A 115343-nucleotide genomic window follows, 5' to 3' on the forward strand; every position below is an offset into this window, starting at 1 on the left:
GGAGACAATCGACGCTACAGTAAAGACAGCCGTCAGATTGGCTTTGTGAGCATGGACAAGGTGCTTGGTAAAACGAGTGCCGTATACTGGCCGATTAAAGAAGCGCGTTTTGCAAAGTAAAATATAAAAGGTGAGTAAAATATGACAATTCAATGGTTTCCTGGCCATATGGCCAAGGCCAGAAGACAAGTAACTGAAAAGCTAAAATTGATTGATATTGTATACGAACTGGTTGATGCACGCATTCCGCAATCATCGCGAAATCCAATGATTGATGAGATTATTGTGAACAAGCCCAGAATCGTATTGTTGAATAAAGTGGACAAAGCGGATCCGCGCGTCACTCAGCAGTGGTTAGATTATTACAAAGAACAAGGTATTTATGCCTTAGCTATTGACGCACAAGCAGGTAAAGGAATGAAACAAATTGTTTCGTCTTCTAAAGAACTTCTTCAAGAGAAGTTTGACCGCATGCGCGCAAAAGGAGTTAAAAAACCCCGCGCTATCCGTGCGATGATTGTAGGGATTCCTAACGTCGGTAAATCAACGCTAATTAATCGCCTTGCCAGCAAAAAAATCGCCAAGACGGGAGATCGTCCAGGTGTGACGCAGGCACAGCAGTGGATTAAGGTAGGAAACGAGCTAGAGCTGCTTGATACGCCAGGTATTTTGTGGCCTAAGTTTGAAGATGAAACAGTTGGATATAAGCTTGCGACAACGGGTGCTATCAAAGATACCATTTTAAATATGCAAGATGTCGCTGTTTATGCGCTGCGCTTCTTAACTAGCCATTACCCAGAACAATTAAAGCAGCGTTATGATTTAAATGAAATCCCTGAAGACATTGTAGAGCTTTTTGATGCAATTGGGTCGCGCCGCGGCTGTTTAATGGGTGGCGGCATGGTGGATTACGATAAAACAGCTGAGCTTGTTCTTCGAGAAATTCGAACGGATAAAATTGGCACCTTTACATTTGATGATCCAAGTGAAGCTGAACAACAGCTGTAAGCAACACATTGCGAACTGAAGCAAAAAACGCCTCTGCCTTTTCAGCATGAGGCGTTTTTTATGTGAAAGTGCCGCGTGAAAATGTTGATATAAAGAAGGTGGAGCTAATGAAAAAGAGTATTAAGGAAATAAAAGAGGAACTAAAGCAAGTGAGAAGCCCGGAAGATGCTTTATTTAAGGCATATGCGCAAGATGAGCGTAAAGGTGTGCAGCAGGTTATTATTCAAAAACAAAGGCAATTTGAAGCGGCTGAGCGCTTGAAGCAACAGTTTGATGAAATGATGGCATATGAAAATGAATTATATAGGCAAGGAGCAACTTATATTGCCGGAGTAGACGAAGTAGGAAGGGGACCGTTAGCAGGACCGGTAGTAGCAGCTGCTGTTATTTTGCCTCCCGATTTTTTTCTCCCTGGTCTGACGGATTCAAAGAAGTTATCAGAAGCAAAGCGAGAAGCGTTTTATGAAGAAATTTGTAAAAAAGCTGTCGCTATCGGTATAGGGATTATAGACGCAGAGGTCATTGATTCTATTAATATTTACGAAGCAACAAAAAAGGCAATGACTGAAGCCATTGAACTGCTGGCAGTTCAGCCTGATGAACTGCTCATTGATGCGATGAAGCTGCCGGTGCCTATTTCGCAGCAGTCAATCATTAAAGGCGATGCTACAAGCATTTCAATTGCTGCAAGTTCTGTTATTGCAAAAGTGACGCGAGATCGAATGATGAAAGAACTTGGTGAACGCTATCCTGCATACGGATTCGAAAAACATATGGGATATGGAACAAAACAACATTTAGAAGCAATCGAACAATATGGAATTTTGCCAGAACACCGCCGATCTTTTGCACCGATAAAAAACCAAGTAAACTAGAACATGATACCCGAGCATATCTCTGCTTTTTAGCGCATGTTTCAATGCGGGATTCTAGGCTTAAAAAGAATATAGCCTATGTAAGCGGAGATATTGCAGCGGGAAAAATTCGTAAATTATTTTCCTCTCAGTCTGCTTTAGTTATGAAGGTTGATTTACATGATCAACCACACGTTTAACGTCCGCAGAGCCTCATCTACTTCATAAGGTATGGTTAAGTACTATCTCCATAAAAATATCAATTTTCTTATTATTTCAATATTTTTCACTAGAATAGTAGACAATTAGACAATTATTTTTATACAATGAAAGCGCAGTCTATTTTGTGCAGTATAGTTTTGTGGTTGATTATGTTAGGAGGATGGGAAATGAATATCCATGAGTATCAAGGAAAAGAACTACTCAGAAAATATGGGGTTGCAGTACCAAACGGTCGAGTAGCTTTTACTGTTGAAGAAGCAGTTGAAGCAGCAAAGGAATTAGGTTCACAAGTATCAGTGGTGAAAGCACAAATCCATGCTGGTGGACGCGGTAAAGCGGGCGGTGTCAAAGTAGCAAAAAACTTAGATGAAGTTCGTACATATGCACAAGATATTTTAGGAAAGACCCTCGTAACGCACCAAACAGGCCCTGAAGGAAAAGAAGTTAAGCGCTTGTTAGTTGAAGAGGGATGCGATATTAAGAAAGAATACTACATCGGTTTAGTTCTTGATCGTGCAACGTCTCAAGTTGTATTGATGGGTTCTGAAGAAGGTGGAACTGAAATTGAAGAAGTGGCGGAAAAAACGCCTGAAAAAATCTTTAAAGAATATGTAGATCCGGCGATTGGTTTACAAGCATTCCAAGCTCGCAGACTTGCATTTAATATTAATATTCCAAAAGAATTAGTTGGAAAAGCAGTTAAATTCATGACAGGTTTATATACAGTATTTGTTGAAAAAGACTGCTCAATTGCAGAGATTAACCCTCTAGTTGTAACAGGTGACGGAGACGTTATGGCATTGGATGCGAAGTTAAACTTTGATTCAAATGCGCTGTATCGCCAAAAAGATATTCTTGAATATCGTGACCTTGAAGAGGAAGATGCTAAAGAAATTGAAGCATCTAAATACGACTTAAGCTACATTTCACTAGACGGTAATATCGGTTGTATGGTAAACGGTGCAGGTTTAGCGATGGCAACGATGGATATTATTAAGCATTACGGAGGCGACCCTGCTAACTTCCTGGATGTTGGGGGCGGCGCAACTGCTGAAAAAGTAACAGAAGCATTTAAAATTATTTTATCTGACCAAAATGTAAAAGGTATTTTCGTTAATATTTTCGGCGGAATTATGAAATGTGATGTTATTGCAACAGGTGTTGTTGAAGCAACAAAACAAGTTGGATTAAGCCTTCCATTAGTTGTTCGCTTAGAAGGAACAAACGTTGAACTTGGAAAAGAAATTTTACAAAAATCAGGCTTAAATATCACAGCTGCTGAATCTATGGCAGACGGCGCACAAAAAATCGTTTCACTAGTGAAATAGAAAGGCTGGGGGATAGGAATGAGCGTATTTATTAATCAAGATACAAAAGTAATTGTACAAGGAATTACAGGCGGAGTTGGCCTTTTTCATACACAGCAAATGTTAGAATATGGAACGAAAATTGTTGGTGGCGTAACGCCGGGTAAAGGCGGCTTAGAAGTAGAAGGTGTTCCGGTATTTAATACGGTTGCCGAGGCGAAAGAAAAAACAGGCGCAACGGCTTCTGTTGTATATGTTCCACCAGCATTCGCAGCTGACTCCATTATTGAAGCAGTTGACGCAGATTTAGATTTAGTTATTTGTATTACAGAAGGTATTCCAGTATTAGATATGGTAAAAGTAAAGCGTTATATGGAAGGAAAACGTACGCGTCTTGTAGGGCCTAACTGCCCAGGTGTTATTACACCGGAAGAATGTAAAATTGGCATTATGCCAGGGTACATTCACAAAAAAGGTCATGTAGGTGTAGTTTCGCGTTCTGGTACATTAACATATGAAGCTGTTCACCAACTTTCTGAAGCTGGAATTGGCCAATCAACAGCTGTTGGTATCGGCGGTGACCCGGTGAATGGCACGAACTTTATCGATGTATTAAAAGCGTTTAATGAAGATGAAGATACGTATGCAGTAATTATGATTGGGGAAATCGGCGGTACAGCAGAAGAAGAAGCGGCAGAATGGGTAAAAGCAAATATGACAAAACCTGTTGTCGGCTTCATTGGCGGTCAAACAGCGCCTCCAGGAAAACGTATGGGCCATGCTGGTGCGATTATTTCAGGTGGTAAAGGGACAGCGTCTGAAAAAATTAAAACAATGAATGAGTGCGGTATCCAAGTAGCTGAAACACCATCTGTTATGGGAGAAACACTTATTAAAGTGTTAAAAGAACAAGGCATTTACGAGCAGTGTAAGACTCATTAATAGAAGACATATAGCCTCCTTTGACCGGGGGCTATTTTGTCCATTTAAAAAGGAGATTGTAGAATGTCTGGTTTACGGGAAAAATTAATTCATTTAGCACATTGTCCATCTGTTAATTGGAAACAAATTTTTACGCTACTTCAACAGAATTCTTCATTACAAAATCTCTACGAGTACTCTCCATCACAGCTTCAAAAACTATTGACTCTCTCGATTGAACGTGCTAATCAAATAAAAAAAGATTTGCAAACTATTCCAATACGAGATATTCTAGATAAATATGACGCTGAGAATATTCGATGTGTCACCATCTTAGATGATGAATATCCTGAACTTTTGCGCCATATTTATGATCCGCCTTGGGTATTATTTGCAAGGGGGAACTTGTCTCTTTTACACGCTCCGGCAAGCTTAAGCGTTGTAGGAACAAGAAATCCTACTTCATATGGAACTGCAGCTTTAACTCGTATTGTTAAGCCGATGCTGCATGAAGAATTTGTCGTTGTGAGTGGGCTAGCCTTAGGAATTGACCAGGCTGCTCATGAACTGGCTATCGCTGAAAAAGCTAAAACGATTGCAGTTTTAGGCGGAGGGTTTTATAATATTTACCCAAGAGGAAACCAAAATTTAGCAAGAGAAATTGCGCAGCATCATTTGCTGCTTTCTGAATATGCCCCGTTTATGAAGCCGACGAAATGGTTTTTCCCTCGCAGAAACAGAATCATTAGCGGATTAACAGGAGGCACGTTGGTGGTGCAAGCAAAAGAAAGAAGTGGATCTTTTATTACCGCCGACCAGGCGCTTCAGCAAGGAAGAGAAGTATTTGCCATACCGGGTTCTATTTTTGAAGAAACATCATGTGGAACGAATAAGTTAATCCAATTAGGGGCAAAACTTGTGCAAAGCGCTGCTGATATTACAGATGAAATGATGTATATAAGATGAATGTTTCAAAGTAGTCATATTCTTGCATGGTATGAAATACTAGTGAGATACGTAGGAAAATCGTATGACTTATCTTTTTGACATTTGACAAACAAGAACCAAATATTTAATAATAATGAAGATTTTATTCTACCTCTTGAGGAGGAACAAATAGATGTCTGACTACCTAGTAATTGTAGAATCGCCTGCAAAGGCTAAAACAATTGAACGTTATTTAGGAAAGAAATATAAAGTAAAAGCATCGATGGGACATGTTCGCGATTTACCTAAAAGTCAAATGGGAATTGATATTGAACAAGATTACAACCCGAAATATATTACAATTCGCGGGAAAGGCCCGGTTTTAAAAGAACTAAAAACAGCGGCTAAAAAAGCAAAAAAGATTTACCTAGCAGCCGATCCAGACCGTGAAGGAGAAGCGATTGCATGGCATTTGGCGCACAGTTTGGATGTAGACATTGCATCGGACTGCCGCGTAGTATTTAACGAGATTACAAAAGAAGCGATTAAAGAATCTTTTAAACATCCACGAGCAATTAATATGGATTTAGTAGATGCTCAACAAGCACGACGTATTCTTGACAGGCTGGTTGGCTACAATATCAGTCCATTGCTGTGGAAAAAAGTGAAAAAAGGATTAAGTGCCGGAAGGGTTCAATCAATTGCAGTGCGGTTAATTATTGATCGTGAAAAAGAAATTGCAAAGTTTATCCCAGAAGAATACTGGACGGTAAAAGCAACTTTTCAAAAAGGGAACGACCAGTTTGAAGGCCAGTTAATCGAATATCAAGGGAAAAAAGTAGAGCTATCGAATGAAGATGATGTAACCAACATTGTTAAACAATTAGATGGAAACGAATTTTCAATTTCTAAAGTAACAAAACGTGAGCGAAAGCGTAATGCGGCTCCTTCTTTTACCACGTCTTCATTACAGCAAGAGGCAGCGCGGAAACTGAACTTCCGAGCGAAAAAAACGATGATGATTGCGCAGCAATTATATGAAGGAATTGATTTAGGAAAAGAAGGTACAGTAGGTCTTATCACGTATATGCGTACCGATTCTACTCGTATTTCAGAAACAGCTCAAACAGAAGCTAGAGATTACATTACGAACGCGTACGGAAATCAGTTTGTGGCAACGGAAAAGCGTAAAGAAAAGAAGAATTCAAATGCGCAAGATGCCCACGAAGCGATTCGTCCAACTTCAGCTCTTCGTAAACCAGGAGAGGTAAAAGAGTTCTTATCGCGTGATCAGTATCGACTGTATAAGTTAGTATGGGAGCGCTTCGTTGCTAGTCAAATGGCACCTGCCATTATGGATACAATGGCTGTAGATTTGAAAAATGGAGACGTAACATTTAGAGCGAACGGCTCAAAAGTTAAATTTCCAGGTTTTATGAAAGTGTATGTTGAAGGCAATGATGATCAAGTGGAGGAAAAAGAAAATCTTCTTCCAGACTTAGAAGAAGGAGAAGTAGCTTATTCTAAGGACATCGATGAAAAGCAGCACTTCACACAGCCGCCGCCAAGATATACAGAAGCTCGTTTAGTTAAGACATTAGAAGAGCTAGGCATTGGCCGACCGTCTACATATGCTCCAACACTTGATACGATTCAAAAGCGCGGATACGTAGCGCTCGATAACAAGCGTTTTGTTCCAACAGAACTTGGAGAAATTGTACTAGAGCTTGTATTGGAGTTTTTTCCGGAAATTTTAGATGTAGAGTTTACAGCTAAAATGGAAAACGATTTGGATGAAGTGGAAGATGGTAATGTTCAATGGGTGCGTGTTATTGACGAATTTTACAGTGATTTTGAAAAACGCTTAGAACATGCTGAAAAAGAAATGCGCGAAGTGGAGATTAAAGATGAACCTGCCGGAGAAGACTGTGAAGAATGCGGTTCACCTATGGTATACAAAATGGGACGCTACGGAAAATTTATGGCATGCTCTAATTTCCCTGACTGTCGCAACACGAAGCCAATTGTAAAAGAGATTGGCGTAAAGTGTCCGAAATGTGAAGAAGGAAATATCGTTGAGCGAAAATCGAAGAAAAAGCGTACATTTTATGGCTGTGATCGATTCCCGGGCTGTGACTTCGTATCTTGGGATAAACCGATTGCAAGAAAATGTCCGAAATGTGAAAATCTGCTTGTAGAGAAGAAACAGAAAAAAGGAACTCAAGTCGTCTGTACAAGTTGTGATTATAAAGAGGAAGCTCAGCAGTAAAAGAGAATGGGATGAATTCCCACACTTTAAATTTAAAAATAGCAGTTATATAAGATGCGGCGACATTGCTTCATGTGCTAAAATGGAAACGTTATTAGCGACATTGAGTAATGTCGCATTTTCTTTGTCCCGTTAAAAAAGGAAAAGACAAGTGAATGAATAAGCAAAATGATAGAAAAGATAGAAATGAAGTTGGAGGATTTACAATGAATGAACAAGTAATTAATGTTATTGGAGCAGGTCTTGCTGGAAGTGAAGCAGCTTGGCAAATCGCAAAGCGCGGTTTGAAAGTCCGTCTTTATGAGATGAGACCAGTAAAGCAAACACCTGCTCATCATACGGACAAATTTGCTGAATTAGTATGTAGTAATTCACTGCGTGCGAATACATTAACAAATGCAGTGGGTGTGCTAAAAGAAGAAATGCGATTATTAGACTCTGTCATTATTCGTTCAGCAGACGAGTGTGCGGTTCCAGCAGGTGGAGCACTGGCTGTTGATCGTCACGAATTTGCCTCTCGTGTGACGGAAAGCGTTAAAAACCATCCGAACGTAACGGTTGTTAATGAAGAAATTACGGAAATTCCACAGGGACCAACTGTTATTGCAACAGGTCCGCTAACGTCAAAAGATTTATCGGAACAGCTGCGCGCGTTAACAAGTGAAGATTATTTATATTTTTACGATGCGGCTGCACCTATTATTGAAAAAGACAGCATTGATATGGATAAAGTATATCTTAAATCTCGCTATGACAAAGGGGAAGCTGCCTATTTAAACTGTCCGATGACAAAAGAAGAATTCCAGCGCTTTCATGAAGCATTAATCAATGCAGAGACGGTTCCTTTAAAAGAATTTGAGAAGGAAATTTATTTTGAAGGATGTATGCCAATTGAAGTAATGGCTTCACGCGGAGAAAAAACAATGCTCTTTGGACCAATGAAACCAGTTGGGTTAGAAGATCCGAAAACAGGAAAGAGACCTTATGCAGTTGTTCAGCTTCGTCAAGATGATGCAGCAGGTACACTATATAATATTGTAGGTTTCCAAACACATTTAAAATGGGGAGCACAAAAAGAAGTATTAAGCTTAATCCCAGGTTTAGAAAATGCAGAAGTAGTACGCTACGGAGTTATGCATAGAAATACGTTTATTAATTCTCCTAAATTGTTAAAGCCTACGTATCAATATCGCGAGCGTGATGACTTATTCTTTGCTGGACAAATGACGGGAGTAGAAGGATATGTAGAATCAGCTGCGAGCGGATTAATGGCAGGAATGAACGCGGCTCGACTCGTGCTTGGTGAAGAATTGGTTGTATTGCCGCAGGAAACAGCGATTGGCAGTATGGCTCACTATATCACACATACAAACGCCAAAAACTTCCAGCCGATGAATGCCAACTTTGGCTTATTCAAAGAATTGGAAGTGCGAATCAAAAACAAACAAGAACGAAATGAAACGCTGGCTAAACGAGCATTGGAAACTATTCAGAATTTTACAACAAAATAATCAAAATTGTTTGCAAGGGCTACTTAATTGTGATAATATTTAGTAGCCCTTGTGAGGTGATAACATTGGAATTTGTTAAAGATGTATTAAATTCCTTTCTAGAATATTTACAAATTGAGAAAAATTATTCAAAATATACAGTTGACTGCTATGAAAAAGACATAGGTATCTTCATGTCTTTTATGCAGGAAGAGCAAATACAAAACCTACAAAGTGTTACATATGCTGATGCAAGGCTGTTTTTAACACGCCTATATGAAAAGCAGTATTCAAAAAGATCGATGTCACGCAAAATTTCTTGTTTGAGAACGTTTTATCGTTACTTAAATAGAGAAGAATTAGTAGAAGATAATCCATTTGCGCTCGTTACCCTTCCTAAAAAGGAAGAGAGAAATCCTCGCTTCCTGTATGAAGAGGAGATTGTGAAATTATTTCAAATGAATGACTTAACAACTCCGTTAGGGCAGCGTAATCAGTCTCTCTTAGAATTGCTGTATGCCACCGGAATACGAGTGAGTGAATGTGCATCTATTAAGCTTAGCGATATAGATTTTTCACTTCAAACTTTGCTCGTATATGGCAAAGGGAAAAAACAACGGTACGTGCCATTTGGCTGTTATGCCAAGGACGCTCTTAGAGTATATATAGATAATGGAAGAAAGCTTCTTTTAAAAAAGGCTCCTTCTGATACTCATTCGCTCTTTTTAAATTATAAGGGGACACCGTTGACAGACCGAGGCATACGCTTAGTCATTGATCAGTTAGTAAAGAAAACCGCTGAGAATATACATATTAGTCCACACGTTTTGCGGCATACTTTTGCGACTCATATGTTAAATGAAGGGGCAGATTTACGTACAGTTCAAGAAATGCTAGGTCATGAACATTTATCAACCACTCAAATATACACACATGTGACGAAGGATCGTTTAAAGGCAGTTTATATGAATCACCATCCTCGCGCATAAAAGGAGGAGTTAATTTGTCTACTTTCCATGCTACTACGATTTTTGCAGTTCAGCATAACGGTCAATGTGCCATGTCTGGGGACGGACAAGTAACGTTTGGAAATGCTGTTGTGATGAAACATACTGCTCGAAAAGTAAGACGTCTATTTCAAGGGCAAGTTCTTGCCGGCTTTGCAGGTTCAGTAGCTGATGCATTCACTCTTTTTGAATTATTTGAAACGAAGCTTGAAGAGTATAACGGAAATCTTCAGCGTGCAGCCGTGGAGCTTGCTAAACAATGGAGAAGTGACAAAGTATTGCGAAAGTTAGAAGCAATGCTTATTGTTATGAACAAAGATAACTTACTGTTAGTATCAGGAACGGGTGAAGTTATTGAACCGGACGACGGCATTTTAGCAATTGGATCAGGCGGAAATTATGCTTTATCAGCGGGACGTGCATTAAAACAACATGCAGGCGAACATTTAACAGCTAAAGAAATTGCAAAAGCAGCTTTAGATGTAGCAAGTGAGATATGTGTTTATACAAATGATCATATTATTGTAGAAGAACTGTAGGAAAGGGGATTTTTTTATGAATTCTCATTTAACACCTCGACAAATTGTAGAAAAGCTCGATCAGTATATTATTGGTCAAACGAAGGCAAAGAAAGCGGTCGCTGTTGCGCTGCGAAATCGCTATCGCCGCGGTCTGCTAGACGAATCTTTACGTGATGAAGTTGTGCCGAAAAACATTTTAATGATTGGTCCTACAGGTGTGGGTAAAACCGAGATTGCACGCCGCTTAGCTAAGCTTGTCGGTGCACCTTTTATTAAGGTTGAGGCAACAAAATTTACGGAAGTTGGATATGTAGGACGCGATGTGGAATCAATGGTTCGTGATTTAGTGGAAACGTCAGTTCGACTTGTGAAAGAAGAAAAAATGAACGGCGTGCGTGATCGTGCAGAAGAAAATGCAAACAAGCGGATAGTGGAGCTTCTTGTTCCAAGCAAAAAGAAGCAGCAATCGTTTAAAAATCCGTTTGAAATGATTTTTTCAAACGGTACACAGTCAAGCGATGCGGATCCTGATCAAGATGAGGAAACGAATATTGCAACGAAGCGCAAGCAGATTGCTCATCAGCTTGCTCTAGGAGAGCTTGAAAATCATTATGTCACAATTGAAGTAGAAGAGCAACAGCCTTCTATGTTTGATATGTTACAAGGTTCGGGTATGGAACAAATGGGCATGAACATGCAGGATGCCTTAAGCAATTTTATGCCTAAAAAACAAAAAAAGCGCAAACTTACTGTTAAAGATGCACGAAAAGTATTAACAAATGAAGAAGCGCAAAAATTGATTGATATGGATGAAGTGACGCAAGAAGCTGTGAATCGTGCAGAACAATACGGAATTATTTTCATTGACGAAATTGATAAAATTGCTCAAAAAAGTGGTAATTCATCTTCCGCTGATGTTTCACGTGAAGGCGTGCAGCGAGATATTTTACCAATTGTAGAAGGATCAACGATTGTTACCAAATATGGTGCAGTCAAAACTGATCATGTTTTATTTGTAGCAGCTGGTGCTTTCCATGTATCAAAACCGTCGGATTTAATTCCAGAATTGCAAGGTCGATTCCCAATTCGCGTTGAATTAACGAAGCTAACCGTTGAAGATTTTATAAACATTTTAGTAGAGCCAGATAATGCGTTATTAAAGCAATATGCGGCATTATTGGAAACTGAAGGTATACAAATTGAATTTTCTGACGATGCTATACGTAAGATTGCAGAAATTGCATATCAGGTAAATCAAGATACAGACAATATTGGTGCAAGAAGGCTTCATACGATTTTAGAACGTTTGCTAGAGGATTTATCGTTTGAAGCACCAGAAGTAACATTAGAGAAAATTGTGATTACTCCGCAGTATGTGGAAGAAAAATTAGAAAAAATCGCTAAAAACAAAGATTTGAGTCAATTTATTTTATAGAACTGAAATCGCAGGAGGAAGAGTACTAATGGATTTATTAGGGAAAACTAGAAAGATTAATGCAATGCTACAAAAAGCAGCTGGTAAACCAGTAAACTTTAAAGAAATGGCTGAAACACTTTGCGAAGTGATCGAATCAAACGTATTCGTAGTAAGTCGTCGCGGTAAATTATTAGGAATCGCTGTTAAACAGCAAATTGAGAATGCGCGCATGAAAGATATGTTAGAAGCACGCCAGTTCCCAGAAGAATATACTCAAAGCCTATTTAACATTCAAGAAACATCTTCTAATTTAAACATTGAAAGTCAATATACAGCTTTCCCAGTTGAAAATAAAGACTTATTTGATGCAGGACTAACAACAATCGTTCCAATTATCGGAGGCGGAGAGCGTCTAGGTACGCTTGTACTATCTCGTTTAGACCGTCAGTTCGAAGACGATGATTTAATCCTTGCTGAATACGGTGCAACGGTAGTAGGTATGGAAATTCTTCGTGAAAAAGCAGAAGAGATTGAAGAAGAAGCGCGTAGCAAAGCTGTTGTACAAATGGCAATTAGCTCATTATCATACAGTGAGTTAGAAGCTATTGAGCACATCTTTGAAGAGTTAAATGGAAATGAAGGACTATTAGTCGCAAGTAAAATTGCTGACCGCGTTGGAATTACACGTTCAGTAATCGTAAATGCGCTACGTAAATTAGAAAGTGCTGGCGTTATCGAATCACGTTCGCTAGGAATGAAAGGAACTTACATTAAAGTTCTTAACAACAAATTCTTAGTAGAGCTTGAAAAATTAAAATCTAACTAAGTTTATGAACCAAAAAGCACACGGGCAAAGCCCGTGTGCTTTTTTTATATGCTCTCAGTATGAAAAGGTTCGCTCTGGGTTAAGACGATTCGTTCACTATTTTTATAAATCTTTAACAAACTTCATATAAAAATCTAAAAATTATATTATAGAATCTTTAAATAGTAAAAAGATACTAGTTGATTACAAATCGTTACTTTTATTACATATTGTTCAGGACTTATGGTATGCATTTTGATTTTAAATTAAAAAAATAGAGCTAAAGTACAGCATTGATGTTAAAATATGCTTGGAAATCGAATGAAAATTTTGGTTTATAGTCCAAAAGTTCTTAAAAAAGGATAGACATTGCATGAAGTTTTTCTTACAATAAGTTCTATGGTACTAAAGTCGAAATTTGTCTCATTTTTGAGAAAAATAGAATAGGTAAGCAGGTGTAAGAATTGAGTTTGTTTTCAACTACTTTTCAAACAATTGAAAATGGAATTAGCTACGCGTCACAAAAGCAGCAGACGATTGCAAAAAATATCGCAAACGTTGATACTCCAAATTATAAATCGAAAACAGTATCGCGTACGAGTGAATTTCGAGATTTATTACATAACGAGTTAGAAGCATATCAGACTGATTCAAAACATATCCCATTTTCCGATTCATCCCAGCGAGTGATTACCCAGCAAGGAAACACTTCCTATCAAGCAAATGGAAACAATGTGGATATGGATAAAGAGATGGCGGATATGGCTGAAAATCAAATTTACTATGAGGCGCTAGTAGATCGTTTAAACGGAAAATTTAATTCTCTTCAAACAGTCATTAGAGGGGGGAGATAAGTTTGACTATTTTTCAAAATATGAATATTACATCTTCAGCTTTAACTGCCAATCGTTTAAGGATGGACGTTGTTTCATCTAACATGGCGAATGCTGAAACGACAAGAGGGACGTACGTTAATGGTGAGTGGCAGCCTTACAAAAGAAAAATGGTTGTCATGCAGTCTGATCGTTCGCCTTCTTTTTCGTCTCTCTTACACTCTGAAATCAATAAAAGTCAAAACAATGGTGTAAAAGTCACAGATATCGTAGAAGATAATACTCCTTTTAATTTAGTATATAATCCGACGCATCCAGATGCTAATGACCAAGGGTACGTGCAGATGCCGAACGTAGATCCCTTAAAGGAAATGACGGATTTAATTAGTGCTACTCGATCCTATGAAGCAAACGTGACGGTCTTTAATACAAACAAAAGTATATTAACAAAGGCGTTAGAAATTGGAAAATAAAGGAGCGATAAAATGATTAATGGTATCAGCAATCAAATAGCAATAGCAAAAACAGCCGCTTCGACTGGCACTGGACAAACAACTCAACAGTTTTCAACGTTTTTAAAAGACTCAATCAATGAGTTAAACAATGCTCAACGCGCTTCGGATATAGCGACTGAAAAGCTTGCTAAAGGAGAAAATGTCGAACTCCAAGATGTAATGATTACTGCTCAAAAAGCAAGTATTACGATGCAAACGGCTCTTGAAATACGCAATAAAGCTGTTGAAGCCTATCAGGAAATGATGAGAATGCAAATGTAATTGAGCGGTTATTAAAGAAAATGAAAATAGTAATAACCGGAGGAATACCATGAATGAAAGAATAGCTCTTTATCGAGATAAGATGAAAGTCTTTTGGAATAACCGCAAAAAAGGACAGAAAATAGCCCTTATCGCTGCTCCTCTTGCGGCTATTCTAGTCATTAGTTTAGCATCTGTTTTCTTAAACAAAGATAAATTTGTCCCTCTTTATAGCAATCTATCGGCTCAAGAAACAGGACAAATCAAAGCAGAGCTTGATGCTAGAAGCGTTCCTTCAGAAATCTCTGATAATGGAACAACCATTTCGGTGCCTGAACAAAGCGTTGACTCGCTAAAAGTTGATTTAGCTGCACAAGGAATTCCTGATAGCGGAAGTATCGACTATTCGTTTTTTGGGAAAAATGCGAGCTTTGGTATGACAGACAATGAATTTGATGTGTTAAAACTCGATGCGATGCAAACTGAATTGGCTAACTTAATGAAAAACATTCAAGGAGTCAACGATGCAAAAGTGATGATTACCCTTCCCAATGAAAGTGTATGGGCGAATGAAAAGCAGGGAGAAGCCTCTGCATCGATTGTGCTTAATACAAAGGCTGGTTATAAATTTGATGATCAGCAAATTAAATCTCTTTATCATTTAGTATCCAAAAGTGTGCCAAACCTTCCTACAGATAATATCGTCATTATGAACCAATATTTTGAGTACTTTGATTTAAAAGGAAATGAAACGGATTCAGCTTCTAGCTCATTTGCTTCGCAGAACGAAGCGAAAAAAGAAGTTGAGCGGGATATTCAGCGTCAAGTACAGCAAATGCTAGGAAGACTGGTCGGTCAAGACAAAGTAATGGTCTCTGTTACAGCAGATCTTGATTTTACACAGGAAAATCGCGAAGAAAAGCTAGTAGAGCCTGTTGATAAAGATAATATGCAAGGAATTGCCGTTAGCGCTGAAAAAATCAATGAAACATTTTCTGGTAAAAATGCTCAAGATGGAGGCGTTGCTGGAACAGGAGAAGAAGATACAACAAATTACTCATCTAGCACAGCAAGTGGAGACGGAGACTACGAAAAAAACGAAGAACGTATTAATTATGAAGTGAATCGAATTCATAAAGAAATCGTTGAAAGTCCATACAAAATTCAAGACCTTGGCATTCAAGTAATGATAGATCCCTCCAATGCAAAAGGGAAATCACAAGTGTCCGATACACTTGAGTCAGACGTTCAAAAAATGTTAGGTACAATTGTCCGTACTTCTATTTCAAAAGATGCAAATACGAAAGCTCTCTCGGATAACGCGGTCAGCGATAAGATTACCGTTTCCGTTCAGCCGTTTAATGGACAAGAAACAGCTGACAGCACAGCAAGTTCGATTCCATTGTGGATGTATATAATCGGAGGAGCACTGCTGCTTATTATTGTTGTTCTTATTGTGCTGTTGGTTAGGAAAAGGCGTCAAGACTTAGATGAAGACGAATATGATGAAGAGTATGATGAAACTTTAGAAGCATATGAAGCGGCACAAAAAGCCCCTGTTTTAAGTGCTGAACAGCAAACAAAAAGCAATCTTGAAACGTTAGCGAAGCAAGACCCGGAAGAGTTTGCAAAGCTGCTACGAACATGGATTAGTGAGGATTAGGAGGAAAGCTAATGGTAAAGGCTATGCAAAAAAATGAGTTAACTGGAAAGCAAAAAGCAGCAATTTTGTTGATTTCTCTCGGTCCGGATGTATCAGCTTCTATCTATAAACATCTCAGTGAAGATGAAATTGAGCAACTAACGCTTGAAATTTCTTCAGTGAGAAAGGTAGAGCCGTCCCTAAAAGAAGCTGTGCTTCATGAGTTTGAACAAATAACGCTTGCTCAAAACTACCTTGAAAAAGGAGGAGTAAGCTATGCGAAACAGGTGTTAGAAAAAGCACTTGGACCAGAGCAGGCTATGATGATTATCAATCGATTAACTTCTTCTTTGCAAGTTCGTCCGTTTGACTTTGCCAGAAAAGCTGATCCTATGCAGCTGTTAAATTTTATTCAGCATGAGCATCCTCAGACGATTGCCCTTATTTTATCTTACTTAGAACCGCCGCAGGCAGGACAAATCTTATCATCACTGCCTCAGGAAAGGCAAGCGGATATTGCAAGGCGGATTGCAACGATGGGAAGTACGTCTCCGGAAGTCATTAATGAAGTGGAGCAAATTTTAGAGAGAAAGCTTTCAGCTACCGTTACCCAAGACTATACCCAAACAGGTGGTTTAGAAGCAGTAGTTGAAGTATTAAATGGAGTGGACCGAGCGACTGAAAAAATTATTATTGATACGCTTGAAATTCAAGATCCGGCATTAGCAGAAGAAATCAAACAGCGAATGTTTGTATTTGAGGATATCGTAACGCTCGATAACCGTTCTATTCAGCGTGTGATACGAGATGTAGAAAATGATGATTTATTGTTGAGCTTAAAAGTAGCAAGTGAAGAAGTGAAATCTATTATTTTTAAAAATATGTCTAGCCGTATGGTGGAAACGTTTAAAGAAGAAATGGAATTTATGGGCCCTGTGCGTTTGAAAGATGTAGAGGAAGCCCAGTCACGTATCGTTGCTGCAATTAGACGTTTAGAAGATGCTGGTGAAATTGTACTAGCTCGAGGTGGAGGAGACGATATTATTGTCTAATATCATTAAATCAACTTATACGAACAAACTTTCAGACGAAAATGCTAAGCACATTCAAGTCATTCCATTTGGTTTTCCGATACAAGATGAGCCGACAGAAGAACATCTTCAGCAAGAAAATGCACAGCACGTTATTGAACAAGCGCATAGTGAAGCTGAAATGATAAAGACCGAGGCAGACGCTTACCGCAAACAAGCTCAAAACGAAGTTGAACATTTGAAAAAGCAGTGGGAAGAAGAGAAGGTGCTGCTGTTTCAACAAGAAAAAAAACGCGGCTATGAAGAAGGGTACGAAGAAGGGCTGCTTCAAGGGAAACAAGAGTACGAACATGTATTAGCCATGTCGCGAAACATTGTTGACGAAACAAAGAATCAGTACTACGAATATATAAATCAATCTGAAGAAGTCATTTTTGAATTAGGTTTCACCCTAGCAGAAACGCTTTTAAATGAGCAGCTTCAAAGAGATGAATCATTTTTATCACTTGTTGCAAGGTCTTTAAAAGAAGTTAGAGAACATAAAGAAATCCAGCTTTTTGTTTCTCCCAAAAAATATGCATATGTATGTGAACATAAACGAGAACTGTTCGATTTATTAAACGGAGAAACCGGGCTGTTTATTTATGCAGATGAAAATCTTCAGGAAATGGATTGTGTCATCGATTCCTCTTATGGGCGTCTTGTTGCTTCTTTTGATAGTCAGTTAATGGAAATGAAGAAAAAATTAAAAGAACGTTTGTTAGAGGGGAGTAAACATGAAAGTCGCACAACTCATTCATGAAATCCCGCGCACATCTTCTTTTAAACGGTACGGGAAAGTCAGCCGAGTAGTAGGAATGATGATTGAATCTAAAGGACCTAGAACGTCAATAGGAGATGTTTGTTTTATTCATCTCAGTGAACGAGGAGATAAAATTCGTGCAGAAGTTGTTGGTTTTAACGGTGAGCACGTCGTTTTAATGCCTTATACGTCTGTTCGATATATCGGACCTGGCTGCCTAGTGGAAACAACAGAAAAACCTCTGCAGGTAAGCGTGGGGAAAGAGTTAATAGGTCAAGTGCTTGATTCGTTAGGCAACCCTTTAGATGGGTCTGAACTTTCTCATTATTTGCCTTTTGTTTTAACCGATCAAGACCCCCCTAATCCTTTAGAGCGCCCGCCTATTGAACAGCCTATTGAAGTAGGTGTACGGACGATTGATAGTTTGTTAACCGTAGGCCGAGGGCAGCGCATAGGTATTTTTGCAGGAAGCGGTGTTGGGAAAAGTACGCTGCTCGGGATGATTGCTCGTAATACAAAAGCAGATATCAATGTCATTGCCCTTGTAGGCGAGCGAGGAAGAGAAGTTAGAGAATTTATTGAACGAGATCTTGGAGAGGAAGGGTTAAAGCGCTCCGTTGTAGTAGTTGCTACCTCGGATCAGCCTGCTCTACTTCGAATGAAAGCAGCATATACAGCTACTTCTATTGCTGAATACTTTCGAGATGAGGGGCTGAGCGTCATGATGATGATGGATTCTGTTACCCGTATAGCAATGGCTCAGAGAGAAATTGGATTAGCCGTAGGTGAACCTCCGACTACCAAAGGTTATACACCATCTGTTTTTGCTAGCTTGCCAAGGCTGCTTGAACGTACAGGGACTAATCAACATGGATCTATTACCGCTTTTTACACTGTATTAGTAGACGGTGATGATATGAACGAACCTATTTCGGATACGGTGCGAGGCATTATAGACGGACATATTGTACTAGACAGGGAGCTTGCCAATAAAGGTCAATATCCGGCCATCAATGTCTTAAAAAGCGTTAGTCGCGTGATGAACCATATCGTAAGTGAACGGCATAAAGAAGCAGCTGAAAAACTGCGTTCATTAATGGCTACCTACGCTAATTCTGAAGACTTAATTAACATAGGTGCCTACAAAAGAGGATCTTCTGCTTACATTGATGAGGCAATCCACTATCATCCTGTCATTGAGGCGTTTTTAAAGCAAAAAACGAACGAACATCCATCGTTTGAAACAAGTGTAACAAAGCTCTGTGAACTGTTTGTGAAAGGTGAGTAAATATGGCATATGAATTTAGGTTATCTAAAATAATGGCAATTAAGTCAAATGAAAAAGATGAACTGCTATCTCAATATAATCAGTCCTTACAGCAGTTTGAAACAGCGGGTGAAAAGCTTTATAAAAAGTTAAAAGAAAAAGAAACGCTGATTGAACAGCATACGGGCAAAATGAAGCAGGGGCTTTCTATTTTAGAAATTACATCATTTCAGCAGTTTTTAACAAGTGCCGAACGAGTGATTGAAAGGCTGCAACAAGAGGTCATGTTTGCCAGACAGCAAATGAACTTAAAGAAACTGAAGCTAGAAGAAAAGAATATAGAAGTAAAGAAGTATGAAAAATTAAAAAAGAAAGACTACGATTCTTATATAACAGCGGAAAAACAATTAGAAGCGAAGCAAATGGATGAGCTGTCTTTACAGCAGTACATGCTGCATAGAAATTAGGTGAAAAACATGGCTAAACGAAAAGAATTAAGAGAAGAGTACGAAGAAGAAAACTATGAAGATGGGAAATCTTACAGTAAAAGCCAGGTGTTTTTATTTTTAATCTTTATTCCAGCGGTGTTCCTCATCTTGGCAGCTTACATTGTCCTGACACTTTTAGGCGTCAATATAAATGATAAGGTTTCTGCTGTTACACACGCCATTCCATTTGTATCAAGTGAGCAGTCACAAAAAAATGAAAATATTCAAGAAAGCAATGAAGAAATACAAAAGCAGGTTGAGAGCCTTCAAAAGAAGCTGAGCACGAAAGAAAAGCAAATTTCAGCCTATGAGAAAACGATCAGTACAAAAGATCGTCAAATGGATGAACTAAAAATTGAAATGCGTGATATGGAAGAAAAAGCCGATGACGAAGCGAAAAAACAAAAGAACAATCAGCTGGCGAAAAAAGATGTCATTGCTACCTATGAAAACATGTCTCCTAAAAATGCAGCGCTCATTTTTGCCGAATTAAAAGAAGACAAAGCGGTCGCGATGCTTAAGCAGTTCAAAGCAAGTACAAGAACGGCAATCTTAGAAAAAATGGATCCGAAAGTAGCTGCACGCTATACGACATTGTTAACAGATCAGATTGATGAATAAAAGCAGAGGTGAAAACAGTGGAAATTTCACTACGTCCAGCAGCTGCATCAAAGGTAAACTGCGATGAAAAAGCGGCTGTTATTCAGACTCAGGGTTTTTTTGAAGAAATCGTTCAACAGCTTCAGCAGCTAAATGCGCAACCTTTAGCGAGCCGGGAGAAATCATTGAATGAACAAGCGATAAATCAAGACGTCTTTAACGCGGTCGGGTTAATTGCGATTCAGTTAAGCGAAGCAGAATATGAAGGAGATGAACCGTCTGTCTTATACGAACATCTAGCCGAAATGATCAGTAGTATTCCAAGTAGTCTAGATTTGGAACAGCCGCTTCTAAAGCTGCAGCACGTGTTAACAGAAATGCAGCAGGAACCTGTTTCATCTAAAACAGACAGTCAAGAACAATATTTGTCTTCTATTTCTAGCTTGTTGACTATATGTAAAAACACGTCGTCTGCGTTTCAAACAGAATTCGCTGAGCTGATGGAAGAACTACAAAAACCGCAGCTACAGTCAGTGAAGCTTTCAGATACGCAGCTTCAAGGCTTGGAGAAAGCTGCTGTTGAAAAAATAGAGAAAATTCATAAACAACCACGTGTATTAACCGATACCTTACATGAAAAGCGCTCAGCTGGTTTCTTCGCCGTTGTTCATGCGGCTCCAAAAAGTTCTGTAAGAGATAGGGCCGCTTTTCAGAACGCGGAAAAAGTGCCGCTTTTGAATCAGTTTCCATGGAAAAAAGATGTGTTTTTAGGTAACCCAAGTATAGATAGTGAAAGTTCTTTCACCGCTAAAACGGCCTTGGTGATGTTAGAAAATAACCCATCAGCTTTTGGAGCTGGAGAAATGCTTAAGATTCAAGAGTTTTCTATTGATCTAGGACAAGCAAACTCTGATCATCAACAGTCTGACAATCTGGTAAACGAGCTGCAAAAGGTATGGAGTAAAGCTTCGATCAGTACTGAAGAAGGAGCAGCCAAGCTTTCCATTAAGCTGTTTCCAAAGCAGCTAGGTACGATTTCGATTGAAGTGCTTCAACAAGACAATGAAAAAATTGCGCAGGTTGTGGTAACGTCAGCGAAAACAAAAAAGCTTTTAGACGCCAGCCTTTTCAGCTTACGACAAGCTCTTGCGTCTCAACGCGTAGCGGTTGATCAAGTGGATGCGGCGGGCGTTCAAGCAGCTCCAGAAAGTTCTGTAACAGAGATGAATGCTTTTGGTAAAGAAGAAAAAGAGCCGCAGTTTTCTATTGATTTAAGCCAAGCAAAATCAGACTATCAGCAGTCTAGGGATTTGGTAAATAATCTGGAAAAAATATGGAGTGAAGCTTCCATCAGTATTGAAGAAGGAGCAGCCAAGCTTTCCATTAAGCTGTTTCCAAAGCAGCTAGGTACGATTTCAATTAAAGTGTTTCAACAAGACAATGAAACGGTTGCACAAGTAGCTGTATCGTCAGTGGAAACAAAAGAGCTGTTAAATGCCAACCTTTTCAGTTTACGGCAAGCTCTCGCTTCTCAGCATGTATCGGTTGAACAAGTGGATGCGGCGGACGTTCAAGCAGCTCCAGAAAGCTGTGTAACAGAGATGAATGCTTTTGGTAAAGAAGAAAAAAGGCCGCAGTTTTCTATTGATTTAGGGAAAGCGAAATCAGATTATGAACAGTCTAGCGATCTGGTAAACAAGCTGGAGAAAATATGGAGTAAAGCTTCGAGTGGTTCTGAAGAGGGAGTATCCAAGCTTTCCATTCAGCTATTTCCAAAGAAGCTAGAGACAATATCAATTGAAGTGCTTCAACAAGACGATGAAACGATTGCGCAGGTTGTGGTAATGTCAGCGAAAACAAAAGAGCTGTTAGATGCCAATCTTTTCAGATTACGGCAAGCTCTCGGGTCTCAGCATGTATCGGTTGAACAAGGGGATGTGGACGCTGTTCATACAGCTTCAGAAAGTTCTGTGAAAAATATGACTGCTTTTCCTAAAGAAGAAAAAGTACCGTTTTTTAATCAGCTTCCATGGAAAAAAGATGTGGTTGTACCCAGCGGAAGTATAGATACCAATAGCTTTTCGAAAAATAGCGAAAGTTCGGCAGGTACACACACAACCGGGGCGCCAGTAGAGAATCAGCCATCATCCTTTGGAAGTGGAGAAATGCCTAAGCTTCAGCAGTTCTCTATTTATCTAGGGCAAGCAAAATCTGACTATCAGCAGTCTAGCAATTTGGTAAACGAGCTTGAGAAAGTATGGAGTAAAGCTTCGTTTAGTGCCGAAGAGGGAACATCCAAGCTTCTCATTAAGTTATTTCCTAAACAGCTAGGTGCGATTTCAATTGAAATGCTTCAGAAAGACAGCGAAACGGTTGCGCGAATTGTCGTATCGTCAGCAAAAACAAAAGAGTTATTGGACTCCAATCTTTCAACTTTGCGGCACGGTCTCGCGTCTCAGCATGTATCAATTGATAAAATCGATGTGCTACTGTCAGAACAAGCGATGTCGTATAACAATGAAAACGACCAGCAAAAAGAAAGACAAGAAAAAGAAGCGTTTAAAAAAGAAGAAGAAGATCAAGATTCACAACAATTGGAAGAATCGGCTTCCTTTCTATCTTCTTTTGAATCAGCGCTCATTAACTACAACGTATAGGTGATAACAATGACAAATGAAATTACGTCTGACTTGTATTTAAGCAATAGGGACACACAAGTGAAGCAAACGGGAAACAGCTCGCTTGGCAAAGATGACTTTTTGAAGCTTTTGATTGCTCAGCTTCAAAATCAAGATCCAATGAATCCAATGGAAGACAAAGACTTTATTGCTCAAATGGCTCAGTTTTCATCCCTTGAACAAATGACAAATATGAGCACATCGCTCAATACGTTTGTAACGCAGTCTCAGGCTTCTCCTATTTTAAAAGGAAGCGAATTAATTGGTAAAACCGCTGCATGGTTAGATGAAGAAGGAAATAAAAAGCAAGGAGTCATTTCAACAGCATCCGTCAAAAACAATGAGATATCGTTTACGATCAACGATGAAAATCATACGGTACTTTCGCTAAACGATATCTTAGAAGTAAGCAGTTAACCAACCAAATTTAAGGAGTGATTTTATGTTACGTTCGATGTATTCAGGAATCAGCGGCATGAAAAATTTTCAAACTAAATTAGATGTCCTAGGAAATAACATTGCCAATGTTAATACATACGGCTATAAAAAAGGACGTACAACGTTTCAAGATTTAGTAAGTCAGCAGGTAGCAGGAGCGACGGCACCGGGAGCTAACCGTGGAGGTGTTAATGCTAAACAAGTCGGGTTAGGTTCACAGATTGGCACGATTGATACAGTTCAAACGGCAGGAAGCATTCAGTCAACGGGACGTCCGCTTGATTTGGCTATTTCTGGGGATGGGTATTTTGTTGTAAATGATGGAAACACAAATTATTACACAAGAGCAGGTAATTTTTATTTGGATAGCAGCGGTAATTTGGTAACGGGTGATGGACTGTATGTACAAAAAACTGGAGGAGGGAATATTAATATTCCTTCAACAAGTAAGAGCTACAGTATAGGAGCAAATGGGAAGGTTAATATCATAGATGCTAACGGAAATATAACTCCAAATACACCAACAATTGAACTTGCTAAATTTGCAAATAATGAAGGACTCCAAAAGGCAGGAGGAAATTTATTTACTCAAAGCGTAAACTCAGGAAATCCTTTGCTAGGAGCTCCAGGAGCCAACGGTACAGGAACCTTCGTCTCAAGCGCCCTTGAAATGTCCAACGTTGATTTATCCGAGGAATTCACGGACATGATTGTTGCACAGCGCGGATTTCAAGCGAATACAAGAATTATCACAACATCCGATGAAATACTGCAAGAATTAGTGAATCTAAAACGATAGGCGGGAGGAAGGAGTAGGTATTACTCCGGTTGATTATGATCACTTTAACGAGGCTAAACGGCAAAACATTTACGTTAAATGCTCTTTACATCGAGCAGGTTGAGGCATTTCCCGATACAACTATTACGCTAACAAATAACAAAAAGCTAGTGGTAAAGGATTCAGTTGAAGAAGTGAATGAGAAAGTGACGAGTTATTATCAGCGAATTAACGTATTAGGACTGCAGCAAACGACGGAGGAATAAAGTGTGTTCAAAAATAAGCTAATTAGTAAGATGATTATTATCCTGCTTTCTCTTACTTTAATAGGAAGCATTGCGGTTATTGTGACGTTAAAGTATACGGAGCAGGCAGGTACTGAAAAAGGTCCATCTATCGACGATGTGATTAAAGCTTCTGTAGATGTAACGGATATTAAAACCAATTTAAAAAGCAATAACTACATCAGCATCTCCTTTAAAATTCAAATGGATAGTAAAAAAGCGGCAGCAGAGCTTCAAAAAAGAGACTTTCAAGTAAGAGACATTATTATCAAACGGCTCTCCGATATGAGTGCTCAAGATTTTGAAGGAACGCAAGGGCTCAGTACGTTAGAAACAGATATTGCAAAGCAAATTGATCAATTAATGGAAAACGGACATGTTGTTAAAATTTATACAACGTCTAAAGTGTTGCAGTAAAGAAAAAGGGAGGGAAGCTAGTGGCTGGGGATGTATTATCACAAAATGAAATTGATGCCCTATTATCCGCGTTATCAACCGGAGAGATGGATGCGGATGAGCTAAAAAAGGAAAATAAAAAACAGCGCATTCGTACATATGATTTTAAACGCGCGCTGCGTTTTTCAAAAGATCAGATTCGCAGTTTGACGCGAATTCATGAAAATTATGCGCGCATGCTCATCAACGTCTTTTCGGCACAGCTTCGTAACGTTGTACAAGTGTCCGTTGTATCAGTGGATCAAATTCCGTATGAGGAGTTCATTCGCTCTGTTCCGAAAGTAACCATCTTAAATGTGATAGCTGTCCCTCCTTTAGAAGGGCATATCATTATGGAAGTCAATCCGAACATTGCCTATGCGATGCTTGACCGCTTGCTCGGGGGACAAGGCGAGAGCGGTGGGAAAATTAGTAACTTAACGGAGATTGAAACGAGCTTGGTTCGAAACTTGTTAGAGAAAACGTTAGACAGTATGAGAGAAGCTTGGAGTTCTATTGCGGAAATTGAACCTGAAACATCAGAGTTTGAAGTGAATCCTCAGTTTTTGCAGGTAATTTCACCAAATGAAATTGTCATCGTCATTTCATTAAACGTACAAATTGGAGATGAAACGGGCATGATCAATCTATGTATTCCGCACGTGACGCTTGAGCCGATTGTGTCCAAACTGTCCGTTCATTACTGGATGCAATCTTCGAAAAAAGAACCTAACGTACAAGAGGTTGAGCAGCTAAAGGAACAAATTAATGATGCGGAATTGCAGGTTGTAGCCGAGCTAGGAAAAGCGGATATTTCCATTGAAGATTTCCTAGCATTAGATGCGGGAGATGTTATTCGACTGCAAACAAGCGTTCATAATCCGTTAACTATTTACGTCGGAGAACAACCTAAATTTATTGCACAGCCTGGAAAAGTCAGTCGGAAAGTCGCTGTGCAAATTCTAGATGATGTTAAGAGGAGGAACGAAAGGAATGAACGATGACATGCTTTCGCAAGATGAAATTGATGCGTTGTTAAAAGGAACTTCTTCACTTGACGAGTTTTCAGAGCCGAATAAGTCAAGTCAAGTAGACGATTACTTTACGGAAATGGAAAAAGACGCGCTTGGCGAAATTGGAAATATTTCGTTTGGCAGTTCAGCAACAGCGCTGTCGGCTTTATTGAATCAAAAAGTCGATATTACCACACCGTTTGTATCGCTCGTATATAAAGAAGAGCTGACGGATGAATTTCCAAATCCTCATGTCGCTGTGCAAGTTCAGTATACAGAAGGTTTTTCTGGTACGAATTTGTTAGTTATTAAACATGAAGATGCAGCTGTTATTTCAGATTTGATGCTTGGTGGAACGGGTGAGAATCCGACGGAAATCATGGATGAAATTAAGCTGAGTGCAGTGCAGGAAGCGATGAATCAAATGATGGGTTCTGCAGCGACGTCTATGTCTACGGTATTTCAAAAGAAAATTGATATCTCTCCGCCGAGCTTAGATATTTTAAATATTCAAAAAGGAGAAGGTACAGAGCTGATTCCCCAAGATGACGTCTTTGTAAAAGTCTCTTTTAATTTGAAGGTAGGCACATTAATCGATTCGAATATTATGCAGCTGTTATCGATATCTTTTGCCAAAAGTTTGGTGGAAGAGCTCTTAGTTCCAAGCGCAGAAGGTACGGCAGCTTCTATTGAAAAAGAATCAGACCTTAATGAAAAGCAAACAGAACAGCCAGCAGCTGAATACATACAGCATGAAGAAACACAGCAGGCAGAACCTGTTCGTGTACCAGTTGATGTTCAGCCCGCATCGTTTTCAGAGTTCGAGCACGTGTCTTCTCCTCAAGGGGATTCACGAAATTTAGACATGCTGCTTGATATCCCGCTTCAAGTTACCGTGGAGCTTGGAAGGACTAAGCGAACGGTTCAAGAGATTTTAGCATTATCTTCTGGTGCAATCATTGAACTTGATAAACTAGCAGGCGAACCGGTAGATATCTTGATTAATAGCAAATTAATTGCAAAAGGTGAAGTGGTCGTCATTGACGAGAATTTTGGCGTTCGCGTAACTGATATTATTAGTCAAAGAGACCGTATTAACAAACTAAAGTAATGATTTTTAGGAGGAGTAGAGATGGGAAACCGAATTTTAATTGTAGATGATGCTGCATTCATGCGCATGATGATTAAAGATATTTTAACGAAAAATGGATATGAAGTAGTAGCGGAAGCGGCAGATGGCCAGCAGGCTGTGGAGTTATTTAAAGAGCATGCACCAGATCTTGTCACAATGGATATTACGATGCCTGAAATGGATGGAATTACGGCCTTAAAAGAAATTAAAAACATAAAAAGTGATGCCAAGGTGATCATGTGTTCAGCGATGGGACAGCAGGCAATGGTGATTGATGCCATTCAAGCAGGGGCAAAAGATTTTATCGTTAAGCCGTTTCAAGCAGATCGTGTATTAGAGGCAATTTCAAAAGCAATTGGATGAACAACAGATTGGCGGGAGTTTCCCGCTAATCTTACACTATGTTGAAGTAAGAGGTGGCAGACATTGCTGCGAAAGTTCGTAATTGTTGCGCTGTTAATAAGCGTATTAGCAGGATCAAATCAAATCGTCTATGCAGAAAGTGGATCTGCATCGGTAAAAGAATGTTTGGAGAAAACGGAGAAGTGTTCAGAGAGTGAGAGTACTGATTCAAAAGAAAAAACTGAACTCCAGGCGACGCCTGCGCTTTCAGCTGGAGATATCGTGAAGATGATATTCGCGTTTTTACTTGTAATTGGGCTGCTTTTTGCGCTCTTAAAATTTGTAAATAAAAAAGGAAGGCTGCTACAAAAAAATAAAGTCGTACAAAACTTGGGTGGTACAAATGTTGGAAGCAGCAAGTCTGTACAAGTAGTCAAAGTTGGAAATCAGCTTTTTGTTATTGGAGTCGGTGAAAATGTGCAGCTTCTTTCAGAAATTACAGGGCAAGAGAAACAGCAGCTGCTTACGCAGTATGAGGAACAACAGAAAAACGAGGGCGAATATAAAGTCGTACTACCGTCTTTTTTAGAAAAATTCACTTCTAAAAAAGAAGAGAAATCTAGTCATTCTTTTCAGCAGCTTTTTCAGCGAGAAATGAATGAAATGAAAATAAAAAGACAAAACGCACTGAAAGAGTTAGAAAGGAACAAAAAGAACGATGAATGAAGTGATGAATCTCTTTAACTCGAGCAGTCCTACAAATATTTCAACTTCTGTCCAGCTTTTGTTGCTGCTGACGGTGTTTTCAGTAGCTCCTGGAATTTTAATCATGATGACCTGCTTTACACGAATTGTCATTGTGCTTTCATTTGTACGTACGTCGCTTGGGACACAGCAAATGCCTCCTAATCAAGTATTAGTTGGTTTATCGCTGTTTTTAACATTTTTTATTATGGCACCAACTTTTTCTCAGGTAAATGAACAGGCGCTTCAGCCGCTTTTAAAAGAAAAAATCACGTTGAATCAAGCCTATAAAAAAGCAGCTGAACCAATGAAAGAATTTATGAGTGCTCATACAAGACAAAAAGATTTAGCTCTTTTTTTAGAATATGCGGATATAGATAAACCATCCTCTGTTCAAGATATTCCCTTAACTGCGCTCGTTCCAGCTTATGCGATCAGTGAGCTAAAGACGGCATTTCAAATTGGATTTATGATTTTTATTCCTTTTCTCATTATCGATATGATTATAGCAAGCGTGCTGATGTCTATGGGAATGATGATGCTTCCTCCCGTTATGATTTCGCTCCCATTTAAAATTTTACTATTTGTACTGGTTGACGGCTGGAATTTAGTTGTTAAATCATTATTAATAAGTTTTCAATAGGTGATAGACAATGAATGGAGAATTTGTCATTTCGTTAGCAGAAAAAGGCGTGTATACGATTTTAATTGTATCTGGTCCTCTATTACTGCTGGCCCTTGTAGTTGGGCTCATTATTAGTATTTTTCAAGCAACTACCCAAATTCAAGAGCAAACTCTTGCTTTTGTTCCTAAGATTGTAGCGGTCTTAGTAGGGATTGTATTTTTTGGTCCGTGGATGTTATCGAAAATGATTTCATTTACATATGAAATTTTTGCAAATCTGTATCGGTACGTAGGATAGCTATGAGTCAGTTGATCTTATCCTATCCCGCGTTTTTACTAGTACTAGTGCGGGTAACGTCTTTTTTCATCACTGTTCCGCTATTTTCATACAAAACGATTCCCGCAGTTCATAAGGTAGGTTTGTCTGCCTTGCTATCCGTCATTATTGCGACAACGATTGATTTACCCGTCGTTTCGTTAGATGCACAGTTTGTACTTTTAGTAGTAAAAGAATGTGCTGTTGGGTTGTTTATTGGTTTGACTGCGTATGTATTTATTATGGCTATTCAAATCGCCGGAGGTCTCATCGATTTTCAAATTGGGTTTGCCATTGCCAATGTAATAGACCCGCAGACAGGGGCGCAAAGTCCGATACTAGGTCAATATTTATATGTATTTGCTCTTCTATTTTTATTATCGACCAATGGGCATCATTTATTAATAGACGGCATTTATAATAGTTATTTAATTATTCCGTTAGACAAAGTAGCTTTCCCTGTGGGAAGCCAAGCATTTGCTACACACATCATAACTGTTTTTTCATCTATGTTTTTAGTAGCCGTTCAAATGTCTTTGCCTTTGGTTGGTTCATTATTTTTAGTCGATATCGCGCTTGGCATCATCGCGAGAACGGTTCCGCAGTTAAATATTTTCGTAGTTGGATTTCCGGTGAAAATCATCGTTGCTTTTATTTTACTAATTGTAGTGATGGGGAGCATGTTTTATATGATGCAAATCATATTTGAACAAATGATAGAAGCGATGCGCGCGATGATCCGCATATTAGGAGGGGTGTAGCTTTGTTTTTAGTAAAAGTTGATTTGCAATTTTTTGCAGGAGAAAAAACGGAAAAAGCTACACCTAAAAAAAAGCAGGACTCTCGAAGAAAAGGACAGGTAGCTAAAAGTCAAGACGTTACCACTGCGCTCATTCTTTTAATGGTTTTTCTTTATTTTTTGTTTGGAGCCAAACAATTTTTACAGCAAATGATGAAGCTGTTAAGAGAAGCTTTTCAAACGTATATGCTTGAGGAAGTGACGGCAGAGCGCGTATTTGCGATGTTTAAGCATCTTCTTCCTTCAATTGCTCTTGCAGCGGGTCCTGTCATGCTCGCAGCTTTTGTTGCTGCGCTCGGAGCGAATTATATGCAGGTTGGCATTCTTTTTTCCACGGAGTCCCTTCAGCCTAAGTTAGAAAAGATTAACCCTATTAGCGGAGCCAAACGAATTTTTTCCATGAGAGCGCTGGTAGAACTAATCAAGTCAACGCTGAAAATTATGTGTATCGGAGCCGTCACGTTTTTTATCTTATGGATTCACATAGAAGATGTATTAAATTTATCTCAAAAAAGTATAGGGGACTCGCTGGTTGTTCTGTCTAAGCTTGTTTTTCAAATGGGACTTGCAGCTTCGCTTATGCTTTTATTTTTATCGCTGCTTGATTATTTGTACCAAAAGTTTGATTTCGAGAAAAATATTCGAATGTCAAAGCAAGATATCAAAGATGAGCATAAAAACATTGAAGGAGATCCTCTAATCAAATCAAAAATAAAGCAAAAGCAGCGTGAAATGGCAATGTCTCGCATGATGCAAGAAGTTCCAAAAGCAGATGTCGTCATTACAAACCCTACTCATTATGCCATTGCTTTAAAATATGATGAAGAAAAAATGGATGCTCCCTATGTTGTAGCCAGCGGCGTAGATTTTATTGCTCAAAAGATCAAAGGAATTGCCAAAAGTCATGAAATTATCATGGTAGAGAACCGCCCGCTGGCAAGAGCGCTTTTTGATCAAACCAAAGTAGGGGATGCGGTTCCAGAAGAGTTTTTTAAAGCGGTGGCTGAAATATTAGCTTACGTATACCGCATTCAAAATAAAATGTAACGTTACGCTATTGTAAGGAGAGAAAAATTAATGTCTGCAAGAGAACTGCCAGTTGTTATAGGTGTTGTACTCATTATCGTTATGCTTGTTATTCCGTTGCCTTCATGGTTATTAAGTATTTTAATCATGATTAACATTTCTCTTGCGCTGCTTGTACTGCTCGTTTCCATGAATATGAAAGAACCTTTAGAGCTATCGGTGTTTCCGTCTTTGCTGCTGGTTCTTACGCTGTTTCGATTAGGTTTGAACGTATCGACAACCCGTTCAATTTTAGGAACAGGAGAAGCAGGCGGAGTAGTGGAAACATTTGGCCACTTCGTGATTGGTGGAAATCCGTTAGTGGGGTTTGTTGTCTTTATTATTTTAATTATCATTCAGTTTCTTGTTATTACAAAAGGAGCGGAGCGTGTTTCTGAAGTAGCCGCACGTTTTACCTTGGATGCGATGCCAGGGAAACAAATGAGCATTGATGCAGATTTAAATGCAGGTATGATTTCAGAAAAACAAGCAATTGACCGCCGTGAAAAAATTCAGCGCGAAGCAGATTTTTACGGAGCAATGGATGGAGCTAGTAAATTCGTCAAAGGTGATGCCATTGCAGGGATTGTCATTACCCTTATTAACATCTTGTTTGGAATTATTATCGGCATGCTGCAAATGGGAATGTCCATCACTGAAGCATCCCAAACGTTTACTTTGTTAACAGTAGGCGATGGATTAGTGAGTCAAATTCCAGCCCTCATGATTTCAACAGCGACGGGAATTATCGTCACGAGAGCTGCTTCAACAGGCAATTTGAGCGAAGATATTACACGGCAGCTATTTGCTTTTCCCGTTATGCTTTATGTAACTGGAGGAACAATTGCCGCTCTTGGTTTAATCACGCCAATTAATGATGTCATTACAATGCCTATTGCTATTTTATTAGGGGTGGGAGGCTATTATTTGTCTCAGGCTAAAAATCAGGCGGTTCGTGAAGAAATGGCCCCTACTGAAGAAGAGCTAGAAGACAATGAAATGAAAAGTCCAGAGAGTGTTGTCAATCTATTAAGCGTTGATCCGATTGAATTTGAATTTGGGTATGCATTAATTCCGCTTGCTGATACGAATCAAGGAGGCGATTTACTCGATCGAATTGTTATGATTAGGCGCCAGCTGGCACTTGAGCTAGGATTAGTCATTCCAGTTGTTCGTATCAGAGATAACATTCAGCTTCAGCCCAACGAATACTGTCTTAAAATAAAGGGCAATGAAGTGGCGAAAGGGGAGCTGCTGCTCGATCACTACTTAGCAATCAGTCCCGGAATGGATGATGAGTTGATTGAAGGAATTGATACGTTAGAACCAGCTTTTAAAATGCCTGCGAAATGGATTAGCGAGTCGGTGAAGGAGCAGGCTGAGATGTTTGGGTATACCGTTGTGGACCCACCGTCGGTTGTGTCTACGCACATAACAGAAGTTATAAAATCGTATGCGCATGAGCTGATTGGAAGGCAGGAGACAAAGCAACTAATTGATCACACAAAAGAAACGTATCCTATTTTAATTGAGGAAGTAACGCCTAATCCGCTTTCCGTTGGAGACATTCAAAGGGTACTGGCAAAACTTTTAAAAGAGAGCGTCTCAATTCGAAATTTACCCATTATTTTTGAGGTGCTGGCCGACTACGGAAAAATGACGTCAGACACCGATTTGTTAACTGAATATGTCAGGCAAGGACTTGCAAGGCAAATTACCAGTCAATATACGGTCCAAGAAGGTCTGCTTCGAGTTCTTACCCTTTCAGGAAAAGTTGAAAAAACGATGGCGGAAGCTGTTCAACAAACGGAGCATGGGAACTATTTATCACTAGACCTTAACGTTTCACAAGCTATTGTGGAAAGTATAGCTAAGCAAATAGAAACACTTTCTTTTCAAGAACAGTCTCCAATTGTGTTATGTTCTCCTGCAGTGAGGATGTACGTGCGTCAAATCACTGAGCGGTATTTTCCTCATATGGCGGTTTTATCATATAACGAGTTAGAAGCAAATGTTGAAGTTCAAAGTGTTGGAGTGGTGGATATCTGATGAAAGTAAAAAAATATGTAGTAGAATCTATGCCGCAAGCTATGAAAGCCATTCGTTCAGATTTAGGTGAGGAAGCGGTTATTTTACATTCGAAACAAATTCGAACAGGAGGTTTTCTTGGCTTATTTACTAAGGCGAAAATAGAAGTATTGGCAGCTGTCGATCCCGTAGAAAAGCTGAGCGTAAAGAAGAACTCAGCGCCGCCAGAACCCAGTATGGAAGATAATCAATCTTTTATGAAGCAGCAGCTCAGTGAGTTAAATACTCTTGTCTCACAAATGAGTCAAATGCCAAAGGTTTCTTCAGGTTCATATCCAAAAGTAGTGGAAGATGTGCTTGCTTATTTGCGTTTGCAAGAAATAGACGAAGCTATTTTAGAAAACTTGGAGGCTCCTATGCTAGAGTACTACTACTTACATCGCCCTAACTCAAACCAACTCATGAAGTGGACGAAAAACTGGTTTACCAATCAGTTTAAAGCAAGTGAATGGAGCGGTCCTTTCAAAAAATATGTAAGTGTAGTAGGGCCAACAGGTGTCGGTAAAACAACCACTCTTGCTAAATTGGCTGCAAAGTGTGTCCTAGAACAAAATCAAAAAATAGCATTTATCACAACGGACACCTATAGAATTTCAGCGATTGAGCAGCTCAAGACGTACGCTTCGATCTTAAATGCGCCTTTAACGATTTGCTATAACGGAGAAGATTTTAAAAAAGCTTTGCTGGAAACAAAAGCATACGATGTGATTTTTATTGACACAGCAGGCCGTAACTTTTTAGAACCGCAATATGTAAATGATTTAAAGAAAATTATTACGTTTCAAGAAGATTTCCAAACGTTTCTTGTTCTAGCACTAACGTCAAAAGCATCAGATATGAAAGCTATATATGAACGTTTTGCTAGTCTCCCTGTTGATCAACTGATTTTTACGAAGCGAGATGAAACAACTCACAAAGGCTCGCTTTTAAATATGTTGTATCGTTACGGCCAACGAGCTGCTTTTACAACAAACGGGCAGGATGTACCAGAAGATGTTTCGTCATTTAAAATAGAAGAGTTTATCGACGATGTGTTTGGAGATTGGAAAGATGAATGATCAAGCAGCAGTTTTAAGAGAAAAAGTGTTAAAGAAACATCAAAACTCTTTAAGAAATTGTAAAACGATAGCCGTGTTAAGTGGAAAAGGAGGAGTTGGAAAGTCGAATCTATCATTAAACTTATCTCTTGCGCTAACGAAGCAAAAGCAAAGAGTTCTTCTTTTTGACATGGATATAGGGATGGGAAATATTGATATTTTGATTGGACAAACTGCTTCCTATACGATGGTTGATTTGCTAGAAAAAAAGCTTTCCATCCAGCAAATTATTAAAAAAGGTCCTGAAGATTTAGCTTATGTGGCTGGTGGAACGGGAATTTCCTCTGTATTTGAATGGTCTCCATCGGACCTTGCTCATTTAATACAAGAATTGAGTTCTTTGACAAATCAATACGATTACATGATTTTTGATATGGGAGCGGGCATGTCAGAGAGTGTGCTTAAGTTTTTAAAAGCTGTAGATGAAATGATCGTGGTCACAACACCCGAACCTACATCTATCACAGATGCTTACGCTGCTATTAAGCTAGCAGCTTCCTATTCTGTATCAGCACCGGTTCGTCTTATTATTAACAAAACGCTTTCTGACAAAGAAGGAAATGAGACGTATGAACGATTTAACCGAGCTGTTCAGCAGTTTTTGAACATATCTATTTCTCTATTAGGTATTGTGCCAAACGATCAAGCTGTCCAGAAAGCGGTCAATCGCCAAATGCCTTTTTTGCTTCAAAACCCAACATCTAAAGCAAGTGTATCACTAATAGAAATGGTGAATATTCTTATTCCTCAAGACAATAGGATAACGGCTAAAAACGAGGGAATGTTTATTCGGCGCCTCAAACGATTTTTTCTTGAAAGGTAGGAAATGAGAGTGAATGAAATAAAGGTGCTTATTGTAGATGATTCTGCATTTATGCGAAAGCTAATCGGCGATTTTTTAGCATGTGACAGTCGTTTTCACGTTGTGGGTACCGCACGTAACGGTGAAGAAGGGTTGAAAAAAGCGCTCGAGCTGTCGCCAGACATTGTGACACTTGATATCGAAATGCCTAAAATGAATGGCTTAGATATGTTAAAGCAGCTTATGCGTGTGAAGCCCCTTCCTGTTGTCATGTTATCGAGTACAACAATAGAAGGTGCTGAAAATACGCTGACCGCTATGCAGTACGGCGCAGTTGATTTTGTTGCTAAACCTTCGGGAGCTATTTCGCTGGACTTACATAAAGTGAAAGATGAGCTTATCTCTAAACTATTGCTTGCTAGTAAAGCCAACATATCTTCAAGCAGTCATCAGCACGTGCAAAACAGAAGTGTATATAACCTCCCGATGGGGACGAAAGTGAACAAAATGATTTGTATTGGCACTTCTACTGGAGGACCGCGTGCGCTGCAAGAAGTATTATCAACTGTTTCAAAAGACATACACGCACCTATTTTTATTGTGCAACATATGCCTCCAAATTTCACAAAATCATTAGCGGTTAGACTAGATCAGCTAGCTGATATTGAAGTGAAAGAAGCACAAGACAATGAAATCGCGCGCTCAGGATGTGCGTACATTGCGCCTGGAGGTTTTCATATGACGGTTGTAGAGAAAGAAGGACAGCTCAGCATTTGTTTAGACACTTCTTCACCTGTAAAGGGACATCGCCCCTCAGTGGATCGTTTGTTTCAGTCGATTAGTAAAATTTCAGGTTATCAAAAACTTGCTATTGTGTTGACGGGAATGGGGGCGGATGGAACGGAAGGCATTATTGATTTAAAGAAAAATAAAGACGCGCTTATATTGGCTGAATCTAAAGAAACAGCTGTCATTTATGGGATGCCCAAATCAGCTGTTTCTACAAAGCTTGTTGATTATATTGAACCGCTGCGAAACGTTGGAAGCTTTATTTCTCGCTACGCACAGAAATAGGAGGGAAAGTTACGATGGATATGAATCAATATCTAGAAGTGTTTATTGAAGAAAGCAAGGAACATCTTCAAAACGTTAACGACCAGCTAATGCGTTTTGAAAAAAATACCGATGATCTTGGTTATGTAAATGAAATTTTTCGGTCTGCTCATACGTTAAAAGGTATGTCTGCAACAATGGGATTTGATGATTTAGCACAATTAACTCACAAAATGGAAAACGTGCTAGATGCCGTTCGAAATCATCAAATCGACGCTCACACGGAAGTTCTTGATGCTTTGTTTGAATCAGTCGATGCGCTAGAAATAATGGTTCAATCTATTTCTGAAGGCGGCGATGGTCAGCTTGATGTCAAATTGCTTGTTCAAAAGCTGCAGCGTATTGTAGCAGAGGAACCCGCAGCAGAGCATGCGGCTTCTTCTATTGAGTATGATGAGTTCGTACAAACGCTGCTCAGTCAAACAGCAGGGCAAGGATTTAATGTGTTTGAAATAACCGTACAGCTCGAACGCACCTGTCTGTTAAAAGCTGCGCGTGCATATATGGTATTTGATGTGTTAGAGCAAGCGGGAGACGTCATTAAGTCAGCGCCAACTGTTCAAGATATCGAACAAGAAAAATTTGAATCATCTTTTATCGTTATATTAGTAACAAGCGAATCGCAAGAAAAGCTGAAGGCGAGCATTATGGAGGTCTCTGAAGTAGAAAGCGTGAAAATTGCTGCGGTCCCCATAAAAAAGGAGACAGAAATGCAGGAGCTTGTTTCACAAGAAGAAGCAGCAGCTATACAGGAAGTTACTGTGTCAGCACCTTCTAAATCGCCTGTTGAAGAGAAAAGACAGCTCTCAAATAACAAGACGATTCGAGTCAATATTGACCGTTTGGACAGTCTCATGAACTTGTTTGAAGAACTAGTTATTGATAGAGGCAGGTTAGAACAAATATCAAAAGAATTGAATAATAGCGAATTAGACGAAACGGTAGAGCGGATGTCCCGTATTTCTGGAGATTTGCAAACGATTATTTTAAATATGCGTATGGTGCCTGTAGAAACCGTTTTTAATCGGTTTCCCCGTATGGTGAGACAGCTTTCAAAAGATTTAGGGAAACAAATTGAACTTCAAATTGTCGGAGCTGATACAGAGTTGGACCGGACCGTCATTGATGAAATTGGAGATCCGCTTGTTCACTTATTAAGAAATGCCGTTGACCACGGAATTGAAATGCCTCAAGCACGCTTAAAGAACGGAAAGAATGAAAAGGGAACGATTCGCCTTAAAGCTTATCATAGCGGAAATCATGTCTTTATTGATTTAGAAGATGACGGGGCGGGCATCAATCGTGAAAAGGTACTGCAAAAAGCGTTAGATCGAGGAATTATCGATGGGAAAACTGCTGAAACGCTGACGGATAAACAAGTGTACGAGCTCATTTTCGCTTCGGGCTTTTCGACGGCTGAACAAATTTCAGATGTTTCCGGACGAGGAGTAGGTCTAGATGTCGTGAAAAACACGATTGAATCGCTAGGGGGTTCTGTAACGATCGATTCTAACGAAGGATACGGTTCGCGTTTTTCTATTCAACTGCCGCTCACTCTGTCTATCATTTCTGCTTTACTCGTGCAAATGAGTGAAGAGCGCTATGCCTTGCCGCTTTCTTCGATTATTGAAACAGCTATTGTTCAGCCGAAAGAGGTCATGCATGTACATGGTCAAAAGGTTATTGACTTTCGAGGAGCCATTATTCCTCTTATTGATTTAAAAGAACTATTTACTGTGCCTAACTCGGTACTAAGAGATCATTATTCCGTCGTTATTGTGAAAAAAGGAGAAAAGACCGCCGGGCTAATTGTTGATTCTTTTATCGGTCAGCAGGAAATCGTTTTAAAATCTTTAGGTCATTATCTGCCGGGTGTATTTGCTATTTCAGGAGCCACGATTTTAGGCGATGGACAAGTAGCACTTATCATTGATTGCAACGCTTTGATCAAATAACAAATGCTGTAAAAAGAAAGGGAGAAAGGCATGAAAATTATTGTGTTTCAATTGGGGGACGAGGAGTACGGAATTTCAGTAGAAGAAGTGCAATCGATTGAAAAGATTCAGCACATAACACGCGTTCCTGGAGTAAAAGAATATGTAAAAGGTGTTATTAATCTTCGCGGTGTTATTACACCGATTATTGATTTGCGCACTCGTTTTAACTTACAAGAACAGCTTAACCATGAGCTGACACGTATTATTATGGTTCGTCTTAATGATGTAGAAGCAGGTTTGATTGTGGATGCGGCAAATGATGTAGTAGACATTGATGAAAAAACGATTGCTTCAGTGCCTGAAACAGTTGAAGGAACAGCTGTAGAATACTTGAACGGAGTTGTTAAAGTAGATAGCCGTTTAATTGTTCTTCTAAATTTACCTAAAGTGCTCTCTTTAGAAGACCACCTCCAGTGAGCCAAGCGAATAATGGATATCACGCTGAAGTTTCTAGGAGTTGAAGAATCGTGAGAGATGATAAACAAGTGATTAAGGTAGGAATTGCCGAGATGAATGTTACACATGCACCCGCAGTGCTTCGAACAGCGGGATTAGGGTCATGTGTAGGAGTTGTCGTTTACGACTCTGTGCACTCAGTAGCTGGGCTCGCTCATGTAATGCTTCCCGATTCAAGCGGGGCTAAATGTCCTTTTAATAGAGCTAAATATGCAGATACAGCCATTTTTGATTTGATAAATATGTTGATTAAACAAGGTGCACATAGAAGATTATTAAAAGCAAAAATAGCAGGGGGCGCACAGATGTTTCAATTTGAACCAAGAAATGATGTGATGCGAATTGGCCTTCGAAATGTTCAAGCAGTGGAGAGAGAACTGCATAGAAACAGTGTAGAAATTGCAGCAAAAGCTACAGGAGGACACAACGGACGCACAATTGAATTTGATCCTCAAACGGCTATTTTAAAGGTTCGTACGATTAATGAAGGGATAAAAACGATATAAAGCGCGCTCTGACCGTTGACCGTTTAATAGCGCTATAAAAAGGAGTTGAAAGACCCTTGAAAAGTATACAAGAAGTTGAAGAACATAAAATTTGGCAGGAATGGATAGAGACGAGAGACTCCCATGCGGGAAACATGCTTGTTAAAAAGTATATGCCGCTTGTTAACTATCACGTTCAGCGGATTAGTGTAGGGCTGCCGAAGAATATTCATAAAGAAGAGCTTCGTAGTTTAGGATTAATCGGCCTTTACGATGCTTTGGAAAAGTTTGATTACGGTAGAGACTTAAAGTTTGATACATATGCGTCTTTTCGAATTCGAGGGGCGATAATAGACGGGCTTCGTAAAGAAGATTGGTTATCAAGAAGCGCAAGGGAAAAGACGAAAAGAATTGAGCAAGCAACAGAAGCACTTGAACAAAGATACTTGCGCAGAGTTGCACCAAGTGAGGTTGCAAAAGAAGTAGGCATGACAGAAGCAGATGTTGTTCATACAATGAATGAAGGCTTCTTAGCTAACGTTTTGTCAATGGAAGAACAGCCAAAAGAGTATGAAGATGGAGAGCAAAAATACACGATTAAAGATGAAAAAACGCTCTCTCCTGAAGAGGAGCTAATTAACGACGAACGATATCAAGAGCTCGCTGAAGTTATCGAGCAGCTAAATGAAAAAGAGCAGCTTGTTGTTTCATTATTTTATAAAGAGGAGTTGACTTTCACAGAGATCGCGCAGCTGTTAGGGCTATCCACTTCACGCATTTCTCAAATTCATTCGAAAGCGCTGTTTAAAATGCGTACGAGTTTAAGCAAAATAATTTAACAAAGAGGTAAAGTGATGGGGTTTTTACTCACAGTTAGTTTTTTAATTCATGGTCTATCACTGTTTTGCATTATTCTTTTATATATGCAAGTGACCAAAGTGAAAAGGATTGAACGCTTGCACCAGCAAAATATAAATAAAATGGAAGCTGCAATGAGTTCATATCTCGCTGAATTTCAGGAACAAAACGAGCAGTTTTTACGGCAGCTTCGTGAGCGTTCAACTTCGCTTTCTTCCGAAATGGAAGAAAGCAGCGCCAAATCACCTTTGGTAGATGAAGAAGACGTGCCTGTTCAAAGGGTGGATCTAAAAAGTGAGCCTTCCCAGTCGCTGCATGAACTTCTCTCTATAGAAGAAAATCAGAAACATATAAGCACATCTTTTGATGAATTAACTACAGACCAAATTCAAGATTTGTCAGGTGAAGAGATAAAAGAATTTTCCGTTTATTTAAAGGGAAAAGGTTTAACAATTGAAGAAATTGCAAAACATTTACACAGAGGGAAAACTGAAATTGAATTATTATTGAAATTTCATCAATAAACTTAATGAAACGCTTGCTTGTGAAAAAGGAGTATGCTATATTAGTTTTTGGTGTTATTACACACGCTTGTTGATTCGGTTGATGGTGCTACTTTTTGTAGTTTCGGCTGAAGATGATATAAGCGGAGGAGACTTAAAACCATTAGGAGGAAAAACACATGTCAGTAATTTCAATGAAACAATTACTAGAAGCTGGTGTACATTTCGGTCACCAAACTCGCCGTTGGAACCCAAAAATGAAGAAATATATCTTCACTGAGCGTAACGGCATCTACATTATCGATCTTCAAAAAACAGTTAAGAAAGTAGAAGAAGCGTACAAATTCGTTAAAGAATTAGCTGCAGACGGCGGTACTGTTTTATTCGTAGGTACGAAAAAACAAGCTCAAGATTCTGTTAAAGAAGAAGCAGCTCGCGCTGGTATGTACTTTGTTAACCAACGTTGGTTAGGTGGTACATTAACTAACTTCTCAACTATCCAAAAACGTATCAAACGTTTAAAAGATATCGAAAAAATGCAAGAAGACGGTACTTTCGAAGTACTACCTAAGAAAGAAGTAGTTCAACTTAAAAAAGAGTTAGAGCGTCTTGAAAAATTCTTAGGCGGCATTAAAGATATGAAACAACTTCCAGATGCATTATTCATCATTGACCCTCGTAAAGAGCGTATTGCAGTAGCGGAAGCTAAAAAATTACACATTCCAATCGTTGGTATCGTAGACACTAACTGTGATCCAGACGAAATTGATTATGTAATCCCTGCAAACGATGATGCAATTCGTGCTGTTAAACTTTTAACTTCTAAAGTTGCTGATGCTATTCTAGAAGCTAAACAAGGTGAAGAAACAGCAGTTGAAACTGAAACAACTACTGCTTAATTCCGTGAAAGGTGATAAGAGGGAATAGCCTTTTATCACCTTTTTTTGAAAAGATTTAACCCATTTATATACATTAATTACATACCCAAACAAGGAGGCTACACATTATGGCAATTACTGCTCAAATGGTAAAAGAACTACGTGAAAAAACAGGCGCTGGTATGATGGATTGTAAAAAAGCGTTAACTGAAACTAACGGTGATATGGAGCAAGCAATCGATTTCTTACGTGAAAAAGGTATTGCAAAAGCTGCTAAAAAATCAGACCGTATTGCTGCTGAAGGTCTAACTTACATCGAAACTCAAGGTAACGAAGCTGTTATCTTAGAAGTTAACTCTGAAACTGATTTCGTTGCGAAAAACGAAGGTTTCCAAAAATTAACAAAAGAATTAGCTGCTCACATCTTAGCTAACAAACCAGCTGACGCTGCTGAAGCTGCTACTCAAAAAATGGAAAACGGTGCAACTGTTGAAGAACACATCAACTCTGCAATCGCTACAATCGGAGAAAAATTATCTCTACGTCGTTTCGCTGTAGCAACAAAAACTGATGCTGATGCATTCGGTGCTTACCTACATGCTGGCGGACGTATCGGTGTGTTAACAGTATTATCTGGTACAACTGAAGAAGCTGTTGCAAAAGACGTTGCTATGCACATCGCTGCAATCAACCCTAAATACATCTCTCGTGACCAAGTTTCTGCTGAAGAAACTGAGCGTGAGCGCGAAGTATTGACTCAACAAGCATTAAACGAAGGCAAACCAGAAAAAATCGTTGCAAAAATGGTTGAAGGTCGCCTTGGCAAATTCTTCGAAGATATTTGCTTACTAGATCAAACATTTGTTAAAAATCCTGATCAAAAAGTACGTCAGTTCGTTGAGAGCAAAGGCGCTACTGTTGAAAGCTTCGTTCGTTTTGAAGTAGGAGAAGGTATTGAGAAACGTCAAGACAACTTCGCTGAAGAAGTAATGAACCAAGTTAAAAAGTAAGGGTTTGACCGTATAGGGAACACTGTGTGTTCCCTTTTTTACAAAAGAGATCTCACCGTTAACGATGGAGGTAAGCATGAGTCAAGCAAAATATAATCGTATCGTATTAAAGTTAAGTGGAGAAGCATTAGCTGGTGAAGATGGTTTTGGTATTAACCCATCCATCATCAAATCTGTTGCTGAACAAGTAAAAGCCGTTTATGAATTAGGTGTGGAAATTGCTGTAGTCGTTGGTGGTGGAAACATTTGGCGTGGTAAAATTGGTAGTGAAATGGGTATGGATCGTGCAGCTGCTGATTATATGGGAATGCTAGCAACAGTAATGAACTCGCTGGCTCTTCAAGATAGCTTAGAGAACATTGGTGTGCAAACACGAGTTCAGACTTCTATCGAGATGAGACAAGTAGCAGAGCCTTATATTAGAAGAAAAGCTGTTCGACATCTTGAGAAAAAACGCGTTGTTATTTTCGCTGCGGGTACAGGAAACCCTTATTTCTCTACAGATACAACAGCAGCTTTGCGTGCAGCTGAAATCGAAGCTGACGTTATCTTAATGGCTAAAAACAACGTAGATGGCGTTTATAATGCAGATCCTAAGCTTGTACCTGATGCTGTAAAATATGAAACATTAACATATATTGATGTTTTAAAAGATGGACTAGCTGTTATGGATTCTACAGCTTCTTCATTATGTATGGACAACGATATTCCGCTAATTGTTTTCTCAATTACGGAAGAAGGCAATATTAAACGTGCCGTTACAGGCGAAAACATTGGAACAATTGTAAAGGGGAAATAAACATGCCAAAACAAGTGTTGCAAAACGCAAAAGAAAGAATGGAAAAAGCAATTCAATCATTTAGCCGCGAACTAGCATCAATTCGCGCTGGACGTGCAAGCGCGTCACTTCTTGACCGCGTAACGGTAGAATACTACGGTGCACCAACACCGATTAACCAATTGGCGCAAGTAAGCGTACCGGAAGCTCGTATGCTTGTTATTCAGCCTTATGACAAATCACAAATTGGTGAAGTTGAAAAAGCTATTTTAAAATCTGATTTAGGATTGACACCTACAAGCGATGGAACTATTATCCGTTTATCGATTCCTGCTTTAACGGAAGAGCGTCGTCGTGAGTTAGTGAAAATGGTTAAAAAATATGCTGAAGAAGCAAAAGTTGCGGTTCGTAACGTACGCCGTGATGCAAACGATGATTTCAAAAAGTTAGAGAAAAAAGGTGAAATTACTGAAGACGATCTACGCGGCTACAGTGATGACATTCAAAAACTAACAGATGACCATATCGTAAAAGTGGATAAAGTGGCAAAAGATAAAGAAGAAGAAATTATGGCAGTTTAAGTCATTTCAAGGTAAAATATATTGTAAAAGACCCTCTATTGTTTACAGGGGGTTTTTTTGTTAATAATGTGTAGTAAGAAAAAACTCACATAAGCTACACGTTTATGTGAGAGCGTACAACGGGGGACCTTTGCATGTTAAGAAAATTTCAAGCATGGAAGAAAAGTCAAGATTTAAATACACTGTCTTTGTCAGAACGAAAAGATCAAGTGAAACAGCACCCTGTTCCTGAACATATTGCAATTATTATGGATGGGAACGGTCGTTGGGCGCAAAAACGAGCTCTTCCTCGCATGATGGGCCATCATGAAGGAATGAAAGTAGTACGTCATGTGACCAGACTGGCCAATGAATTAGGTGTTAAAGTATTAACTTTATATGCATTTTCCACTGAAAATTGGAAGCGCCCCAAAACTGAAGTTGAGTTTTTGATGAAACTGCCAGAGGAATTTTTAACAACCTTTTTGCCTGAGCTAATTGAAAAAAATGTGCAAGTTCGTATTATGGGAGATAAAAGTGAGCTCCCTGCCCATACGATTCGAGCCGTGGATAAGGCAATTGAAAAAACAAAGCATAACACGGGGATGATTTTAAACTTCGCGCTTAATTACGGTAGCCGTCACGAAATTGTGGGCGCTATTCGGTCATTGGCAGAAGATGTAGAACAGGGAAAAGTGGCTTCCTCTTCTATTTCAGAAAATTTATTTTCTTCCTATTTAATGAGCAAAAGCCTTCCAGATCCGGATTTGCTTATTCGCACAAGTGGCGAGCTTCGCTTAAGTAACTTTATGCTTTGGCAGCTAGCGTACACAGAGTTTTGGTTTACAAAAGTATTATGGCCAGATTTTAAAGAAAATCATTTAATCGAAGCAGTCGAGGCGTTTCAAAAGCGCGGTCGCCGCTTTGGTGGTGTATAAGAAGGTGTGGAAAACAAGATGAAACAGCGCATTATCACCGCGATTGTAGCACTTGCGGTATTTGTGCCGATTGTTTTAATTGGAGGGTTACCTTTTACCCTTATCATGTATGTGATCGGAACAGTTGGTGTAATTGAGCTTTTAAAAATGAAACATTTGAAAGCAATGTCTTTTCCAAGTATCATTAGTTTATTACTAACTTGGGTGTTTTTACTACCAAACGGAAGAGATGTTGCATTTCAATTCTTAAGTGAACATAAGATAGAAGTAGCGCTTGCTGCTGTCCTTCTTTTATTAATGTACACGGTTGTAGTTAAAAATAAATTTACCTTCGATGACGTTGGGTTTATTTTATTAACAACAGTATATGTTGGCTTTGGCTTTCATTATTTTATCGAGGTTCGTCAAGAGTTCGGGTTAGCTTATTTGTTCTTTGCTTTCCTTATTATTTGGGCGACGGATTCCGGAGCTTATTTTATTGGACGAGCAATGGGGAAACGAAAGCTATGGCCGGAAATCAGTCCCAATAAAACAATTGAAGGTTTTGTTGGTGGCGTCGTATGCGCTATTATAGTAGCCATTGTATTTAAGCTGTTAGCAAATATTGATCAAACTATGATCGAGCTACTTGTAATTGGTATTATCGTATCGTTATTTGGACAGATGGGTGATCTTGTACAATCAGCGTTCAAACGTCACTATGGCGTAAAAGATTCAGGGAAAATTTTACCGGGTCATGGTGGGATTTTAGACCGTTTTGACAGTTTAATGTTCATCATGCCAATTTTAGCTTTTTTATTATCTCTATAAAAAAGATGTCTTTGTTTTAATAGGAGTGAATATACTTGAAGAAAATTTCCTTGTTAGGAGCTACAGGTTCAATCGGTACTCAAACCGTTGATATTGTTCGAGCGCATCCTGAGCATTTTGAGCTCTCAGCAATCTCTGTAGGTCGAAATATTAACGAAGCAAGAAAGATTATTCAGCAGTGTAAGCCAGCCCTTGTTTCTGTAATGAAGAAAGAAGATTGTCTGTCACTGCAAGCAGAATTCCCTTCTATTCGATTTGTTTATGGAGAAGAAGGACTTGTGGAAGTAGCAACTCATCCTTCTACAGAAGTATTGGTAAACGCTGTTCTTGGAAGTGTAGGGTTGACTCCTACGCTAGAAGCAATCAAAATGAGAAAAACAATTGCTATTGCAAATAAGGAGACACTTGTTACCGCTGGTCACCTTGTCATGGAAGCAGCCAAGGAATATGGCGCTGATATTTTACCGGTAGACAGTGAGCATTCAGCTATTTTTCAAAGTTTGCAAGGGCAAGATCAAAAAGCAATAGACCGTTTAATTTTAACGGCTTCTGGAGGGAGCTTTCGAGATAAGACGAGAGCAGAACTACAGGGAGTAACGGTTGAAGATGCGTTAAATCATCCAAACTGGTCAATGGGAGCTAAAATTACAATTGATTCGGCAACGATGATGAATAAGGGACTAGAAGTGATTGAAGCACATTGGCTTTTTGATCTTCCCTATGAGAAAATTGATGTATTGTTACATAAGGAAAGCATCATTCATTCTATGGTAGAGTATTCTGATACAAGCGTTATTGCTCAGCTTGGAACGCCCGATATGCGCGTGCCAATTCAATACGCGTTAACGTATCCAAGACGCATGTCTTTGCCTGACACCAAGCGTTTAAGTTTGGCGGATATTGGTCAGCTTCACTTCGCTAAAATGGATGAAGAGCGTTTTCGCTGTTTAGCTTTTGCATTTGAGGCTGGCAAAGCGGGTGGAACACTTCCGACTGTTTTAAATGCAGCTAATGAAGAAGCTGTTCAAGCCTTTCTAGATGGTCACATTACATTTTTACAAATTGAAGATGTGATTGAAAAAGCAATGAATGAACATACTGTAATACAGAAACCTTGTTTATCTACTATTAAAGAAGTAGATTTAGAAGCAAGAGAGTTTGTTAGATCCGCCATCTCTCGATAATGTGCGTGCGAGAGAAGCCACTCCCTTATTTTTGGTGGGTGGAGGTTTGACTCTATTACATGAAGGGGGTAATACCCATTGAACACAGTCATTGCGTTTGTCGTCATTTTTGGAGCTCTTGTATTCTTTCATGAGCTTGGTCATTTAGTTTTTGCAAAGCGTGCAGGCATCTTATGCCGTGAGTTTGCCATTGGGTTTGGTCCCAAAATCTTTTCATTTAAACGAGATGAAACAGTTTATACCATTCGCTTACTGCCTCTAGGTGGATTTGTTCGAATGGCTGGAGAAGACCCGGAAATGATTGAAGTTAAGCCTGGTCAAATGGTGGGCCTCATGTTTGATAAGGAAGGCAAAGTAAATAAAGTCATTATTAATAACAAGGAACAGCATCCAAATGCAAAAGTTATTGAGGTAGAGCAAGCAGACTTAGAGCATAATCTATTTATTTCAGGTTATGAAGAAGGTGAAGATGAACATCTGCAAAAATTCGAGGTAGCAGAAGAATCTTACTTTGTTATGGACGGAGAAGACATTCAAATTGCACCTTACAGCCGTCAGTTTGCTTCCAAAACTCTTGGTCAGCGTGCGCTAGCCATTTTCGCTGGTCCGCTAATGAACTTTATATTAGCCTTTGTTATTTTTATCGTTCTTGGGATTTCTCAAGGATATGTTGTTGACAAACCTGTGATGGGCAAATTAACATCAGATGGAGTAGCCGTTGATGCGGGACTTAAACAAGGAGATAAAGTTCAAGCAATTGATGGACAAAGTGTTTCAACGTGGGATGATGTCGTAAAAGTAATTCAAAAACATCCTGAACAGCAAATTACATTCACGGTTCAGCGCGGCGGCAAAACCCTAGATATTCCAATTACACCTGAAAGCCGCAAGGTTGGGGAACAGACAATTGGATTAATTGGCGTATATGCACCGGTTGAAAAGTCATTCATTGGTTCGATCACGCACGGAGCTACTGAAACATATACGTGGATGAAAGAAATCTTAACGGGCCTTGGGAAGCTTGTGACAGGACAGTTCAAACTGGATATGCTTTCTGGTCCTGTAGGTATTTACGCAGCAACCGATCAAGTAGCACAGTCAGGCATTTATTACCTAATGAAATGGGCAGCCGTTTTAAGTATTAACTTAGGGATTGTCAATTTGCTTCCACTTCCTGCTTTAGATGGAGGACGACTATTATTCTTCGCTGTAGAAGGAATTCGCGGTAAGCCAATTGATCGTCAAAAAGAAGGGATTGTTCATTTTATCGGTTTTGCTTTATTAATGCTGCTGATGCTCGTTGTAACGTGGAACGATATTCAAAAGTTCTTTTTATAAGACATACGCTCAGCGAGGGATATTCCCTCGCTGATTATATGAAAATTGCGGCATGGTCCGCCTTAAAAAATAAGATAGAGAAGTAAGCAAAGAGGTGCGAGGTTATGAGACAAAGTTCTACATTGATTCCTACATTAAGAGAAGTGCCAGCTGATGCGGATATAAAAAGCCATCAGCTTCTATTGCGCGCAGGTTATATGCGCCAAAATGCAAGCGGCGTGTACAGCTTTTTACCGCTTGGTAAGCGTGTATTGCAAAAAGTTGAACAAATTGTTCGTGAAGAGATGGACCGTGCAGGTTCTGTCGAATTATTGATGCCTGCTTTACAACAAGCTGAATTGTGGCAAGAGTCTGGCCGCTGGTATTCATATGGGCCTGAGTTAATGCGTATGAAAGATCGTCACGGCCGTGAATTTGCTTTGGGAGCAACACACGAAGAAGTTATCACAAGCTTGCTTCGTGACGAAGTGAAGTCATACAAACGTTTACCGCTAAATTTATATCAAATTCAAACGAAGTTCCGCGATGAAAAACGTCCACGCTTTGGCTTATTACGCGGTCGTGAATTTATTATGAAAGATGCATATTCGTTTCATGCTTCTCAAGAAAGTTTAGATGAAGTGTATGATAAAATGTTTGCTGCCTACAGCCGAATCTTTGAGCGCTGCGGATTAAATTTCCGTGCGGTTATCGCTGATTCAGGTGCAATGGGCGGAAAAGATACGCATGAATTTATGGTTCTTTCTGAAATCGGGGAAGATACAATTGCTTATTCAGATACATCTTCTTATGCAGCAAATGTTGAAATGGCACCGGTTGTAAATACGTATGAAAAATCAGATGAAGCTGAAAAAGAATTAACAAAAGTGGAAACACCAAATCAGCATAGCATTGAAGACGTAGCTGCTTTCTTAAATGTTGAAGCGACTTCTTGTATCAAGTCCCTTTTATTTAAAGTAGATGATCGTTTTGTGCTTGTACTTGTTCGCGGGGATCACGAAGTAAACGATATTAAAGTGAAAAACTATTTTGAAGCTTCCGTCGTTGAACTGGCAACTCCAGAAGAAACAAAAGAAGCATTAAAATGCGCAGTTGGTTCAGTAGGACCGATTGGTGTAAGTGATTCAGTAGAAGTGGTAGCTGATCATGCGGTAAAAGCAATCGTTAACGGTGTATGCGGAGCAAATGAAGAAGGTTATCACTATACAAATGTGAATGAACGTAACTTTAATGCAACTTACGAAGATTTCCGCTTCATCCAAGAAGGAGATCAGTCACCGGATGGACAAGGTGTTATTAAGTTCGCTAAAGGTATTGAAGTCGGACATGTCTTTAAGCTAGGAACTCGCTACAGTGAAGCGATGGGAGCAACGTATCTAGATGAGAACGGACGCAGCCAGCCAATGATTATGGGTTGCTATGGTATCGGTGTTTCTCGTACAGTAGCTGCGATTGCAGAACAATTCAATGATGAAAACGGTCTTCTATGGCCAGAGGCTGTTACGCCTTATCAAGTGCACGTTATTCCAGTTAACATGAAAAATGATGAACAGCGTGAACTAGGTGAGAAATTATATAATGAGTTATTAGATAATCGCTTTGAAGTGCTGTTAGATGACCGCCAAGAGCGTGCAGGAGTAAAATTTGCAGATTCAGATTTAATTGGTCTTCCTGTTCGAGTAACAGTTGGTAAACGTGCATCTGAAGGAATTGTAGAAGTAAAAGTACGGAAAACTGGGGAGTCACTAGAAGTGTCAGTTGACAATCTTGTTTCAACAGTGAAAGAACTGCTAGCGAAGTAATGAAGCAGCGGGGATTTGTATCCCTGCTGTTTTTATGTTTATAAACAGAACATATGACAGAATAGAAGTCATTTATGTTAAAATAGATTGCACTCATTTATAAAAGGAGGCAGAAAACTTGGAAGCACAAACGCTAGGAAAAAAAGAGCGTTTTAAGTTGCTGCTGCAGCAGTTAGAGCTGACGAGTGATCAAATTGTTCCTTATTTTGAAAACGCAGCGATTGAAAAGCTCGTCATTCAGAAAGAACAAAAAAAATGGCATTTTCATTTTTCTTTAGAAGGGTTATTACCTTTTGAGATCTATGAGTTATTCCATGCTCGCATGTCTTCAGCTTTTTCTCATATTGCGAGTGTTTCTTTTTCTGTTCAAACCGTTAATAAAGAATGTACGGAAGAGCATGTACAGTCATATTGGAAGCATTGTATTGGAGAAATGCAGGGAATATCCCCGCTTTTACAGTCGCTTTTACAAGATCAAATGCCGAGATTGAACGGTGCCAAATTGATTGTGAACGCACGACATGATGCAGAAGGAACGGCTTTACGTAAAAAGTACAGTCAGTTAATTGCTGATCAGTATGCGTCCTATGGCTTTCCGAACCTTCAGCTAATGACGGAAGTTGTACATTCAGAAGAAGCATTTCAGCAGTTTGTAGAGCAACGAAAACAAGAAGATACAGAAAAAGTATTACAAGCCATCACAGAAATGCAAAATAAAGAAAATGAAAAAAGTGATGGACCAGACCTATCAAAAGGTCCGCTTACAATTGGATATACGATTAAAGACGAGACGGTTCGCCTAGACTCCATTGTGGATGAAGAAAAGCGAATTGCCGTTGAAGGATACGTATTTGATGCAGAAACTAGAGAATTACGAAGCGGACGTACGCTTCTTATTTTTAAAGTGACAGATTATACAAACTCTATTATGGTTAAAATGTTTTCACGTGACAAAGAAGATATTCCTTTACTTCAAGCGATTAAAAAAGGAATGTGGGTAAAGGTTCGCGGAAGTGTACAAAATGATACATTTGTCCGTGATTTAGTTATGATTGGAAATGATGTCAACGAGATTACCGGCCCTGCTAGACAAGATACAGCGCCTGAAGATGAAAAGCGTGTGGAGCTTCACTTGCATACGCCAATGAGTCAAATGGATGCCGTTTCATCTGTTGGAGCTTTAGTCGGACAAGCTAAAAAATGGGGACATCCGGCTGTAGCGATAACTGATCATGCGGTTGCGCAGTCGTTTCCTGAAGCATATGGAGCCGGGAAAAAGAACGGCATTAAAATACTGTACGGAGTGGAAGTTAATTTAGTAGACGACGGCGTGCCGATTGCCTATAATCCGAAGCATGTGGATTTGACAGAAGCAACTTACGTAGTATTTGACGTCGAAACAACCGGTTTGTCAGCCGTATACGATACCATTATTGAACTTGCTGCCGTGAAGATGAAAGAAGGAGAAATCATTGATCGATTTGAACGGTTTGCAAATCCTCATCATCCTCTGTCTGCAACAACAATTGAGCTGACGGGTATTACAGATGATATGGTCCAAAATGCGCCTGAAATCTCAGAAGTACTTCGTGATTTTCACGAGTGGATGGGTGACAGTATTTTAGTCGCTCATAATGCAAGCTTTGATATGGGATTTTTAAATATGGGACTGCAAAAAATCGGTTTAGAAAAAGCAGCTAACGGCGTTATTGATACGCTTGAACTCGGAAGATTTTTGTATCCGCATATGAAAAACCATCGTTTGAATACTCTTGCTAAAAAGTTTGATATTGAACTTGTGCAGCATCACCGCGCGATTTATGATGCGGAAACAACCGGCTATTTGTTAAATAAAATGCTGAAAGATGCATTTGAACGGGAAATTACAATGCATGATCGCTTAAATGATTATATGGGAGAAGGGAATGCCTATCAGCGGGCCCGTCCTTATCATGCGACTCTTTTAGCACAAACCGACGTAGGATTAAAAAATCTATTTAAACTTGTTTCGATTTCTCATTTAAATTACTTTTATCGAGTTCCGCGAATTCCAAGATCTCAGCTCGACAAATATCGAGAAGGCATCTTGATTGGAACCGCATGTGACCGAGGCGAAGTATTCGAAGGCATGATGCAAAAAGGAATTGATGAAGTAGAAGGAGTAGCTGAATTTTATGATTACATCGAAGTACAGCCTCCTGACAACTACAAGCACTTAATTGAACTAGATTTAGTGCGAGATGAGAAAGCCTTAAAAGATATTATTAGCAATATTGTGAAGCTTGGTGAAAAGATTGGAAAGCCGGTTGTAGCAACAGGAAATGTTCACTATCTCAATCCGGAAGACAAAATTTACCGAAAAATTTTAATTGGTTCACAAGGCGGGGCTAATCCTTTAAACCGTCATCAGCTGCCGGATGTTCACTTTAGATCAACGGATGAGATGCTGAATTGTTTTTCATTTTTAGATGGGGACAAAGCGAAAGAAATTGTTGTTCATAATACGCAAAAAATAGCCGATATGATTGATGATATTAAACCAATTAAAGATGATTTATATACGCCGAAAATTGAAGGTGCGGACGAAGAAATGCGTGAAATGAGTTATGCGATGGCACGCAGCATCTACGGTGAAGAGCTGCCTGAAGTAGTAGAAGCTCGTCTAGAGAAAGAGTTGAAAAGTATTATCGGCCACGGGTTTGCCGTTATTTACTTGATCTCGCATAAACTCGTTAAAAAATCATTAAATGATGGTTACTTAGTTGGTTCACGTGGTTCCGTAGGGTCTTCATTTGTTGCGACGATGACAGAAATTACAGAAGTAAACCCACTGCCGCCGCATTATGTGTGTCCAAAATGTAAGAAATCCGAGTTTTTTAATGACGGTTCCGTAGGTTCTGGATTCGATCTGCCGGACAAAAGCTGCGACGATTGTGGCGTACCGTTTATTAAAGATGGACACGATATTCCGTTTGAAACGTTCTTAGGATTCAAGGGAGACAAGGTTCCCGATATCGATTTGAACTTCTCCGGAGAGTATCAGCCGCGAGCTCATAACTATACAAAAGTACTGTTTGGAGAAGATAATGTATACCGTGCGGGAACAATCGGTACAGTTGCCGAAAAAACAGCTTATGGCTATGTAAAAGGCTATGCTGGTGACCGTGATTTACATTTACGAAACGCAGAAGTGGATCGTTTAGTAGCAGGATGTACGGGCGTAAAACGTACAACGGGTCAGCATCCAGGAGGAATTATTGTTGTACCGGACTATATGGATATTTTCGATTTTTCACCCATCCAGTTTCCAGCTGACGACCGTAATTCCGAATGGAGAACAACTCATTTTGACTTCCATTCGATTCATGATAATTTATTAAAACTTGATATACTCGGACACGATGATCCGACCGTGATTCGCATGCTTCAAGATTTAAGTGGAATTGATCCAAAAACAATTCCGACGGATGATCCTCAAGTGATGAAAATTTTTAGTGGAACGGAATCACTTGGCGTAACAGAAGAACAAATTATGTGTAAAACAGGAACGCTTGGCATACCTGAATTTGGAACGCGCTTTGTGCGTCAAATGTTAGAAGATACGAAGCCAACGACGTTTTCAGAACTTGTTCAAATCTCGGGACTGTCGCACGGGACGGACGTATGGCTTGGTAATGCGCAGGAGCTAATTCGCAATGATATTTGCAACTTAAGTGAAGTAATCGGCTGTCGTGATGACATCATGGTTTATCTAATTTATCAAGGTCTTGAACCTTCACTTGCTTTTAAAATTATGGAGTCTGTGCGTAAAGGGAAAGGGCTAACACCTGAATTTGAAGAAGAAATGATCAAAAATGGTGTTCCGGACTGGTATATTGATTCTTGTAAAAAGATTAAGTACATGTTCCCTAAAGCCCATGCGGCTGCTTATGTATTGATGGCCGTGCGTATTGCTTATTTCAAAGTGCACCACGCGCTTCTTTATTACGCAGCATACTTTACGGTTCGTGCAGATGACTTTGATATTGATACGATGATTAAAGGATCAACTGCCATTCGAGCGAAGATGGAAGAAATCAATGCCAAAGGTTTAGATGCATCTCCTAAAGAGAAAAACTTATTAACGGTGCTTGAGCTTTCTTTGGAAATGTGCGAACGAGGCTATTCATTTAAAAAAGTAGATTTATATGAATCGAGCGCAGACGAATTTTTAATTGACGGCACATCTTTAATTCCACCGTTTAATGCCATTCCTGGTCTTGGCACAAATGCAGCGCTGAACATTGTAAAAGCTCGTGAAACGGGAGAGTTTTTATCGAAAGAAGACTTGCAGCAGCGAGGCAAAGTATCGAAGACGATTTTAGAGTATCTAGACAACCATGGATGCCTTGAATCATTACCTGATCAGAACCAGCTTTCTCTTTTCTAACATTTGCATAAAATAAGCGGTTATGATATAGTAATTGTGGAAATGCTAAGGATACGGACGAGAAAGAGTGGGGAAACCCGCTCTTTCTTATTGATATGAACTTACTGTCATAGTAAGTAGTATGGAGAACGAATCGGCTTCTAGCATGATTCGTTTTTTCTGTAGATTTTCAATCACCATGATTGATTTATTATGTGACGTTTAAAATCCTGCAACACAAATGACAACATTTCCACTCTAGTAGGTTAGACCTCTTATAGAGTGCAAAATAAAAATAGCAAATAAACCACTCTTTTTTGATATAAGAGACATAAAAAACGCGTAACCTAAACATACCATGCAATGTCTCGAAGGGAGGATTAGAATGAGTAAAAATGTAAAACAAACAGTGGAAGAAATGGTTTCCCCTATCTTAGAGGAAATGAATTTAGAGCTTGTTGAAATTGAATACGTAAAAGAAGGAAAAGATTGGTTTTTACGTGTGTTTATCGACTCTGATACCGGCGTGGATATCGAAGACTGCGGAGCAGTAAGTGAAAAATTGAGTGAGAAAATGGATGCAGTAGATCCAATCCCTCATAACTATTTTTTAGAAGTATCATCGCCTGGTGCGGAACGCCCATTAAAAAAAGATAAAGATTTTGAACGTGCAATTGGTAAGCATGTATACATAAAAACATATGAACCAATTGAAGGTGCAAAAGAATTTGAAGGCGAATTACAATCATTTGACGGAGAAACTGTCACATTATCTATTCGTATCAAAACACGCACAAAAACGGTGATTTTACCATATGACAAAGTCGCTTTTGCTCGATTAGCGATTGTATTTTAATGTGTAGGGGCCAATATTAAAGGGGGATTATCCAACGATGAGCAGTGAGTTATTTGATGCCTTAGTCATTCTTGAAAAAGAGAAAGGCATTAGCAAAGATGTAATTATTGAAGCAATTGAAGCAGCGCTAATTTCTGCTTACAAACGCAACTTTAACCAAGCGCAAAACGTACGCGTTGATTTAAATTTAGAAAGAGGTTCAATGCGCGTGTTTGCTCGCAAAGATGTGGTTGATGAAGTATATGATCCACGTCTAGAAATTTCGGTTGAAGAAGCACAAACAATCAACCCTAACTTCCAGCTAGACGATGTGGTTGAAATCGAAGTAACGCCAAAAGACTTTGGACGCATCGCGGCTCAAACAGCAAAACAAGTTGTTACACAGCGTGTTCGTGAGGCGGAGCGCGGCGTTATCTACTCAGAGTTCAGCGATCGTGAAGAAGATATTATGACAGGTATTGTTCAGCGTCAAGATTCTCGCTTCATTTACGTGAGCCTTGGCAAAATTGAAGCATTGCTTCCTCAAAGCGAGCAAATGCCAAATGAGCAGTATAAACCTCATGATCGTATTAAAGTGTATATTACGAAAGTAGAAAAAACAACAAAAGGACCACAAATCTATGTTTCACGTACGCATCCAGGTCTTTTAAAACGTCTTTTCGAAAAAGAAGTTCCGGAAATCTATGACGGTACAGTTGAATTAAAATCAGTAGCTCGCGAAGCTGGAGACCGTTCAAAAATCTCTGTTCATTCTGAGTATGCTGAAGTAGATCCGGTCGGCTCTTGTGTTGGGCCAAAAGGTCAGCGCGTACAGGCTGTTGTGAATGAACTAAAAGGTGAAAAAATTGACATCGTTCGCTGGTCAAATGACCCAGTTGAATTTGTTGCCAATGCCCTAAGTCCATCTAAGGTAGTAGATGTGATTGTAGATGAAAATGAAAAAGCAACAACTGTTATCGTTCCTGACTATCAGCTGTCACTTGCAATTGGTAAGCGTGGACAAAATGCACGTCTAGCCGCTAAGCTGACAGGCTGGAAAATTGATATTAAAAGTCAATCAGAAGCTGAGCAAGAAGGTATGGTTGTAAAAAGCAGCGATGATATGCTAGTAAGTCAACATGCATTTGATTCAGATGAAGATATGGAATAAGAGGTGAGCCAAGGTGAACAATCGTAAAAAAGTCCCGATGCGAAAATGTGTGGCCACTGGAGAAATGAAGCCTAAAAAAGAGCTAGTACGCGTTGTACGTTCAAAAGAAGGCGACGTTTCAGTTGATGTAACGGGTAAAAAGTCCGGGCGCGGAGCTTATGTAAGCAAGGATAAAGAAGCAATTTTATTGGCAAAAAAGAAAAATGTGCTTTCGACACATTTAGGCGCGTCAATAGATGAAGCGGTTTATGAAGAGTTGCTAGCGCTTGTAGAAAAGGAGAAACAGTCACGCTAATGAATGAACAGTGGATCTCTTTTTTAGGGCTTGCAAACCGTGCACGCAAATTGATTTCTGGAGAAGAACTTGTGGTTAGAGAAGTTCGGAAACAAAAAGCAAAGTTAGTACTTTTAGCAAGCGATGCGTCTGAAAACACAAAGAAAAAAGTAACGGATAAATGTTCTTACTACAACGTTTCGGTTAGAATGGTTCCCGATCGCTACACGCTAGGTCAAGCGATTGGTAAAGATGCTCGAGTTGTGGTAGCCGTTATGGACGAGGGATTTGCTAAAAAGCTAGCAACGATGCTCGGTTAATTTTATGGGGGTGAAAGTATTGAATAAAAATACAAAATCAACAGCTAACAAAGGAAACAATAAAGGTAACAAAAAGCCACAGGCACAAAAGTCACAGGCACCAAAAGGTAGACCAGCTCCAGCAGCTGCAAAAGAGTTACCGGAAAAAGTAACGTTTGTCGGAAGCTTAACGGTTTCTGAGTTAGCAAAAGAATTAGGCAAAGAGCCTTCTGAAATTATTAAAAAATTATTTATGCTTGGTGTAATGGCAACAATTAACCAAGAGTTAGATAAAGATTCTATCGAACTAATTGCCGGAGAATACGGTGTAGAAGTTGAAGAAGAAGTAGTAGTAGATGACACTGCTTTTGAATCATTAGAAATTATTGACGACGAAAAAGACCTTCAAGTGCGTCCTCCAGTTGTTACAATCATGGGTCACGTTGACCACGGTAAAACGACGCTTCTTGACTCTATCCGTAACACAAAAGTAACGGCTGCAGAAGCAGGCGGTATCACGCAGCATATCGGTGCTTATCAAGTTGTGGTTGATGAAAAGAAAATTACATTCCTTGATACACCAGGGCATGCTGCATTTACAACAATGCGTGCTCGCGGTGCGCAAGTAACGGATATTACAATCCTTGTTGTTGCAGCAGACGATGGTGTAATGCCTCAAACAATTGAAGCGATTAACCATGCAAAAGCGGCAGAAGTGCCAATTATTGTTGCGGTTAACAAAATGGATAAAGAAGCAGCAAATCCAGATCGCGTTATGCAAGAACTAATGGAGCACGGCCTTGTAGCTGAAGAGTGGGGCGGAGAAACAATCTTCTGTAAGCTTTCAGCCATTTCAGGTGAAGGGATCGATCAATTACTTGAAATGATTTTACTTGTAAGTGAAGTAGAAGAGTTAAAAGCAAATCCTAACCGTCGTGCAGCAGGTACAGTTGTAGAAGCACAGCTAGATAAAGGCCGTGGGTCTGTAGCAACGCTTCTTGTTCAAACTGGTACACTACGCGTAGGTGATCCAATCGTAGTCGGAAATACGTTTGGCCGCGTTCGCGCAATGGTAAATGATATCGGCCGCCGTGTGAAGGAAGTAGGACCATCTACTCCGGTTGAGATTACTGGCTTAAACGAAGTTCCATTAGCTGGAGATCGTTTCTTAGTATTTGAAGATGAGAAAACAGCTCGTCAAATCGGAGAAGCTCGTGCTCAAAAGCAGCTTGAACAACAGCGCGGTGAAAAATCTCGCGTAAGCTTAGATGATTTATTTGAAAAAATTAAACAAGGTGAAATGAAAGACTTAAACCTTATCGTAAAAGCAGACGTACAAGGTTCTGTAGAAGCATTGGCTGCTGCTCTTCAAAAGATTGATGTAGAGGGTGTAAATGTTCGTATTATCCATACGGGGGTAGGCGCAATTACAGAATCTGATATCATTCTTGCAACTGCTTCTAACGCAATCGTTATCGGCTTTAACGTGCGTCCAGATGCTGGAGCAAAACGTACAGCTGACGTAGAAAACGTAGATATTCGTCTTCACCGCATTATTTATAAAGTAATTGAAGAAATTGAATCTGCGATGAAAGGAATGCTTGACCCTGAGTTTGCTGAAAAAATCATCGGTCAAGTGGAAGTACGTCAAACATTCAAAGTATCAAAAGTTGGTACAATCGCAGGAAGTTACGTAACAGACGGTAAAATTACGCGTAACAGTGGAATTCGTTTAATTCGTGACGGAATTGTTATCTTTGAAGGTGAAGTAGATGTGCTAAAACGCTTTAAAGACGATGCAAAAGAAGTCGCTCAAGGATATGAGTGTGGTATTACAATTAAAAACTTCAATGATATTAAAGAAGGAGATATTATTGAAGCATATGTAATGGAGCAAATTGATCCTAAATGATTGGACTAGTGGAGTGTGAATGCTTAATTTACGATGCTGCTTCTCTTAAAGAAAAACGTGCCGTGCTTCAGCGCATCTTGATGCGCTTGAAGCAGCGGTTTAACGTATCGGTTTCAGAAACTGATTTTCAAGATGTGTGGCAACGAACAAAAATTAGCATTGTCGCAGTCTCATCTAGCCGTGTCACAACGGAACAAGAACTGCAAAAAGCGCTAAGCTTGATTGATTCTTTTCCAGAGATTGAACGTACCATTACAACTTTTGATTGGTTATAAAAGGGGTGACACAGATGAACATAAGAGCAACTAGAGTCGGAGAACAAATGAAAAAAGAGATGGGCGAGATTTTAAATCGTAAAATCAAGGATCCGCGCATCGGTTTTGTGACTGTAACAGATGTTCAAGTATCAGGCGATTTACAGCAAGCGAAAGTTTATATCTCTGTTTTAGGAGATGCTGAACAGCGTGAGAATACGTTAAAAGGCCTTGCGAAAGCAAAGGGATTTATCCGCTCAGAAATCGGTCAGCGCATTCGCTTACGTAAAACACCTGAAATTACGTTTGAGTTTGATGAATCAATTGATTATGGTAATCGAATTGAATCATTGCTTCATGAAATAAAAAAAGAAAGCGATGACCATCAAGAGAACGAATAAGATCAGTGAATGTAGAAACAAAAAAGGGTGTCTCAAAAGTGGTTTTTGCTTCTGAGACACCCTTTTTTAAATGAAAAGGAGATGAAGAATGAGTGGACGGTGTTTTAGTTTTACATAAACCAGCTGGCCTGACTTCGCACGACTGTGTGTTTAAAGTCCGAAAGCTGCTTCGCACTAAAAAAGTAGGGCATACAGGCACATTAGACCCAGACGTTACAGGAGTATTGCCTATTTGTATCGGTAGAGCTACCAAGATTGTAGAATATCTAACAGGAGCTACTAAAACCTATGAAGGGGAAGTTACACTCGGGTTTTCTACAACAACAGAAGATTCTTCCGGAGAGGTTGTAGAAGAAAAGAAAGTAGCGGATTCTTTTTCACGTGCTCAAATCGAAGAAGTGCTGTCTTCGATGACAGGAGAACTTCAGCAAGTCCCTCCAATGTATTCAGCGGTAAAGGTCAAAGGTAAAAAACTATATGAATATGCAAGGCAAGGAATCGAAGTAGAGCGCCCAGTTAGAACCATTCATATCTATAACTTTGAACTGCTGGATGATCGCGCTACATTTGAGGGAGAACAAATTTCCTTCAAATTCCGCGTAACGTGCAGCAAAGGTACATATGTGCGAACGCTTGCTGTGATGATTGGAGAAGCTCTTGGCTATCCATCTCATATGTCGTATTTGCAGCGAACGGGTTCCGGGCAGTTTTCACTCGAAGATTGTGTGACATTTGAAGATATTGAACGCGCGGTAGAAGAAGAAACGATCAATGAGAAACTACATTCGATCGAAGAAGCTCTTAATCATTTGCCGAAACTTCAAATTAGTGATACATTAGCAGAGAAAGTGAAAAATGGCGCGGTATTGCCGTGTACGGAAGATGAAGAGTTAAAAAAAGAACCCTTCTTTTTAATGATAAATTCTGCAGGCAAGTGCTTAGCAATTTATGCTCAGCACCCAACAAAAAAACATTTAATGAAGCCGGTTAAAGTGTTGGCAATCGACTAGACCGGTTAGGGAAAAGGTGAACTGTGTTTTGGAAACGATTGAAATTCGACATCCACACCACTTTCAACGAGAAGCTGTTCAACAATCAGTGTTAGCGCTTGGTTATTTTGATGGTGTGCATTTAGGGCATCAGCAAGTGATAAATTCAGCAAAACAGTTAGCCGATGAAAAAGGCATAGCTAGTGCTGTGATGACGTTTACTCCTCACCCTTCTGTGGTGCTCGGGCGCAATGTGCAGCACATTGATATGATCACACCGCTTCAAGAAAAAAAGAAACTCATTGAGGAAATGGGAATTGACTTTTTATATATCGTTCATTTTGATAAACAGTTTGCAGCACTATTGCCTCAAGAGTTTGTTGATCAGTATATTATTGGACTGAATGTACAGCATGTGGTAGCTGGATTTGACTATACGTATGGAAAGTTAGGTAAAGGAACAATGGAAATACTACCATTTCATTCTCGATCAAAATTCACGCAAACAACAATTGATAAGTTAACAAATGGCGAAGAAAAAATTAGTTCAACGCTTATTCGCGAAAGTTTAGCAAATGGAGATATGCATCGAGTAAAAGAGCTGCTTGGCCGCTATTATGAAGTGTCAGGTACAGTGACTCATGGAGAAAAGCGAGGCAGGCAAATAGGTTTTCCTACTGCTAACATCGCTTTAGACGATGAGTATTTACTTCCACGCATCGGCGTGTATGCTGTTGAGCTTCAGCTTCACGGTAAGTGGTATGCAGGAGTGTGCAACGTGGGCTACAAGCCGACTTTTCACGATAATTTAGAAAAGCCAACAATCGAAGTCCACTTATTATCATTTGACGAGCAAATCTACGATCAGCACGTAACGGTGAAATGGCACCGAATGATTCGCTCAGAAAAAAAGTTCAGCGGCATCGAAGAGCTTGTCGGTCAGATCTCAAAGGACAAGGAAGAAGCCCTTGCTTATTTTGAAGGAATTCAAAAAAACAAGAAATAAAAAAATATATATAAATAGCTGCTACGACTTGCTTTTTGTTCTAATAAGTAGTAACATAACACTTGTATGTAAAACAACCATTGCTTGGCATTACGATTCACCAACGTTTTGCTCGGTAACTGGGGTTTAATAATAAGGAGGTGAATAGGATGGCTATCACACAAGAGCGTAAAAATGAAATCATTAGTGAGTACAAAACTCATGCGAACGACACTGGTTCTCCAGAAGTTCAAATCGCTGTCCTAACAGAGCAAATTAACAATCTAAACGGTCACTTACGTACTCATAAAAAGGATCACCATTCACGTCGTGGTCTTTTAAAAATGGTAGGTCGACGTCGTAACTTACTTAACTACCTACGTAACAAAGACGTTACTCGTTATCGTGAGTTAATCAACAAACTTGGTTTACGTCGATAATAAGAAGAAAGCGGGAGCATTCCCGCTTTTTTAGTATGTACATTTAAGAAACATTAAAGATGCTACATAATGTGAAAAAAGCTATTGTTTTTGGATATTTCGTTTATAATAAAACTATCACATTTGATTACATACATATTTTATATGTAGAGAGGGGTACTCGTCGATATGGAACAAGAAAAACGAGTGTTCTCTGTAGATCTAGCTGGACGAAAGCTAGAAGTTGAAGTTGGCCAGTTGGCAAAACAAGCAAATGGCGCAGCATTAATCCGCTATGGAGACACAGTTGTATTAAGTACAGCAACGGCTTCAAAAGAGCCTAAAAATGTAGATTTCTTCCCGTTAACAGTAAACTATGAAGAGCGTTTATATGCAGTCGGTAAAATCCCAGGTGGATTCATTAAACGTGAAGGCAGACCAAGTGAAAAAGCAATCTTGGCTAGCCGTTTAATCGACCGTCCGATTCGTCCTTTATTCGCAGATGGTTTCCGAAACGAAGTTCAAGTTGTCAGCGTTGTAATGAGCGTAGACCAAAACTGTTCTTCAGAAATCGCAGCAATGTTTGGTTCTTCATTAGCATTATCAGTATCTGATATTCCATTTGAAGGTCCTATTGCAGGCGTAATCGTAGGCCGTGTAGACAATGAATTTGTTGTAAACCCAACGGTAGATGAGCTTGAAAAAAGCGATATTCATCTGACGGTTGCTGGTACAAAAGACGCGATCAACATGGTTGAAGCAGGCGCTGATGAAGTACCGGAAGAAGTGATGTTAGAAGCAATTATGTTTGGACACGAGCAAATTAAAAAATTAATTGCGTTCCAAGAAGAAATTGTAGCAGCAGTAGGCAAAGAAAAAGTTGAAGTTGAGCTTTATACTGTTGATGCTGACCTTGAGCGTCAAGTTCGTGAAATTGCAGAAGGTGACATGAACCGTGCTGTTCAAGTTCAAGAAAAGCATGCGCGCGAAAATGCGATTAAAGAAGTGAAAAGCGCTGTAGCTGCAAAATTTGAAGAGCAAGATGTAGAAGAAGAAGTACTAAATCAAGTGAATGAAATTTTGTCGAAGCTTGTTAAAAGTGAAGTGCGTCGCTTGATCACAGAAGAAAAAGTACGTCCTGATGGCCGTAGTATTGACGAAATTCGTCCACTTTCTTCTGAAACAAACTTGCTTCCACGTACACACGGATCTGGATTATTTACGCGTGGACAAACTCAAGCGCTTAGCATCTGTACATTAGGTGCACTTGGCGATGTGCAAATTTTAGATGGTTTAAGTGTAGAAGAATCTAAACGCTTCATGCATCACTATAACTTCCCTTCATTTAGTGTTGGTGAAACTAGACCGATGCGCGGACCGGGTCGTCGTGAAATTGGACATGGTGCGCTAGGTGAACGTGCACTTGAACCGGTTATTCCAAATGAAAAAGATTTCCCTTATACAATTCGTCTTGTATCTGAAGTATTAGAGTCAAACGGTTCTACTTCACAAGCAAGTATTTGTGCAAGCACGCTTGCAATGATGGATGCTGGGGTTCCAATTAAAGCACCTGTAGCAGGGATTGCAATGGGTCTGATCAAATCAGGTGAACACTACTCGATTCTAACGGACATTCAAGGAATGGAAGATCACCTAGGAGACATGGACTTTAAAGTAGCAGGTACCGAAAATGGCGTAACTGCGCTTCAAATGGATATTAAAATTGACGGGTTATCTCGTGAAATTTTAGACGAAGCCCTTCAACAAGCAAAAAAAGGCCGTATGCAAATCTTAAATCATATGATGTCAACGATTGCTACGCCTCGTCAAGAGCTTTCTCAATATGCGCCTAAGATCCTTACAATGGCGATTAACCCTGATAAAATTCGTGATGTTATTGGACCAAGCGGCAAGCAAATCAATAAAATCATCGAAGAAACAGGCGTTAAAATTGATATCGAACAAGATGGTACAATCTTCATTTCTTCTATTGATCAGCCGATGAATGAAAAAGCGAAGAAAATTATTGAAGATCTTGTACGCGAAGTTGAAGTCGGCCAAATGTACTTAGGAAAAGTAAAACGAATTGAAAAATTCGGTGCATTTGTAGAAATCTTCAGCGGAAAAGATGGGCTTGTTCATATTTCAGAGCTTGCAGAAGAGCGTATTGGAAAAGTAGAAGACGTTGTAGCGATTGGTGACGAGCTTTTAGTTAAAGTCATGGAAATTGATAAACAAGGTCGCGTTAACTTATCTCGTAAAGCAATTTTAAAAGAACAAAAAGAAAAAGAAGAAAAAGCAAAAGAAACAAAATAATCTTCTTTTACTACTATATAGATATTGTGAAATCGTCCATACATGAAGAAAATCCATGTGTAGGGCGATTTTATCGTTTGTAGATGTTTGTTCTACCTTGTCCTCTTTATACATATTTTAAATGGTAAAGGGGGAAGGATAAGTGAAGAGAACCATTGTGCAATTTACAGCATTTCTATTTTTACTGGCAATTACATATAAATCTATTTATAATCCTTTTGCTGAAGCATATATAGAAGCACTTAAATCCGATGTACAACTTGTATCAGCTCAGCATGATGCGTTATATCAAAAGATTGAAGAAAAAGCAAAAGATTATGAAAAGCCAGCAGCGAATGCACGAATCGATCCCGTTTGGAAACGGGTTCCTGGCTATAACGGCATAAAAGTTGATCTTGCTGCTTCTTATAAAAATATGAAACCTGCGGGTAAATTTGATGAAAAAAAATTAGTGTACAAACAGGTTAGACCAAAGGTTCACTTGAAGGATTTACCACAGGAACCTATCTACCGTGGACACGATGAAAAGCCTATGGTATCGTTTACAGTGAACGTAGCATGGGGGAACGAGTATTTGCCTAAAATGTTAGAAGTGCTGAAAAAGCACCATGCTAAAGCAACCTTCTTTTTAGAAGGAAAATGGGTTAAAAATAATCCAGATATGGCAAAAATGATTGTAGACGCAGGGCATGAAGTGGGAAACCACTCTTATTCTCATCCTGATATGGCCACTTTATCGGCTAGTCAAATCAATCAGCAGCTTAAAAAAACGAATGATATTATTACATCTACTACGGGACAAAAAGTAAAATGGTTTGCTCCGCCGAGCGGCAGTTTTCGCCCCGAAGTAGTAACGCTTGCTTCTCAGTTAAAAATGAGTACAATCATGTGGACAGTTGATACAATCGATTGGCAAAAGCCAAGTTCAGAAGTGTTAATTAATCGAGTAATGAAAAAGATTCATCCAGGGGCTATTGTACTGATGCACCCGACTGAATCAACGGCTGAATCGCTTGACCAATTGTTAACCGATATTGAACGCAAAGGCCTGAAAGTTAGCGATGTGTCAACAATGCTAGATGAAGAAAGAATGATGAAAATACCTTCTTCTACTAAGAAGTAAGTGAGATAAGCAAAAGGGAGGCACTAGCTTGATAAAACGATATACGTGCAAAAATGGTGTAAGAATTGTATTGGAAAATATCCCAACTGTTCGATCTGTGGCCATTGGGGTATGGATCGGAACGGGTTCTCGAAGTGAACACCCTGAAATTAATGGTGTATCACATTTTCTTGAACATATGTTTTTTAAAGGAACAAAAACAAGATCTGCTCGTGAAATTGCAGAAAGCTTCGACCGCATTGGGGGACAAGTAAATGCATTCACTTCTAAAGAATACACGTGCTACTATGCAAAAGTATTAGACGAACACGCAGATCAAGCGCTAGATGTGCTGGCGGATATGTTCTTTAATTCTTCATTTGATGAAGAGGAATTAGCTCGTGAAAAAAATGTTGTATATGAAGAAATTAAAATGTATGAAGATACACCTGACGATATTGTACACGATCTATTAGGAAAAGCCGTATATGGCAATCATCCATTAGGGTATCCAATTTTAGGAACGGAAGATACGTTAAAAACATTTAACGGTGATTCGCTTCGTCAATATATGGAGCAAATGTATATTCCTGAAAACATCGTTATTTCAGTAGCTGGAAACATTGATGAGAGTTTTATACAACAGGTGGAAAACTATTTTGGTACATATACGTCAAGTCATTCCGCTCATCAATATGTTCAGCCTGAGTTCCATACAAATCATATTGCGCGCAAAAAAGAGACAGAACAAGCTCATCTTTGCCTTGGCTTTAAAGGTTTGCCAATCGGCGGAGAAGATGTATATAGCTTAATTGTATTAAACAACGTGCTTGGCGGAAGCATGAGCAGTCGTTTGTTCCAAGAAGTCCGTGAACAGCGCGGCTTGGCTTACTCTGTTTTCTCTTATCATTCTTCTTATCGAGACAGTGGTCTTGTAACGATTTATGGGGGAACTGGAAGCCATCAGCTCGACGTATTATATGATACGGTTCAAGAAACGCTTTATGATTTGAAAGACAAAGGTATTACAGATAAAGAACTTGCTAACAGCAAAGAGCAGCTGAAAGGAAACTTAATGCTGAGTCTTGAAAGTACAAATAGCCGTATGAGCAGAAACGGAAAAAATGAGTTAATGCTGGGCTATCACCGTTCATTAGATGAGATTTTAGACCTTGTTAATGCCGTGACTAAAGATAGTGTAAATGGTCTTGCACGAGATATTTTCAAAGACGAATTTGCGCTTTCATTAATAAGCCCGAGTGGAGATTTACCTAAGGGTTTTAAAGGAAATTAAACCATAAAAGTAAGGTTGGCTAAAATAATTGAGCCAGCCTTATTTTTATGTCATTTTTTGTATGGTTGTTCAATAAATTAGATGAAAGGAGGGATTTCATGAGATTAAGTGAGCTGAGTGGAAAAGAAATTGTAGATGTTAAGCGAGCAGAGCGTTTGGGTATTTTAGGGCAAACAGATCTTGAAATTAATGAACATACGGGACAAATTAATGCGCTTATTATTCCATCTGTGAAGTGGTTTGGATTTCGAAAACAAGGAGATGAAGTGCGAGTGCCGTGGGGGAATATCGAAAAAATTGGTACGGATATGGTGATTGTAAATGTTCATCAGCTAGAAGACATAAATAATGAGTCAACAAAATAACAAACGAGATGCTTCCTGCATCTCGTTTCTTTTATTTTCAGGGATAAAGATTCACCGATTCCTGTGTGTTTACATAGTATGTTGAAGAAAAGCAATAGGCATTCTAGGGCGTAATGATAGCACTTTACATCTCGATGGTTTAAGCGAAGGATACATCTATTTAATGTTAAAGAAGGTGAAAATGAAACATGTTAACGGATTTGCACATAGCTGTAATTGGCGGTGATGCTAGGCAGCTTGAAGTCATTCGAAAATTAATTCAATTAGATGCAAAAACCTCTCTTATTGGTTTTGATCAGCTAGATCATGGTTTTACAGGTGCGACGAAATATCAGATAGAGGAGCTGGATTTTTCAGATGTTGACGCCATCATCCTTCCAGTGCCTGGAACAAATCACGAAGGGCAAGTAGATACTATTTTTTCAAATGAAAAAGTAGTATTGACTGAAGAAATACTTAAAAAAACGCCTGAGCACTGCATTATTTATTCTGGTATTAGCAATGGGTATTTAAACGAATTAGTCAAAACGACAAACCGTAAACTCGTTCAGCTATTTGAGCGTGATGATGTAGCAATTTATAACTCTATTCCTACTGTTGAAGGTACCATCATGCTTGTTATTCAACATACGGATTTTACCATTCACGGTTCAAATATTTCTGTCCTAGGTTTAGGAAGAGTAGGAATGAGCGTGGCGAGGTCCTTTGCTGCACTTGGTGCCAATGTAAAAGTAGGAGCTAGAAAATCTGAACATTTAGCACGTATTGCTGAAATGGGTTTGCAGCCTTTCTATCTTTCTGAACTCGATAAAGAAATTGCTGATAGTGATATATGTATTAACACCATTCCATACCCCATCTTAACGGCTAAGACATTATCTAATGTCCCGACCCACGCGCTCATTATTGATTTAGCTTCAAAGCCTGGAGGAACCGATTTCCGCTATGCAGAAAAACGAGGAATTAAAGCTATTTTAGCACCTGGTCTTCCAGGGATTGTGGCTCCAAAAACAGCAGGTCAGATTGTCGCTAATGTATTAGTGAATTTATTAAAAGACGCTGCGGATGCGAGAGAGGAGAAAAAATAATGTCATTAAAAGGTAAAAGAATAGGATTCGGCTTGACCGGATCTCACTGTACGTATGATGCGGTTATGCCAGAAATTGAAAAGCTTGTTAATTTGGGAGCAGAAGTGTTACCGGTTGTTTCTTACACTGTACAATCCACAAATACTCGTTTTGGAGATGGAGAAGACTGGGTGAAGAAAATTGAGGAATTAACAGGTCACGCCGTCATCAATACAATTGTAAAAGCAGAGCCTCTAGGACCAAAGATTCCGCTTGATTGTATGGTAGTTGCCCCAATCACTGGGAATACGATGAGTAAGTTTGCGAATGCAATGACTGAATCTCCGGTACTCATGGCAGCTAAAGCAACGCTTCGTAATAATAAGCCAGTGGTACTGGGAATTTCGACTAATGACGCACTAGGGCTAAATGGTGTAAACTTAATGAGGCTAATGGCGACTAAAAATATTTATTTTATTCCATTTGGTCAAGATGACCCGGTGCTTAAACCAAATTCAATGGTAGCGCGTATGACGATGTTATCAGACACGGTGTACGCAGCGCTTGAAGATAAACAGATTCAGCCTGTTATTGTCGAAAGGTTCCGCGACGGTCAAGAGTCATAGGACATATATGCCTCTTGCTGTTGTATGAATCTGTTCAATACTGCGGCTGTAAGAGAACTCTCAATCTCAAAGAAGAGAAGATTTTAAAAATCTTCTCTTCTTTGACGCAATGAAGCATAATAATATGTTAAAATAGTCAGTATATGCAGATAAATGTTGAGTAGTTGAAAATTGTTGGAGGCGGTATTAAAATGACAAGAGAATTACATGTAGCAGTAGTAGGAGCAACAGGTGCAGTAGGACAACAAATGATTAAAACCCTACAGGAGCGTAATTTTCCAGTTGGTAAATTAACGTTATTATCTTCAGCTCGTTCAGCTGGTAAAAAAGTGTTGTTTAACGGAGAAGAAGTTGTTGTGCAAGAAGCAACTCCTGATAGCTTTGAAGGCGTAGACATTGCTTTATTCAGTGCAGGCGGCAGCATTTCAAAAGCACTTGCACCAGAGGCAGTAAAACGCGGAGCAATCGTTGTAGACAACACAAGCGCTTATCGAATGGATGAAAATGTCCCGTTAGTTGTGCCGGAAGTGAACGAAGATGCATTACACGCACATAACGGAATCATTGCTAATCCAAACTGCTCTACAATTCAAATGGTAGCAGCATTACAGCCATTACGCGAAACATACGGCTTATCTAAAGTGCTAGTATCAACGTATCAAGCCGTTTCTGGAGCAGGTGCTGCTGCAATTAATGAATTAAAAGAACAAGCTAAAGCTATTTTAGAAGAAAAAGAGTTTACACCGGAAATTTTACCGGTTGGTGGAGATAAAAAACATTATCAAATTGCTTTTAATGCCATTCCGCAAATTGATAAATTTCAAGATAACGGTTTTACATTTGAAGAAATGAAAATGATTAATGAAACGAAAAAAATTATGAGCATGCCTGAATTGCCAGTAGCTGCTACTTGTGTTCGTCTACCGGTTGTAACAGGTCATTCAGAGTCAGTGTACATTGAAATTGAAAAAGACGGTGTAACGGTAGCTGATGTGAAAAATTTATTGGCTGATGCACCTGGTATCGTATTGCAAGATGATCCAGAAAATCAAGTATATCCAATGCCAGCAGACTGTGTAGGTAAACGAGATGTGTTTGTCGGCCGTATTCGTAAAGATTTAGATCGCGATAACGGTTTCCATATGTGGATCGTTTCTGATAACTTGTTAAAAGGTGCAGCTTGGAATTCTGTACAAATTGCAGAATCACTTATTAAGCTTAGCTTAGTAAAATAAGCGCAACCAGAGTGTCTCGGAACATGATGAGGTGTAAGTATGAAAATAATCGTCCAAAAATTTGGAGGAACTTCCGTTCGTAACGAAGAAGGAAGAGCAAGAGCAATCTATCATTTAAATAATGCATTAAGTGAGGGTTACAAAGTAGTCGTTGTTGTATCGGCAATGGGACGAAAAGGTGAACCGTATGCAACGGATACATTGCTTTCACTTGTTGATGGAAATAAAGCGTCTCTTAACAAACGTGAGCTTGATATGCTTATGGCATGCGGAGAATTAATTTCATCGGTTGTATTTACAAATTTATTAAACGAAAATGGGATTAAAGCTACAGCATTAAACGGTGCACAGGCAGGGTTTGTGACGAATGATGATTTTACCAATGCCAAGATACTAGAAATGAAATGCGACCGTTTGTTAAAAGAATTAGAAGAATATGATGTCGTTGTCGTAACAGGCTTTCAAGGGGCAACTGCTGAAGGTGATACAACAACGCTTGGACGCGGAGGTAGCGATACATCTGCTTCAGCGTTAGGTGCAGCCCTTATGGCTGATTACATTGACATTTTCACGGATGTAGAAGGTGTGATGACAGCGGATCCGCGTATTGTAGAAGATGCAAGACCGCTATCCGTTGTCACATATAACGAAATATGCAACATGGCTTATCAAGGTGCAAAAGTAGTTCACCCACGTGCCGTAGAGATCGCCATGCAAGCAAAAGTACCGATGCGCGTCCGTTCCACGTATGCTGATTCAGAAGGTACGCTCGTTACATCTCAAGGTGAAGCACAGCAGCGTGGAAGCGATGTGCAAGAACGCCTTGTAACAGGAATCGCCCACGTATCCAACGTGACTCAAATTAAAGTTTTTAGTAAAGAAGGCCATTATGATACGCAAGCAGAGGTATTCAAAGCAATGGCACAAGAAAAAATCAGCGTAGATTTTATCAATATTTCACCGAAGGGTGTTGTATATACGGTAACAGATGAAGCAACTGACAAAGCAATTGATGTGCTTCATGCGCTAGGGTATGAGCCGGCTGTTATTCGCAACTGTGCCAAAGTATCAACGGTTGGAGCAGGAATTGCAGGGGTGCCTGGTGTTACATCTAAAATTGTTACAGCTCTTTCTAGCGAAGGTATTCAGATTTTACAATCTGCTGACAGCCATACGACGATTTGGGTGCTTGTAAAAGAAGAGGATTTAAAGAAAGCCGTTAATGCTCTTCATGGTGCCTTTGACTTGTCAAAAGCACCGCAAAAAAGATAAACTACATGTTCCGTTAGCTATAAGCTAACGGTTCATTACATGAATAGGGATAATGCAATTTCAAGGAGTGAAAACATGATTGATTTTGGGAAAGTCGCAACAGCGATGGTAACGCCTTTTGATCATAAAGGAAATATTGATTTTGAAAAAACAACGCAGCTTATTAACTATTTAATCAGCAACGGTTCAGATGCGTTGGTTATTGCAGGAACAACGGGTGAATCTCCTACGCTTTCAACAGAAGAAAAGCTGGCGCTGTTCCGCCACTCAGTAAAGGTAGTAGATGGCCGTGTACCTGTTGTTGCAGGTACAGGAAGCAATAATACGTATGCATCAATTGAATTAACGAAAAAGGCAGAAGAAATCGGCGTAGATGCGATTATGATTGTAGCACCTTATTATAACAAGCCGAATCAGGAAGGCTTATATCAGCACTTTAAAACAATTGCTGAAAGTACAGAGCTGCCTGTCATGTTATACAATATTCCAGGGCGATCCGTGATCAATATGTCTGTGGATACAATTGTACGCCTAGCTGAACTGCCAAATGTTGTAGCGTTAAAAGATGCAAGCGGCGACCTTGACGCAATGACAGCTATTATCGCACAAACAAGCGATGATTTTGCTTTATACAGCGGTGATGATGGCTTAACACTGCCGGTATTAGCAATTGGAGGAACTGGGATTATTTCTGTTGCCTCTCACGTTATTGGAAATGAAATGCAAGAGATGGTTAAGTTGTATGAGTCAGGAAATCCGAAAGAAGCAGCAAAAATTCATCAGCGTATTGTACCTGTGATGAAATCTCTTTTTGCGGCTCCAAGTCCAACGCCTGTTAAAACAGCTTTACAGCTAAAAGGGTTAGACGTAGGATCGGTACGATTACCTTTAGTTCCGTTAACGGAAGAAGAACGCCAAACGTTAGTCAGCACATTAAATACGCTATAAGCTATAAGTATGTTTTTTAAACGTCTCTTCATTGACCGTATATACGAGTTGATGAAGAGACGTTTTTTTCTTATAAGATAATAGAAGAGCACATGACGGAAATAGACGAATGAAATTTCTTGTATTCCAATTCTTACTTCAGTTATAATGTAAGCAAATGAAATTGTACGGGTGAAAGTAAGTAGGAGGAACTTATGGTACTAGAAAAGACAGAAAATATTAAAATTTCAGCCTTGGGTGGAGTCGGAGAACTTGGAAAAAACATGTATGTGGTGGAAATCAATGAAAACATATATGTGTTAGATGCAGGGTCAAAGTTTCCGGGAGGGGAAATGTTAGGAATTGATATTGTCATTCCTGACATTACATATTTAGTAGAAAATCAGCAGAACGTAAAAGGCATTTTTGTTACTCATGGACATGAAGAGCAAATTGGGGCTATTCCCTTTATACTTCAAAAATTGGACGTGCCGGTATATGGTACAGAATTAACGCTAGCACTTATCAAAGAAAAGTTAAAAGAGTATGGAATTAAAAAATATGAGGCTTTACATCCTATCACTTCGTCAACGGTTTTATCGTTTGAAGGAGTGGATATTTCATTTTTTAGAACGCAGCACAGTATACAAGATTCAGTCGGCATTTGTTTACAAACCAATCAAGGTGCGATTGTATATACAGGTGATTTTAAATTTGATCAAAACTCAGTCAGCATTCAAAGCGCTGATATTGGAAAAATGGCTGCCATTGGGGAAAAAGGCGTCCTGTGTTTGCTTTCAGACAGTACAAATGCGGATAAGCCAGGCTATACAGTTTCCGAGGCCGTCATCGGACAAAATATTACCGACGCTTTTTATGAAAGCAAAGGTCGAATCATTGTTGCTGCATACAGTTCCAATCTGCACCGTATTCAGCAAGTTATTCATGCCGCATATCAGCATGGCCGTAACCTGATCGTTATGGAAAAGAGTATGCTGAAAATCATTGATATTACAGCAAAACTTGGACATTTGCAGCTGCCTGAGGATTTAATTGTTCCTGTGCAAAAGCTAAAGGATCTTTCAGAACATGAAACGGTTATTTTAACAACAGGTCATCACGGAGAGCCGATTTCAGGTCTTACTCGAATGGCTAAACAGTCCCATAAATTTATTCAAATCAAACAAGATGACACGGTCCTGCTGGCTGCTACACCCGTGGCGGGGCACGAAACGACCTTTTCAAAAACAATTGACGTCATCTTTCGTTTAGGAGCAAGCGTAGTGTTTGCTCAGAAGAAAGTACAGGCTTCCGGACACGGCAGTCAAGAAGAATTAAAATTTATGATTAACTTAACAAAGCCGAAATATATCATGCCTGTGAATGGAGAGTATCGAAAACAAAAAGCTTATGCAAAGCTAGCCGGTCAATTAGAAATATCAGAAGATCATATTTGTTTGCTTGAAAAAGGTGAGCGAGTTGAGTTTAAAGATGCTCGCATGTACCCTAGCGGTTCTATTCAAGCGGGAAATACGCTCATTGATGGACTAGGCGTCGGCGATATTGGGAATATCGTTCTGAGGGATCGCAGGCTGCTGTCACAGGACGGAATCTTAACGGTAGTAGTTACGATTAATAAACGTCAAAAAACAGTAGTAGCGGGGCCAGAAATCATCTCCCGCGGATTCGTCTATGTAAGAGAATCAGAAAAGCTTTTAGAAGAGGCAACGAAGATTGTTCAGCAAATTTTAGAAAAGTGTATGGAAGACAAAGTGATCGAATGGTCTTCATTAAAATTAAAAATGAGAGAAAGTTTAAATCAATTTTTATATGAAAAAACCCGTCGTAAACCGATGATTTTACCGATTATCATGGAAATCTAATGTGAAGCCTTCCCGCTGGGAAGGCTTTTTATTTGCAGCTGATGCGGATGTAATAACTATGAGAAGCTCATACTACTACTATCAATAAGTGAAAGGAGCTAGAATATGTTTGAAAATAACGAAAGATTACATTCTGATGAAGCGCCTCAGCAGCCTAATAAAAATGAAGAAAGCAAGGGCGGAATATTAGATAAAATTCAACAATTGGGACAGACCAACGTGGCTCAGCTTCCTCAGGATTCTAATATTCACTGTTTAACGATTGTAGGACAAATCGAAGGGCACATGCAGCTGCCTCCTCAAAATAAAACGACAAAATATGAGCATGTCATCCCGCAAATTGTGGCGATTGAACAAAATCCAAAAATTGAAGGATTGCTTATTATTTTGAATACAGTAGGTGGAGATGTAGAAGCAGGTCTTGCCATTGCGGAAATGATTGCTTCGTTATCCAAGCCTTCTGTGTCCATTGTGCTAGGAGGCGGACATTCAATCGGTGTTCCAATTGCGGTTTCAACTGATTATTCGTATATTGCCGGTACAGCGACCATGACCATTCATCCCATTCGCTTAACGGGTCTTGTTATTGGTGTACCGCAAACATTCGAATACTTAGATAAAATGCAAGAGCGCGTGATTAACTTTGTGAGAGAACACTCTCATATTTCAGAAGAAAAGTTTAAAGAACTTATGTTTTCAAAAGGGAACTTAACGCGTGATATCGGGACAAATGTAGTTGGCGGAGATGCTGTTTCATACGGGTTAATTAACGAAGTAGGCGGAGTTGCTCAAGCAATCAAAAAATTGAATGAACTGATTGAGCAAGGACGTCAGAATGAGGAGCAGCTGCTGCAATGATTTTATATACAATGATGCCACAAGAACTGATTTTTCAGCAGTCTTATCATCAAGAACAATCTCAGCCAAAGCTTATTAATCATAATGGAATCCCGGTTATCGTTGAAGAAAATGAACAAAAACAACAGCAAATTGTGAGGGTTTTAAGCACGAATCCTCAAGATTATTTGAATGAAAATTATTATCCTGGTCAAATTTTGTCGTAAGGATTTCAGTATAATTATGGTGAATATGGTATAATGAATATGACGAAGAAGGCAGCCGCTGTATTGGCTGCTTTTTTATTCAACTGATAAAAGAAACAAAATCAACATAGGGTGTTGGACGTTGATTGGAGTGGAAAAATGGCAAAGAAAAAACGAAGAGGTCAAATAAAAAAGGATGAATGGAAACGCATATTGCGCTTTGAGCTTATTGGCTTATTTTTATTAGCGTTAACGTTAATTGCCATGGCAGGACTCGGTGCTGTAGGACAGGCTCTTGTACTCGTGGTCCGCTTATTTATTGGCGAATGGTATATGCTGTGTTTAATCGGAATGGTTATTCTATCTGTTTATATTATTTGGAAAAGAGAAATGCCTCCTTTAGTGACGCGGCAGCTTATCGGTACATACCTCATTATTTTATCTATTTTACTGTTTAGTCACGTGACGTTATTTGAAAATTTATCGAAAAACGGAACGTTTACAGATCCATCTGTCATTATGAATACGTGGGATTTGTATATGCTCGAAGCAACGGGACAATCGAATCACAGTGATTTAGGGGGAGGGATGATAGGAGCTATTATGTTTGCCATGTTCTACTATCTGTTTGATAGCTTAGGAACAGAACTTATCGCTGCCTTGCTTATTGTGATTGGGGTACTGCTCATTACCGGACGTTCGCTTCACGAAACGGTATTAAAACTTCTGTCACCTCTAGTTAATTTTTTAACAACGGAGTTAAAAGAAGGCTGGCAAGATATTCAGACGTGGAAACATAAGAAGAAAAAAGCCCCTAAAACAACAAAAAAGAGACGCCAAGAAAAAGCTGTTCAAGAACCTGAAGAAAGCGTGGAAATAGAAGTGGAAGCACCTTCGCCTCCAATTATTGAACACTTTGATTATGGAGAGGAAGAGTCTAGTCAATCTCCTGCTGCTCCTATAGCTCCGGTGCCTCCGGTTATGGAATCGAAGCCTGTAGCTGCTGCACCGCAACAGCCAAGGCCGCAAAAGGAACAGGAAGAAGAAAAAGCTCCTATGATTACCTTTACTGAAACGGAAAATAAAGAGTATGAGCTTCCTCCTATCAAGCTATTGACGATGCCAAAGAAAAGTAACCAGGCAAAAGAGCATAAAAACATTTATAAAAATGCCGAAAAGCTTGAAAAAACGTTTCAAAGTTTCGGCGTAAAAGCAAAAGTGGCAAAAGTTCACCTTGGACCAGCTGTTACAAAATATGAAGTATATCCTGATGTAGGAGTAAAAGTAAGTAAGATTGTCAATTTAAGTGATGATTTAGCACTTGCATTAGCTGCCAAAGATATTCGGATTGAAGCTCCAATTCCCGGGAAATCAGCGGTAGGAATTGAAGTGCCGAACGAAGAAGTAGCGATGGTTTCACTTAGAGAAGTACTTGAAGCGACTGAAAATAACCGACCTGATAAAAAGCTATTAGTTGGTTTAGGAAGAGATATTTCAGGCGAAGCTGTGCTAGCAGAGCTTAATAAAATGCCTCATATGCTTGTAGCAGGGGCAACAGGAAGCGGAAAAAGTGTGTGTATCAACGGTATTATTATTAGTATTTTAATGAGAACAAAGCCTCATGAAGTAAAATTAATGATGATTGACCCTAAAATGGTTGAGTTGAATATGTACAATGGTATTCCCCATTTATTGGCTCCTGTCGTAACAGATCCGAAAAAAGCTTCTCAAGCATTAAAGAAAGTTGTAAGTGAGATGGAGCGACGTTATGAGTTGTTCTCACACAGCGGAACAAGAAACATTGAAGGATATAACGATTTAGTAAAACGTATGAATGATGATGGAGACGCCGATGCAAAACAGCCGACTCTTCCTTATATTGTGGTGATTGTTGATGAGTTGGCTGACTTGATGATGGTTGCTTCATCTGACGTCGAAGATTCGATCACACGTCTTGCTCAAATGGCTCGTGCTGCCGGCATTCATTTGATTATTGCTACACAGCGACCATCAGTAGATGTTATTACTGGAGTTATTAAAGCAAACATTCCTTCCCGAATCGCTTTTAGTGTATCTTCACAAACTGACTCTCGTACGATCCTAGATATGGGAGGAGCTGAGAAGCTTCTAGGAAGAGGAGATATGCTGTTCATGCCTGTTGGAGCTTCAAAACCTGTGCGTGTGCAAGGTGCCTTTTTATCAGATGAAGAAGTAGAAGAGATTGTTGATTTTGTAATTGCACAGCAAAAAGCACAGTATCAAGAAGAAATGATTCCAACAGATGCCCCTGAACAAGTCGATGATTTTGCAGATGAGCTATATGACGAAGCGGTTCAGCTTGTGGCAGAAATGCAAACAGCTTCTGTTTCTATGCTGCAGCGACGCTTTCGAATTGGCTATAACCGGGCTGCACGCTTAATCGATGCGATGGAAGATCGTGGAGTGGTTGGGCCTTACGAAGGAAGTAAGCCGCGTTCGGTGCTGATTTCTCAGCAAAATGAAGATGTTGGATCTTAATAAGGTTATTAAAAAAGATGGAGCTGGGACAAAAGTATTTTAGCCTAAGTGAAAAACGAATCACTAATCAACATGTCTGATTAGCGGTTCGTTTTTTTTGTTAGGGTGAATATAGGTTTCATCCGTTTCGTTCCTTCTAGAAGTTGACTGAAAGACAAGGTGAAGACTCCTGCGGGAAAAGCGTAAGCGACGAGGAGGCCCATCGCCCGCCCGTGGAAACCGAAGTCTTGCACGGAAATCAACTGCGGTGTCGCAAGCGTTTCAGCTCATGTATCTTATTTGATTGTCTTTAGATTGGATTCATTTAGTTATGTCTCAACCTCATTTTTTTATGGAAGAAGAGACGGTAAGAATAGTATTATACAAAAATATGTCATGCTAAATAAATAAAATAAAAACGAATATTAAAAAATTTAATGACTAAAATGTTTGGGTTTTATCTAATATTAGAAGAAAAGTAGGTTGTTAGGTATGCTGACATTAAAAAATAACAAAAATTCATTTTTTTTAAAAAATATTAAAAATTTTAACAAAAAATTAATATAACCTATTTATTTATCTGTCGAAAAATGATATATTATTTTCGATTAAGTAGTCGAACATCAGAGGTCTGATGACTTTTTAATATGGAGGAAGAGTGATGTCTATACGTGCGGATAATCGGCACTTGTATTTACAAGTGATTGATAAAATTAAACAAAATATAGAAAAAGGAATTTTTAAAGAAAAGGAAAGACTCCCTTCAGAGTTTGATTTATCAAAGCAGCTAGGGGTTAGCCGCGCAACGCTACGTGAGGCACTTCGCATATTAGAAGAAGAGAATATTATTGTTCGCAGACACGGCGTGGGAACATTTGTCAACACGAAGCCTACTTTTTTGTCAGGGATTGAGCAATTAAATAGTATAACACATATGATTGAACAAGCTGGTATGAAGGCCGGAACAATCTTCTTATCTTCTCAAATACAAGAGTTGTCTGAAAATGATTTAACACGTTTTGCTTGCGGGGAAGACGAACAGATTTTATTTGTTGAACGGGTGAGAACGGCAAACGGAGAGCCTGTTGTATATTGCATGGACAAGGTTCCTCAAAAAATATTGCCTGAAAATTTCGAATATAAACAGGAATCTTTGCTAGAAATTCTTGAAAAACAAGCAGGAAAGCACATTTCATACGCCGTGGCAAATATTGAGCCTCTAGGCTATCATGAAAAAGTTTCTCCTATTTTACAATGCGAGCCAGAAACCGCTTTGCTTGTGCTGAAACAAATGCATTATGACCAGTATGATGAACCCATTTTATATTCCATCAATTATTTTAAAGCAGATCAATTTAGTTTCCAAGTACTGCGTAAACGCGTCTAGTTTTTTTATGGTTAAATGTCAGAAAATTTACAACTATTTAACATTGTCCTTTTAAGGAGGTGTCAAATGTAGGTCACAGGGACGAAATAGAAAATTGGCTTTATACTTTTAAAACTATTCAGGGGGTTAAAACATGTTAAAACGTAAAACGGGACTTGCATTATCACTAGTATTAGCGGCAGGAACACTTTTAAGCGCGTGTGGCTCAAACGACGCAGATAAGAGCAGCGGAGATAAAAAAGCAGCGGATTTTAAAGTGGGAATGGTAACAGATACGGGCGGGGTAGATGATAAATCGTTTAACCAATCTGCTTGGGAAGGTCTAACAAAGTTTGGGAAAGACAACGGACTTGATGAAGGGACTGGATACAAATATTTGCAGTCTACAAAAGCATCTGAATACGAGAGCAACCTTTCTAAATTTGCTGAGAGTGGCTATAACTTGACGTATGGAATTGGCTTTTTGTTAAAAGAAGACATTAAAAAAGCAGCGAAGCAGTATCCAGATGCTAACTTTGCATTAGTAGACGATACGCTAAAGTCAGAAAACTTAGATAACGTGGCAAGCATTCTATTTAAAGAAGAGCAGGGCTCTTTCTTAGTAGGTGTAGTGGCAGCGAAACAAACGAAAACGAACAAAATCGGCTTTATCGGAGGCGTTGAATCTCCATTAATCAAGAAGTTTGAAAACGGATTTAAAGCAGGTGTTAAATCTGTAAACCCAGACGCTGAAGTTATTTCTCAATACGCGGAAAGTTTTAACTCTCCAGAAAAAGGCTCAGCTATCGCTTCTACCATTTACAGCAAAGGCGCTGATATTATTTATCAAGCGGCTGGCGGTACTGGAAACGGCGTATTTACAGAAGCTAAAAACCGTTCAAAAGGCGGTAAAGACAAAAAGGTTTGGGTAATTGGAGTTGACCGCGATCAGCATGAAGAAGGTATGCCTGAAAACGTAACGTTAACTTCGATGGTAAAACGCGTTGACCTGGCTGTAGAAGATGTTGCAAAACAAGCAATGGACGACAAATTCCCAGGCGGTAAAGAGGTTGTGTTTGGCTTAAAAGAAGACGGAGTGGGAATTGCTCCATCACAAGATAATGTAAGCAAAGATGCGTTAAAAGCAGTTGATGAGTATAAGCAAAAAATTCTAGACGGTGACATTACAGTGCCTCAAACGGATAAAGAATTTAAAGAGTTTGAAAAAACGCTTAAAAAATAAGCTGATATCTGTTAAGCAATGATTATATGAGTATAAAAGGCTAGTGAAAACTAGCCTTTTTCATAGCCAAAAAACGGAAGACAGAATCCTGTAGCAGGCAGGAATAGGGAGTGAAAGTAGTGGAATATGTTATTGAAATGCTAGATATTCGCAAAGAGTTTCCCGGTATTGTCGCTAATGACAATATTACACTCCAAGTGAAAAAGGGAGAAATTCATGCTTTGTTAGGAGAAAATGGTGCAGGTAAGTCAACGCTGATGAACGTTTTATTTGGGCTTTATCAGCCTGAAAAAGGGCAGATTCGTGTAAACGGCCAAGAAGTCAAAATCACGGACCCTAACGTAGCGAATGACTTAGGAATTGGAATGGTTCATCAGCATTTTATGCTTGTTCAAAACTTTACAGTCACAGAAAATATTATTCTTGGGAACGAACCGACGCGAACGGGGAAAATCAATATTAAAAAAGCAGCTCAAGATATTCAAGAGCTTTCAAATCAATATGGATTATCGGTAGATCCATATGCGAAGATTCAAGATATCTCAGTTGGCATGCAGCAGCGAGTGGAAATTTTAAAGACGCTTTACAGAGGAGCCGACATTCTTATTTTTGATGAACCTACTGCCGCCTTAACACCTCAGGAAATTACGGAATTAATTCAAATTATGAAAAAATTAATTCAAGAAGGAAAGTCGATTATTTTAATTACGCATAAATTAAAAGAAATTATGTCAGTGTGTGACCGCTGTACAATTATTCGAAAAGGTGTCGGGGTTGGTACGGTAAATGTGCAAGAGACCAACCCTGATGAACTTGCTGCTTTAATGGTAGGAAGAGAAGTACATTTTAAAACTGAAAAGAAAACAGCGACTCCAAAAGAAGCTGTGTTAACAATAAAAGAATTAGTAGTAGAAGACAGCCGAGGAGTAGAGGCTGTAAGTTCACTTGATCTAAGCGTTCGAGCAGGCGAAATTGTAGGCATCGCGGGTGTGGATGGAAATGGCCAAACAGAGCTGATTGAGGCAATTACGGGTCTAAGAAAAATAAAGTCGGGCTCGGTCACGTTAAAAAATCAAGAGTTGTCTACGTTATCCACGCGTAAAATTACGGAGTCAGGAGTAGGACATATTCCGCAGGATCGCCATAAGCACGGGCTTGTATTAGATTATACAATTGGTGAAAATATCGGTCTTCAAACGTATTATCAAAAGCCGATGTCTAAATCAGGTATTTTGAATTATAAAGAGCTGTATAAAAAAGCAAAAGAGTTAATTGCAGAATATGATGTGCGAACCCCTAGTGAATATACGCAAGCGCGATCGCTATCGGGCGGAAATCAGCAAAAAGCCATTATTGCCCGTGAAGTAGACCGCAGTCCGGAACTATTAATTGCAGCTCAGCCAACGAGGGGGCTGGATGTAGGAGCCATTGAATTTATTCATAAAAAGCTGATTGAAGAACGAGATAAAGGACGGGCAGTGCTGCTCGTTTCGCTAGAACTAGATGAAGTAATGAATCTAAGCGATCGCATTGCGGTTATTTATGAAGGGAAAATAGTTGACATTGTAGATCCAAAAGAAACGAATGAACAAGAGTTAGGTCTATTAATGGCAGGCGGTACGCGTGAGAAAGCGGGTGGAACAGCATGAATAAACTTGTGAAAAATGAACGTGTAATGATGATTTTGATCCCTGTTGTATCGGCCATATTAGGACTCATTGCCGGAGCGGTTATTATGTTACTAGGCGGCTATGATCCAATGCTTGGCTATCAATCTCTTTTTGACGGGATGTTTGGAACGCCAAAAGCCATTGGAGAAACGATTCGTGCCATGACGCCTCTTGCTCTGGCCGGTATTGCGGTTGCGTTTGCTTATAAAACCGGTCTCTTTAACATTGGAGTAGAAGGACAGCTTTTGGTTGGCTGGTTGGCTTCAGTATGGGTTGGGTATGCGTTTGATTTACCAGCAGTCATTCATATTCCTTTAGCTGTATTAGCAGCAGCTGCAGCTGGAGCAGTTTGGGCGTTTATTCCAGGATTTTTAAAAGCAAAATTTCATGTTCATGAAGTAATTGTTTCCATCATGATGAACTATATTGCTCTTTACACCACGAGCAGTTTAATCCGTACGTATTTATACGCGGGTAATGAAAAATCGTATGATATTAAAGAATCGGCATCTTTAGCATCAAGCTTTTTAGCACAGTTAACCAATAACTCCCGCCTTCATTACGGCATTCTTATTACCATCGCTGCAGCCGTCGTAATGTGGTTTATTTTGAATAAAACAGCTAAGGGATTCGAGCTAAGAGCCGTTGGTTTTAATCAGCATGCTTCACAGTATGCAGGAATGAATGTAGGCCGAAACATTGTGTTATCCATGGCTATTTCAGGCGCTTTTGCCGGGCTTGCCGGAGCTATGGAAGGGCTTGGAACATTTCAATATATGGGCACATTCACTGCGTTTACGGGTACGGGATTTGACGGTATCGCCGTAGCCCTTTTAGGAGCTAACAGCGCAATTGGAATTTTATTAGCTTCATTCTTTTTCGGAGGACTGCAAACTGCGGCTCCTCAAATGAACTTTATGACAGGCGTACCGTCTGAATTAATTCAAATTGTCATTGCGCTTATTATCTTTTTTGTTGCATCTAGTTATTTAATTCGCTGGGTGCTTGGCCGTGCAGGCAAGGGGGGAGCAAAATGAACTTCTTAGAGGTGTTAGCCATTATTATTCCAGCGGCGCTTTATTCAGCTGCACCGCTTATCTTTACCGCGCTCGGAGGGATATTTAGTGAACGTTCCGGGGTCGTGAACATTGGATTAGAAGGGCTGATGATGTTTGGCGCGTTCACAGGTATTGTTTCAACCCTTTTACTTCAGGATTCATTAGGTGCTTGGGCCCCGTGGGTAGCAATAGTAATTGCGGCTGTTGTTTGCGCTGTGTTCTCACTGATTCATGCTGTTGCAAGCATTACATTAAAAGCAGATCAAACTGTAAGTGGTGTAGCCCTGAATTTTCTAGCTGCGGGTCTTTCAATCTTTTTAATCAAAAAGATTTTTGGGAAAGGACAAACAGATTTTATTCAATTCCGTATCGATAAAGTAAGTATTCCAGGTTTATCAGACATTCCAGTAATCGGTAAAATTCTGTTTTCGAACGTTCCTATTACGTCTTATATTGCGATTGCGCTAGCTTTTGCTGTATGGTACATCATTTATAAAACGCCGTTTGGTCTCCGTCTTCGTTCAGTTGGTGAACACCCAATGGCAGCAGACACGATGGGGATCAAAGTTGTGAGAATGCGTTACGTTGGCGTTATGATTTCCGGCATGTTCGCTGGAATCGGCGGAGCGGTGTATGCCACGTCTATCGCTACAAACTTTGCAGCGGGTACGATTGCTGGACAAGGGTTCCTTGCTATTGCGGCCATGATTTTCGGGAAGTGGCATCCTATTGGTGCTTTAGGTGCAGCCATGTTTTTCGGATTAGCACAGTCTTTGAGTATCACTGGAGCTCAGATTCCGGTTATTCAAGATATCCCATCCGTCCTTTTAACCATTGCACCGTACGTATTAACAATCTTAGCGCTTACTGGTTTTGTAGGACGTGCTGAGGCTCCTAAAGCGCTGGGCGTTCCTTATGAAAAAGGCCGCCGCTAATAAATCCTCTATACGAGGTCTAACAATGACTAAAGTTGGATAAATATAGAAGGTGGAGACAAAGAAATCATATTCTTTTCTCCGCCTTTTTTTCATTGAGAGAAAGAATATGAAAAGAAATGAGGAAGCGCGCGGCAAGTTACTTGAAAATGTTTCCTTGAATTCGATATAGTGGTTATAAGACTAAAATTAGCGTTAAAGATTCAAAATAGAAGTATTGTCTAGTTAATACATCAAAATTTAAAAGGAGGTTTATATATGAAATTATTGACTGAACAAAAACATGAACTAGAAGGATTGACTGTTCATACCATTCAAACAGCTAAGTACAAAACAAACACGTTCATTTTAAAACTAAATGCCCCTTTAGATAAGAAAACGGTGACAATGCGTGCCCTTTTACCTTATGTGCTTCAAAGCGCTACCGAGTCGCTGCCGTCTACGACAAAGCTTCGTACATATTTAGATGAGCTTTATGGTGCTACTTTACAAGTAGACTTAACAAAAAAAGGTGATAACCACGATATTACGATTCGCATTGATATAGCGAATGAAAAATATTTGAAAGATTCAACTCCGCTTTTGCAAAAAGCGTTAGCTCTTCTTGGCGATATTTTATTAAAGCCAGCAGTTGAAGGGGACTCTTTTTTAACGGATATTATGACAAAAGAAAAGCGTTCGCTTCGTCAGCGAATTCAAGCCGTATTTGATGATAAAATGCGCTATGCTAATTTAAGACTAGTTGAAGAAATGTGTAAGGAAGAACCTTACTCTTTACATGTAAACGGTCAAATTGACGACGTGGAAGAAATTACAGGTGAAAGTTTGTACGCCTATTATCAGCAGGTGTTAAAAGAAGATGCCATTCACCTTTATGCTATTGGAGATTTGCAAGTCGAAGAGGTTTTACAAACAGTAAAAGAAACATTTACTTTACCAAAGCGCGAGCAAAAAGACATTGAAGATTCTATCACGTCTAAAGAGATCTCAAACGTAAATGAAGTGGTGGAAAAACAAGAAGTCAAACAAGGGAAATTAAATATTGGCTATCGTACAAACGTTGTATACGGAGATAGACAGTATTTTGCTCTTCAAGTATTCAATGGGATATTCGGAGGGTTCTCACATTCCAAGCTATTTATTAACGTGCGTGAAAAAGCGAGCTTAGCTTACTATGCTGCTTCGAGAGTAGAGAGTCATAAAGGATTACTAATGGTCATGTCGGGTATTGATGCTAAAAATTACGACCAAGCTGTTACGATTATTAAAGAACAAATGCAGGAAATGAAACAAGGATCGTTTACAGACGGCGAAATCGCTCAAACGAAAGCCGTTATTCACAACCAGCTGCTTGAAACGGTGGATACTCCACGAGGACTAGTAGAGGTTATGTATCATAATGAATTAACGGGTAAAGATATTTCAATTGATGAATACTTAAAGCATATTGATGCGGTATCTAAGCAGGAAATTATTAAAGTGGCTGAGAAAATTGAAATGGATACAATTTATTTCTTAACAGGAACGGGCGGTGAAGAAAATGGAGAAAATTGAATTTTCGCAGCTTCAAGAACAGCTGTATCATGAAAAAATGGATAACGGGCTGCAGGTATACATTTTGCCAAAACCGGAGTTTAACAAAACGTTTGCCACTTTTACAACAAACTACGGATCGATTGACAATCAATTTGTACCGCTAAATGAAAATGAAATGACAAAAGTTCCGGATGGAATTGCCCACTTTTTAGAGCATAAATTATTTGAAAAAGAAGACGGAGATGTCTTTCAGCAGTTTAGTAAACAAGGTGCTTCGGCCAATGCATTTACTTCTTTTACCCGCACAGCTTACTTATTCAGCTGTACATCTAACTTTGAAGAAAATCTTGAAACATTAGTGGACTTTGTACAAGAGCCGTACTTCTCAGAAAAAACGGTAGAAAAAGAAAAGGGCATTATCGGTCAAGAAATTACAATGTATGACGACAATCCGGACTGGCGCTTGTATTTTGGTACCATTCAAAATATGTACAAAAACCATCCTGTTAAAATTGATATTGCTGGCACGATCGAATCAATTTCACATATTAATAAAGATTTACTGTACACATGCTATGAAACGTTTTATCATCCGAGCAACATGCTGTTGTTCATTGTAGGTCCTGTTGATGCGGAAAAAGTAATGAAGCAAGTTCGAGACAATCAGCAGAAAAAAGATTATAAAGAAATCTCTGACATACAGCGTCATTTTGACGAAGAGCCTGAAACGGTGGATCAAGAAAAACAAGTATTAAAAATGCCGGTGCAGTCTTCGAAATGTATGGTGGGTCTAAAAGCGAAAAATCCGCAGCGTTCAGGCGGAGAAATGCTTAAATACGAGTTAGCAATGAATATCATTTTAGATTATGCATTTGGAAAAAGCTCTTCGTACTATGAGGAGTTGTATGCAGACGGACTCATTGATGAAACGTTTGCGTATGATTATACGGAGGAAAGAGGATTTGGTTTTGCTCTTATCGGAGGAGATACGGATCAACCGGAACAGCTGTATGATCGAGTTAAACAAATTTTACTTGAAATGAAAACAAAATCACTAACAGAAGAGGAACTTGAACGTATTCGTAAAAAGAAAATCGGCGGATTTTTACGTTCATTAAACTCACCTGAGTTTATCGCTAATCAGTTTACACGCTATGCGTTTAATGATATGAATTTATTTGATATTGTTGAAACGCTAGAAAAACTGAAGGTAAACGAAATAAAAGATGTGCTAAACGAGATTATTGATGAAAAGAACTTTACGGTTTGTGAAGTAGTACCTAAATAAAGATGATTGTTGCCAAAAAAGCTGATGTTCATCAGCTTTTTTGCATGTAAAGGAGAGAAGGCTATGGAGAAATTTGCCCTTGTGACAGGTGCAAGCGGAGGAATTGGCACAGCGATTGCTAAGCAATTGGCTGAAGATGGATACTCGCTTATTTTGCACTATCATCAACGAAAAGACAAAATAGAGGCGCTTGCACATGAGCTAGCTGAAAAGGTGAAAACCGTGTTTACAGTACAAGCGGATTTATCATGTAAAGAGGGAGTGGAGAAGTTTTTAAAGGAGATTATTGTTCCGGTAGAAGTTATTATTCATAACAGCGGACGAAGCGTTAGCGGGTTAATGACAGATGCTTCGGCAAATGAAACCGAAGAAATGATCTATCTTCACATCACGGCTCCCTTTGTTATTACAAAAGCTTTGCTGCCTAAAATGATCAGTGCTAAAAGCGGACAAATTATCATGATTTCTTCCATTTGGGGACTTACAGGAGCTTCGTTTGAAGTTCTTTATTCAATGGTAAAAGGCGCCCAAAATACGTTTGTAAAAGCTTTGGCAAAAGAGGTTGCATTAAGTGGAATTCGCGTCAATGGAGTTGCGCCCGGAGCGATTGAAACGGATATGATGGCCAGCTATTCAAAAGAAGAGGTTAAAGAGCTGGCTGAAGAGATCCCTTTAGGAAGAATAGGATATCCAAAAGAAGTGGCAGATGCGGTTTCATATTTAATATCTTCACGTGCTTCGTATATAACTGGACAAATATTATCGGTTAATGGCGGTTGGTACATATAAAGTGTGCATAAAATTAAAAACAAGGTACAAACTATGATATGAATAAACCTTAAGGAGGGCTACTCATGTCAGTATTAGAAAACTGGGATAGCTGGAAAGATTTTTTAGGCGACCGTTTACATCATGCACAAAACGAAGGAATGCAAGAAGAAGTTATTCATGATCTTGCTTATCAAATTGGTGGATATTTAGCAAACCAAGTTGATGCAAAAAATGATCAAGAGCGAATTTTAGCAGACCTTTGGAGCGTTGCTTCTAAAGAAGAGCAGCATGCGATTGCGAGCAGCATGGTGAAATTAGTTCAAAATAACGGATCAGTAAAATAAGTTATCGTTTCTAAAAAGGAGCTAATTCACCGCGTGTGAAAGCTCCTTTTTTCTTAGAATTAAATAGTACAAATAAATAAGCGCTTACATACATAACAAATGTAGAACTACTTGCCTTTAGGGTTTATAATATAATGGAAATCATTTATAGTTAAACTAGGTGAAAAAAAGGGGGCACCTCTCGAAGGCCAGCCAAGAAATGGGAGGGGTTTGATGGAGAAAATTGAGTGGTATTTAGAATATCAAATACAAAAAAATCGTCCGGGTCTTTTAGGTGATATTTCATCGCTTCTTGGAATGTTGTCAATTAATATTGTCACAATTAATGGAGTGGATGATATTCGCCGTGGATTATTGCTGCGCTGTGATTCACATGAGCAAATAGACAGGCTTGAATCTATTTTGAAAACAATGGATAATATCATTGTGACAAAAATGAGACCGCCTAAATTGCGTGATAAGTTAGCAGTGCGTCACGGTCGCTATATTCAGCGTGACGCAGATGATAAAAAGACATTCCGTTTCGTAAGAGATGAATTAGGTTTGCTCGTAGATTTTATGGCGGAACTGTTTAAACAAGACGGTCATAAGCTTATCGGTATTCGAGGTATGCCGCGAGTAGGCAAAACCGAATCGATTGTAGCAGCTAGCGTATGTGCGAACAAAAGGTGGCTTTTTGTGTCTTCTACACTCTTAAAACAAACGATTCGCAGTCAGCTTATTGCTGACGAATACAACGCTGATAATATTTTTATCATTGACGGGATTGTATCGACAAAACGAGCGAATGAAAAGCACTGGCAGCTTGTTCGAGAAGTAATGAATGTACCCGCGACAAAAATCGTGGAGCATCCGGATGTATTTGTACAAAATACCGAGTATTCGTTAGATGATTTTGCCTACATTATTGAAATAAGAAATGACCCCAATGAGAAGATTACATATGAAATAATGGAAGGTCCTCAAATGTTTCAAGACGGTGGATTATCGATGTTTGATTTTTAGCATAATTGGTAGGTGTTAGCATTGACAGAGTTAGGACAAAGGTTAAGACAAGAACGAGAAAGCAAAGGATTGTCGTTAGAGGATTTACAAAAACTAACGAAAATTCAAAAACGCTATTTACTTGGCATTGAAGAAGGCAATTATGAGGTTATGCCAGGGAAATTTTACGTACGAGCGTTTATTAAGCAATACTGCGAAGCAATTGGGTTGGACACAGATGCTATTTTTGAAGAATACAAATCAGACATTCCTTCAACTCAAACAGAAGACATGCCGCAGCAGCTTTCGCGCGTTCGCAGCCGCAAAGAAATTCCTCAGCATACAAAAGGAGTTTCAAAAGCATATGACTACCTTCCAACTGTTCTAGTGGTGGCGGGAGTTGTAGTTGTTGGGATTATTATTTGGGTAATCGCTCAAAATATCGTCTCGGATAAAAACAAGGAGCAGGCTAACCAAGAAGCTCCAAACAGCGAAGTTCAGCAGTCTAACACGCAGGAAGAAACGAATGAAACTACTGCAAAAAATGACAATAGCAAGTCAGAAGATGAACAAAGTGCTGCTGATAAGAAAGAACAAGAAAAAGAAAAAGCTGAAAAAGAAAAAGCCGCAAAAGAAAAAGCTGAGAAAGAAAAAGCTGAAAAAGAAAAGAAAGACAGCGGTAAACAAGAATACAAGGAAGTTCAAAAAACAGGCAGAAGTGCTACGTATGCTCTTTCCGGTACAGATGCATTTAACCTAGAAGTAACATCCACTCAAGCAGATACTTGGTTAGATGTGAAAAATGGAAAAGGAAATGCTTTCTTTAGCTCCATTCTAAAAAAAGGTGAAACAAAAGAATTTGATTTGACGAAAGAAACGGAAGCTCGTGTCAACATCGGTTATTCACCTGGAGTAGAGTTAAAAGTAAATGGAAAAGCGGTTGACTTGCCGTTTGATTCATCCAAGCAAGTTCGACAAGTTGTAACGATTCAATATCAGCCGGCAGAAGCACAGTAAACAGCCTGTTTTAAAAAGTGGTCAGGGTGTAAATAAAGATAATATGTGAATTAAACACTCATTCACGCTATAATAAAACCAAAGCCGTGCAAACAACTTCGTTTGCACGCTTTCAGTTTGTAACAGTAATTGGAGGCAGAAGAAGTGAATTTACCAAACAAGATTACCATTTCGCGAATTTTTCTAATTCCCGTATTCCTCATTTTTATGATGGTGCCGCTACCATTTGGCACAGTGGAGGCAGCAGGAAAAGAGATTCCGATCGCTCATCTATTAGGGGCGGCATTATTTATTATTGCATCTACAACAGACTGGATCGACGGATACTATGCAAGAAAGTACGATTTAGTCACGAACTTGGGCAAGTTTTTAGATCCACTAGCAGACAAGCTGTTGGTTTCAGCTGCGCTTGTAGCTATTGTTGACTTAGATTTAATTGCAGGTGCAGGATGGGCTGCTATCATCATTATTAGCCGTGAATTTGCTATCACAGGTTTAAGACTTGTACTAGCAGGGGAAGGAGAAGTTGTAGCAGCCAATATGTTAGGTAAAATTAAAACATGGACTCAAATTTTAGCTATTTCAGCTATTCTGTTGTACAACTTGCCTTTTGAATGGATTTCCATTCCGTTTGCTAGCGTAATGCTTTGGATCTCAGTGATTTTTACGGTTATTTCAGGCTGGGACTACTTTGCTAAAAACAAACAGGCTTTTGTTAATTCAAAATAAGTAAGATGGAGATGATATGATGAACGCTGAAATTATTGGAGTCGGCTCTGAGCTGCTGCTTGGGCAAATTGCCAATACAAACGCTCAGTATTTATCGAAAAAATTAGCCGAACTTGGAATTAATGTTTACTATCATACAGTAGTAGGAGATAATGCACAGCGCTTGAAAGAAGTGATTGCTACAGCTCAAACACGTGCAGAGTTAATTATTTTCACAGGCGGGCTTGGTCCTACAAAAGATGATTTAACAAAAGAAACAATTGCGAGTGTGCTAGGAGTAGAGTTGACAACAAATGCGGAAGCACTTGAAAGCATTGAAGCCTATTTCAAACAGTCAAATCGTATCATGACACCTAACAATAAAAAACAGGCAATTGTACTTGAAGGTTCGACAGTGCTCCCTAATGATTACGGAATGGCTCCAGGTATGGGGCTTACAGTAGAGGGAAAACACTATATGCTATTCCCAGGGCCGCCAAAAGAGCTCTATCCAATGTATGAAGCATATGGTCAAGAATTTTTAGCTCAAAAGCTTGAATTAAAAGAAAGTATTGAATCACGCGTTCTTCGTTTTTTCGGAATAGGAGAATCACAGCTTGAGACGGAAATTGAAGATTTGCTTGATGCGCAAACAAACCCGACGATTGCACCGCTTGCAGGAGATGGAGAAGTGACGCTTCGCTTAACTGCTAAGCACGCTGATGCTGCTGAAGCACAGCGCATGTTAGACGAAGTGGAAAAAACCATTTCAGAGCGCGTAGGCGAGTATTTATATGGATACGAAGCAACTTCTTTACATAATGAATTGGTAAAAGAATTAACGGCACAAGGCTTGACGATTGCTTCAGCCGAAAGTTTAACCGGCGGGTTATTCAGCGAACGTTTAACAACTGTTTCAGGTGCTGGAGAAGTTGTTAAAGGCAGCCTGGTAGCCTATCATTATGAAATTAAGCAAAATATTCTCGGAGTGAGCGAACACACGCTGAATCAGTACGGAGCCGTTAGCGAGCAGTGCGCGGCTGAAATGGCTCAGCGTATTCAACAGTTATACAAAACGGATATTGGCATCGGTTTTACGGGTGTAGCTGGACCCTCTAAACAAGAAGGACACCCTGTAGGAACAGTGCATATAGGGGTCGCTTATAAGGATCAAACTCCTCAAGTTTACAGTTTGCAGCTATCTGGAAGCCGCCAAGGAATTCGTTCACGAACGGTTAATTACGGCTGTCATTACGTATTGAAGACGATAAAAAAATAAAGAAAAAAGGCTGCTTAGTTTTACCAAAGCAGCCTTTTTTTAATTTTATAAAAAACGAACATTTATTCGCTTTTTGCTTGTCAAACGACCCAAAAACTAGTATAGTAAGTTATAGAAAGTTGTTAATTCGACATTGCTACTACATCGTAGTAAGTTTGCAGTTTATAGATGATTTCAAAGAGATAGAGGAGGAAATTGAGTGAACGATCGTCAAGCAGCCCTTGATATGGCTTTAAAGCAAATTGAAAAGCAATTTGGTAAAGGTTCAATTATGAAATTAGGTGAACAAACGGAAAAAAGAATTTCTACAATTCCAAGTGGTTCATTAGCATTAGATATAGCTTTAGGCGTAGGTGGATATCCACGTGGACGTGTGGTGGAAGTATATGGCCCAGAAAGCTCAGGTAAAACAACAGTTGCTCTTCACGCGATTGCAGAAGTTCAACAGCAGGGCGGACAGGCTGCATTTATCGATGCGGAGCACGCGTTAGATCCTGTATATGCTCAAAAATTAGGTGTCAATATTGATGAGCTGTTATTATCTCAGCCTGATACAGGAGAACAAGCTTTAGAAATCGCTGAAGCTTTAGTTCGAAGCGGCGCAGTAGATATTATTGTTGTTGACTCAGTAGCAGCGTTAGTGCCAAAAGCGGAAATTGAAGGAGAAATGGGAGACTCTCACGTGGGTCTACAAGCTCGTTTAATGTCTCAAGCATTGCGTAAACTATCTGGAGCTATTAACAAGTCTAAAACAATCGCTATCTTTATTAACCAAATTCGTGAAAAAGTCGGCGTAATGTTTGGTAACCCTGAAACAACTCCTGGTGGACGTGCGCTTAAATTCTACTCTTCAGTGCGTCTAGAAGTGCGTCGTGCAGAGCAGTTAAAGCAAGGAAATGATATCGTAGGTAACAAAACAAGAATTAAAGTTGTGAAAAATAAAGTAGCTCCGCCTTTCCGTGCTGCCGAAGTAGATATTATGTACGGAGAAGGTATTTCAAAAGAGGGTGAAATTTTGGATATCGCTTCTGAACTAGATATTGTCCAAAAAAGTGGATCTTGGTATTCATATAATGACGAGCGTCTAGGTCAAGGCCGTGAAAATGCAAAGCAATTCTTAAAAGAAAATACTGATATTCGTCAGGAAATTGCGGGACAAGTGCGTGAACATCATGGTTTAGACCAAGATGGAGAGCCAGCTCCTGAGGATGACGATCAAGGCGATTTAAATATTTAATTTGCTACGAGATAAAAAAAGACTCCTCTATTTCAAAGAAGGGGTCTTTTTTTTGTAAAAATTGTTAATGCTAGAAAAGTAACATACGAAATTTCAATATATACTGTAGAGGCAGGCTTGACAATAAAAATGCACAGATTTACAATTAAGATGTATATTTTCCCTTTTTAAAACATTTTAGCGTTTAAAAGCCTTTGTGTGTATATTGAAAGGTGAATACGATGTACATGCCGACATGAAATTTAAAACTTACAAGTTTATAGCAAGGGGAGGTGAAATGATGGATACTAATACAATCATCTTCGCTTTGCTTGGCCTAATCGTCGGTGCAGTTGTTGGCTTTTTTGTTTGTAAATCGATTGCTGAAGCTAAAATTGCGGGAGCAAAGTCTAGTGCAGAACAAATTATTGATGAAGGAACCCGCGAGGCGGAAGCTTTGAAAAAAGAAGCTTTACTAGAAGCGAAGGATGAAATCCATCAGCTTCGTACAGAGGCAGAACAAGATATTCGTGATCGTCGAGCAGAACTTCAAAAACAAGAAAATCGATTAATGCAAAAAGAGGAAAATCTTGATCGTAAAGACGAATCACTTGATAAACGTGAAGCGTTACTTGAAAAGAAAGATGATTCTCTTACTGTTAAACAACAGCATATTGAAGAGATGGAAAGCAAAGTTGAAGAAGTAGTACGTGCACAGCAAACAGAGCTAGAGCGCATTTCAAGCTTAACAAGAGAAGATGCAAGAGCGATTATTTTAGATCGTGTTGAAAATGAACTTTCCCACGACATTGCAATAATGGTAAAAGAAACAGAAAACCGTGCAAAAGAAGACGCCGATAAAAAGGCGAAAGAAATTCTTTCACTTGCTATTCAGCGTTGCGCAGCAGATCATGTTGCTGAAACGACTGTCTCAGTTGTTAACTTGCCAAATGACGAAATGAAAGGCCGAATTATCGGTCGAGAAGGTCGAAACATCCGTACGCTTGAAACTTTGACAGGAATTGATCTTATTATTGATGATACGCCAGAAGCAGTTATTTTATCAGGATTTGACCCAATTCGTCGTGAGACAGCAAGAATTGCACTTGATAAACTCGTTCAAGATGGTCGTATCCATCCCGCACGTATTGAAGAAATGGTTGAAAAATCTCGCCGCGAAGTGGACGAATATATTCGTGAAGTCGGTGAACAAACGACGTTTGAAGTCGGTGTTCATGGGTTGCACCCAGACTTGATGAAAATTCTTGGTCGCTTAAAATTCAGAACAAGCTATGGTCAAAATGTGCTGAAACATTCAATGGAAGTAGCGCATTTATCAGGACTTATGGCTGCTGAATTAGGTGAAGATGAAACGTTAGCCAAACGAGCAGGATTGTTACATGATATTGGTAAAGCAATTGACCATGAGGTAGAAGGAAGCCACGTAGAAATCGGTGTTGAATTAGCTACAAAGTATAAAGAACATCCGGTTGTTATTAACGCGATTGCTTCTCACCATGGAGATACAGAACCAACATCAATCATTGCTGTACTAGTTGCAGCAGCGGATGCATTATCTGCTGCAAGACCAGGTGCTCGCAGTGAGACGTTAGAAAACTACATTCGTCGTCTTGAAAAGTTAGAAGAAATTTCAGAGTCTTATGAAGGCGTTGAAAAATCATTTGCAATTCAAGCAGGGCGTGAAGTTCGTATTATGGTGAAACCAGATACGATTGGTGATCTAGAAGCGCATCGACTTGCTCGAGATATCCGAAAACGAATTGAAGATGAGCTGGATTATCCTGGCCACATCAAAGTAACGGTTATTCGCGAAACAAGAGCAGTAGAGTATGCAAAATAAAAATGAAGTGGCGTTTCGCCACTTTATTTTTTTTCGTAGAGATGAAGATGCAGATTAAGAATGAAGTATAGGAGCTTTTACATGAGAATTTTATTTATTGGAGACGTAGTTGGTTCTCCAGGCCGTGAAATGGTTGAAGAATATTTACCGAGATTAAAAAGAAAATACTCTCCGGGACTTACAATTGTGAATGGAGAAAATGCAGCTTCAGGAAAAGGAATTACCGAAAAGATTTATCGTCAGTTCTTACAAGCAGGGGCTAACATTATTACTCTTGGTAACCATGCGTGGGACAAACGTGAAATTTTTGATTTTATTGACGATGCAAAAAATCTTGTTCGTCCAGCAAATTTTCCTGAAGGTACACCGGGCAAAGGAATTACGTATTTTACGTACAATCAGCTTGAGGTAGCCGTGATTAATTTACAAGGGCGTACGTTTATGGCTCCGCTCGATTGTCCATTTCAAAAAGCAGATGAATTAATTGAAGAAGCACGCCAGCGCACTCCGCTTATTTTTATTGATTTTCATGCTGAAACAACAAGTGAAAAGCAAGCGATTAGCTGGTATGTGGACGGTCGTGTCAGCGCTGTTGTCGGCACTCATACGCACGTTCAAACAGCTGACAATCGTATATTGCCAAAAGGAACAGCCTACATCTCTGACGTAGGAATGACGGGACCTTATGACGGCATTTTAGGGATGGAGCGCGAAGCTGTTATTAAGCGTTTTTTAACGTCTCTTCCTGTTCGATTTGAAGTGCCAAAAGAAGGAAGAACGCAGCTTAGTGGAATCGTTATTGATATTGATCAAAAGACGGGGAAAGCAACAAAAACAGAGCGAATTTTAATTAACGAAGATCATCCGTTTTTTGAATAAAGGGAAAAAGTCAATGTGTCGAAAGGCGATACATTGGCTTTTTTATTTTGTCAAAAACGTAAAAAGAAAAAAGAAAGGTGTAGAAATATAAGTTTTTGAATATTTAGGAAAAACAAGCAGGAATACGTTTGACATATCGTGAATATAGTAACATTGAAATCAATTAAGTCATTGGTCTAATGATCTCTCATCATACATTGTAAAGAATAAGGAGGAGCTAGATATGGAAATATTAAAAGTTTCAGCAAAGTCTAATCCAAATTCAGTTGCTGGTGCCTTAGCAGGCGTGCTGCGCGAACGCGGCGCAGCAGAAATTCAAGCCATTGGGGCCGGGGCACTTAATCAAGCAGTAAAAGCTGTAGCAATCGCAAGAGGGTTCGTTGCACCAAGTGGGGTTGATTTAATCTGCATCCCAGCTTTTACAGATATTCAAATTGATGGAGAAGAGCGAACAGCCATTAAATTAATTGTAGAGCCGCGATAATTATAAAAACCACGGACCTGTAAAGCATAGAAGCCAAACAGGTCCTTTTTGTATAGAGTTAAAGGGGTGTTGGTTGTGATATTTGATGCTCATTGTGATGTATTAATGAAGCTCTGGTTAAATAAACGTTTATCTTTTACATATGATTCAGCGCTGCATGTTACGTTAGAAGGCATAAAAAAAGCAAAAGGAAAAGTTCAGCTATTCGCTATTTATATTCCAGAAGCGGTTCCGGCAGCTCAGCGCTTTGATGTTGCGTTAGAAATGATTCAGCTGTTTCAGAGTCATATTTTATCGCTTCCCGGTGTAAAATGGGTTCGTTCAAAGCGCGATATAGATAGCTTGAAAAAAGGTGAACTTGGAGCCATGCTGACGCTTGAAGGGTGCGATGCCATTGATACAAGTTTAGTTCGCTTAAAGACACTTTTTTCACTGGGTGTACGTTCAGTAGGCTTGACATGGAATTACAGCAATGCTGTATGTGATGGTATTTTAGAACCTCGAGGGGCGGGGTTATCGTCTTTTGGAAGAGAAGTTGTTGAATTGAATAATGAACATAAAGTGTGGACGGATGTCTCTCATTTATCAGTAAGAGGTTTTTGGGATGTGATTGAGCTAGCACAATATGTAGTGGCTACTCATTCCAATTCACACGTATTGTGTTCTCATCCCCGGAATTTAAGAGACGATCAAATTCATGCTTTAATAAAGCGAAACGGCGTGATTGGTATTACGTTTGTCCCTGAATTTTTAACGAGTTCTGCCAAAGCGCACATAGCGGATGTGATCCGTCATCTTGATTACATATGTGAAAGAGGAGGCGAATACTCCGTTGGTTTTGGCTCAGACTTTGACGGCATTGACAAAACGGTTTATCGTCTCGGAAGATATGAACAGTATACGAATTTAATTGAAGAACTCCTTAAGTATTACACTGAGGAGCAGGTAAAACGTTTTCTGTTTCAAAACTTTGCCGATCGTGTATGCAACTAATAAAAAAAGAGCTTTTTCTTTTTGGGAAAGCTCTTTTTATAGAAGTTATTTATATAATAATACCTCATGTGAAGGCAGAAAAGATCATTAAAAAACTTCATCTTATTCATTAAATATAAATATAATTAAAACGATTGAGAATTCAATGGAAAGGGTTGCATTTTTCTGGCAATCGGAATAAAATTGAAAACGGATTATGGAGCTGTTCAAGCAGAAACGTATCCTGCACAGCGACAAGGTGCTGTGGGAGTTTTGCGGATGATTTTTGTTCGTGAAATGCAGAAGCAAATGAAATCGTTTGCTAATTTACTTTTTTCAGTTTTTATCAATAAAATAGATTTCTATATTAAGAGCAATTAAAGGAGTGGCGTTGATTTATGGTACAGCAACTTTCATGGAAAGTTGGCGGACAGCAGGGTGAGGGAATCGAAAGTACGGGAGAAATCTTTTCAACCGCTTTAAATCGATTAGGTTATTACTTATACGGCTATCGTCATTTTTCTTCTCGTATCAAAGGTGGACATACAAATAATAAGATCCGAGTGAGTACAACTCAGGTTCGATCTGTGTCAGATGATTTGGATATTTTAGTTGCGTTTGATCAGGAAACAATCGATGTAAACGTCCATGAGCTGCGCGTAGGAGGCGTTGTAATTGCAGATGCGAAATTCAACCCAAGTCTGCCCGAAACATGTACAACTGCTACGCTATACGCTGTTCCGTTTACAGAAATTGCAACGGAACTAGGAACGTCGCTAATGAAGAACATGGTTGCTGTAGGCGCTTCAAGTGCTGTGCTTCATATTGACACAGAAGTATTTGAAGAAGTAGTGCTTGAAATCTTCGGTAAAAAGGGCCAAAAAGTTGTACAAAAAAACATGGAAGCTATTAAAAAAGGTGCAGATTACATTCGTGAACAGCTAGGCGAACAATTAGAAACAATGAAACTAGATCCAGCGGATGGTAAAAAACGTATGTTTATGATTGGAAACGATGCGATTGCACTAGGTGCTTTAGCCGGTGGGGCTCGTTTTATGCCAGCATATCCAATTACCCCTGCTTCAGAAATCATGGAATACTTAATTAAAAAGCTTCCTCAATTCGGTGGAACTGTTATTCAAACAGAAGATGAAATCGCAGCATGTACGATGGCTATCGGAGCTAACTATGCAGGCGTACGTGCGCTGACAGCATCAGCTGGACCTGGTCTATCATTAATGATGGAGTCGATTGGATTAGCGGGCATCACTGAGCAGCCTGTTGTGATTATTGATACGCAGCGCGGCGGTCCAAGTACAGGGCTTCCAACTAAGCAAGAACAGTCTGACTTAATGGCTATGATTTACGGTACGCACGGTGAAATTCCGAAGATCGTCATGGCGCCAAGTACGGTTGAAGAAGCATTCTACGATACGATTGAAGCGTTTAACTTAGCAGAAGAATATCAGTGTCCAGTTATTATGCTAACGGATTTACAGCTTTCACTTGGGAAACAGTCGGTAGAACCGCTTGACTATAACCGCGTTGAAATCCGCCGCGGCAAGCTTCAGCAAGGAGAGCTAGAAGAGTTGGAAGAAAAACAATATTACAAGCGCTACCGCGTAACAGAAGACGGCGTATCACCACGCGTCATTCCAGGAATGAAGCATGGCATTCATCACGTAACGGGAGTAGAACATGATGAGACAGGAAAGCCATCTGAATCTCCGGTGAACCGCGATGATCAAATGAATAAGCGTCTTCGTAAAACAAAAGGAATTCGTTTTAATACGCCAATTCATGTTCACTCTCATGAAAAAGAGTCTGATATTTTATTTGTTGGATTTAATTCGACGCGTGGAGTTATTGAAGAGGCAATGGAACGTTTGGAACAGGACGGTATAAAAGTAAATCACGCTCACATTCGTTTAATTCATCCTTTCCCAGCTGACGAACTGCTTCCTTACGTGCAAGGAGCTAAAAAAGTAGTTGTCGTTGAAAACAATGCTACTGGACAGCTTGCTAATATTTTAAAAATGAATATCGCAAGTCATGATAAAATTCAAAGCGTATTGAAGTACGATGGAAATCCATTTCTTCCGCAAGAAGTATACGCAAAAAGTAAGGAGATGTTTGTGTTAAATGGCAACGTTTAAAGATTTTCGTAACAGTGTAAAACCTAACTGGTGTCCGGGGTGTGGAGATTTCTCCGTACAAGCAGCCATTCAACGCGCATCTGCTAACGTAGGTTTAGAACCTCATGAGCTTGCTGTTATTTCAGGTATTGGATGCTCTGGACGTATCTCTGGTTATATTAATTCATATGGTTTTCACGGTATTCACGGACGTGCGCTTCCAATCGCTCAAGGTGTAAAAATGGCTAATCGTGATTTAACCGTTATCGCATCTGGCGGTGATGGAGATGGGTTTGCTATCGGTATGGGACACACGGTACATGCGATTCGCCGAAACATCGATGTAACGTATATCGTAATGGATAACCAAATCTATGGTTTAACAAAAGGACAAACATCTCCTCGCAGTGAAGTAGGATTCAAGACAAAAAGTACGCCTGAAGGATCAATTGAGTCGTCTTTATCTGTCATGGAGCTGGCGTTAACTTCCGGGGCAACGTTTGTAGCGCAAAGCTTTTCAACGAATTTAAAAGAGTTAACAAGCTTAATTGAACAAGGCATTCAGCATAAAGGTTTTTCTTTAATTAACGTATTTAGCCCGTGCGTAACGTATAACAAAGTGAACACGTATGATTGGTTTAAAGAAAACCTAACTAGTCTTAGCACAATTGAAGGTTATGATGCAAACAATCGTATGCAAGCTATGCAGACGTTAATGGAGCATAATGGCTTAGTAACAGGGCTTATTTATCAAAATGCGCATCAGCCGTCGTATCAGCAGCTTGTTCACGGCTATAGTGAAGAGCCGCTGTCAAAAGCAGACTTAGGTATGACTGAGGAAAAATTTGATGAGCTAGTGGCTGAATTTATGTAAAAGAGGCTGCAATAAAAGCAGTTTAGTAGAGGGGAAATCCGAACGATAAATTGAGATTCTTAATGGAGAATCCAGCTCGTTCGGATTTTTTCATAGTGATAGGTATAGAAAATAGGTATATGATTGTGTTCGCTACTTGAAAGTTATATACTATGTTAATGTGATGAGTTTTATGCATAAGCATAAGGCTGTCACATTTTTTTGCGATTTACAGGTGCAACGTGACAATTGTCATGGCGAAAGGAGATTTTTTTATGAACGAAAAACAACGTTTAGAAAGCAACCAAGTTAATCCAGCGGACAAAAAATCCGAAAAGGATTACAGCAAATATTTTCAAACAGTATACATGCCACCTTCTTTAAAAGATGCGAAAAAACGAGGAAAAGAAGAAGTTTCCTATCACAACGATTTTGCAATCGATGAACAGTTTCATGGAATGGGACAGGGACGTAAGTTTTATATCCGTACGTACGGCTGTCAAATGAATGAGCACGATACAGAAGTAATGGCTGGTATTTTTCTAGGCCTTGGCTACGAGCCGACTGACTCTGTTGAAGATGCTCATGTTATTTTATTGAATACGTGTGCGATCCGTGAGAATGCGGAAAATAAAGTGTTTGGTGAATTAGGACACTTGAAGGCCTTAAAGCGCGAGCGTCCTGAGCTATTAATCGGCGTCTGCGGATGTATGTCTCAAGAAGAGTCAGTTGTAAATAAAATTTTACAAAAACATCAGCACGTGGATATGATTTTTGGTACACATAACATTCATCGTTTGCCTCACATTTTGAACGAAGCATACTTAGCAAAAGAAATGGTGATTGAAGTATGGTCTAAAGAAGGGGACGTTATTGAAAACCTTCCAAGAGCACGTAAAGGCAGCGTCAAAGCATGGGTTAACATCATGTACGGCTGTGACAAGTTCTGTACGTACTGTATCGTTCCGTATACGCGAGGAAAAGAACGAAGCCGCCGTCCAGAAGATATTATCCAAGAAGTACGTCATTTAGCTGCTCAAGGCTACAAAGAAATTACGCTTCTAGGCCAAAACGTTAATGCATACGGAAAAGATTTTGAAGACATGACGTACGGCTTAGGCGACTTAATGGACGAAATCCGTAAAATTGACGTTGCTCGTATCCGTTTTACAACAAGTCACCCTCGTGACTTTGATGACCGTTTAATTGAAGTTCTTGCTAAAGGTGGAAATCTTGTCGATCACATTCACTTGCCTGTTCAATCAGGAAGCAGTGATATCTTAAAAATTATGGCACGAAAATATTCTCGTGAACATTATTTAGAGCTTGTTCGTAAAATTAAAGAAGCCATTCCAACGGCATCATTAACAACTGATATTATTGTTGGTTTCCCAAATGAAACGGATGAGCAGTTTGAAGAAACAATGTCGCTATATCGTGAGGTTGAATTTGATAGTGCTTATACGTTTATTTATTCACCTCGTGAAGGTACGCCGGCTGCTAAGATGCAAGACAACGTACCAATGGAAGTGAAAAAAGAGCGTCTTCAGCGTTTAAATGCTCTTGTAAATGAAATTTCTGCAAAGAAATTGAAGGAATATGAAGGTAAAGTTGTCGAAGTATTAGTAGAAGGTGAAAGTAAAAATAATCCGGAAGTATTAGCAGGCTACACGGAAAAAAGTAAGCTTGTAAACTTCAAAGCACCTAAGTCAGTGATTGGGCAACTTGTAAAAGTAAAAGTTACAAAAGCCAAAACATGGACATTAAACGGGGAAATGGTAGAAGAAACAGCAGAGGTGAAGTAATATGGCGCAGTATAACAAGAGTGACGTAATTAAACGTGCTCAAGAGCTGGCAAAAATGATTGCTGAAACGGAAGAAGTAGATTTCTTCAAGCGTGCCGAAGCTCAGCTTAACGAAAATCAAAAAGTGCGTGAAACCATTGCAAGCATTAAAAGTTTGCAAAAACAAGCTGTTAATTTCCAACATTATGGTAAGACAGAAGCGTTAAAACAAGTGGAGGCAAAAATCGATCGTTTACAGGAAGAGCTGGATGAACTGCCGATTATTCAGCAGTTTCAAGAGTCTCAAATAAACGTGAATGATTTGCTTCAACTTGTCGCTAACACTATTTCAAACACAGTAACAGATGAAATTATTGTGTCAACAGATGGTGATTTACTGCGCGGTGAAACAGGTTCACAGGTGCGAAACAGCCCTGGATCTAGCTGCTCATAAAGAAAAAATGCCTTAGCAAATTGCTGAGGCATTTTTTTGTGCATCACGTGTGCATTATGTGGCATGAAAATTGGGCAGATTTTCTCTCTAATAATTGTCACGTTTTTCTATATCCTTGCATACAATGGAACATAGGTTTTTTATGCCTTAAACCTAGTTTCTTAAAAATAATGTGCAAACAAGTGAATGAGCCTGCATAGGATGAAATGAAGATAGTTTGAGGAGGGTATGCTCACATGTCACAACACTATAGAGAAATTATTACAAAAGCAGTCGTAGGTAAAGGTCGCAAGTTTACACAATCGTCTCATACGCTTGCACCGAAAAATCGACCAACAAGCATCTTAGGATGCTGGGTGATTAACCATGAGTACAAAGCAAAGAAAAGCGGCAGCAATGTAGAAGTTGACGGCAGATATGATATTAACATCTGGTATTCGTACAATAATAATACAAAAACCGAAGTTTGGACGGAAACCGTATCATACAAAGATAATATTAAGCTGCGCTATAAAGACGAAGATTCGATTGGAGACGATTACGAAGTAATTGTTCGCGTGCTGCAGCAGCCAAATTGCCTAGAGTGCACAATTTCACCAAATGGCAATAAAACGATTGTTCAAGTAGAGAGAGAATTGTTGGCGGAAGTGATTGGCGAAACCAAGGTTTGTGTTGCAGTAAATCCGAAAGGCTGCGATGATGAAGACGAGTTTGATTTAGACGTAGATGACGATGAATTTGAAGATTTAGATCCTGATTTTATATTAGGAGACGATGAGTAACTAGGAAGAAGTTCTTCCTAGTTTTTTTATTTTTACTATTTTAAGAAAATTCTTATAAAAATAAAAAAATATATTGCTTTTTGTCGAATGCGCAGTGTATAGTAAATCTAAAGAAAATAATGCATTAATTTTCAGAAAATTTAGTTATATCAGATAAGTATTTTTGGGGGTTTACTATGAGCTTATTTCGTAAAAAATCAATTCAAACGTTAATTAGTGAAACCAACTCTAAAGGTGTTAAATTAAAAAAGGATTTAGGCGCTTTCGATTTAACGATGTTAGGAATTGGAGCCATTATCGGAACCGGAATTTTTGTATTAACGGGCGTAGCCGCCGCTGAACATGCCGGTCCAGCTTTAGTTATATCTTTCATTATGTCAGGACTTGCGTGTGTGTTTGCAGCTCTTTGTTATGCGGAGTTTGCCTCAACAGTTCCCGTTTCAGGAAGTGCATACACTTACAGTTATGCAACATTTGGTGAATTAATTGCTTGGATTTTAGGGTGGGATCTTATCTTGGAATACGGTCTTGCTTCTTCTGCTGTAGCGAGCGGATGGTCGGGGTATTTCCAAGGATTGTTAGCAGGGTTTGGCATACATTTTCCAAAAGCTTTAACAAGTGCATACAATCCTGCAAACGGCACGTACATTGATATTCCAGCAATTATAATTGTTTTCTTAATTACCTTGCTTTTAACACAAGGAGTAAAAAAATCTTCACGTTTTAATGCTATCATGGTTATTATTAAACTGGCTGTTGTACTTCTGTTTATCGGGGTAGGAGTTAGCTATGTTAAGCCAGAAAACTGGACGCCGTTTATGCCGTTTGGTTTCTCGGGAGTAGCGACAGGAGCAGCAACTGTATTCTTCGCCTACATTGGATTTGATGCTGTAGCAACAGCGGCCGAGGAAGTACGTAAGCCTCAGCGAGATATGCCAATTGGAATCATCGCATCTCTTGCGATTTGTACAGTCCTTTATATCGTCGTATCGCTTATCTTAACAGGAATCGTCCCTTATACTGAATTAAATGTTAAAAACCCTGTAGCATTTGCTTTAAGCTACATTAATCAAGACTGGGTAGCAGGATTTATTTCATTAGGTGCAATTGTTGGTATTACAACGGTATTACTCGTTATGATGTATGGACAAACTCGTTTATTTTATGCGATCAGTCGAGATGGTCTATTGCCGAAGCCTTTTTCAAAAATCAGTGAGAAAAAACAAACGCCAGTAGTAAATACGTGGATTACATGTTTACTAGTATCTATCTTCTCTGGTTTAGTACCATTAGGAAGATTAGCAGAGTTAACAAATATCGGTACTCTTTTTGCTTTCATGACTGTATCAATTGGAATTTTATATTTACGTAAATCAAAACAAACTTCAGAATCGACTGGTTTCCGCGTACCGTTCGTGCCGGTGATTCCAATTTTAGCTTTTGTGTTCTGTTTATACTTAGCACTTCAGCTTCCAAAGTTAACATGGATTAGTTTCGTAATTTGGCTTGTACTAGGGCTAGTGGTTTACTTCTTATACGGACGTAAGCATAGTCATTTGAACAGCAGTAAATAATGAAAAGCTTCGGACAAGCTTCTTCCTTCGTCCGAAGCTTTTTTATTTGTTTGATGAAAAGAAATTGAAGATTGTTCTATTTGAATAAATTAAGTTTAAGAAAGACTTATGTTATAATACGTGTAGCAAAAACGCACAACTAGATGTGGTATGGAGGAATAGTATGGCAGCGTATACGCCAATGATACAGCAATATTTGAGAATTAAGGCAGAGTATCAAGATGCCTTTTTATTTTTTAGATTAGGTGATTTTTATGAAATGTTCTTTGAAGATGCTACGACAGCTTCTCAAGAACTTGAAATAACATTAACAAGTCGAGACGGAGGAGGACAAGAGCGAATTCCGATGTGCGGGGTTCCGTATCACTCTGCTCCTACGTATATCGAGCGTTTAATTGAAAAGGGATTTAAAGTAGCTATTTGTGAGCAGGTAGAAGACCCTAAGCATGCAAAAGGTGTTGTAAAGCGAGAAGTGGTGCAGGTGATTTCACCCGGAACACTGATGAATGAACGCGGACTGCATGAAAAGGAAAATAACTATATTTGTTCTGTTACTGCGTTCGAGGATCAAACGTTTGGTCTTGCTCTTTCTGATTTGTCTACAGGAGAAAACAGCGTAACGCTTGTTAGTTCATTTCACGATATCGTCTCAGAGATTTATGCAAAAGAAGCAAAAGAAGTCGTTGTAAGCTCTGAGTTTCCTGCTGACTTATTACAAACACTAAAAGAGCGCATGACGATTACCATTTCTTATGAGAATAGTACAGATCAAGTAGAAGGACTAGATTATTTAGTAGAGTCGCTTCAGCAGCAAAAGCTTATTACAACGTTTGCGCGTATTCTTCAGTATTTAACTCGCACGCAGAAGCGTTCGCTTGAGCACTTACAGCCCGTGCAGTTTTATCAAATCAATGAATATATGAAAATTGATTTGTTCTCTAAGCGAAACCTAGAGTTAACCGAAACGATTCGTTCAAAAGGAAAGAAAGGCTCGCTTCTATGGCTATTAGACCAGACCGTTACGGCAATGGGCGGCCGTTTATTAAAAAATTGGATTGACCGTCCGCTTTTAAAACAAGCGGATATTGATAATCGTTTGAATATGGTAGATGTCTTAATGAAACAGTTTTTTGAACGAGAAGAACTGCGTGAGTTGTTAAAAGACGTATATGATTTAGAACGCTTAGCTGGTCGAGTAGCTTTTGGGAATGTAAATGCTCGTGATTTAATTCAATTAAAAAAATCATTGCAAAATGTGCCTCATATTCAAGAGGTTGTGAATCGTTTGAATCATCCTTATGCCACAAAGCTTGTTGAAGACATTGATCCTTGTGAGCGATTAGCTAATCTTCTTGAAAGAGGATTAAAAGAGCACCCTCCTTTGTCAATTAAAGAAGGAGACATTATTAATGACGGCTATCATGAACAGCTTGATCAATACCGAGATGCAAGCCGAAACGGAAAAACGTGGATTGCGTCACTTGAACAGCAAGAGCGTGAGAAAACAGGGATTCGCTCACTGAAAATTGGTTATAATCGCGTGTTCGGCTATTATATAGAAGTAACGCGGGCAAATCTGCATCTTTTGCCTGAAGGAATGTATGAACGAAAACAGACGTTAACCAATGCAGAACGTTTTATTACGCCTGAGCTGAAAGAAAAAGAAGCGCTGATTTTAGAAGCGGAAGAGAAAATTGTAGAGCTGGAATATGAATTGTTTTTACAAATTCGTGAAGAAGTAAAAGCATATATTCCAAGGCTGCAAGAACTTGCTAAAAAAGTAAGTGAGCTTGACGTACTGCAGTGCTTTGCAAAAATCAGTGAAGAACGTCATTACACTAAGCCTATTTTTTCAAGTGAAGACATTTCGATTCAAAATGGACGCCATCCAGTAGTAGAAAAAGTAATGAATTCGCAGGAATATGTGCCAAACGACTGTCAAATGACAGATGATAGTTCAATTTTACTGATTACAGGACCAAATATGTCTGGTAAAAGTACGTACATGCGTCAGGTCGCTTTAACGGCGATATTAGCTCAAATTGGCTGTTTTGTGCCAGCTGACGAAGCGGTTCTGCCGATTTTTGATCAAGTGTTTACACGTATCGGAGCAGCTGATGACTTAATTTCAGGTCAAAGTACGTTTATGGTCGAGATGCTAGAAACGAAGAATGCAGTGACAAATGCCACTCAGTCGAGTCTGATCCTGTTAGATGAAATTGGACGGGGCACGTCTACGTATGACGGAATGGCTCTTGCTCAAGCAATTATTGAATACGTTCATGAACATATTGGCTGTAAGACACTATTTTCTACTCATTATCATGAATTAACCGTACTCGATGAGTCGCTTCCTGCGCTTAAAAATGTTCATGTAAGCGCGGTTGAAAAAAATGGGAAAGTCGTCTTTTTACACAAAATCAAAGATGGTGCCGCAGATAAAAGCTATGGTATTCACGTAGCGGAACTAGCAGAACTTCCAGATCCGCTTCTGGAGAGAGCTCGCGTCATCTTACACGATTTAGAACAATTTTCTGAGCGTGAACCTGTACGTCAGGCTCCAAAAAGAGAAGAGATAACACAACAAGTTCCACAAGAAGGTGCTTCTTTGGTTCAAGAAGAACGTGCAGATCGTAAAAAAGCAGATGAAGCCAATCAGCTTTCGTTCTTTGAAATAGAAGAGAAAAAAGAAAAGCCTGCGCTTTCAAAACGTGAAAAAGCAATTATCGATCGTTTAAAAGAGCTCGATATTTTAGAAATGACGCCTTTAGACGCAATGAATGCGATGTATGAACTGCAAAAATCATTAAAAAAGAAATAGATTGAGAGGAGTGAGTCTGTGGGTAAAATTGTGCAGCTTTCAGACGAACTTTCAAATAAAATTGCTGCCGGAGAGGTTGTTGAACGACCTGCTTCGGTGGTGAAAGAACTAGTCGAAAATGCTATTGATGCAAACAGTACAGTTATTGAAATTGAACTAGAAGAAGCTGGGCTTTCAAAAATTCGTATATTGGATAATGGAGACGGCATTGCTTCTGAAGACTGCTTGACCGCTTTTAAAAGACATGCGACAAGTAAAATCAAAACAGAACAAGATTTATTTCGAATTCGAACGTTAGGATTTCGCGGTGAAGCTTTGCCAAGTATTGCTTCGGTTTCAATGCTTGAACTCAAAACGAGTACGGGAGAAGAAGCCGGCACTCACCTTAAACTTAGAGGCGGAGAAATCGTTCATCACGAATTAACGTCAAGCCGAAAAGGTACCGAACTTGTTATTGAAAACCTATTTTTTAACACACCTGCACGTTTAAAATATATGAAGACGGTAAACACGGAGCTTGGTAACGTAACGGATGTCGTCAATCGCCTTGCGATGTCTCATCCTGAAGTTTCAATTCGGCTGATGCATCAAGGAAGACAGCTTCTGTATACGAACGGAAGCGGAGATGTGCGCCAAGTGCTTGCAGCTATTTATGGAATGGCAGTCGCCAAAAAAATGATTCCGATTAACGTTCAGTCTCTTGATTATGAAGTGAATGGTTACGTTGCCCTTCCTGAAATTACACGAGCTTCTCGCAACTATATGTCCACCATTATTAACGGTCGTTTTGTTAAAAACTACGGGTTGTTAAAAGCGGTACAGCAGGGCTATCATACCCTTTTACCTATCGGCCGTTTTCCAATCGTGTTTTTAACCATTACAATGGACCCTTTGTTAGTGGACGTGAATGTTCATCCAGCGAAACTAGAAGTGCGTTTAAGTAAAGAAGCGGAGCTGTTTGAGCTTATTGAACAAGGAGTAAAAGCTGCTTTTAAAAAGCAGCAGTTAATTCCGGATGCTGTAGTACCAACCAAGTCAAAATCAGCTGTGCAGCCAACTGAGCAGCAGACCTTTACATTTGATCATCAGTCTAAACCGTCTGGCTATCAGCCGTCTGATACGGTTCGCGAGCCTAGCTTTAAGGAGACTACCGCTCGTGTAGACGAGATCATGCCGCCTGTTAAAACAGAGGTCATACGTCAAGATGAAGAACTTGAGCCAACGTTTCGAGAAATAGAACACTATGAAGAATCGGTGGAAGAAAACGCACCTATTCCAGAACCAAACCGTTCAGCCAAAGAACAGCCAGAACCGCGTGTTCCTGCGATGTACCCAATTGGACAAATGCACGGAACGTATATTTTGGCACAAAATGAAAAAGGATTATTTATTATTGATCAGCACGCGGCGCAGGAGAGAATTAAGTACGAATATTTTAAGCGAAAGCTTGGAGAAGTAGATTCAGAAGTTCAAGAACTGCTTATGCCGCTTACGCTAGAGTTCTCGGGAAATGAAGCCTTGATTTTAGAAGAATACAAAGACATGCTTGCTGAAGTAGGAGTCTTTTTAGAACCGTTTGGACAAAACTCCTATATCGTTCGTTCACATCCGCAGTGGTTTCCAAAAGGAGAGGAACAGGAAACCATTGAAGAAATGATTCAGCAAATCTTTACGATGAAACGAGTCAATATCGAGAAGTTACGAGAAGAAGCGGCTATTATGATGAGCTGTAAAGGATCGATTAAAGCGAATCATCATTTGCGAAACGATGAGATTTTTGCTTTACTTGAAACGTTAAGAAAAACAACGGATCCATTTACGTGTCCGCACGGACGACCAATTATTATTCATCATTCGACGTATGAAATGGAAAAAATGTTTAAGCGAGTGATGTAAGCAATGCGGCTAGCTGCAGCTAGCCGTTTTGTTGAATAAATCATGACCATTTGGATAAAATGGAATGATGTGAATGCCTATAGATGAAAGTAGTGTTGTTATGACGGGAGAGAAACCAAAACTTATTGTCATTATTGGACCAACTGCGGTTGGTAAAACAAAATTAAGCATTGAACTTGCCAAACAGTTAGACGGAGAAATTATTTCAGGTGATTCGATGCAAATTTATAAAGGGATGGATATCGGAACAGCAAAGGTGTCAGAAGAAGAGATGCAGGGTGTTCCCCATTACCTGATCGATATTAAGGAGCCGGATGAATCGTTTTCTGTGGCAGAATTTCAAGAGATTGTAAGAAAACAAATCGATGATATTCATGCTAAAGGAAAAATGCCGATGATTGTTGGAGGGACGGGTCTTTATATTCAATCCGTTATTTATGATTATCAGTTCACAGAAACGCCTAGTGATGAAAAAGTTCGTGAACGAATGGAAGTATTTATTAAAGCTCATGGCATTGATCCCCTGTATGAGAAGCTCAAAGAAATTGACCCAGACAGTGCGGCTGCTATTCATAAAAATAACCATCGCCGTGTAATTCGAGCGCTTGAAGTTTATGAAGTAACCGGCAAAAAATTCAGTGACTATACAAAAGAACAGTCGCAAGAGTTATTATACGATGTAACCATTATTGGACTTACAATGGATCGAGACGTATTATATGAGAGAATTAATCACCGAGTCGATATGATGATGCAGGCTGGACTGCTTGAGGAAGTCAAATCATTGTACGAAAGTGGTCTGCATGATGTACAATCAATTCAAGCTATCGGCTACAAAGAGCTTTATGCTTATTTTGAGGGACGCTGTACGCTCGAAGAAGCCGTTGAACAGTTGAAACAAAATTCACGCAGATATGCAAAGCGTCAGTTAACATGGTTTCGAAATAAAATGCCTGTAAAATGGATAGAGATGGAAGTTGACAAATTTCCCGAAAAGTTTGCTGAAATTTTTACATATATTGCAGGAAAGCTGAAGAAAGAAGCGAATTAAGTAAACAGATAGAGAAACGAGGAGGCCGAATAATGAAACAATCAGTTAATATTCAAGATCAATTTTTAAATCAATTACGTAAAGAAAATATCTATGTGACGGTATTTCTTTTAAATGGTTTTCAATTAAGAGGACTAATTAAAGGATTTGATAATTTTACTGTGCTAATTGAATCTGAAGGAAAACAGCAGCTGATTTATAAACATGCGATTTCGACATTTGTACCAAATAAAAATATTACAGTAGAACTTGAATAGAGATTAAAGAGAAGCATCCGCATATTCGGATGCTTTTTTTATGTAAATAAAGGCTTAGAAAAGTTTCTTAACATTGTTTTTACTCATTGAACATAAACCTTATAATAGACGATTATTTCTTCGGTAATAAGAGATCATTGTCTTCGTATCGTTCATCGCATGCAGCTATGCGATACAGAGAAGTGGGATGAAACGAGAGGTGAACATGGTGGAACAGCCGATAACTCTTAAAAATAATGGGCAAATTAATATCATTTTAAATAATGAAACAAAAAAGGAAAAATCGTATACGACATCAATTCCGCGTCCTGCCAAAAAAGCTGTGATAAATCATGAGCCGCTTCGGGAAATTGAACGAGAAATGAGCGGACTGGTTGGAATGGAAGAATTGAAAAAAATGATAAAAGAAATATATGCGTGGCTATATATTAACAAAAAAAGAGAGGAACAGGGCTTAAAAGCGGGAAAGCAGGCGCTGCATATGATGTTTAAAGGAAATCCAGGAACAGGGAAAACGACGGTAGCCCGCCTGCTGGGTAAATTATTTTTGAATATGAACATCTTGTCTAAAGGACATTTAATTGAAGCAGAGCGTGCAGATTTAGTTGGAGAATACATTGGTCATACCGCTCAGAAAACGAGAGATCTTGTAAAAAAAGCGCTTGGAGGTATTTTATTTATCGATGAGGCTTATTCTCTTGCAAGAGGGGGAGAAAAAGATTTTGGAAAAGAAGCGATTGATACATTGGTCAAACATATGGAAGATTCAAATGATAAGTTTGTATTGATTTTAGCTGGTTATCCAAGAGAAATGGAAAATTTCTTAAGTCTTAATCCAGGGCTGCGCTCTAGATTTCCGTTTATTTTTGATTTTCCGGATTATGATGTTAATGAACTGATGGACATTGCGGGTCACATGATGAATGACAGGCAGTATCAGTTTAGTACAGAGGCCTATAAAAAGCTAAAAGATCATTTTATGGACGTGAAGTACAATCAGACGCCTAGGGATTTTAGTAACGGTCGATATGTGCGAAACATTATTGAACGTTCCATACGTACTCAATCCATGAGGCTTTTAGAAGAAGAAAGCTTTGAACGCAACGAGCTTTTAACTTTAACGTCAAGCGATATTCAGCTGTGAAAAAAAGCCTTTCGTCATGAAAGGCTTTTTTCTACATATTTGGTTGTCGAATCGTTTTAATCGGCAGGCGCCATTTGTAAATGTATGAACACATCCGAAGGCCTACAAGCAAGATAAATAACGTATAAAGTTCTACAGGCGTGTTAGTAATATGGAGCCCTACGCTAAATCCTGCGATAATCGCCCATACGGCATAAATTTCATCTTTAAGAACAGTAGGCTTTCGGCGTGCTAATAAATCTCGGATAATCCCCCCGCCGCTTCCTGTTAAGACCGCAGCTACAATAACCGCGCTAAGCGGATGATTCATATGAGTGGCATAAAGCGCTCCTTGAATCGCGAATGCTGCAAGGCCAATGGCGTCCGAAAAATTTCCCCATCGCTTCCAATGTTTTAAGATATTGTTTGGAAATAAAAAAGTGGCAGTGATAGATAATAAAGCAATTTGAAAAAAGAGTCCTTGTTCCCAAAGGGCAGACACCGGTACACCGATAAGCAGGTTTCGAATGGCTCCTCCGCCAAAAGCCGTTACGATTCCGAGTATGTAAACGCCTAAAATATCATATTCCTCTTCCATCGCAATGAAAGCTCCGCTGATTGCAAAAGCAATCGTTCCAATAATGCTAAGTACGTCCCAAGTCATGATGCTATCCCCTTTATTCTGTTTTCACCAAGTAGCGACTATTATTTTAAAATCAGGCAGCCTGATTCAAATTTCGATAAGTAAACCAATTCAAATTGTATACAGAATTTCGTGATATTTCAATGTTTTTTTAATCATCGTTTTATAGATTTTAAAAAGGGTGTTAAACTAGTAAAAGACAATGTATTCTGTCTCTTTTGCAAAGATGGAGAAATGGAGATTTTTTTGATATGATATGAATGATTTGTCAATTTAATAGTAAGGGAAGGAAAAATCTTTGACAGCAGAAATGAATACTGAACTTGAACGCGTAATTTTAGTCGGATGTCAGCTTCATGACGATGACGAACGTTTTGAATATTCAATGGATGAGCTAGCATCTTTAACTGAGACTGCAAAAGGCGAAGTGCTGGTAAGGTTAACGCAAAAGCGCGATCGTATTCATCCAGCTACTTATATTGGAAAAGGGAAAGTAGAAGAACTTGTGGCTCTTGAAGAAGAGTTAGAGCCTGATTTAATTGTATTTAATGATGAATTGTCACCGAGTCAAATCCGCAATTTGTCAGCAGGGTTATCTGCGCGTGTTATTGACCGCACGCAGCTGATTTTGGATATCTTCGCACAGCGTGCTCAAACGCGAGAAGGAAAAATGCAGGTGGAACTTGCTCAATTAAATTATCTGCTGCCTAGGTTAGTAGGACAAGGTACCGCTTTGTCGCGTCTTGGAGGCGGAATTGGAACAAGAGGTCCTGGTGAAACGAAACTTGAAAGTGACCGCAGACATATTCGCCGTAAAATTGATGAAATTAAGCGTCAGTTAAAGACAGTGGTAAGTCACCGCGAACGTTATCGAGAAAGACGTAAGCGTAATCATGTCTATCAAATTGCAATTGTGGGCTATACGAACGCTGGTAAATCAACGATCTTTAACCGCTTAACAGAAGCTGGTATTTTTGAAGAAAATCAGCTGTTTGCAACTCTTGATCCAACGACAAGACAGTATACGCTTCCGTCAGGATTAACGGCGCTGTTAACGGATACGGTTGGATTTATTCAAGATCTTCCAACAACGTTAGTAGCCGCGTTCCGTTCAACACTTGAAGAAGTAACCGAAGCTGACCTTGTTCTGCACGTGGTAGATTCATCTAATCCAGATTACAACAACCACGAAAAAACAGTGCATCGCTTACTAGAAGAGCTGAACGTAACGGACATTCCGATGCTGACAGTTTACAATAAAGAAGATATGCAGCATGAACTATTTGTCCCATCCGCTTCAACATCGTTATCAATGAGCGCTTTTAAAGCTACGGATTTAGTGAAGCTTGGGGAAAGAATTCAAGAAGAAATGAAAAAAGAAATGGCGTTTTTTCATGTGCTGCTGCCGGCTTATGAAGGAAAAATGCTCGCTGAACTAAAAACGGTCTCTATTCTTGAGTCGTTAAAGTTCAATGAAGAAACTGAGAAGTATCAGTGCAAAGGGTATATTGCAAAAGAGCATCCCCTTTACAAAAAGCTACAAACGCTTGAAGAAAGTTGAGGAACAAAGAAATGATGTTTGATCAGTTAAAAAACGGGGCACGCATTCGGGAACTTGCTGCAAAAGTAGAAAAGCAGATTAAGCCCGTACATGAGAAAATTGACGAGCGTATTGAAGCAAATCAATTTCGAGTGCTGCAAAGCTTTCAGCAAAACCGAGTGAGTGATTCACATTTTAATCCGACAACGGGGTATGGCTACGACGATCTAGGCCGCGATACGTTGGAGAAAGTATATGCGGACGTTTTTGGAACAGAAGCATGTCTAGTGCGTCCGCAAATTATTTCAGGCACGCATGCAATCGGCATTTCGCTGTTTGGTGTACTGCGTCCTGGAGATGAACTATTATATATAACCGGAAAGCCTTATGACACGCTTGAAGAAATCGTTGGCATACGAGGAAGCGGTGTAGGTTCTTTAAAAGAATATAACATTAGCTATAAATCAGTAGATTTAACTGAGGAAGGTCAAGTGGATTTTGAAGAAGTGAAAGCGTCTATTCATGAGCATACAAAGATGATAGGCATTCAGCGTTCAAAAGGGTACGGCATTCGTCCTTCTTTTACAGTCGCGCAAATAAAAGAAATGATTTCGTTTGTAAAGAGCATTAAGCCTGACGTTGTTGTATTTGTTGACAACTGCTACGGTGAATTTGTAGAAACAATCGAGCCAACGCATGTAGGAGCAGATTTGATGGCGGGGTCGCTTATTAAGAACCCTGGTGGAGGTCTCGCTAAAATCGGTGGCTATATTGCAGGACGAAAAGACCTAGTGGAAGCTTGTTCATACCGAATGACAACTCCTGGAATCGGTGCAGAAGCTGGAGCGACGCTGTATAGCTTGCAAGAAATGTATCAAGGGTTCTTCTTGGCGCCGCACGTAGTAGGTCAAGCTTTAAAAGGAGCGGTTTTCTCATCCGCTATGTTTGAAGAGCTTGGTATGCAAAGTGAACCGAAGTGGGACAGTGAACGAACAGATTTAATTCAATCCGTTCAGTTTGATGACCGCGATAAAATGGTGGCTTTTTGTCAGGCAATTCAATTCGCTTCGCCAATTAATTCACACGTAACGGCGTATCCTGCTTATATGCCAGGGTATGAAGATGATGTAATTATGGCAGCAGGAACGTTTATACAAGGAGCGAGCCTCGAGCTTACGGCAGATGGTCCTATCAGGCCGCCTTATGTCGCTTACGTGCAGGGCGGATTAACATATGCTCATGTAAAAGTAGCAATATGCATGGCGGTAGATCAATTACTGACAAAAGAACTTTTATAAGATAGAAAGATTATTTCTCCCCGTTAAGAAGGAAAAAATAAGCTATAAAAATAAACGAAGTGCTATTTATTTGTATAGAAAAAATGTTCAGAAAAATTTATGTTAGAATTACTAACATTCGGTTGACAGGTGAACTAACATAGCATACAATGTAAATAGTTAATCCAAAGGAGGAACTGAAATGAGTGACAACATTCGAAGAAATACGCCACTTTTCCCGATTGGAATTGTGATGCAGTTAACTGAGTTGTCTGCTCGCCAAATTCGCTACTATGAAGAACATGAATTAGTTGCACCGGTAAGAACAGAGGGAAATCGACGACTATTCTCATTTAACGATGTTGATAAGCTGCTTGAAATCCGCGATCTAATCGAACAAGGTGTAAACTTAGCAGGTGTAAAACAGCTGTTTCATCTTCAAAAGGAGCAAAAAGGG

109 protein-coding genes and 1 pseudogene (2 of these 110 cut by a window edge) are annotated in these 115343 nt (G+C 39.4%); 109 read left to right on the forward strand and 1 reads right to left on the reverse strand.

Annotated elements, in window-relative coordinates; all coding sequences use genetic code 11:
• From lepB to spoVK, 106 genes and pseudogenes are all read left to right on the forward strand, one after another.
• Positions 1 to 120, forward strand: the final stretch of a protein-coding gene (lepB, locus tag ACRPLY_RS07000) for a signal peptidase I (protein WP_013058893.1). Its footprint begins 432 nt before the window's first position; only the last 120 of its 552 coding nucleotides appear in the window; the start codon falls outside the window, past its left edge; the stop codon is at positions 118 to 120.
• Between the two features lie 21 nt (positions 121 to 141).
• The gene (gene ylqF / locus ACRPLY_RS07005) at positions 142 to 1008 is read left to right on the forward strand and encodes a ribosome biogenesis GTPase YlqF (protein ID WP_025750333.1); all 867 of its coding nucleotides are present in this window, start codon (positions 142 to 144) and stop codon (positions 1006 to 1008) included.
• 107 nt (positions 1009 to 1115) lie between these two features.
• Positions 1116 to 1883 (forward strand): ribonuclease HII, encoded by a 768-nt coding sequence (locus ACRPLY_RS07010; protein ID WP_033579775.1) that lies wholly within the window; start codon positions 1116 to 1118, stop codon positions 1881 to 1883.
• A 368-nt stretch (positions 1884 to 2251) separates the two neighbouring features.
• Positions 2252 to 3412 carry an ADP-forming succinate--CoA ligase subunit beta gene (sucC, locus tag ACRPLY_RS07015; protein WP_013058890.1) on the forward strand — a complete coding sequence of 387 codons (1161 nt, stop codon included), beginning with the start codon at positions 2252 to 2254 and terminating at the stop codon, positions 3410 to 3412.
• Positions 3413 to 3430: 18 nt separating this feature from the next.
• The gene (sucD, locus tag ACRPLY_RS07020; RefSeq protein WP_013058889.1) at positions 3431 to 4333 is read left to right on the forward strand and encodes a succinate--CoA ligase subunit alpha; all 903 of its coding nucleotides are present in this window, start codon (positions 3431 to 3433) and stop codon (positions 4331 to 4333) included.
• 63 nt (positions 4334 to 4396) lie between these two features.
• Positions 4397 to 5278, forward strand: a complete 882-nt coding sequence (gene dprA, locus ACRPLY_RS07025; protein WP_033579776.1) for a DNA-processing protein DprA — start codon at positions 4397 to 4399, stop codon at positions 5276 to 5278.
• 154 nt (positions 5279 to 5432) lie between these two features.
• A complete protein-coding gene (gene topA / locus ACRPLY_RS07030) occupies positions 5433 to 7508 on the forward strand; it encodes a type I DNA topoisomerase (protein WP_028411437.1) in 2076 nt (691 codons plus the stop codon).
• 206 nt (positions 7509 to 7714) lie between these two features.
• Positions 7715 to 9019 carry an FADH(2)-oxidizing methylenetetrahydrofolate--tRNA-(uracil(54)-C(5))-methyltransferase TrmFO gene (gene trmFO, locus ACRPLY_RS07035; protein ID WP_028411436.1) on the forward strand — a complete coding sequence of 435 codons (1305 nt, stop codon included), beginning with the start codon at positions 7715 to 7717 and terminating at the stop codon, positions 9017 to 9019.
• Between the two features lie 65 nt (positions 9020 to 9084).
• Positions 9085 to 9987, forward strand: coding sequence for a tyrosine recombinase XerC (gene xerC / locus ACRPLY_RS07040; RefSeq protein ID WP_014458427.1), 903 nt, complete (start codon positions 9085 to 9087; stop codon positions 9985 to 9987).
• 14 nt (positions 9988 to 10001) lie between these two features.
• Positions 10002 to 10544: an ATP-dependent protease subunit HslV gene (gene hslV / locus ACRPLY_RS07045; protein WP_013058884.1), complete on the forward strand. Its 543-nt coding sequence runs from the start codon at positions 10002 to 10004 to the stop codon at positions 10542 to 10544.
• 16 nt (positions 10545 to 10560) lie between these two features.
• On the forward strand, positions 10561 to 11961 hold the full coding sequence (gene hslU, locus ACRPLY_RS07050; protein WP_013084801.1) for an HslU--HslV peptidase ATPase subunit: 1401 nt from the start codon (positions 10561 to 10563) through the stop codon (positions 11959 to 11961).
• 28 nt (positions 11962 to 11989) lie between these two features.
• Positions 11990 to 12769: a GTP-sensing pleiotropic transcriptional regulator CodY gene (gene codY, locus ACRPLY_RS07055; protein WP_013058882.1), complete on the forward strand. Its 780-nt coding sequence runs from the start codon at positions 11990 to 11992 to the stop codon at positions 12767 to 12769.
• Between the two features lie 443 nt (positions 12770 to 13212).
• Complete coding sequence (gene flgB, locus ACRPLY_RS07060) at positions 13213 to 13602, forward strand: flagellar basal body rod protein FlgB (RefSeq protein WP_432231695.1); 390 nt, start codon at positions 13213 to 13215, stop codon at positions 13600 to 13602.
• 2 nt (positions 13603 to 13604) lie between these two features.
• The gene (flgC, locus tag ACRPLY_RS07065; protein ID WP_014458431.1) at positions 13605 to 14054 is read left to right on the forward strand and encodes a flagellar basal body rod protein FlgC; all 450 of its coding nucleotides are present in this window, start codon (positions 13605 to 13607) and stop codon (positions 14052 to 14054) included.
• A 12-nt stretch (positions 14055 to 14066) separates the two neighbouring features.
• Entirely contained in the window at positions 14067 to 14357 is a 291-nt protein-coding gene (fliE, locus tag ACRPLY_RS07070) for a flagellar hook-basal body complex protein FliE (protein WP_028411433.1), read from the forward strand.
• 49 nt (positions 14358 to 14406) lie between these two features.
• The gene (gene fliF, locus ACRPLY_RS07075; protein WP_432231696.1) at positions 14407 to 15999 is read left to right on the forward strand and encodes a flagellar basal-body MS-ring/collar protein FliF; all 1593 of its coding nucleotides are present in this window, start codon (positions 14407 to 14409) and stop codon (positions 15997 to 15999) included.
• An 11-nt stretch (positions 16000 to 16010) separates the two neighbouring features.
• A complete protein-coding gene (gene fliG / locus ACRPLY_RS07080; protein WP_025750326.1) occupies positions 16011 to 17030 on the forward strand; it encodes a flagellar motor switch protein FliG in 1020 nt (339 codons plus the stop codon).
• Complete coding sequence (gene fliH / locus ACRPLY_RS07085) at positions 17023 to 17811, forward strand: flagellar assembly protein FliH (RefSeq protein WP_432231697.1); 789 nt, start codon at positions 17023 to 17025, stop codon at positions 17809 to 17811. Before fliG ends, fliH begins: the two co-directional genes overlap by 8 nt.
• Positions 17786 to 19099 carry a flagellar protein export ATPase FliI gene (gene fliI / locus ACRPLY_RS07090; RefSeq protein ID WP_432231698.1) on the forward strand — a complete coding sequence of 438 codons (1314 nt, stop codon included), beginning with the start codon at positions 17786 to 17788 and terminating at the stop codon, positions 19097 to 19099. The genes fliH and fliI overlap by 26 nt, the downstream gene beginning before the upstream one ends.
• 2 nt (positions 19100 to 19101) lie before the next feature.
• On the forward strand, positions 19102 to 19545 hold the full coding sequence (gene fliJ, locus ACRPLY_RS07095) for a flagellar export protein FliJ (protein ID WP_028411429.1): 444 nt from the start codon (positions 19102 to 19104) through the stop codon (positions 19543 to 19545).
• Positions 19546 to 19554: 9 nt separating this feature from the next.
• Entirely contained in the window at positions 19555 to 20187 is a 633-nt protein-coding gene (locus tag ACRPLY_RS07100; protein WP_033579781.1) for a MotE family protein, read from the forward strand.
• A gap of 17 nt (positions 20188 to 20204) precedes the next feature.
• Positions 20205 to 22823, forward strand: a complete 2619-nt coding sequence (locus ACRPLY_RS07105) for a flagellar hook-length control protein FliK (protein WP_432231699.1) — start codon at positions 20205 to 20207, stop codon at positions 22821 to 22823.
• A gap of 9 nt (positions 22824 to 22832) precedes the next feature.
• Positions 22833 to 23261: a flagellar hook assembly protein FlgD gene (gene flgD, locus ACRPLY_RS07110; RefSeq protein WP_033579782.1), complete on the forward strand. Its 429-nt coding sequence runs from the start codon at positions 22833 to 22835 to the stop codon at positions 23259 to 23261.
• A 25-nt stretch (positions 23262 to 23286) separates the two neighbouring features.
• The gene (gene flgG / locus ACRPLY_RS07115) at positions 23287 to 24081 is read left to right on the forward strand and encodes a flagellar basal body rod protein FlgG (protein ID WP_033579783.1); all 795 of its coding nucleotides are present in this window, start codon (positions 23287 to 23289) and stop codon (positions 24079 to 24081) included.
• A gap of 35 nt (positions 24082 to 24116) precedes the next feature.
• Positions 24117 to 24326: a flagellar FlbD family protein gene (locus ACRPLY_RS07120; protein ID WP_025750317.1), complete on the forward strand. Its 210-nt coding sequence runs from the start codon at positions 24117 to 24119 to the stop codon at positions 24324 to 24326.
• 3 nt (positions 24327 to 24329) lie between these two features.
• A complete protein-coding gene (fliL, locus tag ACRPLY_RS07125; RefSeq protein WP_033579784.1) occupies positions 24330 to 24761 on the forward strand; it encodes a flagellar basal body-associated protein FliL in 432 nt (143 codons plus the stop codon).
• 20 nt (positions 24762 to 24781) lie between these two features.
• On the forward strand, positions 24782 to 25783 hold the full coding sequence (gene fliM, locus ACRPLY_RS07130; protein ID WP_028410819.1) for a flagellar motor switch protein FliM: 1002 nt from the start codon (positions 24782 to 24784) through the stop codon (positions 25781 to 25783).
• Complete coding sequence (gene fliY, locus ACRPLY_RS07135; RefSeq protein WP_255256886.1) at positions 25773 to 26903, forward strand: flagellar motor switch phosphatase FliY; 1131 nt, start codon at positions 25773 to 25775, stop codon at positions 26901 to 26903. Before fliM ends, fliY begins: the two co-directional genes overlap by 11 nt.
• 21 nt (positions 26904 to 26924) lie before the next feature.
• The gene (locus ACRPLY_RS07140) at positions 26925 to 27287 is read left to right on the forward strand and encodes a response regulator (RefSeq protein ID WP_033579786.1); all 363 of its coding nucleotides are present in this window, start codon (positions 26925 to 26927) and stop codon (positions 27285 to 27287) included.
• Between the two features lie 63 nt (positions 27288 to 27350).
• Positions 27351 to 27992, forward strand: coding sequence for a flagellar biosynthetic protein FliO (locus ACRPLY_RS07145; RefSeq protein ID WP_028411421.1), 642 nt, complete (start codon positions 27351 to 27353; stop codon positions 27990 to 27992).
• Positions 27985 to 28653, forward strand: a complete 669-nt coding sequence (gene fliP, locus ACRPLY_RS07150) for a flagellar type III secretion system pore protein FliP (RefSeq protein WP_028411420.1) — start codon at positions 27985 to 27987, stop codon at positions 28651 to 28653. Before ACRPLY_RS07145 ends, fliP begins: the two co-directional genes overlap by 8 nt.
• Before the next feature lie 10 nt (positions 28654 to 28663).
• Positions 28664 to 28933: a flagellar biosynthesis protein FliQ gene (gene fliQ / locus ACRPLY_RS07155; RefSeq protein WP_033579787.1), complete on the forward strand. Its 270-nt coding sequence runs from the start codon at positions 28664 to 28666 to the stop codon at positions 28931 to 28933.
• A 2-nt stretch (positions 28934 to 28935) separates the two neighbouring features.
• Entirely contained in the window at positions 28936 to 29712 is a 777-nt protein-coding gene (gene fliR, locus ACRPLY_RS07160) for a flagellar biosynthetic protein FliR (RefSeq protein WP_432231700.1), read from the forward strand.
• 2 nt (positions 29713 to 29714) lie between these two features.
• The gene (flhB, locus tag ACRPLY_RS07165; protein ID WP_432231701.1) at positions 29715 to 30797 is read left to right on the forward strand and encodes a flagellar biosynthesis protein FlhB; all 1083 of its coding nucleotides are present in this window, start codon (positions 29715 to 29717) and stop codon (positions 30795 to 30797) included.
• Positions 30798 to 30827: 30 nt separating this feature from the next.
• On the forward strand, positions 30828 to 32864 hold the full coding sequence (gene flhA, locus ACRPLY_RS07170) for a flagellar biosynthesis protein FlhA (RefSeq protein ID WP_432231702.1): 2037 nt from the start codon (positions 30828 to 30830) through the stop codon (positions 32862 to 32864).
• The gene (flhF, locus tag ACRPLY_RS07175; RefSeq protein WP_432231703.1) at positions 32864 to 33961 is read left to right on the forward strand and encodes a flagellar biosynthesis protein FlhF; all 1098 of its coding nucleotides are present in this window, start codon (positions 32864 to 32866) and stop codon (positions 33959 to 33961) included. The genes flhA and flhF overlap by 1 nt, the downstream gene beginning before the upstream one ends.
• A complete protein-coding gene (locus tag ACRPLY_RS07180; protein WP_028411415.1) occupies positions 33954 to 34823 on the forward strand; it encodes a MinD/ParA family protein in 870 nt (289 codons plus the stop codon). Before flhF ends, ACRPLY_RS07180 begins: the two co-directional genes overlap by 8 nt.
• 9 nt (positions 34824 to 34832) lie before the next feature.
• Positions 34833 to 35876 (forward strand): protein-glutamate methylesterase/protein-glutamine glutaminase, encoded by a 1044-nt coding sequence (locus ACRPLY_RS07185; RefSeq protein WP_033579791.1) that lies wholly within the window; start codon positions 34833 to 34835, stop codon positions 35874 to 35876.
• 14 nt (positions 35877 to 35890) lie between these two features.
• Positions 35891 to 37870 carry a chemotaxis protein CheW gene (locus ACRPLY_RS07190; RefSeq protein ID WP_432231704.1) on the forward strand — a complete coding sequence of 660 codons (1980 nt, stop codon included), beginning with the start codon at positions 35891 to 35893 and terminating at the stop codon, positions 37868 to 37870.
• Between the two features lie 30 nt (positions 37871 to 37900).
• The gene (locus ACRPLY_RS07195; protein ID WP_014458457.1) at positions 37901 to 38329 is read left to right on the forward strand and encodes a chemotaxis protein CheW; all 429 of its coding nucleotides are present in this window, start codon (positions 37901 to 37903) and stop codon (positions 38327 to 38329) included.
• Positions 38330 to 38379: 50 nt separating this feature from the next.
• Positions 38380 to 38874, forward strand: a complete 495-nt coding sequence (locus tag ACRPLY_RS07200) for a chemotaxis protein CheD (protein ID WP_028411411.1) — start codon at positions 38380 to 38382, stop codon at positions 38872 to 38874.
• Between the two features lie 56 nt (positions 38875 to 38930).
• A complete protein-coding gene (locus ACRPLY_RS07205; RefSeq protein ID WP_025750299.1) occupies positions 38931 to 39692 on the forward strand; it encodes a FliA/WhiG family RNA polymerase sigma factor in 762 nt (253 codons plus the stop codon).
• 15 nt (positions 39693 to 39707) lie between these two features.
• Positions 39708 to 40235: a hypothetical protein gene (locus tag ACRPLY_RS07210; RefSeq protein ID WP_033579793.1), complete on the forward strand. Its 528-nt coding sequence runs from the start codon at positions 39708 to 39710 to the stop codon at positions 40233 to 40235.
• Positions 40236 to 40393: 158 nt separating this feature from the next.
• Positions 40394 to 41113: a 30S ribosomal protein S2 gene (rpsB, locus tag ACRPLY_RS07215; RefSeq protein ID WP_013058850.1), complete on the forward strand. Its 720-nt coding sequence runs from the start codon at positions 40394 to 40396 to the stop codon at positions 41111 to 41113.
• A 107-nt stretch (positions 41114 to 41220) separates the two neighbouring features.
• Complete coding sequence (gene tsf, locus ACRPLY_RS07220) at positions 41221 to 42102, forward strand: translation elongation factor Ts (RefSeq protein WP_013058849.1); 882 nt, start codon at positions 41221 to 41223, stop codon at positions 42100 to 42102.
• 76 nt (positions 42103 to 42178) lie between these two features.
• Positions 42179 to 42901 (forward strand): UMP kinase, encoded by a 723-nt coding sequence (gene pyrH, locus ACRPLY_RS07225; protein ID WP_028411409.1) that lies wholly within the window; start codon positions 42179 to 42181, stop codon positions 42899 to 42901.
• 2 nt (positions 42902 to 42903) lie between these two features.
• Positions 42904 to 43461, forward strand: coding sequence for a ribosome recycling factor (frr, locus tag ACRPLY_RS07230; RefSeq protein ID WP_013058847.1), 558 nt, complete (start codon positions 42904 to 42906; stop codon positions 43459 to 43461).
• Between the two features lie 134 nt (positions 43462 to 43595).
• Positions 43596 to 44378, forward strand: a complete 783-nt coding sequence (locus ACRPLY_RS07235; protein ID WP_028411408.1) for an isoprenyl transferase — start codon at positions 43596 to 43598, stop codon at positions 44376 to 44378.
• A gap of 18 nt (positions 44379 to 44396) precedes the next feature.
• Positions 44397 to 45188 (forward strand): phosphatidate cytidylyltransferase, encoded by a 792-nt coding sequence (locus tag ACRPLY_RS07240; protein WP_033579794.1) that lies wholly within the window; start codon positions 44397 to 44399, stop codon positions 45186 to 45188.
• A gap of 35 nt (positions 45189 to 45223) precedes the next feature.
• A complete protein-coding gene (gene dxr / locus ACRPLY_RS07245; RefSeq protein ID WP_033579795.1) occupies positions 45224 to 46372 on the forward strand; it encodes a 1-deoxy-D-xylulose-5-phosphate reductoisomerase in 1149 nt (382 codons plus the stop codon).
• Between the two features lie 78 nt (positions 46373 to 46450).
• Positions 46451 to 47710 (forward strand): RIP metalloprotease RseP, encoded by a 1260-nt coding sequence (gene rseP / locus ACRPLY_RS07250; RefSeq protein ID WP_028411405.1) that lies wholly within the window; start codon positions 46451 to 46453, stop codon positions 47708 to 47710.
• Between the two features lie 104 nt (positions 47711 to 47814).
• Entirely contained in the window at positions 47815 to 49512 is a 1698-nt protein-coding gene (locus tag ACRPLY_RS07255; protein WP_432231705.1) for a proline--tRNA ligase, read from the forward strand.
• A 118-nt stretch (positions 49513 to 49630) separates the two neighbouring features.
• Positions 49631 to 53941 carry a PolC-type DNA polymerase III gene (locus tag ACRPLY_RS07260; protein ID WP_432231706.1) on the forward strand — a complete coding sequence of 1437 codons (4311 nt, stop codon included), beginning with the start codon at positions 49631 to 49633 and terminating at the stop codon, positions 53939 to 53941.
• A gap of 364 nt (positions 53942 to 54305) precedes the next feature.
• Entirely contained in the window at positions 54306 to 54776 is a 471-nt protein-coding gene (rimP, locus tag ACRPLY_RS07265; RefSeq protein WP_028411402.1) for a ribosome maturation factor RimP, read from the forward strand.
• A gap of 37 nt (positions 54777 to 54813) precedes the next feature.
• Positions 54814 to 55926 (forward strand): transcription termination factor NusA, encoded by a 1113-nt coding sequence (nusA, locus tag ACRPLY_RS07270; RefSeq protein ID WP_028411401.1) that lies wholly within the window; start codon positions 54814 to 54816, stop codon positions 55924 to 55926.
• Between the two features lie 13 nt (positions 55927 to 55939).
• On the forward strand, positions 55940 to 56221 hold the full coding sequence (gene rnpM, locus ACRPLY_RS07275; protein WP_013058838.1) for an RNase P modulator RnpM: 282 nt from the start codon (positions 55940 to 55942) through the stop codon (positions 56219 to 56221).
• Complete coding sequence (locus tag ACRPLY_RS07280; protein ID WP_028411400.1) at positions 56221 to 56520, forward strand: YlxQ family RNA-binding protein; 300 nt, start codon at positions 56221 to 56223, stop codon at positions 56518 to 56520. Before rnpM ends, ACRPLY_RS07280 begins: the two co-directional genes overlap by 1 nt.
• 22 nt (positions 56521 to 56542) lie before the next feature.
• Positions 56543 to 58411 (forward strand): annotated as a pseudogene (gene infB / locus ACRPLY_RS07285) (translation initiation factor IF-2); the annotation flags it as partial.
• Positions 58408 to 58686, forward strand: coding sequence for a DUF503 domain-containing protein (locus tag ACRPLY_RS07290; protein ID WP_013058835.1), 279 nt, complete (start codon positions 58408 to 58410; stop codon positions 58684 to 58686). The pseudogene infB and the gene ACRPLY_RS07290, both read left to right, overlap by 4 nt.
• A 14-nt stretch (positions 58687 to 58700) precedes the next feature.
• Positions 58701 to 59066, forward strand: a complete 366-nt coding sequence (rbfA, locus tag ACRPLY_RS07295) for a 30S ribosome-binding factor RbfA (RefSeq protein ID WP_013058834.1) — start codon at positions 58701 to 58703, stop codon at positions 59064 to 59066.
• Between the two features lie 92 nt (positions 59067 to 59158).
• The gene (gene truB / locus ACRPLY_RS07300; protein ID WP_033579797.1) at positions 59159 to 60076 is read left to right on the forward strand and encodes a tRNA pseudouridine(55) synthase TruB; all 918 of its coding nucleotides are present in this window, start codon (positions 59159 to 59161) and stop codon (positions 60074 to 60076) included.
• A 28-nt stretch (positions 60077 to 60104) separates the two neighbouring features.
• Entirely contained in the window at positions 60105 to 61061 is a 957-nt protein-coding gene (ribF, locus tag ACRPLY_RS07305) for a bifunctional riboflavin kinase/FAD synthetase (RefSeq protein ID WP_028411397.1), read from the forward strand.
• 149 nt (positions 61062 to 61210) lie between these two features.
• Positions 61211 to 61480, forward strand: coding sequence for a 30S ribosomal protein S15 (gene rpsO / locus ACRPLY_RS07310; RefSeq protein ID WP_013058831.1), 270 nt, complete (start codon positions 61211 to 61213; stop codon positions 61478 to 61480).
• A 168-nt stretch (positions 61481 to 61648) separates the two neighbouring features.
• Entirely contained in the window at positions 61649 to 63775 is a 2127-nt protein-coding gene (gene pnp / locus ACRPLY_RS07315; protein ID WP_014458473.1) for a polyribonucleotide nucleotidyltransferase, read from the forward strand.
• A gap of 142 nt (positions 63776 to 63917) precedes the next feature.
• Positions 63918 to 64898: a polysaccharide deacetylase family protein gene (locus tag ACRPLY_RS07320; protein ID WP_016765374.1), complete on the forward strand. Its 981-nt coding sequence runs from the start codon at positions 63918 to 63920 to the stop codon at positions 64896 to 64898.
• Between the two features lie 28 nt (positions 64899 to 64926).
• Complete coding sequence (locus tag ACRPLY_RS07325; protein WP_028411394.1) at positions 64927 to 66171, forward strand: M16 family metallopeptidase; 1245 nt, start codon at positions 64927 to 64929, stop codon at positions 66169 to 66171.
• A 98-nt stretch (positions 66172 to 66269) separates the two neighbouring features.
• Positions 66270 to 66536, forward strand: coding sequence for a YlmC/YmxH family sporulation protein (locus ACRPLY_RS07330; protein ID WP_013058827.1), 267 nt, complete (start codon positions 66270 to 66272; stop codon positions 66534 to 66536).
• Positions 66537 to 66724: 188 nt separating this feature from the next.
• The gene (gene dpaA / locus ACRPLY_RS07335; RefSeq protein WP_013058826.1) at positions 66725 to 67624 is read left to right on the forward strand and encodes a dipicolinic acid synthetase subunit A; all 900 of its coding nucleotides are present in this window, start codon (positions 66725 to 66727) and stop codon (positions 67622 to 67624) included.
• Entirely contained in the window at positions 67624 to 68229 is a 606-nt protein-coding gene (locus tag ACRPLY_RS07340) for a dipicolinate synthase subunit B (protein WP_013058825.1), read from the forward strand. The genes dpaA and ACRPLY_RS07340 overlap by 1 nt, the downstream gene beginning before the upstream one ends.
• Positions 68230 to 68420: 191 nt before the next feature.
• Entirely contained in the window at positions 68421 to 69464 is a 1044-nt protein-coding gene (asd, locus tag ACRPLY_RS07345) for an aspartate-semialdehyde dehydrogenase (RefSeq protein ID WP_013058824.1), read from the forward strand.
• Between the two features lie 39 nt (positions 69465 to 69503).
• Entirely contained in the window at positions 69504 to 70736 is a 1233-nt protein-coding gene (gene dapG / locus ACRPLY_RS07350; RefSeq protein ID WP_028411393.1) for an aspartate kinase, read from the forward strand.
• Between the two features lie 75 nt (positions 70737 to 70811).
• Entirely contained in the window at positions 70812 to 71684 is an 873-nt protein-coding gene (dapA, locus tag ACRPLY_RS07355; RefSeq protein ID WP_013058822.1) for a 4-hydroxy-tetrahydrodipicolinate synthase, read from the forward strand.
• Between the two features lie 194 nt (positions 71685 to 71878).
• A complete protein-coding gene (locus ACRPLY_RS07360) occupies positions 71879 to 73546 on the forward strand; it encodes a ribonuclease J (RefSeq protein ID WP_432231707.1) in 1668 nt (555 codons plus the stop codon).
• 105 nt (positions 73547 to 73651) lie between these two features.
• On the forward strand, positions 73652 to 74404 hold the full coding sequence (locus ACRPLY_RS07365) for a ClpP family protease (protein WP_013058820.1): 753 nt from the start codon (positions 73652 to 73654) through the stop codon (positions 74402 to 74404).
• The gene (locus tag ACRPLY_RS07370; RefSeq protein WP_028411391.1) at positions 74401 to 74610 is read left to right on the forward strand and encodes a YlzJ-like family protein; all 210 of its coding nucleotides are present in this window, start codon (positions 74401 to 74403) and stop codon (positions 74608 to 74610) included. Before ACRPLY_RS07365 ends, ACRPLY_RS07370 begins: the two co-directional genes overlap by 4 nt.
• 138 nt (positions 74611 to 74748) lie before the next feature.
• The gene (locus ACRPLY_RS07375; protein ID WP_047749914.1) at positions 74749 to 77106 is read left to right on the forward strand and encodes an FtsK/SpoIIIE family DNA translocase; all 2358 of its coding nucleotides are present in this window, start codon (positions 74749 to 74751) and stop codon (positions 77104 to 77106) included.
• 640 nt (positions 77107 to 77746) lie between these two features.
• Positions 77747 to 78472, forward strand: a complete 726-nt coding sequence (locus ACRPLY_RS07380; protein WP_028411389.1) for a GntR family transcriptional regulator — start codon at positions 77747 to 77749, stop codon at positions 78470 to 78472.
• A gap of 133 nt (positions 78473 to 78605) precedes the next feature.
• Positions 78606 to 79694 (forward strand): BMP family lipoprotein, encoded by a 1089-nt coding sequence (locus ACRPLY_RS07385; protein WP_028411388.1) that lies wholly within the window; start codon positions 78606 to 78608, stop codon positions 79692 to 79694.
• A 119-nt stretch (positions 79695 to 79813) separates the two neighbouring features.
• The gene (locus ACRPLY_RS07390) at positions 79814 to 81343 is read left to right on the forward strand and encodes an ABC transporter ATP-binding protein (protein WP_028411387.1); all 1530 of its coding nucleotides are present in this window, start codon (positions 79814 to 79816) and stop codon (positions 81341 to 81343) included.
• Positions 81340 to 82401, forward strand: coding sequence for an ABC transporter permease (locus tag ACRPLY_RS07395; protein ID WP_014458483.1), 1062 nt, complete (start codon positions 81340 to 81342; stop codon positions 82399 to 82401). The genes ACRPLY_RS07390 and ACRPLY_RS07395 overlap by 4 nt, the downstream gene beginning before the upstream one ends.
• Complete coding sequence (locus ACRPLY_RS07400; RefSeq protein ID WP_013084750.1) at positions 82398 to 83357, forward strand: ABC transporter permease; 960 nt, start codon at positions 82398 to 82400, stop codon at positions 83355 to 83357. Before ACRPLY_RS07395 ends, ACRPLY_RS07400 begins: the two co-directional genes overlap by 4 nt.
• 258 nt (positions 83358 to 83615) lie before the next feature.
• Positions 83616 to 84911, forward strand: coding sequence for an EF-P 5-aminopentanol modification-associated protein YfmF (yfmF, locus tag ACRPLY_RS07405; RefSeq protein ID WP_028411385.1), 1296 nt, complete (start codon positions 83616 to 83618; stop codon positions 84909 to 84911).
• Positions 84898 to 86181 (forward strand): EF-P 5-aminopentanol modification-associated protein YfmH, encoded by a 1284-nt coding sequence (yfmH, locus tag ACRPLY_RS07410; protein WP_025750276.1) that lies wholly within the window; start codon positions 84898 to 84900, stop codon positions 86179 to 86181. The genes yfmF and yfmH overlap by 14 nt, the downstream gene beginning before the upstream one ends.
• Positions 86182 to 86244: 63 nt before the next feature.
• On the forward strand, positions 86245 to 86970 hold the full coding sequence (ymfI, locus tag ACRPLY_RS07415) for an elongation factor P 5-aminopentanone reductase (RefSeq protein WP_034265198.1): 726 nt from the start codon (positions 86245 to 86247) through the stop codon (positions 86968 to 86970).
• Positions 86971 to 87035: 65 nt separating this feature from the next.
• Positions 87036 to 87296 carry a DUF3243 domain-containing protein gene (locus ACRPLY_RS07420; RefSeq protein ID WP_013058809.1) on the forward strand — a complete coding sequence of 87 codons (261 nt, stop codon included), beginning with the start codon at positions 87036 to 87038 and terminating at the stop codon, positions 87294 to 87296.
• 213 nt (positions 87297 to 87509) lie between these two features.
• Complete coding sequence (locus ACRPLY_RS07425; protein WP_013058808.1) at positions 87510 to 88301, forward strand: DUF3388 domain-containing protein; 792 nt, start codon at positions 87510 to 87512, stop codon at positions 88299 to 88301.
• A gap of 12 nt (positions 88302 to 88313) precedes the next feature.
• Positions 88314 to 89297, forward strand: coding sequence for a helix-turn-helix domain-containing protein (locus ACRPLY_RS07430; RefSeq protein WP_223546233.1), 984 nt, complete (start codon positions 88314 to 88316; stop codon positions 89295 to 89297).
• Between the two features lie 144 nt (positions 89298 to 89441).
• Positions 89442 to 90026, forward strand: coding sequence for a CDP-diacylglycerol--glycerol-3-phosphate 3-phosphatidyltransferase (gene pgsA, locus ACRPLY_RS07435; RefSeq protein ID WP_028411382.1), 585 nt, complete (start codon positions 89442 to 89444; stop codon positions 90024 to 90026).
• A gap of 16 nt (positions 90027 to 90042) precedes the next feature.
• Positions 90043 to 91284, forward strand: a complete 1242-nt coding sequence (locus tag ACRPLY_RS07440) for a competence/damage-inducible protein A (RefSeq protein ID WP_028411381.1) — start codon at positions 90043 to 90045, stop codon at positions 91282 to 91284.
• A 199-nt stretch (positions 91285 to 91483) separates the two neighbouring features.
• Positions 91484 to 92521 carry a recombinase RecA gene (gene recA / locus ACRPLY_RS07445; protein WP_013058804.1) on the forward strand — a complete coding sequence of 346 codons (1038 nt, stop codon included), beginning with the start codon at positions 91484 to 91486 and terminating at the stop codon, positions 92519 to 92521.
• A gap of 280 nt (positions 92522 to 92801) precedes the next feature.
• Entirely contained in the window at positions 92802 to 94361 is a 1560-nt protein-coding gene (gene rny / locus ACRPLY_RS07450; RefSeq protein WP_013058803.1) for a ribonuclease Y, read from the forward strand.
• A gap of 81 nt (positions 94362 to 94442) precedes the next feature.
• On the forward strand, positions 94443 to 95240 hold the full coding sequence (locus tag ACRPLY_RS07455; RefSeq protein ID WP_028411380.1) for a TIGR00282 family metallophosphoesterase: 798 nt from the start codon (positions 94443 to 94445) through the stop codon (positions 95238 to 95240).
• Positions 95241 to 95463: 223 nt separating this feature from the next.
• Positions 95464 to 95724 (forward strand): stage V sporulation protein SpoVS, encoded by a 261-nt coding sequence (spoVS, locus tag ACRPLY_RS07460; protein WP_003181955.1) that lies wholly within the window; start codon positions 95464 to 95466, stop codon positions 95722 to 95724.
• A 75-nt stretch (positions 95725 to 95799) separates the two neighbouring features.
• The gene (locus ACRPLY_RS07465; protein ID WP_033579803.1) at positions 95800 to 96717 is read left to right on the forward strand and encodes a dipeptidase; all 918 of its coding nucleotides are present in this window, start codon (positions 95800 to 95802) and stop codon (positions 96715 to 96717) included.
• 183 nt (positions 96718 to 96900) lie between these two features.
• Positions 96901 to 97077 carry a hypothetical protein gene (locus tag ACRPLY_RS07470; protein ID WP_155278273.1) on the forward strand — a complete coding sequence of 59 codons (177 nt, stop codon included), beginning with the start codon at positions 96901 to 96903 and terminating at the stop codon, positions 97075 to 97077.
• A gap of 17 nt (positions 97078 to 97094) precedes the next feature.
• The gene (locus ACRPLY_RS07475) at positions 97095 to 98852 is read left to right on the forward strand and encodes a 2-oxoacid:acceptor oxidoreductase subunit alpha (RefSeq protein ID WP_013058800.1); all 1758 of its coding nucleotides are present in this window, start codon (positions 97095 to 97097) and stop codon (positions 98850 to 98852) included.
• Entirely contained in the window at positions 98839 to 99705 is an 867-nt protein-coding gene (locus tag ACRPLY_RS07480; protein ID WP_013058799.1) for a 2-oxoacid:ferredoxin oxidoreductase subunit beta, read from the forward strand. Before ACRPLY_RS07475 ends, ACRPLY_RS07480 begins: the two co-directional genes overlap by 14 nt.
• 254 nt (positions 99706 to 99959) lie before the next feature.
• The gene (miaB, locus tag ACRPLY_RS07485) at positions 99960 to 101489 is read left to right on the forward strand and encodes a tRNA (N6-isopentenyl adenosine(37)-C2)-methylthiotransferase MiaB (RefSeq protein ID WP_025601388.1); all 1530 of its coding nucleotides are present in this window, start codon (positions 99960 to 99962) and stop codon (positions 101487 to 101489) included.
• A 1-nt stretch (position 101490) separates the two neighbouring features.
• Complete coding sequence (locus ACRPLY_RS07490) at positions 101491 to 101922, forward strand: RicAFT regulatory complex protein RicA family protein (protein WP_013058797.1); 432 nt, start codon at positions 101491 to 101493, stop codon at positions 101920 to 101922.
• A 236-nt stretch (positions 101923 to 102158) separates the two neighbouring features.
• The gene (locus ACRPLY_RS07495; protein WP_013058796.1) at positions 102159 to 102704 is read left to right on the forward strand and encodes an outer spore coat protein CotE; all 546 of its coding nucleotides are present in this window, start codon (positions 102159 to 102161) and stop codon (positions 102702 to 102704) included.
• Between the two features lie 176 nt (positions 102705 to 102880).
• Entirely contained in the window at positions 102881 to 104278 is a 1398-nt protein-coding gene (locus ACRPLY_RS07500; protein WP_028411378.1) for an amino acid permease, read from the forward strand.
• Between the two features lie 163 nt (positions 104279 to 104441).
• On the forward strand, positions 104442 to 107099 hold the full coding sequence (gene mutS, locus ACRPLY_RS07505) for a DNA mismatch repair protein MutS (protein WP_028411377.1): 2658 nt from the start codon (positions 104442 to 104444) through the stop codon (positions 107097 to 107099).
• 18 nt (positions 107100 to 107117) lie between these two features.
• Positions 107118 to 108995, forward strand: a complete 1878-nt coding sequence (gene mutL / locus ACRPLY_RS07510; RefSeq protein ID WP_028411376.1) for a DNA mismatch repair endonuclease MutL — start codon at positions 107118 to 107120, stop codon at positions 108993 to 108995.
• Between the two features lie 100 nt (positions 108996 to 109095).
• On the forward strand, positions 109096 to 110046 hold the full coding sequence (gene miaA / locus ACRPLY_RS07515) for a tRNA (adenosine(37)-N6)-dimethylallyltransferase MiaA (protein WP_098112974.1): 951 nt from the start codon (positions 109096 to 109098) through the stop codon (positions 110044 to 110046).
• A 32-nt stretch (positions 110047 to 110078) separates the two neighbouring features.
• On the forward strand, positions 110079 to 110303 hold the full coding sequence (hfq, locus tag ACRPLY_RS07520) for an RNA chaperone Hfq (protein WP_013058791.1): 225 nt from the start codon (positions 110079 to 110081) through the stop codon (positions 110301 to 110303).
• 205 nt (positions 110304 to 110508) lie between these two features.
• Positions 110509 to 111447 carry a stage V sporulation protein K gene (spoVK, locus tag ACRPLY_RS07525; protein ID WP_223546698.1) on the forward strand — a complete coding sequence of 313 codons (939 nt, stop codon included), beginning with the start codon at positions 110509 to 110511 and terminating at the stop codon, positions 111445 to 111447.
• Between the two features lie 31 nt (positions 111448 to 111478).
• Here spoVK and ACRPLY_RS07530 read toward each other — a convergent pair whose 3' ends face one another.
• Positions 111479 to 112090, reverse strand: a complete 612-nt coding sequence (locus ACRPLY_RS07530; protein WP_013058789.1) for a trimeric intracellular cation channel family protein — start codon at positions 112088 to 112090, stop codon at positions 111479 to 111481.
• Positions 112091 to 112367: 277 nt separating this feature from the next.
• Here ACRPLY_RS07530 and hflX point away from each other — a divergent pair, with 277 nt between their 5' ends.
• The 3 genes from hflX to ACRPLY_RS07545 form a co-directional block, all read left to right on the forward strand.
• A complete protein-coding gene (gene hflX, locus ACRPLY_RS07535; protein ID WP_016765352.1) occupies positions 112368 to 113630 on the forward strand; it encodes a GTPase HflX in 1263 nt (420 codons plus the stop codon).
• A gap of 14 nt (positions 113631 to 113644) precedes the next feature.
• Positions 113645 to 114907 carry an aminotransferase class I/II-fold pyridoxal phosphate-dependent enzyme gene (locus ACRPLY_RS07540; RefSeq protein ID WP_033579808.1) on the forward strand — a complete coding sequence of 421 codons (1263 nt, stop codon included), beginning with the start codon at positions 113645 to 113647 and terminating at the stop codon, positions 114905 to 114907.
• A 181-nt stretch (positions 114908 to 115088) separates the two neighbouring features.
• A protein-coding gene (locus ACRPLY_RS07545) for a MerR family transcriptional regulator (RefSeq protein WP_014458504.1) crosses the window boundary here: on the forward strand, positions 115089 to 115343 show its 5' portion. It continues 153 nt past the right edge of the window; the window shows 255 of its 408 coding nt (coding positions 1–255); its start codon is at positions 115089 to 115091; its stop codon lies beyond the right edge, outside the window.

The organism is Priestia sp. TGN 0903, from assembly GCF_050846855.1.
In the GTDB taxonomy this organism is placed as follows: Bacteria; Bacillota; Bacilli; order Bacillales; family Bacillaceae_H; genus Priestia; species Priestia zanthoxyli.

Coding starts and splice junctions, on each gene's coding strand:
- ACRPLY_RS07120 (WP_025750317.1), top strand. CDS start 24,117: ATGATCACTTTAACGAGGCTAAACGGCAAAACATTTACGTTAAATGCT.
- flgD (WP_033579782.1), top strand. CDS start 22,833: ATGACAAATGAAATTACGTCTGACTTGTATTTAAGCAATAGGGACACA.
- sucD (WP_013058889.1), top strand. CDS start 3,431: ATGAGCGTATTTATTAATCAAGATACAAAAGTAATTGTACAAGGAATT.
- rpsB (WP_013058850.1), top strand. CDS start 40,394: ATGTCAGTAATTTCAATGAAACAATTACTAGAAGCTGGTGTACATTTC.
- fliG (WP_025750326.1), top strand. CDS start 16,011: ATGGTAAAGGCTATGCAAAAAAATGAGTTAACTGGAAAGCAAAAAGCA.
- ACRPLY_RS07365 (WP_013058820.1), top strand. CDS start 73,652: ATGTTTGAAAATAACGAAAGATTACATTCTGATGAAGCGCCTCAGCAG.
- codY (WP_013058882.1), top strand. CDS start 11,990: ATGGATTTATTAGGGAAAACTAGAAAGATTAATGCAATGCTACAAAAA.
- ylqF (WP_025750333.1), top strand. CDS start 142: ATGACAATTCAATGGTTTCCTGGCCATATGGCCAAGGCCAGAAGACAA.
- ACRPLY_RS07240 (WP_033579794.1), top strand. CDS start 44,397: ATGAAACAGCGCATTATCACCGCGATTGTAGCACTTGCGGTATTTGTG.
- ACRPLY_RS07140 (WP_033579786.1), top strand. CDS start 26,925: ATGGGAAACCGAATTTTAATTGTAGATGATGCTGCATTCATGCGCATG.
- asd (WP_013058824.1), top strand. CDS start 68,421: ATGACAAGAGAATTACATGTAGCAGTAGTAGGAGCAACAGGTGCAGTA.
- spoVK (WP_223546698.1), top strand. CDS start 110,509: ATGGTGGAACAGCCGATAACTCTTAAAAATAATGGGCAAATTAATATC.
- ACRPLY_RS07370 (WP_028411391.1), top strand. CDS start 74,401: ATGATTTTATATACAATGATGCCACAAGAACTGATTTTTCAGCAGTCT.
- rny (WP_013058803.1), top strand. CDS start 92,802: ATGGATACTAATACAATCATCTTCGCTTTGCTTGGCCTAATCGTCGGT.
- ACRPLY_RS07480 (WP_013058799.1), top strand. CDS start 98,839: ATGGCAACGTTTAAAGATTTTCGTAACAGTGTAAAACCTAACTGGTGT.
- ACRPLY_RS07290 (WP_013058835.1), top strand. CDS start 58,408: ATGATTGGACTAGTGGAGTGTGAATGCTTAATTTACGATGCTGCTTCT.
- ACRPLY_RS07385 (WP_028411388.1), top strand. CDS start 78,606: ATGTTAAAACGTAAAACGGGACTTGCATTATCACTAGTATTAGCGGCA.
- tsf (WP_013058849.1), top strand. CDS start 41,221: ATGGCAATTACTGCTCAAATGGTAAAAGAACTACGTGAAAAAACAGGC.
- flhF (WP_432231703.1), top strand. CDS start 32,864: ATGAAAGTAAAAAAATATGTAGTAGAATCTATGCCGCAAGCTATGAAA.
- dpaA (WP_013058826.1), top strand. CDS start 66,725: ATGTTAACGGATTTGCACATAGCTGTAATTGGCGGTGATGCTAGGCAG.
- ACRPLY_RS07380 (WP_028411389.1), top strand. CDS start 77,747: ATGTCTATACGTGCGGATAATCGGCACTTGTATTTACAAGTGATTGAT.
- fliE (WP_028411433.1), top strand. CDS start 14,067: ATGATTAATGGTATCAGCAATCAAATAGCAATAGCAAAAACAGCCGCT.
- miaA (WP_098112974.1), top strand. CDS start 109,096: ATGACGGGAGAGAAACCAAAACTTATTGTCATTATTGGACCAACTGCG.
- mutS (WP_028411377.1), top strand. CDS start 104,442: ATGGCAGCGTATACGCCAATGATACAGCAATATTTGAGAATTAAGGCA.
- yfmF (WP_028411385.1), top strand. CDS start 83,616: ATGAAATTATTGACTGAACAAAAACATGAACTAGAAGGATTGACTGTT.
- dprA (WP_033579776.1), top strand. CDS start 4,397: ATGTCTGGTTTACGGGAAAAATTAATTCATTTAGCACATTGTCCATCT.
- ACRPLY_RS07010 (WP_033579775.1), top strand. CDS start 1,116: ATGAAAAAGAGTATTAAGGAAATAAAAGAGGAACTAAAGCAAGTGAGA.
- fliY (WP_255256886.1), top strand. CDS start 25,773: ATGAACGATGACATGCTTTCGCAAGATGAAATTGATGCGTTGTTAAAA.
- rbfA (WP_013058834.1), top strand. CDS start 58,701: ATGAACATAAGAGCAACTAGAGTCGGAGAACAAATGAAAAAAGAGATG.
- fliF (WP_432231696.1), top strand. CDS start 14,407: ATGAATGAAAGAATAGCTCTTTATCGAGATAAGATGAAAGTCTTTTGG.
- ACRPLY_RS07340 (WP_013058825.1), top strand. CDS start 67,624: ATGTCATTAAAAGGTAAAAGAATAGGATTCGGCTTGACCGGATCTCAC.
- ymfI (WP_034265198.1), top strand. CDS start 86,245: ATGGAGAAATTTGCCCTTGTGACAGGTGCAAGCGGAGGAATTGGCACA.
- fliJ (WP_028411429.1), top strand. CDS start 19,102: ATGGCATATGAATTTAGGTTATCTAAAATAATGGCAATTAAGTCAAAT.
- fliP (WP_028411420.1), top strand. CDS start 27,985: ATGAATGAAGTGATGAATCTCTTTAACTCGAGCAGTCCTACAAATATT.
- ACRPLY_RS07235 (WP_028411408.1), top strand. CDS start 43,596: ATGTTAAGAAAATTTCAAGCATGGAAGAAAAGTCAAGATTTAAATACA.
- spoVS (WP_003181955.1), top strand. CDS start 95,464: ATGGAAATATTAAAAGTTTCAGCAAAGTCTAATCCAAATTCAGTTGCT.
- ACRPLY_RS07440 (WP_028411381.1), top strand. CDS start 90,043: ATGATGAACGCTGAAATTATTGGAGTCGGCTCTGAGCTGCTGCTTGGG.
- ACRPLY_RS07195 (WP_014458457.1), top strand. CDS start 37,901: ATGAAAATTATTGTGTTTCAATTGGGGGACGAGGAGTACGGAATTTCA.
- fliQ (WP_033579787.1), top strand. CDS start 28,664: ATGAATGGAGAATTTGTCATTTCGTTAGCAGAAAAAGGCGTGTATACG.
- nusA (WP_028411401.1), top strand. CDS start 54,814: ATGAGCAGTGAGTTATTTGATGCCTTAGTCATTCTTGAAAAAGAGAAA.
- pyrH (WP_028411409.1), top strand. CDS start 42,179: ATGAGTCAAGCAAAATATAATCGTATCGTATTAAAGTTAAGTGGAGAA.
- miaB (WP_025601388.1), top strand. CDS start 99,960: ATGAACGAAAAACAACGTTTAGAAAGCAACCAAGTTAATCCAGCGGAC.
- pnp (WP_014458473.1), top strand. CDS start 61,649: ATGGAACAAGAAAAACGAGTGTTCTCTGTAGATCTAGCTGGACGAAAG.
- fliR (WP_432231700.1), top strand. CDS start 28,936: ATGAGTCAGTTGATCTTATCCTATCCCGCGTTTTTACTAGTACTAGTG.
- frr (WP_013058847.1), top strand. CDS start 42,904: ATGCCAAAACAAGTGTTGCAAAACGCAAAAGAAAGAATGGAAAAAGCA.
- ACRPLY_RS07490 (WP_013058797.1), top strand. CDS start 101,491: ATGGCGCAGTATAACAAGAGTGACGTAATTAAACGTGCTCAAGAGCTG.
- ACRPLY_RS07395 (WP_014458483.1), top strand. CDS start 81,340: ATGAATAAACTTGTGAAAAATGAACGTGTAATGATGATTTTGATCCCT.
- flhA (WP_432231702.1), top strand. CDS start 30,828: ATGTCTGCAAGAGAACTGCCAGTTGTTATAGGTGTTGTACTCATTATC.
- rpsO (WP_013058831.1), top strand. CDS start 61,211: ATGGCTATCACACAAGAGCGTAAAAATGAAATCATTAGTGAGTACAAA.
- ACRPLY_RS07455 (WP_028411380.1), top strand. CDS start 94,443: ATGAGAATTTTATTTATTGGAGACGTAGTTGGTTCTCCAGGCCGTGAA.
- ACRPLY_RS07375 (WP_047749914.1), top strand. CDS start 74,749: ATGGCAAAGAAAAAACGAAGAGGTCAAATAAAAAAGGATGAATGGAAA.
- flgG (WP_033579783.1), top strand. CDS start 23,287: ATGTTACGTTCGATGTATTCAGGAATCAGCGGCATGAAAAATTTTCAA.
- sucC (WP_013058890.1), top strand. CDS start 2,252: ATGAATATCCATGAGTATCAAGGAAAAGAACTACTCAGAAAATATGGG.
- ACRPLY_RS07475 (WP_013058800.1), top strand. CDS start 97,095: ATGGTACAGCAACTTTCATGGAAAGTTGGCGGACAGCAGGGTGAGGGA.
- ACRPLY_RS07330 (WP_013058827.1), top strand. CDS start 66,270: ATGAGATTAAGTGAGCTGAGTGGAAAAGAAATTGTAGATGTTAAGCGA.
- hslU (WP_013084801.1), top strand. CDS start 10,561: ATGAATTCTCATTTAACACCTCGACAAATTGTAGAAAAGCTCGATCAG.
- dapG (WP_028411393.1), top strand. CDS start 69,504: ATGAAAATAATCGTCCAAAAATTTGGAGGAACTTCCGTTCGTAACGAA.
- ACRPLY_RS07495 (WP_013058796.1), top strand. CDS start 102,159: ATGTCACAACACTATAGAGAAATTATTACAAAAGCAGTCGTAGGTAAA.
- ACRPLY_RS07425 (WP_013058808.1), top strand. CDS start 87,510: ATGGAGAAAATTGAGTGGTATTTAGAATATCAAATACAAAAAAATCGT.
- ACRPLY_RS07500 (WP_028411378.1), top strand. CDS start 102,881: ATGAGCTTATTTCGTAAAAAATCAATTCAAACGTTAATTAGTGAAACC.
- ACRPLY_RS07210 (WP_033579793.1), top strand. CDS start 39,708: ATGGGGTTTTTACTCACAGTTAGTTTTTTAATTCATGGTCTATCACTG.
- yfmH (WP_025750276.1), top strand. CDS start 84,898: ATGGAGAAAATTGAATTTTCGCAGCTTCAAGAACAGCTGTATCATGAA.
- fliI (WP_432231698.1), top strand. CDS start 17,786: ATGAAAGTCGCACAACTCATTCATGAAATCCCGCGCACATCTTCTTTT.
- ACRPLY_RS07400 (WP_013084750.1), top strand. CDS start 82,398: ATGAACTTCTTAGAGGTGTTAGCCATTATTATTCCAGCGGCGCTTTAT.
- ACRPLY_RS07255 (WP_432231705.1), top strand. CDS start 47,815: ATGAGACAAAGTTCTACATTGATTCCTACATTAAGAGAAGTGCCAGCT.
- ACRPLY_RS07530 (WP_013058789.1), bottom strand. CDS start 112,090: ATGACTTGGGACGTACTTAGCATTATTGGAACGATTGCTTTTGCAATC.
- ACRPLY_RS07180 (WP_028411415.1), top strand. CDS start 33,954: ATGAATGATCAAGCAGCAGTTTTAAGAGAAAAAGTGTTAAAGAAACAT.
- topA (WP_028411437.1), top strand. CDS start 5,433: ATGTCTGACTACCTAGTAATTGTAGAATCGCCTGCAAAGGCTAAAACA.
- ACRPLY_RS07360 (WP_432231707.1), top strand. CDS start 71,879: ATGGTACTAGAAAAGACAGAAAATATTAAAATTTCAGCCTTGGGTGGA.
- ACRPLY_RS07190 (WP_432231704.1), top strand. CDS start 35,891: ATGGATATGAATCAATATCTAGAAGTGTTTATTGAAGAAAGCAAGGAA.
- dapA (WP_013058822.1), top strand. CDS start 70,812: ATGATTGATTTTGGGAAAGTCGCAACAGCGATGGTAACGCCTTTTGAT.
- ACRPLY_RS07540 (WP_033579808.1), top strand. CDS start 113,645: ATGTTTGATCAGTTAAAAAACGGGGCACGCATTCGGGAACTTGCTGCA.
- rimP (WP_028411402.1), top strand. CDS start 54,306: ATGAGTAAAAATGTAAAACAAACAGTGGAAGAAATGGTTTCCCCTATC.
- trmFO (WP_028411436.1), top strand. CDS start 7,715: ATGAATGAACAAGTAATTAATGTTATTGGAGCAGGTCTTGCTGGAAGT.
- ACRPLY_RS07420 (WP_013058809.1), top strand. CDS start 87,036: ATGTCAGTATTAGAAAACTGGGATAGCTGGAAAGATTTTTTAGGCGAC.
- ACRPLY_RS07280 (WP_028411400.1), top strand. CDS start 56,221: ATGAATGAACAGTGGATCTCTTTTTTAGGGCTTGCAAACCGTGCACGC.
- ACRPLY_RS07100 (WP_033579781.1), top strand. CDS start 19,555: ATGGCTAAACGAAAAGAATTAAGAGAAGAGTACGAAGAAGAAAACTAT.
- hfq (WP_013058791.1), top strand. CDS start 110,079: ATGAAACAATCAGTTAATATTCAAGATCAATTTTTAAATCAATTACGT.